General features: G+C 36.7%; 113 protein-coding genes, 11 tRNA genes and 1 other annotated feature (2 of these 125 only partly in view). Of the genes, 22 read left to right on the forward strand and 102 right to left on the reverse strand.

All coding sequences use genetic code 11. The features are described from left to right. The 8 genes from NMG63_RS07930 to NMG63_RS07965 form a co-directional block, all read right to left on the reverse strand. Positions 1-240: the start of an ABC transporter permease gene (locus tag NMG63_RS07930; RefSeq protein WP_003774582.1), read on the reverse strand. 729 nt of this gene lie to the left of the window's left edge; the window shows 240 of its 969 coding nt (coding positions 1-240); its start codon is at positions 238-240; the stop codon falls past the left edge of the window. Beyond that, the gene (locus NMG63_RS07935; protein WP_013853362.1) at positions 240-1,337 is read right to left on the reverse strand and encodes an ABC transporter permease; all 1,098 of its coding nucleotides are present in this window, start codon (positions 1,335-1,337) and stop codon (positions 240-242) included. Before NMG63_RS07935 ends, NMG63_RS07930 begins: the two co-directional genes overlap by 1 nt. Continuing rightward, positions 1,324-2,877 carry an ABC transporter ATP-binding protein gene (locus NMG63_RS07940; protein WP_254006914.1) on the reverse strand — a complete coding sequence of 518 codons (1,554 nt, stop codon included), beginning with the start codon at positions 2,875-2,877 and terminating at the stop codon, positions 1,324-1,326. The genes NMG63_RS07935 and NMG63_RS07940 overlap by 14 nt, the downstream gene beginning before the upstream one ends. A 38-nt stretch (positions 2,878-2,915) precedes the next feature. Beyond that, positions 2,916-4,007 carry a BMP family lipoprotein gene (locus NMG63_RS07945; protein ID WP_013853364.1) on the reverse strand — a complete coding sequence of 364 codons (1,092 nt, stop codon included), beginning with the start codon at positions 4,005-4,007 and terminating at the stop codon, positions 2,916-2,918. Continuing rightward, positions 4,004-4,906, reverse strand: coding sequence for a ribokinase (locus NMG63_RS07950; RefSeq protein WP_003774576.1), 903 nt, complete (start codon positions 4,904-4,906; stop codon positions 4,004-4,006). The genes NMG63_RS07945 and NMG63_RS07950 overlap by 4 nt, the downstream gene beginning before the upstream one ends. 167 nt (positions 4,907-5,073) lie before the next feature. Further along, complete coding sequence (locus tag NMG63_RS07955) at positions 5,074-6,126, reverse strand: LacI family DNA-binding transcriptional regulator (RefSeq protein WP_254006915.1); 1,053 nt, start codon at positions 6,124-6,126, stop codon at positions 5,074-5,076. A gap of 854 nt (positions 6,127-6,980) precedes the next feature. Continuing rightward, on the reverse strand, positions 6,981-7,976 hold the full coding sequence (locus tag NMG63_RS07960; protein WP_254006916.1) for a D-2-hydroxyacid dehydrogenase: 996 nt from the start codon (positions 7,974-7,976) through the stop codon (positions 6,981-6,983). A 9-nt stretch (positions 7,977-7,985) separates the two neighbouring features. Then, entirely contained in the window at positions 7,986-9,050 is a 1,065-nt protein-coding gene (locus tag NMG63_RS07965) for a PTS sugar transporter subunit IIC (RefSeq protein WP_254006917.1), read from the reverse strand. Between the two features lie 203 nt (positions 9,051-9,253). On the opposite strand from NMG63_RS07965, the gene NMG63_RS07970 reads away from it, so the two are divergent. Continuing rightward, positions 9,254-10,012: an IclR family transcriptional regulator gene (locus tag NMG63_RS07970; protein ID WP_123171019.1), complete on the forward strand. Its 759-nt coding sequence runs from the start codon at positions 9,254-9,256 to the stop codon at positions 10,010-10,012. 1,174 nt (positions 10,013-11,186) lie between these two features. On the opposite strand, the gene NMG63_RS07975 is transcribed toward NMG63_RS07970, so the two are convergent. From NMG63_RS07975 to NMG63_RS08075, 21 genes are all read right to left on the reverse strand, one after another. Continuing rightward, positions 11,187-12,074 (reverse strand): choline kinase family protein, encoded by an 888-nt coding sequence (locus NMG63_RS07975; RefSeq protein WP_123171018.1) that lies wholly within the window; start codon positions 12,072-12,074, stop codon positions 11,187-11,189. Positions 12,075-12,967: 893 nt separating this feature from the next. Beyond that, positions 12,968-13,246 carry a hypothetical protein gene (locus NMG63_RS07980; protein WP_013853370.1) on the reverse strand — a complete coding sequence of 93 codons (279 nt, stop codon included), beginning with the start codon at positions 13,244-13,246 and terminating at the stop codon, positions 12,968-12,970. Between the two features lie 441 nt (positions 13,247-13,687). Next, the gene (locus tag NMG63_RS07985; RefSeq protein WP_254006918.1) at positions 13,688-14,575 is read right to left on the reverse strand and encodes a hypothetical protein; all 888 of its coding nucleotides are present in this window, start codon (positions 14,573-14,575) and stop codon (positions 13,688-13,690) included. A gap of 571 nt (positions 14,576-15,146) precedes the next feature. Continuing rightward, positions 15,147-17,630, reverse strand: coding sequence for an ABC transporter permease (locus NMG63_RS07990; protein WP_013853372.1), 2,484 nt, complete (start codon positions 17,628-17,630; stop codon positions 15,147-15,149). Then, positions 17,627-18,307, reverse strand: a complete 681-nt coding sequence (locus NMG63_RS07995; protein WP_013853373.1) for an ABC transporter ATP-binding protein — start codon at positions 18,305-18,307, stop codon at positions 17,627-17,629. Before NMG63_RS07995 ends, NMG63_RS07990 begins: the two co-directional genes overlap by 4 nt. A gap of 56 nt (positions 18,308-18,363) precedes the next feature. Then, complete coding sequence (locus NMG63_RS08000; RefSeq protein WP_254006919.1) at positions 18,364-19,323, reverse strand: sensor histidine kinase; 960 nt, start codon at positions 19,321-19,323, stop codon at positions 18,364-18,366. Further along, the gene (locus NMG63_RS08005; RefSeq protein WP_013853375.1) at positions 19,304-19,966 is read right to left on the reverse strand and encodes a response regulator transcription factor; all 663 of its coding nucleotides are present in this window, start codon (positions 19,964-19,966) and stop codon (positions 19,304-19,306) included. Before NMG63_RS08005 ends, NMG63_RS08000 begins: the two co-directional genes overlap by 20 nt. A 215-nt stretch (positions 19,967-20,181) precedes the next feature. Then, a tRNA-Phe gene (locus tag NMG63_RS08010) sits at positions 20,182-20,257 on the reverse strand. Positions 20,258-20,259: 2 nt separating this feature from the next. Continuing rightward, positions 20,260-20,336, reverse strand: a tRNA-Met gene (locus tag NMG63_RS08015). Positions 20,337-20,406: 70 nt separating this feature from the next. Next, positions 20,407-20,495, reverse strand: a tRNA-Ser gene (locus tag NMG63_RS08020). Between the two features lie 55 nt (positions 20,496-20,550). Further along, positions 20,551-20,627 (reverse strand) — tRNA-Ile (locus NMG63_RS08025). Positions 20,628-20,660: 33 nt separating this feature from the next. Next, positions 20,661-20,737: transfer RNA gene (locus NMG63_RS08030), tRNA-Met, on the reverse strand. A gap of 28 nt (positions 20,738-20,765) precedes the next feature. Then, positions 20,766-20,842 (reverse strand) — tRNA-Pro (locus tag NMG63_RS08035). Between the two features lie 5 nt (positions 20,843-20,847). Then, a tRNA-Arg gene (locus NMG63_RS08040) sits at positions 20,848-20,924 on the reverse strand. A gap of 40 nt (positions 20,925-20,964) precedes the next feature. Then, positions 20,965-21,051, reverse strand: a tRNA-Leu gene (locus tag NMG63_RS08045). A gap of 5 nt (positions 21,052-21,056) precedes the next feature. Next, a tRNA-Cys gene (locus tag NMG63_RS08050) sits at positions 21,057-21,130 on the reverse strand. Between the two features lie 201 nt (positions 21,131-21,331). Beyond that, positions 21,332-22,381, reverse strand: coding sequence for an ABC transporter substrate-binding protein (locus tag NMG63_RS08055; RefSeq protein ID WP_013853376.1), 1,050 nt, complete (start codon positions 22,379-22,381; stop codon positions 21,332-21,334). Next, complete coding sequence (locus NMG63_RS08060; RefSeq protein ID WP_254006920.1) at positions 22,378-23,178, reverse strand: ABC transporter permease; 801 nt, start codon at positions 23,176-23,178, stop codon at positions 22,378-22,380. The genes NMG63_RS08055 and NMG63_RS08060 overlap by 4 nt, the downstream gene beginning before the upstream one ends. Further along, entirely contained in the window at positions 23,178-24,023 is an 846-nt protein-coding gene (locus NMG63_RS08065) for an ABC transporter permease (RefSeq protein ID WP_003774539.1), read from the reverse strand. The genes NMG63_RS08060 and NMG63_RS08065 overlap by 1 nt, the downstream gene beginning before the upstream one ends. Continuing rightward, positions 24,023-25,066 (reverse strand): spermidine/putrescine ABC transporter ATP-binding protein, encoded by a 1,044-nt coding sequence (gene potA / locus NMG63_RS08070; protein ID WP_003774537.1) that lies wholly within the window; start codon positions 25,064-25,066, stop codon positions 24,023-24,025. The genes NMG63_RS08065 and potA overlap by 1 nt, the downstream gene beginning before the upstream one ends. 11 nt (positions 25,067-25,077) lie before the next feature. Further along, positions 25,078-25,611 carry a helix-turn-helix domain-containing protein gene (locus NMG63_RS08075; RefSeq protein ID WP_003774534.1) on the reverse strand — a complete coding sequence of 178 codons (534 nt, stop codon included), beginning with the start codon at positions 25,609-25,611 and terminating at the stop codon, positions 25,078-25,080. Between the two features lie 203 nt (positions 25,612-25,814). Between NMG63_RS08075 and NMG63_RS08080 the strand changes: the two genes are divergently transcribed. Together NMG63_RS08080 and NMG63_RS08085 are read left to right on the forward strand one after the other, a co-directional pair. Next, complete coding sequence (locus tag NMG63_RS08080) at positions 25,815-26,519, forward strand: helix-turn-helix domain-containing protein (RefSeq protein WP_254006375.1); 705 nt, start codon at positions 25,815-25,817, stop codon at positions 26,517-26,519. Further along, complete coding sequence (locus NMG63_RS08085) at positions 26,492-27,478, forward strand: IS3 family transposase (RefSeq protein WP_254007443.1); 987 nt, start codon at positions 26,492-26,494, stop codon at positions 27,476-27,478. The genes NMG63_RS08080 and NMG63_RS08085 overlap by 28 nt, the downstream gene beginning before the upstream one ends. Before the next feature lie 114 nt (positions 27,479-27,592). Here NMG63_RS08085 and trxA read toward each other — a convergent pair whose 3' ends face one another. The 4 genes from trxA to NMG63_RS08105 form a co-directional block, all read right to left on the reverse strand. After that, positions 27,593-27,901: a thioredoxin gene (gene trxA / locus NMG63_RS08090; RefSeq protein ID WP_003774532.1), complete on the reverse strand. Its 309-nt coding sequence runs from the start codon at positions 27,899-27,901 to the stop codon at positions 27,593-27,595. A 65-nt stretch (positions 27,902-27,966) separates the two neighbouring features. Then, the gene (locus NMG63_RS08095; RefSeq protein ID WP_003774530.1) at positions 27,967-28,845 is read right to left on the reverse strand and encodes a diacylglycerol/lipid kinase family protein; all 879 of its coding nucleotides are present in this window, start codon (positions 28,843-28,845) and stop codon (positions 27,967-27,969) included. A gap of 145 nt (positions 28,846-28,990) precedes the next feature. Next, positions 28,991-31,105, reverse strand: a complete 2,115-nt coding sequence (locus NMG63_RS08100) for an LCP family protein (protein ID WP_003774528.1) — start codon at positions 31,103-31,105, stop codon at positions 28,991-28,993. Beyond that, the gene (locus NMG63_RS08105) at positions 31,077-31,787 is read right to left on the reverse strand and encodes a hypothetical protein (protein WP_123171004.1); all 711 of its coding nucleotides are present in this window, start codon (positions 31,785-31,787) and stop codon (positions 31,077-31,079) included. Before NMG63_RS08105 ends, NMG63_RS08100 begins: the two co-directional genes overlap by 29 nt. Positions 31,788-31,912: 125 nt before the next feature. Here NMG63_RS08105 and yfcE point away from each other — a divergent pair, with 125 nt between their 5' ends. After that, positions 31,913-32,452, forward strand: coding sequence for a phosphodiesterase (yfcE, locus tag NMG63_RS08110; RefSeq protein WP_254006921.1), 540 nt, complete (start codon positions 31,913-31,915; stop codon positions 32,450-32,452). A 62-nt stretch (positions 32,453-32,514) separates the two neighbouring features. On the opposite strand, the gene NMG63_RS08115 is transcribed toward yfcE, so the two are convergent. From NMG63_RS08115 to NMG63_RS08145, 7 genes are all read right to left on the reverse strand, one after another. Continuing rightward, positions 32,515-34,347 carry an LCP family protein gene (locus tag NMG63_RS08115; RefSeq protein WP_254006922.1) on the reverse strand — a complete coding sequence of 611 codons (1,833 nt, stop codon included), beginning with the start codon at positions 34,345-34,347 and terminating at the stop codon, positions 32,515-32,517. Next, complete coding sequence (locus NMG63_RS08120; RefSeq protein WP_254006923.1) at positions 34,310-34,960, reverse strand: hypothetical protein; 651 nt, start codon at positions 34,958-34,960, stop codon at positions 34,310-34,312. Before NMG63_RS08120 ends, NMG63_RS08115 begins: the two co-directional genes overlap by 38 nt. A 132-nt stretch (positions 34,961-35,092) precedes the next feature. Next, positions 35,093-35,887, reverse strand: coding sequence for a hypothetical protein (locus NMG63_RS08125; protein ID WP_254006924.1), 795 nt, complete (start codon positions 35,885-35,887; stop codon positions 35,093-35,095). Further along, entirely contained in the window at positions 35,881-36,585 is a 705-nt protein-coding gene (locus tag NMG63_RS08130) for an ABC transporter ATP-binding protein (protein ID WP_254006925.1), read from the reverse strand. Before NMG63_RS08130 ends, NMG63_RS08125 begins: the two co-directional genes overlap by 7 nt. Further along, on the reverse strand, positions 36,578-36,949 hold the full coding sequence (locus tag NMG63_RS08135) for a GntR family transcriptional regulator (protein ID WP_013853387.1): 372 nt from the start codon (positions 36,947-36,949) through the stop codon (positions 36,578-36,580). Before NMG63_RS08135 ends, NMG63_RS08130 begins: the two co-directional genes overlap by 8 nt. 56 nt (positions 36,950-37,005) lie before the next feature. Then, positions 37,006-38,646, reverse strand: a complete 1,641-nt coding sequence (argS, locus tag NMG63_RS08140) for an arginine--tRNA ligase (RefSeq protein WP_123170999.1) — start codon at positions 38,644-38,646, stop codon at positions 37,006-37,008. Positions 38,647-38,661: 15 nt separating this feature from the next. Then, entirely contained in the window at positions 38,662-39,513 is an 852-nt protein-coding gene (locus tag NMG63_RS08145; RefSeq protein WP_123170998.1) for a DegV family protein, read from the reverse strand. A gap of 110 nt (positions 39,514-39,623) precedes the next feature. On the opposite strand from NMG63_RS08145, the gene NMG63_RS08150 reads away from it, so the two are divergent. Next, positions 39,624-39,701, forward strand: a tRNA-His gene (locus NMG63_RS08150). 401 nt (positions 39,702-40,102) lie between these two features. Continuing rightward, positions 40,103-40,180, forward strand: a tRNA-His gene (locus NMG63_RS08155). A 35-nt stretch (positions 40,181-40,215) separates the two neighbouring features. Here the strand turns inward: NMG63_RS08155 and NMG63_RS08160 are convergent. Then, a complete protein-coding gene (locus NMG63_RS08160; protein WP_254006926.1) occupies positions 40,216-41,106 on the reverse strand; it encodes a LysR family transcriptional regulator in 891 nt (296 codons plus the stop codon). Positions 41,107-41,219: 113 nt separating this feature from the next. On the opposite strand from NMG63_RS08160, the gene NMG63_RS08165 reads away from it, so the two are divergent. Together NMG63_RS08165 and NMG63_RS08170 are read left to right on the forward strand one after the other, a co-directional pair. Continuing rightward, complete coding sequence (locus NMG63_RS08165; RefSeq protein ID WP_254006927.1) at positions 41,220-42,644, forward strand: pyridoxal phosphate-dependent decarboxylase family protein; 1,425 nt, start codon at positions 41,220-41,222, stop codon at positions 42,642-42,644. An 85-nt stretch (positions 42,645-42,729) separates the two neighbouring features. Further along, positions 42,730-43,659: a hypothetical protein gene (locus tag NMG63_RS08170; protein ID WP_254006928.1), complete on the forward strand. Its 930-nt coding sequence runs from the start codon at positions 42,730-42,732 to the stop codon at positions 43,657-43,659. 23 nt (positions 43,660-43,682) lie between these two features. On the opposite strand, the gene NMG63_RS08175 is transcribed toward NMG63_RS08170, so the two are convergent. Beyond that, entirely contained in the window at positions 43,683-44,375 is a 693-nt protein-coding gene (locus NMG63_RS08175; RefSeq protein WP_013853393.1) for a hypothetical protein, read from the reverse strand. Positions 44,376-44,539: 164 nt separating this feature from the next. Here NMG63_RS08175 and NMG63_RS08180 point away from each other — a divergent pair, with 164 nt between their 5' ends. The 6 genes from NMG63_RS08180 to NMG63_RS08205 all read left to right on the forward strand — a co-directional run bounded on the left by NMG63_RS08180 (position 44,540) and on the right by NMG63_RS08205 (position 49,478). Beyond that, positions 44,540-45,121 carry an NADPH-dependent FMN reductase gene (locus NMG63_RS08180; RefSeq protein WP_013853394.1) on the forward strand — a complete coding sequence of 194 codons (582 nt, stop codon included), beginning with the start codon at positions 44,540-44,542 and terminating at the stop codon, positions 45,119-45,121. Between the two features lie 38 nt (positions 45,122-45,159). After that, positions 45,160-45,370: a binding site (T-box leader), on the forward strand. 139 nt (positions 45,371-45,509) lie between these two features. Beyond that, a complete protein-coding gene (locus NMG63_RS08185) occupies positions 45,510-46,331 on the forward strand; it encodes a transporter substrate-binding domain-containing protein (RefSeq protein ID WP_254006929.1) in 822 nt (273 codons plus the stop codon). 1 nt (position 46,332) lies between these two features. Next, positions 46,333-46,995, forward strand: coding sequence for an amino acid ABC transporter permease (locus NMG63_RS08190; RefSeq protein WP_013853395.1), 663 nt, complete (start codon positions 46,333-46,335; stop codon positions 46,993-46,995). Continuing rightward, positions 46,988-47,722 carry an amino acid ABC transporter ATP-binding protein gene (locus NMG63_RS08195; protein WP_003774493.1) on the forward strand — a complete coding sequence of 245 codons (735 nt, stop codon included), beginning with the start codon at positions 46,988-46,990 and terminating at the stop codon, positions 47,720-47,722. Before NMG63_RS08190 ends, NMG63_RS08195 begins: the two co-directional genes overlap by 8 nt. A 92-nt stretch (positions 47,723-47,814) precedes the next feature. Beyond that, a complete protein-coding gene (locus tag NMG63_RS08200; RefSeq protein ID WP_254006375.1) occupies positions 47,815-48,519 on the forward strand; it encodes a helix-turn-helix domain-containing protein in 705 nt (234 codons plus the stop codon). Further along, positions 48,492-49,478 carry an IS3 family transposase gene (locus NMG63_RS08205; protein ID WP_254007443.1) on the forward strand — a complete coding sequence of 329 codons (987 nt, stop codon included), beginning with the start codon at positions 48,492-48,494 and terminating at the stop codon, positions 49,476-49,478. The genes NMG63_RS08200 and NMG63_RS08205 overlap by 28 nt, the downstream gene beginning before the upstream one ends. Positions 49,479-49,556: 78 nt before the next feature. Here the strand turns inward: NMG63_RS08205 and NMG63_RS08210 are convergent, their stop codons facing one another. The 29 genes from NMG63_RS08210 to NMG63_RS08350 all read right to left on the reverse strand — a co-directional run bounded on the left by NMG63_RS08210 (position 49,557) and on the right by NMG63_RS08350 (position 79,062). Continuing rightward, positions 49,557-50,780 carry a bifunctional folylpolyglutamate synthase/dihydrofolate synthase gene (locus NMG63_RS08210; RefSeq protein WP_013853396.1) on the reverse strand — a complete coding sequence of 408 codons (1,224 nt, stop codon included), beginning with the start codon at positions 50,778-50,780 and terminating at the stop codon, positions 49,557-49,559. Next, on the reverse strand, positions 50,765-51,424 hold the full coding sequence (locus NMG63_RS08215; protein ID WP_003774489.1) for a uracil-DNA glycosylase: 660 nt from the start codon (positions 51,422-51,424) through the stop codon (positions 50,765-50,767). Before NMG63_RS08215 ends, NMG63_RS08210 begins: the two co-directional genes overlap by 16 nt. Before the next feature lie 48 nt (positions 51,425-51,472). Next, on the reverse strand, positions 51,473-52,933 hold the full coding sequence (locus NMG63_RS08220) for an LCP family protein (protein ID WP_013853397.1): 1,461 nt from the start codon (positions 52,931-52,933) through the stop codon (positions 51,473-51,475). Positions 52,934-52,965: 32 nt separating this feature from the next. Further along, positions 52,966-54,519 carry an ABC transporter substrate-binding protein gene (locus tag NMG63_RS08225; protein WP_003774485.1) on the reverse strand — a complete coding sequence of 518 codons (1,554 nt, stop codon included), beginning with the start codon at positions 54,517-54,519 and terminating at the stop codon, positions 52,966-52,968. A gap of 2 nt (positions 54,520-54,521) precedes the next feature. After that, positions 54,522-55,517, reverse strand: a complete 996-nt coding sequence (gene fni / locus NMG63_RS08230; protein WP_238000166.1) for a type 2 isopentenyl-diphosphate Delta-isomerase — start codon at positions 55,515-55,517, stop codon at positions 54,522-54,524. Then, the gene (locus NMG63_RS08235; RefSeq protein WP_238047843.1) at positions 55,518-56,552 is read right to left on the reverse strand and encodes a phosphomevalonate kinase; all 1,035 of its coding nucleotides are present in this window, start codon (positions 56,550-56,552) and stop codon (positions 55,518-55,520) included. Next, positions 56,539-57,489 (reverse strand): diphosphomevalonate decarboxylase, encoded by a 951-nt coding sequence (gene mvaD / locus NMG63_RS08240; protein WP_013853401.1) that lies wholly within the window; start codon positions 57,487-57,489, stop codon positions 56,539-56,541. Before mvaD ends, NMG63_RS08235 begins: the two co-directional genes overlap by 14 nt. Continuing rightward, positions 57,482-58,429, reverse strand: a complete 948-nt coding sequence (mvk, locus tag NMG63_RS08245) for a mevalonate kinase (protein WP_115355094.1) — start codon at positions 58,427-58,429, stop codon at positions 57,482-57,484. The genes mvaD and mvk overlap by 8 nt, the downstream gene beginning before the upstream one ends. 123 nt (positions 58,430-58,552) lie before the next feature. After that, positions 58,553-59,089, reverse strand: coding sequence for a transcription termination/antitermination protein NusG (nusG, locus tag NMG63_RS08250; protein WP_013853402.1), 537 nt, complete (start codon positions 59,087-59,089; stop codon positions 58,553-58,555). A 1-nt stretch (position 59,090) separates the two neighbouring features. After that, positions 59,091-59,273, reverse strand: coding sequence for a preprotein translocase subunit SecE (gene secE, locus NMG63_RS08255; RefSeq protein ID WP_003774473.1), 183 nt, complete (start codon positions 59,271-59,273; stop codon positions 59,091-59,093). Positions 59,274-59,285: 12 nt separating this feature from the next. After that, the gene (rpmG, locus tag NMG63_RS08260) at positions 59,286-59,444 is read right to left on the reverse strand and encodes a 50S ribosomal protein L33 (protein WP_016357467.1); all 159 of its coding nucleotides are present in this window, start codon (positions 59,442-59,444) and stop codon (positions 59,286-59,288) included. 61 nt (positions 59,445-59,505) lie between these two features. Further along, positions 59,506-60,033, reverse strand: a complete 528-nt coding sequence (locus NMG63_RS08265; RefSeq protein WP_254006930.1) for a sigma-70 family RNA polymerase sigma factor — start codon at positions 60,031-60,033, stop codon at positions 59,506-59,508. A 104-nt stretch (positions 60,034-60,137) separates the two neighbouring features. Beyond that, positions 60,138-60,848 (reverse strand): 23S rRNA (guanosine(2251)-2'-O)-methyltransferase RlmB, encoded by a 711-nt coding sequence (gene rlmB / locus NMG63_RS08270; protein ID WP_254006931.1) that lies wholly within the window; start codon positions 60,846-60,848, stop codon positions 60,138-60,140. Then, positions 60,848-61,222 (reverse strand): Mini-ribonuclease 3, encoded by a 375-nt coding sequence (locus NMG63_RS08275; protein WP_254006932.1) that lies wholly within the window; start codon positions 61,220-61,222, stop codon positions 60,848-60,850. Before NMG63_RS08275 ends, rlmB begins: the two co-directional genes overlap by 1 nt. A gap of 1 nt (position 61,223) precedes the next feature. Then, entirely contained in the window at positions 61,224-62,561 is a 1,338-nt protein-coding gene (gene cysS, locus NMG63_RS08280) for a cysteine--tRNA ligase (RefSeq protein WP_254006933.1), read from the reverse strand. 114 nt (positions 62,562-62,675) lie between these two features. After that, on the reverse strand, positions 62,676-63,680 hold the full coding sequence (gene gap / locus NMG63_RS08285) for a type I glyceraldehyde-3-phosphate dehydrogenase (RefSeq protein WP_013853403.1): 1,005 nt from the start codon (positions 63,678-63,680) through the stop codon (positions 62,676-62,678). 80 nt (positions 63,681-63,760) lie between these two features. After that, entirely contained in the window at positions 63,761-64,672 is a 912-nt protein-coding gene (locus tag NMG63_RS08290; protein ID WP_254006934.1) for a GNAT family N-acetyltransferase, read from the reverse strand. Positions 64,673-64,694: 22 nt separating this feature from the next. Continuing rightward, a complete protein-coding gene (locus NMG63_RS08295) occupies positions 64,695-64,967 on the reverse strand; it encodes a hypothetical protein (protein ID WP_254006935.1) in 273 nt (90 codons plus the stop codon). A gap of 74 nt (positions 64,968-65,041) precedes the next feature. Further along, positions 65,042-65,542 carry a GNAT family N-acetyltransferase gene (locus tag NMG63_RS08300; protein WP_254006936.1) on the reverse strand — a complete coding sequence of 167 codons (501 nt, stop codon included), beginning with the start codon at positions 65,540-65,542 and terminating at the stop codon, positions 65,042-65,044. A gap of 26 nt (positions 65,543-65,568) precedes the next feature. Next, positions 65,569-66,516: a DNA-binding protein WhiA gene (gene whiA, locus NMG63_RS08305; protein WP_254006937.1), complete on the reverse strand. Its 948-nt coding sequence runs from the start codon at positions 66,514-66,516 to the stop codon at positions 65,569-65,571. Next, positions 66,495-67,454: a gluconeogenesis factor YvcK family protein gene (locus NMG63_RS08310; protein WP_254006938.1), complete on the reverse strand. Its 960-nt coding sequence runs from the start codon at positions 67,452-67,454 to the stop codon at positions 66,495-66,497. Before NMG63_RS08310 ends, whiA begins: the two co-directional genes overlap by 22 nt. Continuing rightward, positions 67,454-68,314, reverse strand: coding sequence for an RNase adapter RapZ (gene rapZ, locus NMG63_RS08315; protein ID WP_123170976.1), 861 nt, complete (start codon positions 68,312-68,314; stop codon positions 67,454-67,456). Before rapZ ends, NMG63_RS08310 begins: the two co-directional genes overlap by 1 nt. 38 nt (positions 68,315-68,352) lie before the next feature. Continuing rightward, positions 68,353-69,288 (reverse strand): NAD(P)/FAD-dependent oxidoreductase, encoded by a 936-nt coding sequence (locus tag NMG63_RS08320; RefSeq protein ID WP_254006939.1) that lies wholly within the window; start codon positions 69,286-69,288, stop codon positions 68,353-68,355. Next, on the reverse strand, positions 69,267-70,727 hold the full coding sequence (lgt, locus tag NMG63_RS08325) for a prolipoprotein diacylglyceryl transferase (RefSeq protein ID WP_254006940.1): 1,461 nt from the start codon (positions 70,725-70,727) through the stop codon (positions 69,267-69,269). The genes NMG63_RS08320 and lgt overlap by 22 nt, the downstream gene beginning before the upstream one ends. After that, positions 70,720-71,673 (reverse strand): HPr(Ser) kinase/phosphatase, encoded by a 954-nt coding sequence (gene hprK, locus NMG63_RS08330; RefSeq protein WP_254006941.1) that lies wholly within the window; start codon positions 71,671-71,673, stop codon positions 70,720-70,722. The genes lgt and hprK overlap by 8 nt, the downstream gene beginning before the upstream one ends. Positions 71,674-71,676: 3 nt before the next feature. Next, positions 71,677-74,502, reverse strand: coding sequence for an excinuclease ABC subunit UvrA (uvrA, locus tag NMG63_RS08335; RefSeq protein WP_254006942.1), 2,826 nt, complete (start codon positions 74,500-74,502; stop codon positions 71,677-71,679). Between the two features lie 54 nt (positions 74,503-74,556). Continuing rightward, a complete protein-coding gene (locus NMG63_RS08340) occupies positions 74,557-75,405 on the reverse strand; it encodes an aminoglycoside 6-adenylyltransferase (protein WP_254006943.1) in 849 nt (282 codons plus the stop codon). A 170-nt stretch (positions 75,406-75,575) separates the two neighbouring features. Further along, a complete protein-coding gene (gene uvrB, locus NMG63_RS08345) occupies positions 75,576-77,567 on the reverse strand; it encodes an excinuclease ABC subunit UvrB (protein WP_254006944.1) in 1,992 nt (663 codons plus the stop codon). Beyond that, complete coding sequence (locus NMG63_RS08350; RefSeq protein ID WP_254007442.1) at positions 77,557-79,062, reverse strand: S41 family peptidase; 1,506 nt, start codon at positions 79,060-79,062, stop codon at positions 77,557-77,559. Before NMG63_RS08350 ends, uvrB begins: the two co-directional genes overlap by 11 nt. Before the next feature lie 147 nt (positions 79,063-79,209). Between NMG63_RS08350 and NMG63_RS08355 the strand changes: the two genes are divergently transcribed. After that, positions 79,210-79,761 carry an LOG family protein gene (locus NMG63_RS08355; RefSeq protein ID WP_254006945.1) on the forward strand — a complete coding sequence of 184 codons (552 nt, stop codon included), beginning with the start codon at positions 79,210-79,212 and terminating at the stop codon, positions 79,759-79,761. A 54-nt stretch (positions 79,762-79,815) separates the two neighbouring features. On the opposite strand, the gene NMG63_RS08360 is transcribed toward NMG63_RS08355, so the two are convergent. From NMG63_RS08360 to NMG63_RS08450, 19 genes are all read right to left on the reverse strand, one after another. Beyond that, a complete protein-coding gene (locus NMG63_RS08360) occupies positions 79,816-81,291 on the reverse strand; it encodes a murein hydrolase activator EnvC family protein (protein WP_254006946.1) in 1,476 nt (491 codons plus the stop codon). A gap of 105 nt (positions 81,292-81,396) precedes the next feature. Beyond that, the gene (locus tag NMG63_RS08365; protein ID WP_254006947.1) at positions 81,397-82,701 is read right to left on the reverse strand and encodes a murein hydrolase activator EnvC family protein; all 1,305 of its coding nucleotides are present in this window, start codon (positions 82,699-82,701) and stop codon (positions 81,397-81,399) included. Next, positions 82,698-83,603, reverse strand: coding sequence for a permease-like cell division protein FtsX (gene ftsX, locus NMG63_RS08370; protein ID WP_115355107.1), 906 nt, complete (start codon positions 83,601-83,603; stop codon positions 82,698-82,700). The genes NMG63_RS08365 and ftsX overlap by 4 nt, the downstream gene beginning before the upstream one ends. After that, complete coding sequence (gene ftsE, locus NMG63_RS08375; RefSeq protein WP_003774426.1) at positions 83,596-84,285, reverse strand: cell division ATP-binding protein FtsE; 690 nt, start codon at positions 84,283-84,285, stop codon at positions 83,596-83,598. The genes ftsX and ftsE overlap by 8 nt, the downstream gene beginning before the upstream one ends. A gap of 75 nt (positions 84,286-84,360) precedes the next feature. Beyond that, complete coding sequence (locus NMG63_RS08380; RefSeq protein WP_003774425.1) at positions 84,361-85,215, reverse strand: YitT family protein; 855 nt, start codon at positions 85,213-85,215, stop codon at positions 84,361-84,363. A 1-nt stretch (position 85,216) separates the two neighbouring features. Beyond that, positions 85,217-86,321 (reverse strand): peptide chain release factor 2 gene (prfB, locus tag NMG63_RS08385; protein ID WP_110899907.1). Its coding sequence is split into 2 segments (ribosomal slippage): positions 85,217-86,248 and positions 86,250-86,321, totalling 1,104 coding nucleotides; the frame shifts between segments, so codons are not numbered across the junction. A gap of 13 nt (positions 86,322-86,334) precedes the next feature. Beyond that, entirely contained in the window at positions 86,335-88,677 is a 2,343-nt protein-coding gene (gene secA / locus NMG63_RS08390) for a preprotein translocase subunit SecA (RefSeq protein WP_254006948.1), read from the reverse strand. 87 nt (positions 88,678-88,764) lie between these two features. After that, the gene (locus tag NMG63_RS08395) at positions 88,765-88,962 is read right to left on the reverse strand and encodes a cold-shock protein (protein ID WP_003774419.1); all 198 of its coding nucleotides are present in this window, start codon (positions 88,960-88,962) and stop codon (positions 88,765-88,767) included. 87 nt (positions 88,963-89,049) lie between these two features. Continuing rightward, entirely contained in the window at positions 89,050-89,430 is a 381-nt protein-coding gene (locus tag NMG63_RS08400) for a phosphoribosyltransferase family protein (RefSeq protein WP_254006949.1), read from the reverse strand. A 173-nt stretch (positions 89,431-89,603) separates the two neighbouring features. Further along, entirely contained in the window at positions 89,604-90,731 is a 1,128-nt protein-coding gene (locus NMG63_RS08405) for a DEAD/DEAH box helicase (RefSeq protein WP_254006950.1), read from the reverse strand. A gap of 77 nt (positions 90,732-90,808) precedes the next feature. Next, positions 90,809-91,696: an SPFH domain-containing protein gene (locus NMG63_RS08410; protein WP_254006951.1), complete on the reverse strand. Its 888-nt coding sequence runs from the start codon at positions 91,694-91,696 to the stop codon at positions 90,809-90,811. A gap of 1 nt (position 91,697) precedes the next feature. Then, complete coding sequence (locus NMG63_RS08415; protein WP_003774412.1) at positions 91,698-92,141, reverse strand: NfeD family protein; 444 nt, start codon at positions 92,139-92,141, stop codon at positions 91,698-91,700. Beyond that, positions 92,138-92,518, reverse strand: coding sequence for a hypothetical protein (locus tag NMG63_RS08420; protein ID WP_013853417.1), 381 nt, complete (start codon positions 92,516-92,518; stop codon positions 92,138-92,140). Before NMG63_RS08420 ends, NMG63_RS08415 begins: the two co-directional genes overlap by 4 nt. Positions 92,519-92,637: 119 nt before the next feature. Then, positions 92,638-93,189 carry a haloacid dehalogenase-like hydrolase gene (locus NMG63_RS08425; protein ID WP_254006952.1) on the reverse strand — a complete coding sequence of 184 codons (552 nt, stop codon included), beginning with the start codon at positions 93,187-93,189 and terminating at the stop codon, positions 92,638-92,640. Further along, complete coding sequence (locus NMG63_RS08430) at positions 93,190-93,792, reverse strand: 3'-5' exonuclease (protein ID WP_254006953.1); 603 nt, start codon at positions 93,790-93,792, stop codon at positions 93,190-93,192. A gap of 117 nt (positions 93,793-93,909) precedes the next feature. Next, on the reverse strand, positions 93,910-95,766 hold the full coding sequence (gene htpG / locus NMG63_RS08435) for a molecular chaperone HtpG (RefSeq protein ID WP_254006954.1): 1,857 nt from the start codon (positions 95,764-95,766) through the stop codon (positions 93,910-93,912). 131 nt (positions 95,767-95,897) lie between these two features. Beyond that, a complete protein-coding gene (locus NMG63_RS08440; protein ID WP_254006955.1) occupies positions 95,898-97,454 on the reverse strand; it encodes a ClC family H(+)/Cl(-) exchange transporter in 1,557 nt (518 codons plus the stop codon). A 95-nt stretch (positions 97,455-97,549) separates the two neighbouring features. Next, the gene (locus NMG63_RS08445) at positions 97,550-98,131 is read right to left on the reverse strand and encodes a hypothetical protein (RefSeq protein ID WP_254006956.1); all 582 of its coding nucleotides are present in this window, start codon (positions 98,129-98,131) and stop codon (positions 97,550-97,552) included. A 55-nt stretch (positions 98,132-98,186) separates the two neighbouring features. Next, positions 98,187-99,191, reverse strand: coding sequence for an LTA glycolipid anchor biosynthesis glycosyltransferase, IagA/BgsA family (locus NMG63_RS08450; RefSeq protein ID WP_254006957.1), 1,005 nt, complete (start codon positions 99,189-99,191; stop codon positions 98,187-98,189). A 134-nt stretch (positions 99,192-99,325) separates the two neighbouring features. Here NMG63_RS08450 and NMG63_RS08455 point away from each other — a divergent pair, with 134 nt between their 5' ends. The 7 genes from NMG63_RS08455 to NMG63_RS08485 all read left to right on the forward strand — a co-directional run bounded on the left by NMG63_RS08455 (position 99,326) and on the right by NMG63_RS08485 (position 104,337). Beyond that, positions 99,326-99,829 carry a transcription repressor NadR gene (locus NMG63_RS08455; protein WP_254006958.1) on the forward strand — a complete coding sequence of 168 codons (504 nt, stop codon included), beginning with the start codon at positions 99,326-99,328 and terminating at the stop codon, positions 99,827-99,829. A 68-nt stretch (positions 99,830-99,897) separates the two neighbouring features. Further along, positions 99,898-100,407, forward strand: coding sequence for a hypothetical protein (locus NMG63_RS08460; protein ID WP_254006959.1), 510 nt, complete (start codon positions 99,898-99,900; stop codon positions 100,405-100,407). 37 nt (positions 100,408-100,444) lie between these two features. Continuing rightward, positions 100,445-100,798, forward strand: coding sequence for an arsenate reductase family protein (locus tag NMG63_RS08465; protein ID WP_003774392.1), 354 nt, complete (start codon positions 100,445-100,447; stop codon positions 100,796-100,798). Continuing rightward, positions 100,798-101,517 carry a YaaA family protein gene (locus tag NMG63_RS08470; RefSeq protein WP_254006960.1) on the forward strand — a complete coding sequence of 240 codons (720 nt, stop codon included), beginning with the start codon at positions 100,798-100,800 and terminating at the stop codon, positions 101,515-101,517. Before NMG63_RS08465 ends, NMG63_RS08470 begins: the two co-directional genes overlap by 1 nt. Before the next feature lie 91 nt (positions 101,518-101,608). After that, positions 101,609-102,574, forward strand: coding sequence for an NAD-dependent epimerase/dehydratase family protein (locus NMG63_RS08475; protein WP_254006961.1), 966 nt, complete (start codon positions 101,609-101,611; stop codon positions 102,572-102,574). Positions 102,575-102,673: 99 nt separating this feature from the next. After that, a complete protein-coding gene (locus NMG63_RS08480) occupies positions 102,674-103,378 on the forward strand; it encodes a helix-turn-helix domain-containing protein (RefSeq protein WP_254006375.1) in 705 nt (234 codons plus the stop codon). Then, the gene (locus tag NMG63_RS08485; protein WP_254007443.1) at positions 103,351-104,337 is read left to right on the forward strand and encodes an IS3 family transposase; all 987 of its coding nucleotides are present in this window, start codon (positions 103,351-103,353) and stop codon (positions 104,335-104,337) included. Before NMG63_RS08480 ends, NMG63_RS08485 begins: the two co-directional genes overlap by 28 nt. Before the next feature lie 95 nt (positions 104,338-104,432). On the opposite strand, the gene NMG63_RS08490 is transcribed toward NMG63_RS08485, so the two are convergent. The 12 genes from NMG63_RS08490 to NMG63_RS08545 form a co-directional block, all read right to left on the reverse strand. Then, positions 104,433-105,218: an NUDIX domain-containing protein gene (locus tag NMG63_RS08490; protein WP_254006962.1), complete on the reverse strand. Its 786-nt coding sequence runs from the start codon at positions 105,216-105,218 to the stop codon at positions 104,433-104,435. A 61-nt stretch (positions 105,219-105,279) separates the two neighbouring features. Beyond that, positions 105,280-105,963 (reverse strand): 50S ribosomal protein L1, encoded by a 684-nt coding sequence (gene rplA / locus NMG63_RS08495; protein ID WP_003774385.1) that lies wholly within the window; start codon positions 105,961-105,963, stop codon positions 105,280-105,282. A 6-nt stretch (positions 105,964-105,969) separates the two neighbouring features. Continuing rightward, a complete protein-coding gene (gene rplK, locus NMG63_RS08500) occupies positions 105,970-106,392 on the reverse strand; it encodes a 50S ribosomal protein L11 (RefSeq protein WP_013853423.1) in 423 nt (140 codons plus the stop codon). Positions 106,393-106,536: 144 nt separating this feature from the next. Next, positions 106,537-106,959, reverse strand: coding sequence for a GNAT family N-acetyltransferase (locus NMG63_RS08505; RefSeq protein ID WP_254006963.1), 423 nt, complete (start codon positions 106,957-106,959; stop codon positions 106,537-106,539). A 103-nt stretch (positions 106,960-107,062) separates the two neighbouring features. After that, complete coding sequence (gene tkt, locus NMG63_RS08510; protein WP_254006964.1) at positions 107,063-109,042, reverse strand: transketolase; 1,980 nt, start codon at positions 109,040-109,042, stop codon at positions 107,063-107,065. A gap of 101 nt (positions 109,043-109,143) precedes the next feature. Then, the gene (locus NMG63_RS08515; protein ID WP_254006965.1) at positions 109,144-110,811 is read right to left on the reverse strand and encodes a phospho-sugar mutase; all 1,668 of its coding nucleotides are present in this window, start codon (positions 110,809-110,811) and stop codon (positions 109,144-109,146) included. A gap of 62 nt (positions 110,812-110,873) precedes the next feature. Further along, positions 110,874-111,140 carry a phosphocarrier protein HPr gene (locus NMG63_RS08520; protein WP_003774368.1) on the reverse strand — a complete coding sequence of 89 codons (267 nt, stop codon included), beginning with the start codon at positions 111,138-111,140 and terminating at the stop codon, positions 110,874-110,876. Between the two features lie 70 nt (positions 111,141-111,210). Next, on the reverse strand, positions 111,211-111,666 hold the full coding sequence (locus tag NMG63_RS08525; protein ID WP_254006966.1) for a 23S rRNA (pseudouridine(1915)-N(3))-methyltransferase RlmH: 456 nt from the start codon (positions 111,664-111,666) through the stop codon (positions 111,211-111,213). Continuing rightward, entirely contained in the window at positions 111,663-112,766 is a 1,104-nt protein-coding gene (locus NMG63_RS08530) for a S1C family serine protease (RefSeq protein WP_254006967.1), read from the reverse strand. The genes NMG63_RS08525 and NMG63_RS08530 overlap by 4 nt, the downstream gene beginning before the upstream one ends. Then, a complete protein-coding gene (locus NMG63_RS08535) occupies positions 112,763-113,491 on the reverse strand; it encodes an MBL fold metallo-hydrolase (RefSeq protein ID WP_254006968.1) in 729 nt (242 codons plus the stop codon). The genes NMG63_RS08530 and NMG63_RS08535 overlap by 4 nt, the downstream gene beginning before the upstream one ends. 16 nt (positions 113,492-113,507) lie before the next feature. Next, positions 113,508-115,043 carry a M23 family metallopeptidase gene (locus NMG63_RS08540; RefSeq protein WP_254006969.1) on the reverse strand — a complete coding sequence of 512 codons (1,536 nt, stop codon included), beginning with the start codon at positions 115,041-115,043 and terminating at the stop codon, positions 113,508-113,510. A 67-nt stretch (positions 115,044-115,110) separates the two neighbouring features. After that, positions 115,111-115,343, reverse strand: the final stretch of a protein-coding gene (locus NMG63_RS08545) for a peptidoglycan DD-metalloendopeptidase family protein (RefSeq protein ID WP_254006970.1). It continues 1,276 nt past the right edge of the window; the window shows 233 of its 1,509 coding nt (coding positions 1,277-1,509); its start codon lies off the right edge, out of view — the gene reads right to left on this strand; it ends in the stop codon at positions 115,111-115,113.

The following is a 115,343-nucleotide window of genomic DNA, read 5'->3' on the forward strand; positions in this document are numbered from 1 at the left end:
TAGTGATGCTAAGATTCCCGTAATGACAGCAATCAGGAGACCAAACCAAGGTCCAAACCCAAATGCACTGGATAATACAGCGACAAGTGCAGATGTAAGCATTACTCCTTCAAGTCCAATATTTGTAATTCCAGCATTTGAAGTGATAACCGCTCCCATAGTCGCAAGCAATAACGGAGTCGCAACACGAATAATGGTATCGTAAAATGAAGTGGTAAAGATCATTTGAATGTATTCCATTATGCAACCTCCTTATTTAATTCGCGTGTAGAAATATCAACGGTCATCTTATGACGCCATTTAGCAAGGAATGCGTTTGCGGCAATAAGGATGATTAAAATTCCTTCAATAATTGCGACAATTTCAGGTGCTACACCGGATTGACGATACATATAGTCAGCACCAATACGGATGTAGGAAACAAAGATTGCTGCTAGTGGAATGAATTTCGGATTGCCTTTAGCAATAATATTTAAAACAACACCATCGAAACCAAATCCAGGCAACGCCATCCATTGAAAACGCGTATACAAACCAAGCATTTCAACGCCACCACCAATACCTGCAACAAATCCTCCAACAAGTTGAGCTAACATGATAATTCGTGGTGTATTCATTCCTACACTTTTCGCAAATTCTTCATTATTACCAGTAACTGTAATTTTATAGCCCCATTTTGTTTTATTAATAAAGAAGTTAACCGCAATCACGAAGATTGCGACAATCACGATTCCTAGATGAAGGCGTGTGTTTTTTAAGAGTACGGGCAAACCGACGCCGTCACGGAATGGATAGGATGCTGCATAGGCAGAATTAATATCTCGAATATAATGGTTGAAGAGATACGTTCCAAAATATAAAATAATCGTATTTAACATGATGGATACCACCAATTCACTGACATTCCACTTAACTTTTAGATATCCTGGAATTGCGGTTATAATACTGCCGACCACCCCAGCACTTAATATTGCTACGATCGTTACAAAGATAGGATGACCACCCATAAATATTGCAATCGTTGCTGCAACCAAAGAACCAAAATAAAGTGCGCCTTCAGCTGCCAAGTTAAACTGATTTGCTCTAAACATAACACTCACTGCTAATCCTGCAAATGTAAGCGGAATTGCTTTTTCAATAACCGTACTAAAGCGACGTACAGATGTTAGTGGACCAATAATTAAATCAACAATTGCTTGCACCGGATGGGGTGTAAACATTGCTAGAATTCCAAACGAGACACCAAATGCAATAACAACAGCAATCAAAAGTCTTACAATTTCAAACTTATACAGAAATTTATCCATTTTTGTTCTTTTCATTTTAACTTTCTGCATAGTTTTTCCCTCCATGGTTTTGTTGTGTTTTTACCCCTAACATATAATAACCGAGTTCTTCTTCAGTTAGTGTTTTTGTATCCTCAAAATATGCATTGAGTTTTCCCGAATACATAACTGCGACACTATCACTCAGCTCTAATATTTCATTTAAATCCGCAGAGATAAGAATAATCGCTTTTCCTTGATCCCTTAATTCAATAATCTTACGACGTAAAAGTTCAGAGGCTCCCGCGTCAATTCCACGCGTTGGCTGGTTAGCAATAATAACCTTGGATTCATTTAACAATTCACGTGCTGCTACAACTTTTTGCATATTTCCACCCGATAACATTAAAATTGAACGATTGATTGAGTCAGTGACAATTTCAAACTCTTTAACCAATTTTTGAGCGTGATGGTTCATTTTATGACGATCAAGAATAATATTCCCTTTTTTGGTAAACGACTCAATTCGATTGGTAAACATATTATCTACAATCGACATGTGGGGTGCGGTTCCTGTCTTGAGACGGTCTTCTGAGATAATACTTAATCCACAATCGCGAATTGCTTTGGGTGTATAGTTTTCAGGTTCTTTACCATTAACTGTAAAGGAACCCTCTTGCATCGTTGTCATTCCACTCAAGATATCCGACAATTCAGATTGACCATTGCCTTCAACACCAGCAACTCCCAGAATTTGTCCGGCGTAAACATCCAGTGAGACATGATCCACAACGCGTTTCCCGATATCATTGATTGCAACTAAATTTCGTGCAGATAAACAGACATCACCACGTTCCATTGGTTTTTTTTCAATTTTCAATACAACATCACGTCCAACCATATTTCTCGAAATATCTTCAACACTCGTATCACAGATATTTTTTGATACAACTGTACGTCCGTGACGCATAATAGTTACACGATCACATAATTCTATAATTTCATTCAATTTATGCGAGATAAATACTATGGTGTGTCCTTGTTTTTTTAACATCTTTAATTGTTGGAATAACTCCGTTGTTTCCTGTGGGGTTAACACTGCAGTTGGTTCATCAAGAATTAAAATCTTGGCACCACGAACCAACGCTTTTAGGATTTCTGTTTTTTGTTTAACACCCACGGATACATCCTGGACTTTTTTTGTAATATCGATATTAAACTGATATTTTTCGTTATATTCACGTGCAAGGCTAAGCATTTCTTTTTCATCGAGAAATAATTTTCCACGTGTTGGCTCATCGCCAAGGACAATATTTTCAGCAATCGTGAGTGATTCAACCAACATAAAATGTTGGTGAACCATCCCGATCCCTAAATCGATTGCTTTCTTAGAGTTTTCAATCGTAACTGCTTCTCCATTAAGTGTTATCGTACCACTATCTGGACGTTCCATCCCAAACAGAATCTTCATCAACGTTGATTTACCCGCGCCATTTTCTCCAATTAAGGCATGAATTTCGTTGGTCATCAATTTCAAATTTACATCTTTATTTGCGACAACACCATTGGGGTAAACTTTCAATACATTCTCTACATTTAGTAATTCTTGCATAATAACCTCCATACCTAAGAATTGAGTTGCATCAATTCTTAAGGTGCAACACTTGTTTTAATGCTATTTAAAATTTCTGTAGACATACCGATTGCAGTACTTACTTCGATTTCACCTGCAACAATTTTTTGTTCAATTTCTTCAAGGGCAGCAATCGTTTCCGGCTTCATGCTTGATGTGAAGACATCATTTTTAGCCAATCCCACAGCTCCCTCTTTAACACCTAATTGTTCAGCTGTTCCTAGTGGTAGTTTATCTTCTTGATGAAGTTTCACTGAGTTAAATAGAACATCTCCGACACGTTTAACCATCGAGGAAATAATGATATCCGCAATATCTTGTTTATTGTTATTGCTATACATTGCAGATTGGTCACTATCCACACCAATGATATATTTGTTTGTTTCACGAGCAGCTTCAATGGTACCCAATCCTGTAGGACCTGCTGCTGGGAATATAACATCAACACCTTTATTAGCTAATGCAATTCCTAACTCTTTTCCTTTAGCAGGGTCGTAGTAGTCACCCGCATATGTTGCGACAACTTTAATGTCTTCATTTACATATTTAGCACCTTCAATGTAACCAACTAAGAAGTCGTTAATTGGAGGAATATCCATTCCACCCAGGAAACCAATCATGGAATTTTCATCAGCATTTGGTAGTTCAGTAGTCATATAAGCACCTAAAGCACCTGCTAAGAACGAACCTTCATTTTGTTTAAAGGTTGCAGAATATACATTGTCTAAGTTTCCTTTACTGTAATCGACCGCATTATCAATTAAGATAAATGTTTTGTCTGGATATTGTGGTGCAATTTGTTGAATTGGATCAACCATTGAAGGTGATACCGCAATAATAATTTTTGCTTTTTCTTCAGCTGCATCCGCTAGAGCGGGTTCCCATTTTGATTCGTCAGAACCAGTTTCAATAACTTGAATTGGTAATCCCAAATCTTTTTCAACACGTTTCATTCCTTCATTAGCGGAGTCAAAGAAACCAAGGTCACCCAAGTTTCCATTAACAATCAAGATCACGCCATCTTCTGAAGCGGAATCCGTTGTGGAACTACATCCCACAGTCACAAGTAATAACACAGCTGCAAACAAAATTAATTTAAACTTTTTCATCGTTTTTCTCCTTTGAATGATGTTAACTGAGCTAAATCTTTATAATAGGGTATTGATGGTGCCGCTCCATAACGACTAACACACAATGCTGCGGCCTTTGATGCATCGTTTAATACCTCTTGGATTGGTTTGTTGCGACTCATACCCGCTACAAAATATCCTGCAAACGTATCCCCAGCTCCGGTTGTATCGACAGCCTTGGTTTGAAAAGCAACCTGCTCGATGATGCTTCCTTCATAGAGACACACGCTTCCTTTGCTCCCAAGCGTTAGTACACAATTTAAATCTGGGTACTTCACTTTAAATGTATCCAGAATGGCCTCCGTTTCCGTGCAACCACTCATCATTTCTGCCTCAACTTGGTTCATAATCAACCAACTGATCTTATTTAAATCTATTTGCTTTAGACTTTCAGTAAGGGGGGACGGATTAAGAACAATGGTCATTCCACGTTTGTGTGCTTCATTGACCACGTACTCCAACTCACTGATTTCATTTTGTAAAACAAGCATGGTTTCGTGATCAAACTGAGTTAAGACATTATCAATATACTCACGATCCACGCTTCCGTTTGAACCGCTGTAAACGATAATGCAGTTTTCACCAATTTCATCAACCTGTATGATTGCATGCCCTTGCAAGATATCATCCATCTTGACCAAATGTACATCAACTTCGTTCTCATCTAAATATTCTTTAAGTACATTCCCTCCCTTTCCTAAAATTCCAGCATGGCAGACATCAATGCCCGCACGCCTCATTGCAATAGACTGATTTAACCCTTTTCCACCAGGATTTACTTCCAATTTTCTGACATCCTTGGTTTCTCCAGGTTGTACAAACCGGTCAAGATAGTAAACATTGTCAATATTCATTGAACCAAAATTAAGGACTTTCATTGTAATCTCCTATTCAATCAAATCGAACGTCTTCGATATTAAGTTAAACGTTTAACTTAATTTAAAACTAGTATAGTTAATAATGTAAGCGTTGTCAACGCTATTTGAGTTTTTTCTAGAAATCGCTTACATTATTTGTACCATCGACATGCATAAAAAAAATGATGCTAAGCATCATTTTTCATTTCTTGATTAAAATCAATTACACTATCTCGTTCATATAACTTCGGTTTCAATACTAAGCGCTCAACGAAGTCCTTCTCTTCAATCATCCGAATCATAATCTCAATCGTACTTTTTGCCATAGCATCAACATTCAAATCAATTGATGTTATACCTTCTGAAATGTAATCATTCATTTCAAGATTATCAAACCCCACAATTGAGATATCATGAGGGATACGGTATCCTAAAGCTTCCGCACGTTTTTTGAACCCATAAGCATTCAAATCATTCGAAGCAACTACGGCGGTAACATTCTGTTTAATCAATACATCGGCTGCATCATATCCTGTTTTAAAATCAAACCCCCCAAAAAACACTTTTGACTCATCATACTCTAACTGGTTTTCAAGCATAGCCTCACGATACCCTTCATGTCTAAAATATCCATTGAGTGACGTTTCTCGAGTTGATATAAAACCAATATTACGATGACCTTTTTCAATACAATGTTCTGTTGCTATGTATGTTCCCAATTTATTATCGAATACAACTTGACTGCCTTTATAATCTTTCAATGATCGATCAATCGTGATTGTGGGAATATTCGCCAAATCAATCATACGATTAATTTGACCCTCGTGTCCGTATGAATTTGCGGATGCTGCAAGAATGATTCCATCCATATTTCTACGAAAGAGCGAATCAAACAATTTTATGTCGTTTTCATAATGTTCATCCGAGTTAACCATGAGGACTGTATAATTATAGGCCCTCGCTAATGTCTCGATTTTTTTTGCCAAATTTGCAAAAAAAGGATTTGAAAGATCCGGTATAATTAAACCTAGAGCAAATGTTTTATGCTGGACAAGACTTCTTGCTGCCATATTTGGTGTATAATTCAGCGATTTAGCCAAATCAATGATTTGGCGTTTTGTTTCGGTTGAAAATCGTTTAGTATTTGGATCTTTTAAAATTATTGACACTGTTGCCACCGAAACCTCTGCGATTTCTGCAATGTCCTTTAAACGAGTTCTCTTATAATTATCTTTTGTCATAGCGCCCCATCCCTTAACTATCATCTATCCATATTATACCTTATTAAAATGAAATAAAAATCATCACTTTATCCATCTGAATAAATGATGAAGAAATTTTTTGCTATTAAAACTAAATTTTATTATTTCATGGCGATTACGATTCTTACTCACTGAAATATATTAATTTGAAATAAAGTAGATTTGTTTCTTTTGTACTCTGTTTTCTTGGAGAATGTTCATTATTTGAAGTACTTCGAAAGATCAAAATAGTAATAAAGTAAACATACAATTAAGTTAGTAGGATAACGTGTCGAATCAATTATCTTTACAAACTATTAATCGCTTACATCTGACTAATCATATTTCATAGAATGTCCTTTGAGTAAACGACATCTCGACACAATATCTAACTCTAACTCACCAGATACATACGACTATAAATAGAGATAAACTTGCTAACGGTTACATCTCCAAATTAGATTTCAAAACAAGTAGTATGAAAATATATAAACTTTTTTCTTTCTTACATGTCTTTAATAACAAGATTGAAAAATACTCTTATTTCCTTTGTCTTAGTTTCCAGATAAATTTACTTTATTGAACAAAATTCACATTCATAATGCTTCCAATTTAGTAACAAACATATCTTCTCTCAAGTGGTATCATTACAAAACACTTCCTTTATACTTTAATTTAATTTGTTTGATTTTATGTATAATTTAAGATTGTTACGAAGTAAAAATCTACACAGAATGATTAAATTTATTGTCATGTTTTTTTGAATTTACCAGATTTTCTTTCTATTCATAGATTAATGAAAATTGATTTCCCGGTACAAAAAAAGTATAGATCAAATGGTCTATACTTTGCTACTAATTTACACGATATGAAGAGTCTCCTGTTGTAATAATTTCTAAAGTCGCATCAAGAGCAAATTGAGTCATATTACGAATGGACGTTTCAGTATAGTACGCGCAATGATGATAGAAAATAACATCTTCATGGTTTAAAAGGCGTAAAAACACTTTATCTTTGATGGTATCATCGGTGAACTTACCAGGAATATAAGGTGCTTCGTACTCGTATACATCTAATGCCGCACCAGCAATTATGTTTTGATCAACTGCATCAAGCAAAGCTTCAGTATCCACAAGTGTTCCTCGACCACAATTAATAAGATAGGCGTCTTCATTCATGCATTCAAACATCTTTGCATCGAAAAGGTGGTAGTTATTTGCAAATGCAGGCATATGCAACGAAACAATATCTGCTTGCGCCACTGCTTCTTCAATACTTTCAACAAAAGTAATGAGATCCTCAATTCCTTGTTTTGGGTACGGGTCATATCCAATAACACGAGCACCAAAACCTTTAAAGAGCTTTGCGACTTCGTATCCTATTTTTCCAACACCTATAATCGCTACCGTTGACTCGCCCATGAGCTTTGCACGAATTTCTGGCATCCAACGGAAATCACGGGCTTCAACCTTACGATCCAGTTTATGAGACTTGCGCATCAGTTGAAGAGCGAGCATCAATGTATATTCCGCAATTGATTCAGGTGAATAGTTACCAACATTGGTCACAATTATATTAGCTTCTTGAGCTGCTTCAAGATCGAAAATTTCGTAACCTGCAGTACGTTGGGCAATTTGTTTAATCCCTCTTGATTCCAAAGCTTTAAAGATTTTCGAGTCAAACGCCCCCACTTGAGCAACCGTAATACCATCATAACCATTAACAAAATCAACATTTTCCATTGTTAATGACTCTGTACAAAAGTCGACAACAACATCATGTTCTTTTGCCCAGGCAGCTGCGAAAGGGATGCGTTCATCATTCATATTAAAACATAGTATTTTTATCATAATTCTCTCCTATATTGTTGAGATGAAATCTTCATCTTTGATAATTTTAAAGACATCACGTGAAAGTTTATAGGTACCCCAGCAAATAACGAATGGTACCACAAAATATACGCTTACAATAATAACGAAATTAATAAGAGCACTGTTTTGTAGATATCCATAAGCAACGATTGGTCCAACAAGTCCTGCAAAACCAAATCCTGCGGATGCTGGTGTACCTTGAATGTTTAAAATTGGTGCAAACATACCAAGTAACCCTGATACAATCGCTACTGGAATAGCAATTTTAATATTTTTGAAGAAGTTTGGCATCATGGTTTTCACTCCCCCTAAGACAATAGAAACCGTAATACCCTTTTCGTTTTTAGCATAGTGGGAACCCATCGCCATAAATACAACAACAGCAACAAGACCTAAATTAGCTGCACCCGATCCAATGCCGTCTAAAGAAATTGCAAATGCAATTGCTACTACACTAATAGGTGTAAGAATTAGAAGTGCGAAAATAACCGCGATGATAATACTCATCAAGATTGGTTGTAATGTTGTTGCTTCCGCTACAATACTTCCGATTAAGCGTGTAATGGAGGAAACATATGGCAATGTTAGAAGCCCAATTGCTCCTGCTCCAAATCCTACAATACTTGGATAGGCAATTGTGACAAAAGCTTTAACCTTGTCCTTAATTAAGAATACAAATGCCACCGCAATTCCTGATACAAGCATGGCATTAACCGTGTCACCAATACCAGCAACAATCCAAGCACCATTTACCATGGATACACTACCACTTCCGATATAAGCAGCCGCTCCGACCGACATGGATGGAATTAAATCGAGTTCAAATTGTCGTGCTACTCCAATACCTATAAGAACTGGCATTAACAATTGAATAATTTGAACACATTGTTGTAAAACTGCAAATCCTTCCCAAACTGGAATCAAATTTAAAAATAATTGACCAAAGATTGCGTTTGGGATTACTGCAACAATAATTCCACTTGCAGCTCCTCCAATAACCTTCATGACAAACTGAAGAATCGAGTTCGATTCTTTATTACATTTTTGACTCATGTGTCTCCTCCTAAATTTCGGAACGCGTTCCGATATTTGTATGCTAACACTCTCACGTTTGATTTGCAATATATTGCTATACAATTAACAAACTTATTTTCTTTTGGCATTATAGACTTTGTTTAATATAGGAATGAAACAACAATTTTGATATACTATGTGTTAGATAGATGTATAAATTCACAAAGAAAGGAATTTTTACTATGACTGAAAAAAACGAGAAAAGCCCAATCATTGGTAATATTGTGGATGCATTTGATATCCTGGATTTACTCTCTCAACAGGAAACCTTAGGTATCTCAAGCATCGCTACAGAATTAAACCTCCCAAAAACTAGAGTCTTTCGTATTGTTAAATCATTAGAACATGTTCATGCCATCAAACAAGCAGATGACACACGGTATTCATTAGATATGCACATGTTGAAATATGCCCGTGGTGCGCATAACAGTGGCAATATCATCGATGTTGCAGAACCATTTATCAAAGAGGCTGTGGAAAAAACCGGAGAATCTATTAACTTGGGAATGGCTCATAACGATGATCTTGTTATTATTCGACGTGTTCATGGTGAGTACTATCAATTACAAACGCAACTTCGTCCAATTGGTGAACTTTATTGCTCAGGAATGGGAAAAATATTTCTTGCCTATCGTGACGAAATATCGCTCCGCAGTTACTATGAAAATCTTCCTTCACGCACGGTTCATACCATTAATACCTATGATAAGTTTTTAAAAGAGCAACAATCCATCTTGGAAAATAATATTTCTGTAGACCATGAAGAATTTGAATACGGTTTAAGTTGTTACGCTGTTCCTATCTTTAATAAAGAAGGCATTCCTGAGTATGCACTTAGTATCTCTGGACCCTCAACACGACTTGAATATAAGAATGTTAATCATTTACTTAAAATTTTAAAAAAATGTGCCGAGAAAATACAGAGTGCATATTATATCTAAAACTGTAATCAACGATAAACATAATCCAACTTATTATTTTGTGATGTATGTGATGTACTTTTAATTCTTTTATTATATTGAAAAATAAGACTATTATTGAACTGATTCCGGTTAATTAAACATCATAAAAATAAGCACCTTGCATTTGTACAATTGTTGAAAAACAAAATAATGTACTAATGAAGGTGCTTTATTGTGTCGAAAAAAAGTGTCTATCCACTCGAGGAAAAATTATAGTAATGGTCTAGTCACTAAAAAAACTTTGATGATACATAATGAAATTTTAGAGCATCAAATAATGATACTAAAAAAATACAAGGAGGTGCAAAGGAATTGGTATGAAAATTATTCCAAGAACTTGTAGATGCATTTAGAATCATTATTCCAGTTAAATTAATACTAGAGCTCTTTAATATTTCAAAATAAACTTACTCTCTTTGTAAACAAATATTAATAGCAACATGTTTTACCGAGAATGAAGAGAAGGTCATTAAATTCTATAATGACACAACCTTCAAGTATGGCTACAGGCATATTGAAACAAGATGGTTATCCTTTTAGAGAGAACACTATTCAAAGAATTATGCACCGCATGAATTTGCAGTGTCGAATTAATATAATCGACAAGATTTCTACAGAGGAAAAGAAACTCTTGTCACGAATAATGTACTGGATTGAAATTTCAAGGTAACGCGACCATTATAAACGCTATTCACAAATAGTACATATCTTCCTTGGTTGGGAGACTAATTATCACTTATATAATTGGAACCCTTCAAGATATTGAATTTGTATCAAATACCTTCAATCAACTTCCTAAGAATATGAGTGAGAGCATAATTCAAATGAATCAAGGTTCAGTCTATAAATCACAAGCATAGCAATCATAATATATATAAATCTTTACAACAGCACACGAATTCAAGTAATAATGGTATTCTTTCCTCCTATATGATGGCGAGAGTTACAAATCCTAGCTTGTTTTTTTTATTTGAATCTTGCTATGCTGGCTTGCTCCCCATAGTTTTTTTTACTTCCCTTGCTTAATCATATCATCCTTTGCATATACCAACATTACTTAATATATAAAATAAGAAACCCCAACCATACTTACAAATTAATTATAATCTCGGTAAAATATCCATTTAATCATTATCGTTTTTGATGATAATGATTAGAAATTATAAAATTTCTCTGCTTGTTCTACGAACAACCGGGTATACATTGCATAGTTTTCAAAAAAATCCCCGACATCAGTACCATTATGTTCTTGGAATATTGCCCAATTCATCCAATAGAATCCTGTAACCGCAAAAGTTCCAATAAAATGATGCTTGTCAGCTTCGCTCATGGTCCCCCCTGCATATTGATCAAGAACCTTCAGAATGGTTGAGTAATCGTAAGGCGAACATACGATAAAGGTCGCAAGGTCTACAGCTGGATCGGCAACCATCGCGAATTCCCAATCAATTAAATAAAAATTATCATCTTGGAAGAGAATATTAGTCGTGTAGATATCATTATGACAAAGAGTCTTCGCATAACCTTCACGTGAAACACACTCATAAATGCGCTCTACGCGTTCACTTAAATCATCATAATCTGAGAAATGGGAACGACCAACATCACCAATTTCTTGCTTAAAGTCTTGAATTTTTTGGAATAAGTCAAACTCCCATTCGCCTTGTATGTTTGCATCATGAAGGTAACGTACTTTCTCGATTACAACTTTAACATCTTCTTCGTTCATATAATCAAAATAGCGTGCATTTTCAATATAATTCGATATCTTCCAGCCCTCAGTCTGATCCATAAATACAAGACTGTTATCTAAGCCAAGTTCTTTCGCTTTCAATTGAGCATAGAACTCACTTTTCCGATTAATATAAGCATCCGTTTCAACGCCTGGTTCACGATAAACATACTTTTTTCCATCAACCTCGAATGTGTAAGAATGATTGGTAAGTCCGCCAAATAGTGGGGTAAAGTTCAAAATGGAATCAATCTCACATTCCAATGTTTTCGCAATGTTTTGTGTGTAATTATTTATGGTATTTGTCATTTATAACGCTCCTTTTACTAAGTCCCTTTATTATATAATAAACTTTACATAAAAGAACGCTTTTAGGCATGAATTAAGCAATATATGTATTGATTCGATACAAATCCTTTTACTCAATAGATTCGATGCTACTAGTTCGATACAACGCTCTCACATTAGGAGATTCAATCGTTTCAATCAGTCCATCGTTATTCAAATCATAAAATACTGTTTGTCGTTTAAATATAACTATTGTTTACAAATATTCTTACTTAAAAACATCACATCCAAATGCGAAACGAAACTATAATAAACTTAGAATTTTAATAATATTAATCGGTAGTATTATGAAAAACACGCTCCATATAATTTGGAGAAAGAAGGATATCCATATATATGTCATAACACAAAAATCCCTACCAAGATTATTAAAGGACTTTACAAGAATATTAGCCCTTGACTCTATATAGATAAGGTTGAAAACAGATAAAATACTTAGGGCCATATACAAAGAAATAAATGGCGTAGCTTGTACGATCTCCACCTTATTTGATATCAGGATTATTCCAATTAAAATCCACCTTGCTATTTTTATGTGTGGCATCATGACAAAAATGGTACTCGTTATTTTAGTGTGTGAATCAACTGCATGTGAAATTTCATGTACTCCCTTAATGTACTTAGAACCCGCGAGTTTTCGGTCCTCAATATAAATCTTATTCTGGAGATATGAGTATGAAAAAGTCTTACTATCTGTTTCTATCATAAAGCTTGGAATCTGATATTTATCAATAAAACCACTCAAAATTTCATAAATATCATATTTTTCCACATACTTAAAGTTTATGTTCTTTTCAAGAATTATTGAAATGATTTCTAGTCCTATAATCATTGAGAAAAGAACAACTATTACGCTATACATGATTATCTTTTTCACACTCTGTAATAAAGCATGAAAAATAGAAAAAAATAATTAACGAAGGTAACGTAATTATAGAGTCTACCTTCATGAGAATACCAACGTTGATGTAATAGTATCCAATAAAAATGATGCATGCAAACAGTTCAAGTAAATTTTGGAATGAATACTTCATTTCAAATATCTTCAAATATTTTAATGGCACAAACTTAAATCCATTCAGCCCTTTAGTAACAACAATTATTGATATTCCTAGAAAAATATAGTACTTCATATCAACCCCACTAAATTGATACAAGAATAAATATAAACATGTATAAAAGATGGTTATCATTTTATATCAACTTAACCGTAAAAATACTATAGATGATTGCGATAGTGAGAATAAACAAGATTTTTTTTTTCATTTTAAACTTCTTTCTATTCTGAGTCTAATGTAACGACAATGCTGTCTAACAATTTTTATTATTACTTTTTATTAAACTTTACGAATTGATCTTTACAATATTTTGAATATAAAAAAAGCATAAAATCGATAATACTAATTTTATGCTTCTCCTCCCCCAAAAAATCATTGGAACAGTGTATACATCATTCACTGAATAACTAATTATTTCTTATAGGATAAAAATATCACATTCAATAGATTTGTTCAATTCCTTTTACTAAGTAAATTCAATAGATTATAAATACTCACGATGGTTGATTTGATTTCCTAGTTGCTACTCGATCGATACAACGCGCTCACATCAGGACATTCAATCGTTTCAATCAGTCCACCACTTTTCAAATCATAAACATACTGTGTGTAGTTTGGCTTGGATTCAAAGTTACCAAATAGAATAAGATTTTCTTTACTTGAATCATACCAATACTGAGACCAATAATGATACTGTGCGGTATCACTTATTGGCTCAAGTTTAAGATCCCGACTCTCCAGAGTATTTAAATCAATCATTCGAAGTTCGTGACGTTCACTTTTAATATAGAACTTGTTATTGATGATAGAATTCTGTACATCACTCGTAAAGGATGGTCCAAATCGCTTAAAATCTGAGATTGACTCAACATTCAAATCCTTGTCAATTACAAGAAGACGGTCTTCTATTGAGCCAATACTATCTGGAATTGGTACATTATCCGCTATATACAAATAAAGATATAGTTTTTTTGAATCAGTAATGAGTTGTGATGTATAATGGCTTGATTCAAATGTTTCAGACATCTTCTCAATCATTTTATTTTCAATATTATATCTGTAGAACTTTCGTATAATTCCACGTTCAGTATCTTTATGATTATGGTTATTTTCCGTAAGTACATAAACATTGGAACCAATAACTGCAAGAGAAGTTGCTTGATCATCTTCAATATCGAAAAGTTTCTCGTTGTTTTTATATATTGAGGTCAAATAATTTGTAGGTTCAGATCTAAAGCCTTGGTTATCAATGAAATATAAATCCTCTTCATAAAGATATACCTGTGAATCAATCGCATTCAGAGATGGTTCGAAGTTGTATACTTTTTCGTCTTGATCCGATAATTCTCCCTTTATAAATTTATCGGATGATATCAGGTAGTAAAAATTATTATCAATTTTCAATTTATAATAATTTCCGCGATATTTTTTTCGAGCCTAGAACGTGCCCTCTCGTATCGAGAAACTTAAACTCCGTGTGATTCAATAATTTTAGAATTTCTGATGATTTGGCGCTATGGAAAGTATCGTTCCCTAATACTATTGTTTTAGTATCTTTAAGTGCATTTGTGGAAGGTCTTGAAGAACAGCCTGCAATGAGTAATATCATTAGAATACAGTCAAATATTTTTTTCATGATATCTAGTACCGTGTTCTTTTAAAAAAACTTCTTTCCAGAATATCCTTTGGCGAAACAAACTTTCCACACTGCATAGATCTTATAGCTATCATTTCTTGGTTAAATACCACCATTATAATAATCCCCCCTTTAATAAAAAAATGATACCAAATTCATTATTGATGCGCAAAAAAATCGTTGGCCACCTGAACATCGTTGGCCACCTGAACATCGTTTATCTACGATTCATATCAACGAGTTTAAAAGAATCGATGCGCCTACCGATTCATCAAATACGAGTTAGATTACTTCTCAAAAAATCACTTTAGGAACTAAGCCACAATATTAGGACTATTCTCAATATTTTTGACACTTTAAACGTTCAATAACCGATTCTCGATTGAACATACTTGTTGATATTAGAGTTTGAGTGATCAGTATTAGCGTAGAACCCATAATTGCGTAGAAGAGATAGTCCATTCTAAAGTTAAATTCAGGCATCCAAATTATTTTTCTTACAATTGCATATAGTCCATAGGATAATCCAAAGCTTAATACAATTGAGTAAACAATCACTTTCCCCATTGTAAATACAGATTCAAAAAATAACATCTTACATATTTCCTTGCGCGTCATTCCCACTGACTCTAAGATTGCATACTCACCCTTGCGTCTATCCTGTTCAGATATCGTTGTATTAAGAATACTTGTAACTGTCATCAATAGAATCATACCCATCACCGAAAATAATATTTTTACAATAACACCATAAACATTCTTATCTTGTGCATAGTCTGAGGCTAAGTTTCTAACATGAAATAACGGGAACGTTTTATTGAGGCTTATTTCAACTGATTCAGCTTGTACCGTATCAATCAATAAGATCCTATTAAGTATAAATTGATAGGGACTCTGACTTTTAATTCTATTAAACAAAGTTTGCGATACAATATAATTCACGGATACCTCACTACGAATGATCGACTCATTATAGAAAAATTTAAGTACTGAGGATTCACCATCAAATGTGTCGACCTTCAAACCGATGGGATACTCAGATAATTTTGCCATACTTTTTCCATCTGTTCCATCATATGTATAAAAAGGTACAAAATCACCAACTTGCAAGTCAGTTAAATGACGAGATATCTGAATTTTTCTATTATCATCTGAAATGACGCCTTCAAAATAATCGTTTACTACAATTTCATGAAGATTGACTGATGGGTATAATGTGTTGAAATCCTTGTCATCTAAGACGATTATTTTATGTCTCAGTAAATATTTTAATTCTTCATCAAATACATCATTATATCGCCAAATTCCAAGCCGTCCTGATTCTGTTGTGACCTTAAACGTTGATCTTACGTCTTCATTCTCTTCGATTTGTTTTCTTATATCTTCAAAAGTATTCGAATCGATATTTTGTTTTTCGATTTGAATAGCATAATTACTATAATCCAATTTGGCAGAAGCTAAATCTAGGGAAGAAGCTAAGAAAGAAGCAACTAATACCATGGATACGGTACCTATAACTAAAGAACGTTTAAGACCTAAGTATTTTTTTCGATCTCTAACCGTATTTTTATATGCCAAAACACCCGCTTGTCCAAAAAACATCTTGATGAATCTTGTTTTTTCTTTTTTCTTATTGATTGATATCCGCTTGTTTTCACGTATCAGTTCAATAGAACTATCTTTAAATATATTTCTTATAGAATGTAATAACGGGATATAAACAACTATAAATGAGACTATAAATATTCCTAAAATTAACTTCATTGTTAATGTTGGCTTCGCAAATTCCATAATATTGTATCCAAACAGAGACGTGTTAGATAATATGGGATAACTCATATTAAAGATTCCTTGAGAGACAAGAGACCCACCCATTAAACCTATAACCACACAAGGAATTGTAGTCAGAAACATCTCAAAAAACAGTGACCTTCGTATCTGCTTTTTAGTTGCTCCAATTGTCGATAAGAGACTTAAAGATTTTGTTTTACTTTCAAGGCTAATGTTAAGCGTGTTATAAAGTGTGAAAATTGATGTTAGCGTAAATAATCCCAATAGAACACTTGCCATTACCACTACAACTTTCCACATAATATTTTTATTGTCGCTTAGTCCTAGTAGTTCATTACGAAAATCGTTGAATACTACATCTTCATCAATGAGATTGTTAGACTCCATCATTGAAATAACCGATTTCTCAAAACCCTTTGTGTCATTTTCGAATTGAACATAAACTGTATTCTCATTTGACATCATAGCACTCTTAGTTTGATTATCGTATGTATATTGTCTATCCACAACACCAACAATTGTAACGACCGATTTTGAGCCGTCTATCCATGTTACATCGAGTTTGTGACCTATAGGATCATCTAAATTCAATGCCTCAAGCATCATTTCAGAAACGTGCATTTCCTCATTGTTTTCTGCCAATCTTCCACTAAGAAGCGTTTGCTGAGAACCTTGTTTGATGAAAGAAAAATCTTCGTTATATAGAGTATAAAGTAAAAACGTTTGAGGACTATGTTGTTCAGCATTAAAATCAACCCTCGTTATATCTCCAACTTTTGATGCATACTCATACCTAACAATATCTTCTCCACTTTCAATCAATGCATCCACATCTTTTACATTTCGAAAATAGACATTATATTGTTCACCGTATTTAAGCGACGATAACTTGTAACTATTATAAAATCCTGAAAATGTTGCGATTACGGCCGTCATAAGACACACTACAATAATAATGGACAACCATGACATTAGTGTTTGCTTCCAATATTTTTTTAGGTGTCTATATTGAACTTTTAGAAGTGATTTCATCGTATTCTCTCATCTCTAATAATGCGTCCATCTTCTATTTCAATAATTCTTTTGGCTTGTGATGCAATAGTTTCATCATGAGTAACCATTATGATTGTTTGTTCGCTCATCTCATTGGTTTCTCTAAGAATTTTAATGATTTCCTTAGATGTTTTTTTGTCTAAGTTACCCGTTGGCTCATCCGCAAGAATTAGAGTTGGTCGATTCATGAGCGCTCTAGCTATAGAAACACGCTGTTGTTGCCCTCCGGATAATTGACTTGGTAAGTGGTTTACACGATTCACAAGTTCTAAAGACTTTAGAAGTTCTTCCAGATAGATTTCATCAACGTTTTGATTGTCGAGCTCTAAAGGAAGGATAATGTTTTCCTTAACATCTAATAATGGAATCAGATTGTAAAACTGATAGATTAAACCTATATGACGTCTTCGAAAAATCGTGAGTGCTTCTTCACTTAATGCTCCGAGATTGGTGTTATCCAATCGAATAACACCAGTGGATACAGTATCAACACCTCCAATAACATGAAGAAGTGTCGACTTTCCACTTCCACTTGCACCCATAATTGCGATAAACTCTCCTCTATCCACAGAAACAGAGACGTTATCAAGAGCCTTAATTTCTGCATCGCCTTGCTTATACGTTTTTGAAACACTTTCCAGCACTAATAATGACATAGTATCACCTCACTTTTATTATATATTTCATGAGAGTGTTATAAGTGATTTATTCGTCACTTAGTAGGCATCCTAATTTCAAACGTATTTTTCTCAACAATTCGAACCGAACCGCCTTGTTTTTCGATTATTTCCTTAGATATTGCAAGTCCAACTCCAACACTCTTGGAATTAACACTATTTGTTTTAAAAAACCTCTCAAAAACTTTATCTCTTAGTTCCTTCGCGATTGCTTCACCATCATCAGAGATCATTATCTGTGTTTCAAATACATTTTCTTCAATAGTCATGAACATTGAATTTTGGGCGTATCGTGTTTTATTATCAAGTATATTAATGATTGCTTCTAAAAACCACTTTTCATCTACATATATTGTGTTTGCATCTACTCTAGTCTCAATGTCGAGCTTATTACTTTTCGATGATATATTTAGTTTCAAACTCCTCACAAAATTATCGGTATTAACGCGTTTCTTATCCATTTCAATCGTATTTGATTCCAAGCGAACTAGAAGTAAAAGTGAGGTTATCAATGATTCAAGTCGCTCCAATTGTTCTTGATTTTGAAGTAAGAAATCATTGTCTGGTGATTCATCTCGTAAAATGTCATTGGTAAGAAGTAAGGCGGTAATTGGTGTCTTAAGCTGATGAGAGATATCAGTTAAGGACTTCTTTAAAAAGCTATTGTTGGCATTTAAGTTTCGATTCATTGTCTTGAGAAGAACGGTTATTTTATTGAGTTCTGAATGCAGAATTGATAGTTCTCCTTCTTCATATGTGTTGAGTTCATATTCGTGGCTGTTATCATTGAGACGTTTTAAATACTCAGTTAGTTCTTCTATCTCTCTACTTCGATGTAAGAGATAGCGATACACCAAAATCAAGCTACATAGGATCCCGGCTAAGATACCAAAATATGAATCCATGAAATATGCACATAAAAAACCAACAGATACCCCTAAGATGATACTTTGTGCAAAAAGATGAGCAATTTTCTTATCTCTGAGTATTTTCATGCTTGTATCGGTATCCTTGTCCACGAACAGTAACAATATCTAATTCTCCATTAAACTTCTCCCTTAAGCGTTTAATGGACGCTGAGAGCGCATTATCATTCACATATTCCATAGAGTCCCAAATCAATTCATAGAGATCTTCTCGTTTAACGATTTCATTTATATGGCTTATAAAGAATAAGAGTAATCTATATTCTATAGTTGAAAGATTAACCATCTCATGACCAAACTTTACGATTCCTGACTGCATATCGATACTCATGTCACCGTCTATGAATACATGCTTTTCATGTTTCTTTAAAAGTTTTTGTAGTCGAACTATAAGCTCCTTTGATTTAAATGGTTTAATAATATAATCATCACCACCACGAGTCAGACCTTCAACTATACTATCTTCTTCATTTTCAACACTTAAAAATAGAATTGGGGCTTCACTCTGTTGCCGAATAAACGTACAAATATCAAATCCGGTGCCATCTGGTAGTCGGACGTCAAGAATATGAATGTTGTAGTGATTCAATCCAAGAAAGCGTTCAGCTTCTTGCACAGAAAATACAGCATCAACAAGATACCCTTCTTTTTCTAAGATATATTTTAGACTTCGAGATATTGCTCGATCATCTTCTACAAGTAATAGTTTCATATAGTTATTATACTATTATTTCTAATATAAACCATCGCATTTCTTAATTTGAAATTTAAAAAAATATTACCTCTAAAAAAAAGTTTGTTATGTTCATACAAATCGTTGCTTTATTAAGAATCCTATCTTAAATACTTATTCAGAAATTAAAAAAATGATCTCTTTTTAGGAACAAAAAAAACCACTCATTGAGTGGTTTGTCTTATCGGTTTAAATGGTGGCCCCAGTCAGAATCGAACTGACGACACACGGAGCTTCAATCCGTTGCTCTACCGACTGAGCTACAGGGCCATTGGTTGCGGGGGCCGGATTTGAACCGACGACCTCCGGGTTATGAGCCCGACGAGCTACCAGTCTGCTCTACCCCGCGATATGTTTAATGCTATGTCATTATAGCATAACTGGTATATAATGCAACCTTATTTCGTAAAGAAATAATATGGCGGAGGAGGGGAGATTCGAACTCCCGCACGCTCTCACGTCTGCTGGTTTTCAAGACCAGTCCCTTCAGCCACTTGGGTACTCCTCCATAGAGTTTTTTGCATTTTAATGTAATTAAATTCCGATAATCCTAAGTGTCAAATTGGTGGACCCTGTAGGACTCGAACCTACGACCAACCGGTTATGAGCCGGTAGCTCTAACCAACTGAGCTAAGGGTCCGCTACATCGGTATTACGCTTTTCAAAATAGAAATGGTAGCGGGTGTGAGATTCGAACTCGCGACCTTCCGGGTATGAACCGGACGCTCTAGCCAACTGAGCTAACCCGCCATAGGAATATTTAATTTTAATAATAAATTGGTCGGGATGACAGGATTCGAACCTGCGACCCCCTGGTCCCAAACCAGGTGCACTACCAAGCTGTGCTACATCCCGAAAATTGGCGCGCCCGACAGAAGTCGAATCCATAACCTCTTGAGCCGTAATCAAGTGCTCTATCCAGTTGAGCTACGGGCGCATATACATCGATTTAAATTAGAACTCCATCAATAAAGTAATGGTGGGGATGAAGGGACTTGAACCCATACGAAGTTACCTTCAACGGATTTTAAGTCCGTTGCGTCTACCAATTCCGCCACATCCCCATTACTGGAGGTTCCTATCGGATTTGAACCGATGATCACAGAGTTGCAGTCTATTGCCTTACCACTTGGCTAAGGAACCATTAACTGTGTCGCGACACATTAACTCGACGATTGTCTTTGTTGTTGTTGTCGTTTCTCACTGTGCTTTTACATTATACATCATCAGTATAGAAATGCAACACTTAAAATACAAAATAATACATTTTTTTAAAAAAAGATTTAATTGTTCCTTTAATTCACCAAAAAGGGCCTTTTTAGCCCTTTTTGATGCGTTTTTTCGTTATTTTGTTGCTTTAATTCTTTGCCAATAATCAGAAAGAATTACTTTCATCTCTTTGTCGTAGAAAAATTCTTCGTCCTTATCATAACCTGTGCGTGTGACATAGGAATCGATTCCGTTGAATGCACCATCAGGTCCAGTCACATCATCAATCACAGATTGAATCGGACTTGTATATCCAATTTCTTCAGTGATGCGTTTTGAGACATCTTCTGAAATCATAAAATCAATCCATTTGTGGGCAAGATCTGGATTGGGTGCGTCAACAGGAATGACCATTGCATCCACCCATGTGTTTGTGCCCTCAGCCGGGGAATAAAAGTCCATATCAGGGTTTTCAAGTAAAATAGCATTCGCATCCCCCGAATACATAACCGCAATGTCCTTAGCACCACCAATCATTTGATCAATGATTTCATCGGTACCGTAAACAGGATCCATCGTTTGTTTCATTTCAATTAACCAATCATTAGCTTTTTTGAGTTCATCTTCTTGCGTAGTATTCATTGAAAAGCCTTGTGCTTTTAAAGCAATCATAAAAGCATCACGTTCTGAATCATAAAAGAATAGTTTTCCCTTATACTTTTCATTCATTAAGATATTCCAACCTTGAGTTTCAAGATCTTTACGGTCTACTGTGTTCTTATTATATAGAATCCCTACATTTCCCCAGAAATAAGGAACCGAGTATTCGTTATCAGGATCCATATGACGCCCTTTAAGGCTTGGAATGATATTTTCATAGTTTGTAATCTTTGAGTAATCTATTTTTTGAAGCATGTCTTCCTCACGCATACGTTGTGCTGTGTAGTCAGAAGGAACAATCACATCAAATTTTGAACCGTCTTGGAGTTTGTTGTACATTTGTTCATTTGAAAGAAATTTTTCATAAATAACGCGAACGTTATATTTGTTTTCAAATTCAGGAATCAATGATTCATCAATATACTCTCCCCAGTTATAAACGCGGAGTTCTTCTTTGGGTTCTTTTGCGCCACATCCCGTTAATACAAGAAGTGATGCAAGTAATGCTACTAAGATTTTTTTCATGAAACAGCCACCTTTCTTTTACTACGTTTCAGAATTGGTAATACATTTATAATGATTAAAACAACGGTAATAATCACAACAATAATTGTTGAGAGGGCATTGACTGTTGGATTAATGCGTTTCGACATTTGATAAACAAGTATTGAGATGTTACTTACACCATTTCCGGTCGCAAAGTAAGAAATTACAAAGTCATCAAAGGACATTGTAAAAGCGATAAGGGCTCCCGAAATAATTGCAGGTGTTAGTTGCGGTAAGATGACCTTACGAAGCGCTACCGTGGGCGTAGCCCCTAAATCCATGGCAGCATCTGCCAAACTTGGATCCAAAGACTTAAGCTTCGGTAAGACTGTAAGAATGACATATGGAGTACAAAAGGTAATATGGGCAACAAGCATCGTGCCAAAACCCTTTTGGAGTCCATTTACTGACGCAAACAATAACATGAAGCTAATTGCAGTTACAATCTCTGGATTAAGAACAGGAAAGTTATTAATGGTCAAAATTGATTTCTTAAAAATTTTCTTATGTTTACTCAAGCCAATAGCAGTCATCGTTCCGACTACGGTTGCGATAACTGTAGTAATCAAAGCAATGAAAAGTGAAGTTCGAACAGCAGCAGTAATGTCATTACTCTGCGAGAGTTTTCCATACCATTTGGTTGAAAATCCCGACCATGATGTCAATGAGCGTGAATCATTGAAGGAAAATACCATCATGACAAGAATTGGTCCATAGATGAAGATGAGCATCAGGATAATACCTAATGGCCCGATCCAACGATTTTTTTCTTTCATTAGAGTTTTCCTCCTTTTGGTTTTGATTCATCGTATTCACGATCGAATTTATTCGCAAAATGCATTGAGAGCATAATAAGGACAGCCATGATTAATGAGATGGCACTACCGAAATTATAGTCACCAATATTGATAAACTGATTTTCAATTAAGTTACCAATTAAGACATAGCTTCCGCCCCCTAAGAATTGCGGAATAACAAAGGTCGAAAGTGATGGTAAGAAGACCAGCGTAATTCCGGAGATTACCCCTGATAATGATAAAGGGAAGACAATCTTACGGAATGTTTCAAATCGATTTGCCCCGAGGTCATAACTCGCCTCAATCAGTGACTCATCCATTTTCGCTAACACATTATAGATTTGCATAATCATAAAAGGAAGGAAATTATAAACCATCCCTAAGATCACCGCAAAATCTGTATTCATCATTTTAAGTGGTGCAATACCAAACAAGGCAAGGAAACTATTAATCAGTCCTTTGTCTGAGAGAATACTAATCCAAGCATAGGTACGAACGAGCATGTTAATCCACATTGGAATGGTGACCAATAGAATGAGTAGTGTTTGCATACGTTCGGAACGTCGCGAAATAAAATAAGCTAGAGGATATCCTACTAAAAGACAGATTGCTGTTGTTATCGCGGCAATGCGAAATGAATCAAGGAGTACTTTTAGGAATACAGGATCAAAGAATTTTTTAAAGTTAATCAGACTAAACTGGAATGGAATCATTTGGTTCCCTACGGTCGTAAATGCGTAAAATACTATTAAGAGCATTGGTACGACAATAAATACGGACATCCAAACTACATAGGGAATAACCAGTGGTCTATATTTCTTCATTAATACGACTCCATTGTGTACATAACATGGATGTCTTCAGGGAAGAAATGGATGCCGACTTCTTTTCCTTCTTCTGAATTATCCGTTGTATGAATGATAAAGTCACGATGTTCCGTTTTAACGACAATCTCGTAATGAACACCCTTAAATAGAATTGACTCTACAACACCGGTTAGTTTACCAAGTTCCACATCAACAATATCAATGTCTTCAGGTCGGATTACAATATCTACAACTTCATTATTTGAGAACCCTGCATCAACGCATTCAAATTGAACGCCATCAAATTCCACAAGGCGATCTTCAATCATCGTTCCTTCAATAATATTAGAATCCCCGATGAAGGTCGCAACAAAACGATTTTCAGGTTCATTATAGATATCCATTGGTTTTCCGATTTGTTGGATTTCCCCTTCATTCATCACGACAATTTTATCTGACATGGTTAACGCTTCTTCTTGATCATGGGTAACATAGACAAAGGTAATCCCCACATTTTCTTGGATTTCCTTAAGTTCACGTTGCATTTCTTTACGCATTTTTAAATCCAATGCACCTAAGGGTTCATCAAGCAGAAGGACCATCGGTTCATTTACAAGTGCTCGAGCAATCGCAACACGTTGTTGTTGACCACCAGATAAGAGTGTGACAGGACGGTGTTCAAAACCGTTTAAGCCAACAAGATTCAACATCTTCTCAACTTTTTGTTTGATAATATCTTCATTGGTTTTCTTGATACGAAGACCAAATGCAATGTTGTCATAAACATCCATATGTGGAAAAAGTGCATACCGTTGAAAAACTGTATTAATCTCACGTTTATAAGGGGCTAATTTCGAAATCTCAATACCTTCGAAATATACTTCACCAGAACTCTGCTCTAAAAATCCACCTAAGATTCTTAAAAGTGTTGTTTTTCCACAGCCTGAAGGGCCAAGTAGTGTCACAAACTCATTCTCAAAGATATCCAAGTTGATGCCTTTTAAGACAAGTTGATCTTCAAAGCTCTTCACAATATTTGTAAATTGAATTAATGCTTCCATATTCTTCCTCCTTAAAATACTGGGGGTGTACACACCCAGATAACACGTGCTTTCTGTTGATGCTCGTTTACCAAGGCATGGTTACGATTTCCTTTAATGTAAAAGGTTTGACCTTTTGAAACCGTAATTGTTTCATCACCATACCTTAATGATACCTTACCTTGGAGTACATAGCCAAATTCTTCCCCTTCATGCGGTAAAATTTCATTAGATTCCCCACCGGGTTCAAGTTCTAAAAGAATGGGCTCCATCTCATTCTTTTGCGCATTCGGCACAATCCAATGGATGGTAGAGTCTTCACGTTCATCGATAAAATAATCATCCGCAGTAAAGACAACTTGTTCCGCAGACTCTTCTTTAAAGAATACTGATAGATTTGTCCCCAGCGCTTCCACAATATCATTGAGTGTTGCGATGGACGGTGACGTTAAATCATTTTCAAGTTGCGATAAAAACCCTTTGGTTAATTCACTGCGACTTGCAAGTTCTTCTAAGGTCAGACCATTTTTTGTTCGCAACTGTTTGAGTCGTTTTCCAATTTCCATAGTTCCTCCCTTGTTTAGTGTTGGTAAACTTTTATATTAGTAAGTATAAACACAAACTAATTATACATAATGCTTTCTAAAAAGCAAACGAATTAATTAAAAAAATGTAAAAATAAAAAGACCAACAGAGTGATAAGCTCCCCTTAAAGTAGACACCCGAAATAAATAAAATCGGGCACTACAAAAAAGGAGGAGCTTTTTCTATGGGGAGAAAGAATAAATATCCAGCCGAAATAAAAGAACAAGCAATTAATGAATATTTGAATGGCATAAAAGGTGCACCAGAAATAGCTGAAGAATTATCTATTGATTCTAGTACATTACGTAGTTGGGTGAAAAAGTATCAAACTTATGGTATTGAAGTTTTTTCAGATAAAGATCGAAACAAAAGTTATTCGAAAGAGCTCAAGGAATCCGCAATTAGGGATTATCTTGAAGGCGCAGGTTCTCTTAAAGATATTAGTATTAAATATGGTATAAGTTCCCATGAGGTTTTGCGCGGATGGATAAAAAAGTATAATAGACTTGAAACTATAAAGGATTACGATCCTAAAGGAGAAGTCTATATGACAAAAGGTAGAAAAACAACAATTGAGGAGCGTCAGGAAATTGTCGCATATTGTATTGAACATGACTACGATTATAAGGGGACTGCTGAGCGCTATGAACTTTCTTATGCTCAGGTTTATCAGTGGGTGAAAAAGTATAACGAATTGGGAGATGATGGTCTTCTTGATAAACGTGGCAAGCGAAAACAAGAAGATCAACTTAGTAATGAAGAACGTTTAGAACGTAAAGTAAAACTACTTGAAAGACAACTCGAACTGAAAGAACGCGAGAACATTCTATTAAAAAAAGTGAAGGAAATCGAAAGGGGGCGATATTCTCCAAAGCAAAACAAGAAGTAAAGTATCTCGCAGTGCAGGAACTACATCATAAACATGGCTGGAGTATTCAGTGGATGTGTAAGGTACTTAAAATCGCAAGAAGTAGTTATTATAAATGGACGCATCGTGTTGAAACAAGCAATGAAATTGAAAATCATGAGCTTTGCAATCTCATTCTTGATTATGATGAACTATTTGGACATATCTTAGGCTATCGACGCATGACGGATTGGATCAATGAGTTGAATAGCGTTCAATATAACTCGAAGAGGATTCATAGACTCATGAAGATGCTAGGGGTGAAATCAGTGATTCGTCAAAAGTCTAAAAAATATTCACGAAGCACTCCTGAAATCACAGCTGAAAATATTTTAAATCGAAATTTCTTTGCCGCAAAACCGAATGAAAAATGGCTGACAGACGTCACAGAATTTAAGATTAAAGGTTCAAGTAAGAAACTATATCTCAGTGCGATTATTGATCTTTATGATTTAAGTGTTGTGGCGTATCAAATAAGTGATCGGAACAATAATCAACTTGTGTTTGATACTTATCATAAAGCTATCGCGAGATATCCAGAGGCAAAACCTTTATTTCACAGTGACCGCGGATTCCAATACACAAGTAGGGCATTTAGGAAACAGCTAGAAGATCAAGGAGTGATGCAAAGTATGTCTAGAGTGGGACATTGTATTGATAATGGTCCTATGGAAGGATTTTGGGGAACAATCAAATCAGAAATGTACTACCCTAATGAATTCAGTACAAGAAGCGAATTGAAGAAAGCAATTGAAGTGTATATTGATTTTTATAACAACAAGAGACTTCAGAAACGCTTCAAAAACAAAACACCAATGATGGTTCGAACTGAAGCGCTAGGAACAGAGACACCTGTAGTCTACGCGATTCCAACTAACAAGAAGATTGAAGCTTACTGGTCAAACATTAGAGAAAAACAAATGCAGTCACTTGTAGCATAAAAAAGATGATTCATCATAAAGTGATAAATCATCTTGGATATTTTATTTATTTCACCTGTCTACTTGACAGGGAGCAGTTCAGAGTGTTGGTCTTTTCGAGATTAATCAATTCGATTATTGTGCTGAACGAATAAATTTTTCAAGTTCAGGTTTTGGTAAAAATCCTGTCTTGCGTCCAACGGGTTTTCCATCTTTAAAGAGAATTAAAGTAGGGATTGACATTACGTCGAAACGTTGTGCTAATTCGCCTTCTTCATCTACATTAACTTTTAAGATTGTTGCTTCATCTGCCATTGTTGTTGAAAGTTCTGTCAAGATTGGAGCGATCATCTTACATGGTCCACACCAGTTTGCATAAAAATCAATAAGTACTACGCCATCTTTAACGGCTTCATTAAAATCTGTTTTTGTTATATTTTTCATTTGATAGTGTCCTCCTATTTGCTTAGTTATTATATCACAAGTATTTCATATGTACCTTAATATGCTCACAGAGCATTTGGAACGCGTAGCTTCAGTTTTCCATCGAGTACACGAGCATGAATGGTTGAATATTCAAAGACCTCACCATCACATCCTAAAGCTACAGTTTGATTGCACTGAATTTTAATTTCTTTGGCTTTAAATGTTGTAACGACATCAAGATCTAAATGCTCTCCCTTATAATACATCGGAAGTAATTTAGGTAAACGTTTTGCGGGCACATCTTCCACGATGCACACATCCAAAGCGCCATCATCGATTATTGCATTCGGTGCACTTTGAAATCCATTTCCATACCAACGTCCATTCATAACAGAGATAAGGAGTGCATTATGATTGCTTGTCTTCCCATCTGCCTCAACCGTACATTGGATTGGTTTTTTACGAATGAGTTCGTAAATTGCATAGTAAATATAAATAAGTTTACGAGGAAACCATGTTTTACGGACTGCATTTACATCACGGTTAACTTCCGAATCGACACCCATATTCATACAATTTAAAAAGCGATGACCGTTGGCTTCACCAATGTCAATATGTCGTACAGACCCGTTAATCGTATCTTCGAGTATTTTTTCAAGTGGATGGTTATAGTTAATCATCCGCCAAAAATCATTGCCTGTACCGACAGGAATAATTGCTAATTGAACATCGAGATCTAGACCATTGAGAATTTCATGAGCCGTTCCGTCACCACCTACTGAGTAAATCACAACGTCGTTCCCATGATATTCTTCCGCAATTTTTTGTGCATGATCTGGATATTCTGTATAACGCAATTCATAATTGTCTTCTTTGTCTTTAAAGTTGTTTTCGATCCATGCTTCGACGTCACGATAACGTCCTACGCCTGAAGTTGGATTAATGATAAATACGTGTTTCATGATTTCGACCTCAATTCACATATGTTTATTATGGTACAGATGACCTAATAATACAAGAATGAAAGCCTCTACTTTCATAGAGGCCTCACGATTCGTAAGTATTATATCGATTATTTTTTTATTTTGATACTCATGTGCATGAGCTCTATTCGTTTGGACTTTGATTTTCAGGTTTCTCAGATTCTATTCGTACCGAGACCACAATATTACGATGTTCCCCATTATAAAGTCCAGCACGAATGCTTTGTGACTCAATGATGGCACTGGTGTCCCCCGATGGAATTGCTTCTATCGTAAAACCATTTCCATTTGCCCATGCAATGGCATCAGCAACCGTATCACCTATAAAATCAGGAATTGTAATACCTTTTGGTTCTTCAATTTCTAATTTCACGACAATCGTAAGTTCGATATACGTTTGCTTTTGGTGATAATCACCCGGCTCAACACTTTGATAAATCACTTGACCATCACTATAGTAATCTTGATAAGACTCTGAATTTTGGTCAATCTCATTGAAGACAACATTCACACCATTATTTTGTGCCCAACGTTTAATCTCACTGCGAGACATTGATGTCAAATCAGGTACAACATTAGATGTCTCTGTTTCTTTTTCTTTTTCTGTATCTTCAATACGTTTTGGAACGACATCACCCGGATAGTAAAGTCCATCTACATTTTGGCTTGGATTAAAGAGTGCTGAACGATAAGGTTTGGATTGTTTAAATCCAAATGTCTTAACTTTTAAATGATCAGCATCATGTTTTAAGTTGTCACTAATTACATCACGTGCCACTTGAACATCACGCATATAAGGATGGGACACATATTTGCCGCTGTACCCATCATCAATAATCTCGCCCTCACCTTGAAGCTGTGTTGAAACAATTCTAAAGGTATTATACGGCGATACCGGTGATTTCTCGATATTTTGTAAGGCATAACCCATAAGGGATGTGATGTCATTAATGGATATATTCATTTGAATATTGTCTTTCGCAGCATCTAACACATTCACAAGTGTATTCACATTGCGAGTACTTAATATTTGATTTGCAAGTTCTTTGATGACATATTGTTGGTTCATTTGACGAACATAGTCACCTCCAGTGAAGGCATAACGTTCACGTGCAAAGGTAATTACTTGCTTACCATCCATTTTCTGTTTTCCAGCCGGGATCCAAATTTCATGGAATTCTGTCGGATCTTCTTCTTTCGGTAAAGATCCTCCAAAGGCTATCGGTGACTCAAGTTCAAGTCCGCCTAAGGTATCAACGATTTTAACGAGTGCATAAAAATCAGTTTCAAAGTAGAAATCAATGTTTACCCCCATAAAATCTTGGATTGAATCAATGAGACATTGACGGCTGAATGCACGTGCATGCGTAATTTTATCTGGATAATTATTCTGGCACGCAATTGGTAAATACGAATCACGCGGAATACTTGTCATCGTTATTTTAAGTGTTTCAGGATTAAATGAAGTAAGAATGATGGAATCAGCGAGTTCTTCGTTGACCCCGATCATTAACATCGTAAAGGGTTCCTTTAATACATCTTTATCATTTACGGTTTCTTTACTCTTAATACTGAATGAAAACATGGCTTTTGAAAACTCGATTGGATTTCGTTCTTCCGTTTCAAGTCGTTTTGAAAGTGAACTAAAGTTTTTGGGTACCACTGCGAATTGAATTTTGTCATTCAAACTTGCGATTAGTAAATCATCATACGATTTAAACTTAACATACTCTACTGTTCTTGATTCTTTCGCTACATTTTTCTTAACGGCATCTTCAAATTCTTGTGTCGTTTCAACATAACCCAATGCGCTGTGGTCAAGGTCTTCCTTTTTCGCGTCTTCTTTAAAGCTTATAACAGAAAACTCTTTATTTTCTTGACCGGACTCATTAATCATTTGGTTTGCGATTGCATTCGTTTTAAATGTGTAATATGAACCGACTGATCCAATGATCAACATAAACATTCCAAAGACCGCAACTGCTTTTCGGAAAAAACGAATTCGTTTGGCATATCCCAGTAAGAAAAATAAATTTAGAATTAAGACAAGTAATACGATGATTGTAATTCCGAGCATAAAATATTTACTGTGCAAATTAACGTAGCGGCCAATCACAAATAATAATGCGATATAGATTATGTTGACCACTACTGTAATTAACAGACCAAAAATTGGTCGATGGATGAATGAAGGTCTACGTTGTTTGGTTTTAGTTTGTTGTTTCTTTGACTTGGCCATCGTCTACCTCCATGATTGAATACAATCCATCTTCATCTTTCGTTACATAAATATCTGCTTTCTGTTGAAACTCAGAAACATTTAAAACGTCTGAGTCTTTGTATTTCCATGTAATCGAGACACGATATACTGGAATGATACGTTCCACATCGTTGGTAACCGTATTAACCGTACCATCTTCAAGCGTCACCAACTCATCTTCTTGTTCTATTAAAACTAACTTATCTTTTTTAGCACTTGCTGATGATGAAGTAACTTCAAGTGTTTGGTCTAACTTCCCTTTTTCTTTGTAGTAGCGCATATCATTATAGAAAGTATCCAGCGCTTGTCCATAAACCCAGTCGAGGTCCTTATGAATATACTGCATTCCACCTACATCGTTAAAACGCAACTTATTGGTCCATGTATAAAAATCAGCGACAAAGTTTTGAGCAATCAGCTCTGAGATTACTTTATCATCCCTTGGATCTTCTTTAAGTTTCGAGGTAAGTTCCTTATAGAGTTCTTTTTGATATTCCGTTGCATTTTTGCGAAGTGAATAAAAACTGTTCTCGCTTGTAGTACCACCATCAATACTTGTTTTTGATTGGTATGCACGGTACGCAAAAAAACCACCTACACTCAAAGTTGTAAGTGAAAGAATTAATATAAAAATGGTAAGACCTTTACTGTGTTGCTTCATATTTTCACATCCTCTATTTATTCTATCATAAAATGTTCGCTCATAATTATCAATTAACGATTGGAAAATACCATATTTTAATATGTTTGGTGGTATAATTTCATTACATATGACTGGAGGATACCATGAAAACTTTAATTATTTCTGATATACACGGAAGCATCGACCGTTTAAATGATGTTCTCAATACACCACTTCCCTATGATCGCCTCTTACTTGTTGGTGACCTTATGTATCACGGACCCCGAAATCCAATTTTAGAAGACTATAATCCAAAAGCCGTTTCCGAACGCTTGAACCAAGTTCATTGCCCCATTCTGGCGGTACGTGGAAATTGCGATAGTGAAGTGGATCAGATGTTGTGTGAATTCCCCATCATGCAAGACTACACAATTACTGAGTGGAATGATCTCACGATTATGGTGACACATGGCCACCTCTTTGACAGCGACCTTGAAGGACCCCGTCAAGCAGTGGACCTTTACATTTCTGGACACACACATGTTCCCGTCTTAAAACAAATAGACCAGACAATTATATATAATCCTGGATCCATTGCACTTCCTAAAGAAAATCATCCCAATACTTACGGATATCTCGATGGTCGTACCCTTACGACCTACACACTCGATCATAAAGTATATATGCAATGGGCAATTGACTAGATATAAGATCGAGTCATAAAGTGCTTTAAGAAAAAAACAACCTTAGTTAGGTTGTTTTCTTTTTACTTATTCACAATCTTTATATGAATCGTATTCACACCTTCATTATAAAATCCTGGTTTCACATCTTGATTAAGAACTTGATTGTTTATATAGTCATGCTTAAACTCAGGAGAATCTGGTTTTACTACATCAAAGGTAACGGATACATTATTTTTATCTGCCCATGATTGAATCTCAGATTGAGAAAGACCATTAAAATCTAACACATCAACAGCTTGTGCGCTGCGTTCACTCGGTTTAAGCACCGTTAGCAGAGGTCCTGTATCTTCAGAATTCTCGGATGATATCAAGTCCGTTTGATATGGCTTACCGTAGGTAAACGTAAAGTCGTACTCATTTCGTAAGTCTGCATCCGATTTAAGGTTATCAAGAATGACTTTCTTTGCTTGTAAGTACTGATTTTCAAAAGGCTTGGCATACCAAACACCATTGATAATCGTACCTTCTCCAGCGATTTGCGTTTGCACGACTCTAAATGTAGACATCGGATCTACAGGCGAGCGGTCAATACTTTGAAGGGCATAACCCATAAGTTTGGAAATTGTTTCCAGTGGAAGTGTCATGGTAATATTTTTCTTTGCTGAATCCAAAACATTTAAAATTGTATTTGGATTTCGTGTCGCCAAAATTTTATTGGCCATTTCTTTAATGACATATTGTTGATTCACTTGGCGGTCGAAATCACCATTGGACATGTTTTCAATACGACGTTCACGTGCAAAAGTTACAACCTGCTTTCCATTGAGAAGATTTTTCCCTTTTGGAATTGTAACACCCTCCATAATTGGTTCACCATAATCATCATATTGCTTCTCAAGTGGGAATGAACCCGCAAAGGTCGTAGGACTTTCAATTTCAAGACCACCAATTGCATCGACCATATTCTCAAGGGCATAAAAATCCGTCTCGAAGACAAAATCGACCTTAACACCGAGATAGTTTTCAATCGTATCCACCATACATTGTGAACTGACGCCGTGGGAATGATTTATTTTATCGTAAGACTCGTTTGGATAACATGCAATGGGTACATAAGAATCCCGGGCGATGCTTGTCATCGTAACTTTTAAAGTCTCAGGATTAAACGAAGCAAGAATAATCGAATCCGCAAGATCATCATTTAACCCTAACATCAACATTGTAAAGGGTTCTTTAATAACATCCACATCGGTATTGGATTGTTTCGTTAACGAAGTGGAAAACGTAAATAACTCTTTTGATTGAGCGAAAGGATTTGATCCATCGGGTAATTCTTGAGTTAATGTGTGGTAGTTAAGGGGTAATACCGCAACATCAATTTTCTTTTCACTTACTGCTGACAATAAATCACGATAATTATCATATTTCTCAAACACGACGTTTTCAGCCTTGTCTGCAATTTTTTTCTTAATAGAAGTTTCTACTTCGGGTTCATTCATGGGGGCGTACGCCACGGTTTTACCATCAAGCACGTCATCACCACTAAAACTCACGACACTAAATTCACGTACTTCATTTTTATTAAGAATGGCATTTGTGATGGCATTGGTCTTAATTGCATAAAAAGACCCGACCGTTCCAACCACAAGCCACACCACAGATAAAGTTATAAAGAAATATCGAAAAACTTTCTTTGCTTTTAAATAGCCGAGTATATATAGAATATTAAGGAGCAAAATAAACATCATGACACTGAGAATACCAATTGCGAAATAGCGACCATGAATGGAAGCGAATCTTCCTAAAAAGATAATCAGTCCCAGGGGTAAAATGTTAGAGAGGATCAGAAGTAAAGTCCCCACAACACGGTTACCGCTATGCTGGGTTTGTTTCGGTTGAAGTTTGAGTTCCATTTGTTACCTCCACAATTGAATAGGTGTCGTCTTGTTTAACGACGGTTATCAGTGCTTCATGTTGATAATTGTTAGTATCGAGCACCGTCGAATCTTTATAGGTCCATGTTGCATGAACTTGATATGCTGGCACCTCTTGATCTTTAAGTAAAAACTTCGTCTTCTTTGAAGTAACATCAATACCAGTTACTTCAAGCGTATTTTCAACTTGCTCTTGTTCGATATAAACACGCATATCATTATAGAAACGATCCAAAGCTTGATCGTATACCCAGACTTTAATATCTGGATGAAGAAATTGGATGCCTCCAACATCATTCATTCGATCTTTATTTGTCCACGTATAAAAGTCCGCAATAAAATTCTTTGAAATCAATTCAGAAATCATTGCATCCGAACCTGATTCAACCGAAGCAAGTTCTTCATAAACTTCTTTTTGGTATGCGGTCGCATTGTTACGCAGACTGTATTGACTGTGATTTGATATCGTTGCTTTTGTAAGTGTCGTTTGATAGCTTTGCCATGCTTGAAGCGCAAAAAAACCACCCACACTGAGCGTTCCAATTGATAATACAAAAACAAGAATCAGTAATAATTTATTATTTTTTTCCATAATTACACATTCCTTTACCTTGATTACAATAATGCGAAACCTATACAAAGTCAATTAATCACAAAAGTTCACGCATTATCACATGTTTTACGAAAAAAAAACCTGATTAAATCATCAGGCTTTTAAGATTGATTACATAACTTCTAATTTATGATTCCAGAACCAAAGTGTTCCATACGTTAAGAAACCACAAACAAGAATTTGATAAAGGACAACAAGGGCAAGTTCACCCACTGGTATACTTCCACCTTGCAAGAATGCATAGGAATCATAGCGTAATAATACACTTCCAAATGATGTATCTACATACGCTCCAATTTGACCAAGGATAATTGCGATAAGAACCGCAATCCCCACAGCAACCAAGCCACGATTATTTTGGAAATAACTTGAGTGAGCCACTGCACCTGCAAACAGAATCACAAGAGAACTCAGCGCAAAGTTTAAGAGATTGTCAATAACCGCAAAAAATGCGACGCTTGACTCAAAATATTGAGCAAAGTATTGAGATATTTCCTGAATTGCTTGTCCATAGATTGCGATACTTCCTGTAGTTGTAAAGGTAATGATGAATAGGGATAAAATAAGTAATAACCCCATAATCACTGACCAGAAGAATGCAACCAATAATTTTGAAACAAGGATTTGCCAAGTCTTCACCGGTAAGGTAAAGAGTCTGTATCCGTTTTTATGATAGATACTCGTATAGAGTACGTAAATGTTAGCACGTACCGACATAACTGTCACAATCACAACCAAAGCAAAGAGCGCTAAGGCAAGAAATGTTCCAAAGATTCCAAAACGATCATTAATTGCTAATTGAATCATTAAGATTGTTAGAACACACCCTGCAATCATCATTCCTACAACGGGTGCATATGCTTTATAAGAATCGACTAAATCATTTTTAAACAGTTTACCTACCATTTGAATTCCTCCCTAAAGATTTCATCAATTGTTTGACCACGTGCTTCACGTAAATCATCACAATTTTCGTGCATGAGAATCGCACCATCTTTAATGAAGACAACTTCATCCAAAACACCTTCTATGTCTTGAATTAAGTGCGTTGAAATGATAAGAAGTGCATCTTGCGTATAATTGCTTAAAATCGTTTCAATAATCGAATCACGCGATGCTGGATCAACACCTGCAATCGGTTCATCAAATATATAAATACGAGCTTTACGCGATAAACATAAGGCAAGTTGAAACTTCTCACGCATTCCTTTAGACATTTTTGAAACAGGCATACTTCCATCTAATTTCATCTTTAGAAATAAATCTTCCAAGACGCCCATATCAAAGTCAGCATACATATCACTGTAGAGTCTCGCTGCTTTTAAACCCGTAAGATTGGGTGCTAAGTATTCCACATCAGGAAGATAAGAAACCAATGCCTTTGAATCAGAACCTACCGGATGTCCACATACTTGAATATCACCATGATAGTCACGTAAAAGACCTACAATTGTTTTAATTAACGTAGTTTTACCGGCACCATTAGGTCCGCAAAGACCAATAATCTTACCTGATTCCAAATTTAAGTTAATATTCTTAAGAACTTGATTCTTACCATAATGTTTATTTAAATGTGAAATAACTAAACCATTTTCATTATTCATCTTTCCCAACCTCCCATTCATGTTTAAGAAGGCTTAATGTTTCTTCAAGGTCAAGACCGAGCGTCTTCGTCTTCTCAACAAACACAACACTGTAACGACGTCCCAATTCACTTCTTAACTTCTTAATTATATCTTTTTTATCTGTAACAAATTTACCGTTTGTGCGATCTGTTTCAATTAAACCATCTCGCTCGAGCTCATTAAGCGCTTTTTGAACCGTATTCGGATTTACTTTAAAGAATAAAGCAAGTGCCCGGATGGACTCAATGCGATCCCCTGCATTAAGTCGACCCGAGGCAATTTCCAATTCAAAATACTCTATGATTTGTCGGTAAATGGCTACGGAACTATTTTTTAGTGACATACCATCACCCCCTGTAACACTTCAATAATACAATAGAACAACAAAATGTACAAGAATTACATTTGTTCCGGTGCATTTACACCGATTAAGTTCAATGCATTACTTAGGGTAATTTTTACCGCTACAAGTAGGTTTAAACGTTGTGCTTGAAGTTCTGGATTACTTGGATCCATAACTTTTACTTCACCATAGAAACTGTGGAATGATGATGCAAGATCTTGAACATAATTTGCGATTTTATGAACCTCACGTTTTTTCGCAGCATCTGCAACAACAGAACTAAATTCATTAATTTCTTTTAATAACGCAATTTCTTTAGGATTTGTAAGTTGATCAATTACATCGACATGAGGTACTTCCCCAGCTTGACGTAAAATTGAACAAATACGAGCATGTGCATATTGTACATAGAACACTGGATTATCGTTTGATTTTTTACGAGCTAAACCAAGGTCAAAATCAAGTGGTGTTGCAAGTGCACGACTTACAAAGAAGTAACGTGTTGCATCCACACCAATATCATCAACAAGTTCTACGAGACCCAATGCATTCCCTGTACGTTTTGACATCTTAACTTCAACACCTTCGTCCACAAGACGAACCATTTGAATGATATCAACATCAAGAACATTTGGATGTCCAAGTGCTTCAAGAGCTGCTTGCATACGTACAATATAACCATGGTGATCGCCACCCCATAAGTTAAGTAAATGTGTGTAACCACGTTCAAGTTTATAGATATGGTTAGCAATATCGGGTACAAGGTAAGTATATGATCCATCACTCTTAATAAGAACACGGTCTTTATCATCACCGAAATCTGTTGAACGAAGCCATAGCGCCCCATCTTCTTCAAACGTTACACCTTTCGCTTTAAGTGCTTCTAGAGATTCTTCGACACGTCCGTCATCATAGAGCCATTTTTCACTAACCCATGAATCCATTTCAACACCAAATGTATTTAAATCTTCTTTAATACGTTCTAATTCTAATTTAATTCCAAGTTCTTTAAAATATGGTACCCATTCTTCTTCAGGTGCGCTTAACCATTTATCCCCTTCAGATTCTTTAACATCATTTGCGATTTCAATAATATCCGGTCCATGATATCCATCTTCAGGTAAAGGTGCTTCCATACCAAAGGCTTGTTTATAACGTGCGTAAAGTGAATGACTTAACATTAAAATTTGATTTCCAAGGTCATTAATATAGTACTCACGAAGCACATCATATCCTGCAAAAGACATAATACGTGAAAGGGAATCTCCCCATGCTGCACCACGTGCGTGACCAACATGAAGTTGTCCTGTAGGGTTAGCCGATACATATTCATTCAATAATCGGATTCCTTCTCCAGCATTTGAACGACCATAATCTTTACCTGCTTCAATAACATCATTAACAACGCTACCTAATACAGCAGGTTTCATTACAAAGTTAATAAATCCAGGTCCCGCAACACTAATGGACTCAACCATTTCGTTGTCTTCTAATTTTTCAACAATAACGCCAGCGATTTCGCGTGGGTTTTTCCCAACACGTTTTGTAAGACGCATTGCGATGTTTGTGGAGTAATCTCCCATTTCTGGATTATTAGGGATTTCTAACATTACAAGTCCATCTTCTTTTTCAATGCCAAACGCATCAAGAATAATATCTTCGATGTGTCCAACTAGTTTTGTTTCAATTTTATTCATATTAAAGCTCCTTCTCTATATTTTATCTTTAATTAGTTTTTTTCGCCAAGCAATCGCGATGCTGCCTGGTCCTGTATGAGCAAGTACAATAGGATATAAAGGACGTTTTATGACCTCGACCCCGAAGTGTTTTTCTAAATCTTTAACGACAGCATTGTATATTTTTTCTTCACAACCACCATCTAAAACAATCCATTCATAATCATCTTTGTTTCGATCTACAACACTGTGATCAAAACCCACACGAACTGCTTTTTTGTAGGTCCTTACTTTCTCTGCCAAGTCGATTTCACCATTTGATACTTTTAGTACCGGTACGATTTTAAGTAAATTCGCAATGGCTGCAGCAGCTGGCGTAATACGACCCCCACGCTTAAGGTAGATAATATCCTCAGGGATTAATGATGCATACATATCCGCTTCATTTTCAATGAGCGTCCTTATTGCATCGGGCTCCATACCCCGCCTTATCATTTCCTTAACTTCAAGACTTAATAAAAACAATGGGCAACTGACAAATTTAGAATCAATTACCGTTACGCGTCCATCATAATCTTGAGCAAGTCCGCATGCAGTTTGATACGTTCCACTGAGCTTACTTGAAATTGGTAAAAAGATTATATGGTCATATGTTTTTAAAACGTCATCAAACAATTCAATCAACCTACCTAAAGGTGGTTGCGATGTTGAAACAGATGATCCGTTTTTCATCGCCTGAATTAATTGTTCACGAGAGATACCTTCTTCTTCCATATATGCTTTTCCATCTATTGTTAACGGCATACGTGCTACGATAATCTCATGATCAATTGCTTCCTGCTTTGAAACACCTGCCGATGAGTCTGTGATAACAGCAATTTTCATCATAAATGTCCTCCATTAGTATGATTACTATATCATATTTCTTATATAATTCACTATATTTTGATGTGTGCCTTTACAAACGTTTTTTTAAACGCTATAATGGTCTAGCAATGGCGATCGTGGTGAAGTTGGTTAACACACCGGTTTGTGGTACCGGCATTGCGCGGGTTCGAGTCCCGTCGGTCGCCCCATATTGAAATAACACCCACTTTATGTGGGTTTTTTATTTATTTATAGAGCTAAATCTACCACGTCATCAAGACTTCAAATGAACTATAATCCTTTTGACTCATCGATACGAACGCATTTCTTAGTATCCTTATGCACGTACACATACATTCTATAAGGATAGCTCTTCAAAGTCATTTTCATTTGACGAAAATAGCAAGATAGTTTGCTAAAATGACTAATTTTCATCTAGAATTCTAATGTTTATTTCAAAATACTTATTTTTATGATGATGTTTCCACAAGAAAACACCAGAAATGATGAACCTCAATCACATTCGAGTCAAACATCGTAAATTCTTGATTTTTTTGACATTCAACTCTTTACAAGATTTAATTTTATGGTTATAATTGACGAGGATATGGCGATCGTGGTGAAGTTGGTTAACACACCGGTTTGTGGTACCGGCATTGCGCGGGTTCGAGTCCCGTCGGTCGCCCCATATTGAAATAACACCCACTCTTAGGAGTGGGTTTTTTATTGTATATGTATATAGGTTTGATCAATTTCCTGAATAAAGGCCTTCATATGGGTAGTCAGGAATTTTTTTTCGTGATAGAGAACTTGTGCATACATTGAAACACTGGGAATATCAACACGGACTTCTTTAAGTATTTGCTGTTCCAATTCCTCTTTAACCGAGAATTCTGGTAGAAATGATAAGCCAAGACCCTTTTTTAATACCGCAATGATGATTTCCGTATCACCTACTTCAAGAATCGCATTTAAATCTACGCGTCGTTTCGCAAGACTTCGCTCGAGTTCATACCGATAAGCTTCGCCTTGTTCCGTTAATAAAAAAGGAGCATCCGAAAATTCTTCTAAATTGTAGGTTTTCGTACTACTTACAGAAGCATCTGCACTTACAAAGAGGATGCTTTCTTCTTTCTCAAATACCTTTACCATGTCCGCACCATATATTTGGTAATCAAGCGTAAAGAGAATGTCGATTTCATTACGGCGAACCATCCCAAGAAGTTCTTCGGTCTTCCCTATAATTACTTTAGTTTCCACATTAGGATGTTCAAGGTGAAAATTATAGATAAGTTCTGGAAAGACACTTGATCCAAGTGATCCCACTGTACCCACTCGAATGGTCCCATGTTCTTTCTTAGTGGATTGATTAAATATACGGGCTTCCTCTACCGTCCTTAAAACTTCATTCGCATAGAAAATAAATGCTTCACCTTCTTCGGTCAAATGAATTTTACGATTCATACGATCAAAGAGTTTCGTTTGAAGTTCTTCCTCGAGTTGTTGGATTTGAATGGTTACCGCAGCCTGAGTATACCCTAGTGCGTCCGCTGCTTTACTAAAACTTTCTTTCTCCACAACCTTCACAAATGTCTGAAAATGTCTAAGATTCATATGCCCTCCCATTAATTATATTTATCCGTTTTATAAATTCTATTAAATATTCTTATTATAGAATTTATGGTATATTTTCATTAACACAAAGTCAAGTTAATGGAGGTATATGAATGAAACGATATGAACTCGATGAAGATGCTACGATCGAAGCAATAATGATTGAATTTATTAATACATTTTATGAGGGTGAAGCAAATCCAGGGAAAGGTCCTGTATGTACCATTGCACCCGATGATGTTTTGGAACGTCTGAAAAATCAAGAAATGCCAAAGCAAGGACGTGATGTGGAATCAGTTGTATCCGAACTTATGACCGATATTTATCCTTACAGTTTACGAAGTTCACACCCACGTCATTTTGGATTTATTCCAGGACCTGCAACAAAACTCTCAGTACTGGGTGATTTAATGTCAAGTGCTTACAATGTGCATGCAAGTAATTGGGTAAACAGTTCGGCTGCAAGTACAGTCGAAGAAAATACCATTCAATGGCTTACAAAACAAATTGGATATGATAACCAAGCAGGTGGTTTGTTTGTTTCCGGTGGTTCGATGGCAAACTTAACAGGCCTCATCGCTGCTCGCGATAAAATATTAACTGAAGAGAACCGTCATTTAGGTGTCATTTATCTTTCAGACCAAACGCATCATTCTGTGGAAAAAGGATTAAAAATTATTGGATTTACAAGTCGTCAATTCCGTTTTATTGAGACGGATGACTTATTTCAAATTAAAAGTGATGTTTTGGAAAAGACAATCTTAAATGACTTAGACCAAGGATTGGTACCTTGCTGTGTTGTTGCGACTGCAGGTACTACCAATACAGGAACCGTTGATCCACTGGATGAGATTGGTGATTTGTGTAATAAGTATAATCTTTGGATGCATGTAGATGGCGCTTATGGTGCCTCATTTCTCCTTTCCACAAATCAAGTCCACCGCCTTCACGGAATTCACAAAGCAGACAGTGTCAGTTGGGACGCACATAAATTACTGTTCCAAACTTATAGTTGTGCCATGATTCTTGTAAAGGATAAACAAGATTTACTTAATAGTTTTGATGCAAGTCCTGAGTACTTAAAAGATATCGATGGTGATCGTGTTACTAATTTCGGTTCCTTAGGTATTGAACTCACACGACCAACACGCGCTTTAAAACTATGGTTATCCCTTCAAACAATTGGTATTGAAGAGTATACCCGTCGTATTGATTACGGACAAACGCTTGCAAATTATGTTCAAGAGCGCATTATAAAATCAAATCATTGGGAAATGATTTCACCCGCACAATTTTCAATTATTAACTTCCGTTATGTTCATCCCTCATTAAGTGATCTTGAAACCGATGCACTAAACACCTATCTCGCAAAGCAAATCGTTGCAGATGAATTTGCGGGCATCTTCACAACAGAACTCAAAGGACATACAGTATTAAGAATGTGTACGATAAATCCCATTACGACGATTGAAGATTTAGAAGGAACCATCAATCACCTGGAGACGCTCGCTACACACTACTTAAACACAAATCATTAAGATTTGTGTTTTTTTGCTCTTTTACGACACTCACACACATTCATGAAACATTCCAACTATAATAAGAGTGTAAGGGGGAACACATATGAATTTCTTTTTTAACTACACATTACCACTCTTTATACTCCTAACAATATTGGGATTTCCAGTTTATTTCTTATCAAAGCGAATTCACTTTAAAAAACGTTCGCGTCCAAATCGGTTCAACCAACCAAGTTATGCAGCACGTCCTCACCGTTTAAACCTAACGATAATGGGAGCTTATATTTTTATATCCTGTATTTTCATTATCTTTACTTTCTACTTAGAAAATTGGCCTCGATCAATCGAACCGAAAACACGTTGCCAAGAACCCGCTCTAACATTCACTGATCCAAGTGGTTATCTTGATGCGAAACCAGAATATGCACTGTGCTTCGATGAACATTCTCAGTTGATCTTCGAAGATCCAAACACTGCATTCGATTCGTTTATCGAAGATCACCGTTTTGATCTCTACAAGGTTCATTTAAAGTTTAAACGATTTACGCCGATCAATCGAAAAACATATCGAAATTACGCAAACTTAGATATAAATAATGAACTTGAAGCACCACATGCTCAATTCTTTAAAATTTTCAATCAAAGTGTCTATCCAAATACACAAGCACAAACGCTTCGGTTTATTCCACTCAACGTTGATGCGATTGAATTTAGTGAAACGTATAAGAAACCCGATGGTGACATTGAACGAACCGAACAACATCAAGAATTTGCCATTATATCGGTATCGCTTGATTTACAAAGTGATGACCCAATTATTGATTTTAGAAATGCGTTTACGCTCGTTTCAGATGACACAACCACCTACTTATCGCCACGACTTATTTTAAATAAGAATAACGAACGTATGGACCTCAAGTCACGAAATAATCAAGCAACGTTAATTTTCAATGTTGATCAAGATACGCCCTACAATCTCATCTTCGCAACGGAACATACAATTCCGCAAAAAGAAGTCATTCGAAAACCATAATAAAAGTCCACAATTGTGGACTTTTATTTGAAATCACCGAAGTGATAGGCCATTTCATAAGTAAACGTTGCTTCTTGGTCTCTTGAACCAAACCATGTATGAATACCGAACTGACCGCTTTCTTCATTTTCTTTACCTGGCTCAAAAATAAACAGCGTCTTATCTTTAAGTACTACCAGGTTTAAGGATTCTTTAAACGTTTCTGCTTCTTTAAGATGGAAACGAACTGTAATCACGCCGGGAATATCATTTTGTTGATATCGCGCTGCGAACATTTCTAAATCTTTACGTGTAATTCTTCGCTCTCGCACATCCGTATCCGGACCAATATTCATTTCTTTAATAACGCCAACTTTTAAACTACCATTTTCTCGATAACTTGCAATCACATCCGCTTGGATTGAGTCATTACTGTTTGTATCCATTCGTGGTAGAATCATTTCTTCAAAACGCATATTTGTATATGATTCATTAATGTTTAAATCAAACCCTGCTTGTTTAATGCGGATTTGTTCTTTAAGAATTCGCGTAAAATCACCTTTACTAATATAAAACGAATAGAGGTGTTTCTCACCTACGTAAATATCTTTATCACGCCCAAGTGTCGGTACCATAACGGGTTTAAGGAATCGATTACGCGTTGTAGGTTCATTTATATATTTATACAGACCATAGCCTGCCGCAGCAATTAAAGCTGGAACGATTAGTTTTTTCATATGCTACCTCCTTATCACTAAAATTTTAACACATTCTCCATACAATGAAATTGAATTGTTATCGAAACTTATGTAATTGTCATAAAGTCATGCGAATTCCTTTCTTTTTACGGTCTGTAACTCTATAATGAAAGCGATACAATTTTTAGAAACGGAGTGTCATCATGAAAATAATCGCAATCACAGGTTCCGTAGCAGGACGTAAGACACGCGTCGCTTTGGACTATGTTATCCAAGAAATAGCCAAACACAATCACACCATTGACACGGAAATTATTAATATCGGAGATTATGATCTTCAGTTTAGCGATGGACGTTCTGTTGACCAATATAATTCGGATACTCAGTATGTTATTAATTCAATTATGGAAGCAGATGCACTCATCGTTGGAACACCAACCTATCAGACTTCTATACCTGGCGCACTAAAAAATATTTTCGACTTATTACCCATGCATGCCTTGGTTGATAAGAGTGCCGGCATTGTGGTTACTGCAGGATCACCAAAGTATTTTTTAATGGCAGAACAACAACTTAAACCCATTCTATCTTACATGGGAGCACGCATTGTTCAGAAATATGTTTTTATCGAAGATTGTGATTTTGATGGCCTTGAAATAAAGAATGATAATATTTTAGACCGCTTGCGAAACTTAGGTGATGACGTCATTTGTTCAGTAGAACATAGGACTTGGGTACAAAATCATCCGATGAAGAAAGATCAATTCCCTTATAACGATAAATAAAAGTATTGACAAAGATTTGATAGTACGATATTATTTCACTTAAATCGCAGAACAAGAGAGTAAACATTTGGATATCGATAGCGAATTAGGGATGGTGGAAGCCTAATGGATGAAATATGTTGAACCGCACTTGGGAGATGTTTATCTGAACAAAGAGTAGGATAAACCGCAAACCTAGCGTTACAGGAGAGAGGTCATATGAATAACATATGGCAATTAGAGTGGTACCGCGTTTAACACGTCTCTAGATATACACTATCTAGGGACGTTTTTTTGTTCCTAGATTCAAATAAAAGCGAGGAGAATTTTTATGGGAATCAAACGACGACGTGACTTCGCAAAGAGCACAAACCAAACATAGAGCGAACATCACAAGGAGAGAAACAAAATGAAAAAAACATTTATAGTAGCTTGCGTAACATTATTATTTTTAAGCGGTTGTGGAAAGAAGGATACAACCGTAACGAAACTTGAAGCAATCAAATCAAAAGGTGAAATTGTTTTAGTAACATCACCTGACTATGCACCCTATGAATTCATCGATGCAACAAAAACAGGTCAAGATCAATATGTAGGTGCGGACATCGAACTCGCAAAATTTATTGCGAATGAAATTGGTGTAGATCTCGTTATTAAAGCGATGAGCTTTGGTGATATTGCCTCCGCAGTATCACTTGGAAAATTTGATATGGGTATTGCGGGATTTACCTTTAATGAAGAACGTGCAGAACAAGTTGATTTCAGTAATACTTATGATACGACGGAGTCCACATGCCAAGGTTTTCTTGTAACGAAAGAAAAAGAAGCAACACTTAATACAATTGATGATTTAAAAACTGCGAAGGTTGCCGTTCAAAATGGTTCACTCCCTCAAACTTACGTGGAGACAGAACTTCCAGAAGCAACAATGCAACTCGTTAATACATTGGATGATGCTGTCCTTCAGTTGAATGTTGGAAAAGTGGATGCGATTGCTGCATCCTGTGCATCAGGTGAAGGATTTACCTTAAATAATAAAAATCTTGTTGTAAGTAAAGTTAAATTCGCAACAATCGATGATAACGGTACAAAAGTCATCTTAGAAAAAGGTCAAGAAGATCTTATGGATGAAGTAAATAAAGCAATTGCGAAAGCTGTAGAACTTGATTTGTATAAACAATGGCTTGCTGATGCTACAAGTATTGCAAAACAATTAGGAGCGATTGACTAAGATGTTTCAAGATATATTAAAGCTCATTAATCGCTATGGACATGTGTATCTTAAGGGAGCTTGGGGTACACTGACCATTTCTGTTGTTGTTGTATTAATTAGTACCCTACTTGGTGCCTTTCTCGCAATGGGGAAGATGTCGAAATTTAAGCCTTTAAAAACAATTATTAATGTCTATATCGAAGTAATTCGTGGAACACCACTACTACTTCAACTAAGTTTATTTTATTTTTTAGGCTCTGAGTACATCTCCACATCCGTTCCGGATGTAGGATGGATCATGGTTGCTTTGATTATTAATTCGAGTGCCTATGTAGCGGAAATCTTCCGTGCTGGTATTCAAGCTGTTGATAAAGGTCAATTTGAAGCCGCAAAAAGTCTTGGTATTTCAAATGCTAATATGATGAAGAAGATTATCTTCCCACAAGCGATTAAGAATATCTTACCTGCTTTAGGGAATGAATTTATTACAATGATAAAAGAAACATCTTTAGCATCGGTATTCTTTGTAAACAACTTGATGACTTCGGAATCAATTGTCTCAAGTGCAACCCACTTAAAACTACCGTCTTTGATGATTGTAGGGGTTATTTACTTTATAATGACTTTCTCAACATCGAAATTAATCTCCGCATTTGAACGAAAGGTGGCCCTCAATGACTAAACCGCTACTTGAAATCAAAAACATACATAAAGCATATGGAGACTTATCCGTGCTTCAAGGAATTAATGAAACAATTACCCAGGGTGAAGTTGTTTCGATTATTGGTCCTTCGGGTTCAGGAAAGTCAACGTTGCTACGGTGCTTAAATTTACTTGAAACACCATGTTCAGGTAGCATTATCTTTGATGGTGTAGCATTAGAGCCAGATCATAAAAACTTAGATAAGCTACGTCAAGAAATTGGGATGGTTTTCCAACATTTTAATGTTTTCCCCAATTTAACGGTTTTGGAAAACATTACCCTCGCACCAACTCTAGAAAAAGGGATGTCTAAAGATGAAGCAAATACTTTAGGTTTATCGTTACTTGATAAGGTAGGGCTTAAGGATAAGGCACATGAATTTCCACGTAAGTTATCTGGAGGACAAAAGCAACGTCTTGCGATTGTCCGTGCGCTTGCAATGCAACCTCAAGTTATGCTCTTTGATGAACCAACATCTGCATTAGATCCAGAAATGGTTAAAGATGTACTTGAAGTTATTAAAGATCTTGCGGTAAGTGGGATGACAATTGTAATTGTGACTCACGAGATGAATTTCGCAAAAGAAATCAGTGATCGTGTGTTATTTATGGATGGTGGTGTTATCTGCGAACAGGGAACACCTGAAGCAATCTTTGATAACCCGACACATCCTCGTACTATTGAGTTTCTAAGTAAAGTTTTATAAAAAAAAGCAAGTCTTAAATTGATAAGCTCCCCTTAAAGTAGACACCCGAAATAAATAAAATCGGGCACTACAAAAAAGGAGGAGCTTTTTCTATGGGGAGAAAGAATAAATATCCAGCCGAAATAAAAGAACAAGCAATTAATGAATATTTGAATGGCATAAAAGGTGCACCAGAAATAGCTGAAGAATTATCTATTGATTCTAGTACATTACGTAGTTGGGTGAAAAAGTATCAAACTTATGGTATTGAAGTTTTTTCAGATAAAGATCGAAACAAAAGTTATTCGAAAGAGCTCAAGGAATCCGCAATTAGGGATTATCTTGAAGGCGCAGGTTCTCTTAAAGATATTAGTATTAAATATGGTATAAGTTCCCATGAGGTTTTGCGCGGATGGATAAAAAAGTATAATAGACTTGAAACTATAAAGGATTACGATCCTAAAGGAGAAGTCTATATGACAAAAGGTAGAAAAACAACAATTGAGGAGCGTCAGGAAATTGTCGCATATTGTATTGAACATGACTACGATTATAAGGGGACTGCTGAGCGCTATGAACTTTCTTATGCTCAGGTTTATCAGTGGGTGAAAAAGTATAACGAATTGGGAGATGATGGTCTTCTTGATAAACGTGGCAAGCGAAAACAAGAAGATCAACTTAGTAATGAAGAACGTTTAGAACGTAAAGTAAAACTACTTGAAAGACAACTCGAACTGAAAGAACGCGAGAACATTCTATTAAAAAAAGTGAAGGAAATCGAAAGGGGGCGATATTCTCCAAAGCAAAACAAGAAGTAAAGTATCTCGCAGTGCAGGAACTACATCATAAACATGGCTGGAGTATTCAGTGGATGTGTAAGGTACTTAAAATCGCAAGAAGTAGTTATTATAAATGGACGCATCGTGTTGAAACAAGCAATGAAATTGAAAATCATGAGCTTTGCAATCTCATTCTTGATTATGATGAACTATTTGGACATATCTTAGGCTATCGACGCATGACGGATTGGATCAATGAGTTGAATAGCGTTCAATATAACTCGAAGAGGATTCATAGACTCATGAAGATGCTAGGGGTGAAATCAGTGATTCGTCAAAAGTCTAAAAAATATTCACGAAGCACTCCTGAAATCACAGCTGAAAATATTTTAAATCGAAATTTCTTTGCCGCAAAACCGAATGAAAAATGGCTGACAGACGTCACAGAATTTAAGATTAAAGGTTCAAGTAAGAAACTATATCTCAGTGCGATTATTGATCTTTATGATTTAAGTGTTGTGGCGTATCAAATAAGTGATCGGAACAATAATCAACTTGTGTTTGATACTTATCATAAAGCTATCGCGAGATATCCAGAGGCAAAACCTTTATTTCACAGTGACCGCGGATTCCAATACACAAGTAGGGCATTTAGGAAACAGCTAGAAGATCAAGGAGTGATGCAAAGTATGTCTAGAGTGGGACATTGTATTGATAATGGTCCTATGGAAGGATTTTGGGGAACAATCAAATCAGAAATGTACTACCCTAATGAATTCAGTACAAGAAGCGAATTGAAGAAAGCAATTGAAGTGTATATTGATTTTTATAACAACAAGAGACTTCAGAAACGCTTCAAAAACAAAACACCAATGATGGTTCGAACTGAAGCGCTAGGAACAGAGACACCTGTAGTCTACGCGATTCCAACTAACAAGAAGATTGAAGCTTACTGGTCAAACATTAGAGAAAAACAAATGCAGTCACTTGTAGCATAAAAAAGATGATTCATCATAAAGTGATAAATCATCTTGGATATTTTATTTATTTCACCTGTCTACTTGACAGGGAGCAGTTCAAATTGACTTGCTTTTTTTTATGAGATAATCCCGTGCTTCTGAAATAAAGTATAAGGATCCGGTAATGACACAAGTACCGTTATTTCGATGCTTCATTCCTGTATCAATCGCTTTATATTGATCTTCGATAATGGTGACATTATGTCCGAATGCTAATTTTTCAGCACGCTCCGATCGATAAAAATCGAATTGAGTAATAATCACTTCGTCGAATACGGATTCGAGTTTATTAATCATAAGCGTATAGTCTTTATCTTTAAGTGCGGTAAAGACCGCAACCCATGGTCTAGGAAGCATTTCCATACTTCTCACGAGCATTTCAATGCCCATCTCATTGTGAGCACCATCCACATAAACACCATCCAAGACGGGCTCAAAACGTCCCGCCCATGACGCACTTGCAATTGCATTTTGAATCGTTTTTGTATCGACGGTAATATGTGGTAATGCTTTTACAAGATGAATAGCCAGACTTGCATTGCCAACTTGGTAAAGACCTTGATTTTGGATGACATAAGGTTCTTCTAATACATCAAAGTAATACGCCAACCCCTCCCGTTTAGGTTCAGCTATCACCACTTGGTGCATATTTGTTTGTTTTAAATTGGTAAAGTAGCTAAACACCTCCAAACATGAATCTTTACGTTCTGTTGTGAAAAACGGAACATTCATTTTAATGATACCTGCTTTTTCTGCAGCAATCTTCTCAATGGTATCACCCAAAATATTCATGTGGTCAAGACCAATATTCGTAATTCCAGTAATAACAGGTTGGATTACATTGGTAGCGTCAAGACGACCCCCAAGTCCAACTTCATAAATCGCATAATCTATGTCATTATCAATAAAATATAAAATGGAAATAAGAACATCGATTTCAAACATACTTAATTGGTACTGATCCCAAAATGGCTCCGTAACATTAATATACATTAATAAATCAGAATCACTAATATTTTCATTGTTGATGCGAATACGATCATTATGTACCGTAAGATGCGGTGACGTGAAGGTCCCTACAGAATACCCAGCTTCTTGTAGGATAGCACGTGTATAGTTTGTTGTTGAACCTTTTCCATTGGTTCCCCCAATATGGATACAAGTAAGTGAATCTTGAGGATTCCCCATATCTGCTAAGCATTGACGAAATAAGTCAATGCCATACGTTTGATTTTTACGTTTCATAAGCGCATCAAGCGCTGGTTCTATTTGTCTAAACATGTAACACTCCAATTAATTTCTTTTTGATTTCGTTCGTAAAGTAAGGCATTAATTTTCGAAAATGGGCGTGACCCAATAAATCCACGATAAGCTCCAAGTGGTGATGGGTGACTTGATTCAATAAATTGATGATGATCTTTAACGAGTGATTTTTTGGCTTGTGCCTTTTTTCCCCACAAGACAAAAATTATCGGTTCTTTACGGCACCCGAGTTCCGAAATAACACGATCTGTGAATTGCTCCCATCCAAGCTGCCCATGGGACATGGGTTCACCTTCTCTGACTGTTAGTAATGTATTAAGAAGTAAAACGCCCTGTTTTGCCCAAGCGGATAAATCACCATGTTCATTTTTTATACCAAGATCGGATTCCAATTCTTTGTAGATGTTTACCAAACTCTTTGGTAATTTTTGATCTTTGAAGACTGAAAAACTCATCCCCATTGCTTGACCGGGTTGGTGGTATGGATCTTGTCCTAAAATCACAACCCTCACGTCTTCAAACTTTGTGTAATCAAAGGCGGTATAAACCAGATCTTTGGGTGGATATATTGTGAATGCTTTTCGTTCGTCTTCGATTTTACGTTCAAGCATTTTAAAATACTCTTTTTTCATTTCTTCATTAAATAATTGTTCCCAGTTCATAACGTCCTCCTGTACATTTCTAAAAAATAAAAGCCAGATATCTGGCTTTTATTCACTTACTGAAATTACTTCATGACGTTCCATTGCCTCAATATAGTCGTGAGCTTGACGGACTGTATCATAATTTGGTTCCATTACATAAAGTGCTGGACCCGGCATTGAATACGTCGTTGTACTTGAACTTCCAGTTCCTGTTACTGCATAAGATTGAATATCCCAATCTGACATATCATTAATTTGTTGTTTTATTAATTTCTTAAAGTCACTCTCTTCCATACTCATTTGGAATGAGTCGGAAACTGAATTTAGAATAGAAGTATAGTTCGTAATAATTGCAGGTGACATTGCTTTCTTAAGAATACCTGTAATAAGTGCTTGTTGGTTTTTTACACGGTCATTATCTCCGTTTGGAAGATTGTAACGTTCACGTGCAAAGATGAGACCATTACGACCATCAACATGGTTAATGCCTTCATCAAAATAGACACCCGCAAACGATTGGAATGCGTATCGTGAATAGACATCAACGCCACCCAATGCATCGATAATTGTTTCTACTGAACTAAAGTTAACCTTAACAAAATAGTCAATATCGATATCAAAGAGATTTTCAAGTGTTGCCATTGATTCCCCAACACCATAAATTCCAGCATGGGTTAATTTGTCATAAGCTCCAAATGATGCCAGTTCAACGTGATAATCACGAGGAATACTTGTCAGTAAAATTTGTTTGTTTTTTGGATCGACCGTCATAATCATATTTACATCGGATCGTGATACTGATGATACTGGTCCATAGGTATCAATTCCTGTCACAAACATACTGAAGGTATCCTTCATAACATCAGCATTTTTGTTTTTGAAATCAACTTCTTCTTCATAAGCCACCGTACCAATAATGCGTGTCTTCTCATCAAAATCTTTGACCTCATCTTGAATAAAGCCACGATGCGCTTCACTCAACAAGATTACTTCTTGAGTGCCATCATATAAATCATTTGCGAGTTCTGTATAATCTTCGTAATCTACGATGTTAATATCTGATTTATACTTTTCATCAATTAACTTTTTCCCTTTAGTAATGTTTTTAGAATCAAGACGTGTGTTGGCACCAATTGGTAATTCCTTCACGTCTTCAATACTTTTATATTTTGAATCTTTCATGACCACTACAGAAATAACGTGTGTATCTTTATTTGCACCGGTTAATTTCCCTAAGAAACTGTTTCCGGTAACTAAATAACGTGTTCCAAGTAATAAGAGTAAACTTAAAATTAAGCTATACACCTTACCGAAATTTTTTAACTTACCGGGTTTGGTGAGCATGGTTATGAGCGCTCCAATAAGGAATAGAAGTAGGATAACCCCCACTATAATCATTAGATACTTTGTAGGAATTGCATTAAACTTGTAGATTGCATACAAAGTAACGAGTGAACAAAGTAAAAAGATTAAAATGATTACTTTGTCTCTGAATAATATAAATTCTTTTCGATTGTTTTTAGCCATGCTAACCTCCATCACAAATTTGTGATTATCAATTAATTGTCTTTCTTTTCTTCGTTTTCGGAAGAAGCATCATTCTTTGATTCTTCTTTTTTTGCTTCAAGTGCCTTTTTCTCATCTTCAGCTTTTTTGGCTTCTAATGCTTTTTTCTCATCTTCAGTTAAATCATTCTCCTCAATCCATTTGTTTGCAAGTGAAACAATTTCGGACTGAGCTTCATCAACCGTTAGTTTATGATCATAAAGATCTCTTAATATCGGCATGAAATCAACTTCTTTATAAAGACTACGTGCTAATTTGGTTGGATTATTATCCAATGCCATCACTGGTGGCGTATCATGGAAATTATACGCTCTCATTTTTTCAATGAGTTTCTTATCGGTAATTGTAAGCTCATCAAGGTGAATACGATGATAAATCGGCGTTTTACCCACAGAACTCTTGTAAGTTGATACCCCTTCTCCGCTACGCAAGATTCGAATTACTTCTGCGGCAGCAGATGGGTATTTAGTTTCTTTACGTGCGATATAACCATCAACCTCACCCATCGGAGACATCCGGTGCTTCATATACTCTGGATAAGGTGCATACACATATTCGTCCTTAGTACTCATCTCGTATTTATCGGCCATTTCAAAATCAGTAATAAGGCTAAAGGCTGAGCGTCGTTCGTAAAACGCTGCATCCAATTGCCATGGAAGGTCTTCTGCCTTCACATCTTTTGGTAATGTTTTATCCATTTTGTGGGTACTCATCGCTTCAATAAAGACGAGCCCATCTCTAAATTCTTGGGTTTCAAAGCCTGGGTCCGATCCTTTTTTCGTGAAATTCAACGTCCATCGACCACTGGTTAAGAAAGGATAAAAGGATTCTTGGTCTTTAAAGGATAATGGAAATACCATATCGGTCTTTTTAAGAATTTTATCGGAAGCTTTATAAATTTGATCCCATGTTTCAAAAACATCTGGTAATCCAGAATCATCTGAATCTTTTAAATCAAATCCTGCTTCTTCTAAAAGTGTTTTATTATAAACAAAGAGGCCCCCCTCGATACTATTTTGAACAAAATAGTATCCTTTGAGATTTATTGAATCTTGAAGTTGGACTGGAATTCTACTTCCAACGACCGTATCAAGGCCATTGCCTAGATTAACCAATTGATCTAAAAAGTAAACAGCATTTTTCTGCGAGGTTACCATTACATCGTAAGGGAGTCCTTTAGCCATTTGATCAATACTTAATGGTTCTTGGACAACATAACTAATCGCATCTTTATGTTGCGGATGCGTTTCATCCCATGTGGAAACTAAGTATTCCCCAAGCTCTTTATTTTCAACTTGTACGGTGAGTGATGCATTTTCTTCAATACTGAAATACTCGTTATCTTTATCGTAACACACCGTTTTCCCATCAACAGTACAACGGCTGTTTAAGAAAAAGAATGAGGTTGAAAAAACTGCAAGTAACAAGACTGCGACAACGCCAATAATAACACTCTTATTCTCTTTAGGATTTTTAACCAATCGTTGTTTTTCTTTCTTGTCGTTTGCATTTTCCTCAACGTGCACTTCTTGATGTTCTTGACTCATCCTTACTGCACCTCCTTCCCATGAATTGTATATTCAACATTTGGTAATTCTTTTATCGTTTTGGCACCTACTAAAACCATCAACTTTTTGAAGTCTTCCAGAAACATGGAGACTTCTTCAAGCATTGCATCTGATTCTAAATGAGCTGCCTTCAGGAAATATCCTGAAATTCCTACGGCTTGTGCGCCTAGAATTAAACACTTCATGGCATCAAGTGGGTTTTGAATACCACCGGATGCGAAAATATTACACTTTTCTTGGTACGACTTCGTCATTATAAGCGACTCTACGGTTGTAATACCCCAATCTGATAAATAATTATAGCGTTTACCTTGTGATCGTTCATTTTCAATCCAAACAAAATTGGTACCACCTCGACCACTTACATCAACATGTCGTACACCACAGGCATAAAGCTGCGCAACAGTCTTATCACTCATACCAAATCCTACTTCTTTAACAATAACAGGAACATCAACCGATGCCACGATTTGAGTAATGTTCTCAATCCAATGTGAAAAATCGCGATCCCCTTCATCCATAGCTATCTCTTGTGCAACATTAATGTGAATCCCTAATGCATTCGCATCAATCATTTTGATTGCGCGTTTTGCATCCTCAACCGTAGCATTCGCACCCACATTACCAATAATAAAACCCGAAGGGTTTTCATCGCGGACAACTCGGTATGACGACGCCAAGCTTGGATCATCAAGTGCTGCATGCTGCGATCCAACTGCCATCGGCAATCCAAAAATACGAGCAATTCTCGCTAGTTTTCGATTTAAAATTTCAGTTTTTTCACTGCCACCTGTCATTGCATTAATATAGATTGGATACTTCATCGTTTGACCTAAAAACTGAATGGACGCATCCACGTCACTCAAATTTATATTTGGTAAACTTTGGTGAATAATCCGTATGGTATCAAAATCAGATTGATACACATTTTGCCTTAGAGCAAGTGTTACATGTTCGTCTTTTCTTTTTGATCTCATTTACGTTTCATACACTCCTACATCTAGATATAGAATACCATGTTTTTCCCATTCGTGTACCAAAGTGTTCGCTTTTTCATTAAAGTTTTCAGATATCAATGCGAATCCACAATCACCACCACCAGAACCGGATATCTTCGCAGGAAAGTCGAGATTTTGTGCTGATTCGATAAGTGCTGTTAATTCATTTGTTTCGATATTAATATCAGCACGATTCCCTAATTCAAGCATCAACAATCTATAGTTATTAATCGCTTGGGAAAGCATCCCAAAATTATCTTGATTCCAAGCAATTATAAATGAATCGACAAAGCGATTGGCATCATTTAGAAACGATTCATAGTACTTTGGATTTATACTGTTTAATTCACGTGCTGAATCAACAAACGGAGCTGTTTGATTTACCGTACCAGTCCATCCTACACAAAGTTTGACTGAATTTGATATGAGCGGTTCAATCACCAATCCTGGCCACGATGTATGTACAAGATTCATATTACACATATCCTCAACGATCAACCAAGATTCATCATAGCGTTCATAAGCAACCAGACCTCCAAAACAAGTAGAGGCTAAATCACCACCAGAACTCATTTCACCCACAATAACTTGAGCCATCACCGAGAGTTTAAAAAGTTCTAATGAATCTAAGTTAACATCGTGAAGTTTTAAGATTGCATCAATTACTGCCACAATCACGACACCACTGGAACCAAATCCATACTTTCGTTGATTATCCGAATCCAGTTCACTTTCAATATGCATTTTGAAAGAAATCATCGGCTTTTTCTTAAATTTTAAATAACGTCTCGACATTTCAATTGCAGCTTTCACATGAACTAAATTATCATTCTGCATAAAAATTTCAGTGCCTTGAAGATCACCATAGCGACTGTTCACCTCAAACTGCTCTGAAGGTTCGATATATACATTTAGAAACCGGTCAATAGCCGCAATAACTGCTTTTTGTCCAGGTTCCATAATTGCATACTCACCCATAAGAAACAGTTTCCCAGGAAATTTAGAGTGAATCATGAACTGAAACCCCCACTCCCGGTGCACATACCACTGTGTTTATACCTTCTAACTCATTAAGAATTGCATCAACATGGTCTGAGGTCGTCATTATCTTTACATTCGGACCCGCATCCATTGTGAAGAAAGCAGGTATTGATTTTTGTAAGGTACGAACTTTATTCATAATTTCGACTGTTTGAGGTTCAAAATACCACATATTTACAGCCATCAAAGATGCATGCATCCGTAGCGCATTCCCTTGAGCAATTGCTCCCACAGTCCAAATATCATGGTCTTTTAGAGCCTGTTCAAGTAAAACAATATCTTTTTCTGTCTGTTCAACCCAAGCTGGGTAATAGACTGATGACTCAACCGTTGTGTTCATCGCTTGACTGCTTAAAAATGGTTTCTCCTGATCATTAAGGATACAGACAATCATTCGAAACTCAGGCCAAGGATTCATCGCTATGGGTTGAGCAAAACTATCAAGATCCCCAGTCCCTCGATTCCACCTAACAAAACCACCATAAATTGAACGGGAGGCACTGCCAGAACCCAATCTTGCACAACGCGAAACTTCTTCATCCGATAAATTAAGATGCAAAGTCGCCGCTTTCGCAAGCGCAGCAAATGCGGACGCAGAAGAAGCAAGACCAGCAGCCTTCGGAACAGCATTCGTCGAATGAATTCGCGCAAAAGAAGGTATATCATAACGCTCACGTAAAGCGTTCATATACCAAACAACACGATCTTTTTCCTTACCTTCTACTAAAACGCCATCCAGGATAAATACATCCTCAGTAAGCGCTGAATCATAATCTACACTTGTTTCTGTATAAAATTGATCTAAAGTCAACGAAAGACTTGAATTGTGCGGTATTTTTAATTCATTATCTTTCTTGCCCCAATATTTAATTAAAGCGATATTAGTATGAGCACGAACTGTTTTATTCATGAATCTGTTTTCCATTTAGATTATAAGACCAAGTATCTACCGCACCCGCTTCTTTTAATTTTTGAGATACATGAATTGAATCCGATTCATTTGCGCACAAAGCAATAATACAACCACCTTTTCCAGAACCCGTTAATTTAGCGCCTAATGCACCTTCTTGTAAGGCAACGGCTGTCAAGTGGTCTAATTTTTCATTACTTACGCGGATTGTTCTTAAAACTTCATGAGCAAGGTTCATACAATTTCCAACCTCACCAACATTTCTTGTTTGAAGATGAACACGTGTTTCATTCGTTAAATCAGCCAATTTATTCATAAGCGATTCAACATAATCAGGATTATCCTTTAGCATTGCATTCACTTCCGATACCGCAAGACGTGTTTGTCCGGAATCACCGGTATCAGCAACCACAAGAATTGCATCCATATCAACTTCGATAACCTCACCCCGTTTACCGCGTTCAAAAAACACAGGTTTTCCCATCGCAATGGTATTCGCATCCAAACCGCTCGGATTGCTGTGATGGATGCGTTCGGCAACAGATACCAAATAATTTAAGTTTTCGTCGGATAAGTGAATTTTAAATGCATCAAAAAGACCACGAACAACAGATACAGAGACAGCGGCACTCGAGCCCAATCCTCTTTGTGGTGGTAATGTTGATGTAATTGAAATATGAAGACCATAGTTTTCTTTATTCATAAATTTTAAAGTTATTGTAATCAATTCCTTGATGCCCGCAATCACAGAAGGTGAACTTGATAAAGCACCTTGGTAATAGAGACAGTCAATCGTGGTTTCCTTTTGATGGAAATCCACTCTAGTCTCAATGCGTGCGGAAGCAAAAGGTAATGCAATCGCTGGCTTACCATAAACCACTGAATGTTCACCCATTAAAATAATCTTTCCGGTCGCAGACCCAATTCCGTATAGACTCATATAAACACCTTCCAAACATAAATAGCATCTATATTATACATCATAATTCTTAAGATTTTCCAATTCACATTAATTCATATAATTGTGGACAAAAAAAAGCGAGCTAAGCCCGCTTTAGAATTATTATAATGCTTCAATATCTGTATATGAAATCTCAGTCGGAGTCTCACGACCAAATAAAATCGTAAGAATCATTGCTGTTTGAGAATCATTATTCATACTATCAACAGTTCCTTCAATACCAGCGAATGGACCTGAAAGAATGCGTACTGTATCGCCTTCTTTGAAATTAACGATAAGTTTTTGATCACTCATACCCATGCGTCTTAGGATTGATTCAATCTCTTCATCTGAAACTGGGAATGGTTTTGCACCACCACCTGATGAACCGATAAATCCTGTAACCCCTGGCGTATTACGAACAATATACCACGCTTCATCCGTCATAATCATTTCTACGAATAAATATCCTGGGAATAAGTTACGAAGTTTTTCAACTTTTTTACCATTCTTATATTCAATTTCTTTTTCTTCAGCTACAAGAATTCTAAATAAAGCATCTTCGATACCCATTGATTCTACGCGTCGTTCTAAGTTTTCTTTAACACGGTTTTCATGTCCTGAATAGGTGTTAACAACATACCATTTTTTTTCTTCCATTTTATCCACCAATTCCAATCAATTTCAATGCTGCTACTAACACAACTTCTGTTAGTAAAAAGTAAGCTACAAAAAACAGAACAAAACATAAAACAATTGTTGTGTTTCGTGTCATTTCCTTACGAGTAGGCCATTTGATTTTATGGATTTCTTCTTTAATTCCAGCAAAACTAAACCAAGCCATAGCATTTACCTCCTATTTTGTCTCTCTATGTAATGTGTGTCTTCCACATCGTTTACAAAATTTTTTTATCTCAAGTCGTTCCGTAACACTTGAATGATTTCGAAAAGTAGAGTAGTTACGTGAAAGGCAGTCAGTACATACCAAGATTACTTTTTCTCTTTTATTTGTCATTAAAAAACCCCACTTTCGTGCTCCCTAACTTTATCACAATCACAGTGGGGTGTCAATGAACTCACATGTGGGAAACATCCCGCATTGCAACGAGACGACGCCTCACTTTTTGAATGATATTATCCACATTTTTCGGTGAAATATTAAATCGATCTGCGATCTCACGATATCCAAAACCTTCTTCACGCATAGTATAAATCATTCGTTCTTTTTCTGAAATCGTTTCAAGTACTTTCCGTTCTATTTTTCGCGCATCATGATAATGAGCAACCACAACCGGATCACTTGTGATATCTTGTGACTCAATCATATCGGCAAGATATACCGATTTATCTTCTGTAACAAACAAATCTAAAGACCACTTACTGTCTAAAAGTTTGTATGATTGTGATCGACATTTTCGTAATGCTGTACGCATCGTCGAAATTACACAGAGGTTTACATAATATGCAAATCCTACATCTTTTATTTCTTTAAAGGTATATATTGCATCATAAAACCCTAGAAATCCTTCTTGAAATAAATCTTCGATACTAATTCCGATAGGCTTTTGTTGAGTATAAAGTTCATATGCTCTTTTCCAAAGCAAGCGCTTGAACTTCCCATAACTATATCCAATGCATCTTCACTATTCTGGTGAATCATATAAAGATACTCAAAATCGCTTATCATGCAAATCCCCCCATCACTGCATTATTTTCGGCGACGTACAATATCAAAGAGCAATACACCCGTTGCGACGGATACGTTTAATGAATTAACGCTTCCTTGCATTGGGATTGTGGTTAATATATCACACTCTTTTTTTACCAATCGTGAAATTCCTTTACCCTCGGAACCCACAACTAATACAAGTGGCATATCAACATTAAATTCAGTATAATCAACTGCTTCAACTGCGTTCTCTGCAGCCACTACCCAATAACCGGCTTCTTTAAGTTCAGTAATTGCTTTAACCATATTCGTAGCTTCAGCTACTTTTACAGTATTAATCGCACCTGTAGAAACTTTCGCAACCGTTGATGTTAGTCCAACACTTCGATGTTTTCCAACTACAACTCCATCGACTCCACATGCATCACACGTTCTTAAAATCGCACCTAAATTGTGAGGATCTTCAAGTTGGTCACACAAGACAATAAGATTGTTCTTTGCGCCTTGAATAATTTCTTGAAGTGAGTGATATTTGTAGTCTTGAATTTCAATTACGACACCTTGGTGCACACCATCAGCCATTTTATCCAATCGAAATTTATCCACAAACTGCGCACGAATTCCTTGTTCTTTAGCGAGCGCAACAATTTCTTGGTAATTTCCTTTATTGAACAAATATAAATTCTTTGGTTTCTGCCCACTTTTTAAATATGCAGTGACCGTATTTTTCCCAAAAATGTAATTCGACATTATATTTCCACCGTTTCTATATATTCTTTCCAAAGTTCATCCAAACGCTCTTGATGGCCTTCCATATGGAGATAACCCCATAATGCTTCAAATCCTGTTGCAATCCGATATGACATAACATCCGCATTTTTAGCCATCGATGCACTCTTCGCATTTCTACCGCGTTTATAAATTCCCATTTCTTCTTCAGTCAGCGCATTACGGTCTAATAATGTTTTCATATAATTTGCTTGCGCGATCGCGCTCACGAATTTAACCGAAGTTTCTTGTAATTGTTTTGTTTTTGTAATTCCCTGTTCAACTAAATATTGTCTTACTTGAAGGGACAAAACAGCATCTCCAACAAAAGCCAAGACATTTCCTGAATGCATCATATTATAATAATCCTCGTTCTATGAGTTCCCCGCGATAGCGATCTGCATCATCAAAATCCTTACGAGCTTTTGCTTCATTCCATTGTGTAAAGAGGCTTCGTGCTTCTTCATCAAGGACGATTCTCGTATAAGAAATACCCAACACTTCCAACATCTTCTCAACCGAAACAATAAACTTCGAGACATCACTCGCATCGATTTCTCTTTGACGAACCGCTGCATTTAATTGTTTAACCGTATCAAAGAGTACGACATTCGCATTGGCTACATTTAAGTCATCAGACATTGCATCCATAAATTGATTAAATCTTAGTTCGTCATGATTCGTACCAATTTGATATTCTAACTTTTCAAGCTCAATATAGGCTTTATTTAAGCCTTGGAAGATGCGATCAAGTTCTTTGCGCGTTTGTTCGACAAGTTCTTCCGTAATATTTAAAGTGAGACGATAATGTGTCGATAAGAGTAACCATCGTGTAGCATTTTCACCCAGTTTATCAATAAACTCTTGTGCCCACATAACATTACCAATGGACTTACTCATTTTCTCCCCATCAATATTAAGCATAGCATTATGAACCCAATAATTTGCGAGATCATGGTTGTGAAGCGCTCTACACTGCGCTGACTCATTTTCGTGATGTGGGAACTTTAAATCTTGTCCACCACCATGAATATCGATTATCTCTTGTTTAAACTCATTGTTAATCATGACCACACATTCTGTATGCCACCCGGGTCTTCCTTTTCCCCAAGGTGCATCCCATTTAATCCCATCATCATTTGTATCTTTCCACAATACAAAATCCAATGGATTTTCTTTATTACTATTCTCTTCGATGCGTGCACCAACCATCAATTCATCAATATTTTGTGAAGAAATAGCTCCATATTCTTTTGCCTTAGACACACGAAAATAAACGTCTCCATTGGACGCATAAGCATAATCATGGTCAATTAAGTCTTGGATAAATGCGATAATCTCTGGCATTGTATTGGTTACTTTTGGAGTCGCTTGTACATGATCAGCATGAAGTCCTTTTCGAACTTTTTCGTACGCTTCGATGTATCGATTTGAAATAACAGATTCATCAACACCTTCTTCCGATGCTTTTTTAATGATTTTGTCATCAACATCAGTATAGTTTGATACAAGTTTTACATCGTACCCTAACGTCTCTAAAACACGTCTTAATAAGTCAAACACGACAATGGGACGTGCATTTCCAATATGTGCGTAGTTATAAACGGTTGGACCACATACATACATGGATACCTTACCTTCCTCGATGGGTTTAAACTCTTCAAGGGAATTTGATTTTGAATTATATAACTTCATAATAGCCTCCAAACCTTTGCAATAAGTATATCATAAATAACCTTTATTTATGCACACTTCAAACATAAAAAAAGCTATCCAAATGGATAGCTTTCTTGATCATAATTGAATCAATTAGAATTTTGAAGCAACGTAATGTGCTGTACGTACTAATTGGTTTGTGTATGATGCTTCGTTGTCATACCATGAAGCAACTTTAACTAAGTTAACACCACCGATTGATGAAACTTTTGTTTGTGTTGCGTCAAATAATGAACCGTAGCTCATACCAATGATGTCTGTTGAAACAAGTTGTTCTTCAGTATAACCGAATGATTCGTTAGCTGCTGCTTTCATAGCTGCGTTTACTTCTTCAACTGATGTTGCTTTTTCAACTACTGCTACTAATTCAGTGATTGAACCAGTGATTACAGGAACACGGTGTGCTCCACCATCTAATTTACCTTGTAACTCAGGGATTACTAAACCGATTGCTTTAGCTGCTCCTGTTGAGTTAGGGATAATGCTTTGTGCAGCTGCACGTCCACGACGTAAGTCACCTTTAGCATGAGGACCATCTAATGTATTTTGGTCATTTGTATAAGCATGGATTGTTGTCATTGTTCCTGAAATAATACCATACTTGTCATTTAATACTGCAGCCATTGGAGCTAAGCAGTTTGTTGTACATGAAGCACCTGAGATAACTGTTTCGCTACCGTCAAGAATTTCATGGTTTGTGTTATAAACAACTGTTTTGATGTCGCCTGTTGCTGGAGCTGAGATAATAACTTTACGAGCTCCTGCTTCTAAGTGCATGCCAGCTTTTTCTTCAGTTGTGAAGAAACCTGTACATTCGATAACTACGTCAACACCTAATTCTTTCCAAGGTAAGTTTTTAGGATCGCGTTCGCTTAAAACTTTGATTTCGTGTCCGTCGATTACGAAAGCTCCGTCTTTAACTTCGATATCATGTTCGAAACGTCCTTGTGCTGAATCATATTTTAATAAATGAGCTAATGTTGCTGCATCTGTTAAGTCGTTGATTGCCACGATTTCCATGTCTTTTGAACCTGTTAATAAACGTGTTGCTAAACGACCAATACGGCCGAAACCGTTAATTGCTACTTTAACTGTCATAGTGTCTATATCCTCCTTATAATTGACATTCTTATTATATACCATCTCAACCAATTGTCAATTGTGAGCCAACTAACAATCTATAAAAAATCCCTATTAAACAGTGGCTTCCCAAAGGCATGGAACGCCGAATACGCACTGATAATTTTTATATGATACAATCGTTCAAATAATTCCTTATCGTTTACGCGTGCTATTAGAAATGGTGCCTTCACGCGTTGTGCTTCTGTAAATATTTTGTCCAAGCGTTCCGACACTGTAGCGTGTAGGCGTACATCTTGCACAGAGCGCGAAACAAAGGCAAGAAGCCTTACCAATGAACCACTCTTATCATAACAGCATTCCAATACTTCGACTGAATGTGGGCCATTCGTAACGATTGCATAAGCAATCAACACACCGTTTTCTTGAAGACCAATAATTTGACCATTCTGTTCTCTCATTGTTTTCTTGAGTTTTCCAAAATAATTTTCATCACGAACACAATTCCCTGTGAAATGACTTGTGAAACGACGGTACACTTCTAACAGACTTTCTGGACTGGGATCACGTACAATCCCATCCATTCCTAAAGAAGGCAACGAAACAGCTGGAATGGTATAAATATAGTTTTCCACAACCGTTTCAAATCCAAATGGTTCAAACCATTCTGGATGATCCGTATGACATAAAGTAATAATGTCTGTTTTCGAGACTTCTTCCAATATTGTTTCAATAAGTGATGTCATGGTTTCAAGCAAAACATTTGGCCTCATAAAACTCCCTATCAAATAGGATACTTTAATGTTTTTATCATGTAACGATAAAACCTTATCATGAACTTGGATCGAAGCTAAGATTTCATTATGATTATTTTTAGATAAGTAACACTGATCCTCATGATAAAAATTATTAAAATATGCATCGACAGAACCACGATTTAAGTTTGGAAACGCATCTTTCCACAACATTTGTAATTCTTTTTTATCTGTGCTGACTGCTTTTGAAATCATGAAGCATCCCCTCCCTTAATTATTACTTGTTTTCTTTATCTGTTACATCACGCGTTGTATACTCAACATCAATGACATCACCATTGTGGTTATCAGAATATGACGCATCTGAATGTGTGCTTTGGTTTTCGTAGAAATCTCGAGTACTTCCTCGAGGACGACGCACTTCTTGGATAACACGTACAATCGTACTAATTACCCAAATAATTACAACAAGACCCACCAGTTGAGGTAGAATCCTGATAATAATCATTGTTATAAAGAATAAAATTAAAAATGAAATAATTGAACCCATAATAAATACCGCCTTTTAATAATTATAACACGAAAAAAAATGTCTAATACATTTTTAGCGTGCTTCACCAATCATCACATAATGTCTGTTTGGAGGAGAGAATAGATGCAAATATCGATGTACTGTCCCGCTTCATACTCCGCTTGGCGCAGAGTTCCTTCGTATTTAAAACCGGTCTTCTCTAAAAGACGAATACAGCCTTTATTCTCCGGACAAACTTTAACTTGGAGACGATTATAGTATTTGAAATTGAATGCATAATCGATAGCGTATTGTAATGCTTCGGACAGAATCCCTTGATTCCAATATTCGTATTTTAATTTAAAACTCACTTCGATGCAGTTAAAATCAAGATCATAATTATAACACCCTACATCACCAATATAATGATCCATTTCATCGGAAATAACCCAACGAAAGCCATCTAAACTTGTCTCTGATTCTTTAAATCGATGGATTTCATTGAGCGCCTCGTCAATGCTTTCAAAACGACCCATGCCATAATATTTTGTAACACGATCGTCACACATTATATTATAGAGTTCACCGGCATCCGAATCTCTAGCGTCTCTCAAGTTAAATTTTACACCTTGGTAATGCATTATGATGCTTCCTCTTGATCCAATTTATCAGCTAATTCGATTAACTTTTTAAAACGGTGTTGCAGCCCCGATTTACTAATCGTTGCGCTATGCTCCGCTTCATAATGTTCAATAAGTTCGTTTAAACTTGCTTCAGGATGATTCATTCGTAGGTCACCCACCTGAATTAACCGATCTTCGAGTTGATTATAACGATTGTGTTCGATAAGTTTATAGATTGCATCTAATTGTTGACTGCCCGCTTTAATGGTTTTAACTTCATTCGCAACCTCGCAATTATCAAGTCGGGTTAATGAATTCTTAAAATCGCGTTGAATTCTTATATCTTCAAATTCAAGTGTATTCACATGAGCTCCGGTAATTTTTAAGAAATCCGCAATTTGGTCTGCAGCTTTCACATAAACAACTTGCCGATTGCGTCTTGAGGTAATTTTAGCGGAGATATCAAAACGATTTAAGAGTTTTTGTAAATAGAGAGCGAGTTCCTCTCCTTCACAGGTAATTTCCATATGATAATTCGCTGTTGTGGGCGCATTAATGCTTCCACTCGCAAGAAACGCACCTGCAAGATAAGCTCGTGCACAACATTCTTTAAGTGTAATTACGCTGTACGGGGTGTTCCGCATTCCTTTTGATGAATAAATTCCTAGGTCTTCTAAGATTTCCATACCCCGATCCATTACGCGTAAGATATATACGTTATTCTTTTTTAATTTTTGCTTTTTCACAACAGTTAAATCAATTTCAACCTGGTAACGTTCTTTCAAAAGTGAAAACAATCGTTTCGCGATCGCCGCATTTTCAATCTCTATTTGAATTTGCATCCGTTTGTTAGCGATTATAAGATTTGAGTTAATTTGTAAGAAGGCAGATAAAAAAGCACGTTCACAGCACTCGTGATAGATGTTTGTAGATATTTCATGTTTTACTTCACTGCTAAAGGACATCCAATCACCTCCAATATTTCATAAAAACCTTCACGCACACGATCATGATCATGACGGATTTTCCCATTTTCAAAACTTAATAAGTTTTGATCGACAACGGTATAGGTATGAACCATACTTCTAAAGTATATTGGATGGGAATCTTCGTTCTCATAATTTTGAATCACATCCGTAGGAATTTCGTCAATACATCGAACAACAAGATCAATCGGTTTTTCGATATGCTTCACAATCGCATTAACGTGATCTTCACCACTATAACCATCTGTTTCACCCGGTTGACTCATCGCGTTACAGTAATACACTATTTTCCCTGTACTTTCTTGTAGTGCCTCTTTGATCTCGGGAATAATGATATTAGGTAGTATTGATGTATACAAAGACCCTACACCGAGCAAAATTACATCTGCTTCCAAAATCGCTTTAATGGCTTTATCCGTTGCATGAACCGGCTCGTCATAGTAAACGCAATCGATTGAGTTTGCATATTTAGGGATGTTAGATTCTCCTCGGACAATCGTTCCGTCCTCCATACGTGCGCATAACGTGATCGTTTCTTCGGATGAAGGAATGATATCTCCCATTACATTTAAGACTTTAGATACGGATGCGACTGCATCCATGAAATCTCCGGTTGTGTCCGTGAGTGCTGTTAGGATTAAGTTTCCCAGATTGTGACCTGCAAGTGTAGACCGCGAATCTTTACTGAAACGGTAGTTCATGATTTGAGATAGTAAGTTCTCGGACTCAGCCAATGCGAGCATCACATTTCGTATATCACCCATTGCCGGAACATTAAAATCTTCTCGTAAACGACCCGTACTCCCACCATCATCTGCCACCGTAACAATAGCACTGAGTTCGATTGAATCAATATGTTTTAACCCTCTTAAAAGCGCTGACTGTCCTTTACCGCCACCAACAACTGCGACCTTCATTACTCTTTGTCCTCAGGCATGTCACGGTGGTCTTTAAGTGTGTTATATTGCTTATCATAATTTTCATAAAGCCAATTAACGATGGAAACAGATCGATGTTGCCCACCGGTACATCCAATCGCAACTGTTAATAAGTGTTTTGATTCTTCAATATAACGTTCAAACGCATAATCTAAAAATTGGGTTAGGTATTTTAAGAACTCTTGGGTTTTTTCATCGTTAATAACGTAATCAAATACAGGTTTATCATTCCCTGTCATCGATCGCAAAGACTCTTCCCAATATGGATTGTTTAAGAATCGCACATCAAAAACAAGGTCTGCATCCATCGGCAAGCCTTTACGATACCCAAAGGATATGAAACTCAGCGACAATGATTGGTTTCCTTCAATTTTGAAGAATCGTTTAATTCTTGATGTTAGGTTTTGTTGTGTTAAAAATGTTGTGTCGATGATAATTGATGCACGTGATTTAATGTTTGAAAATTGTTCAATTTCCGCATCGATTGCTTCTTCAAGTCCATTTGCTAAATTCGCAACGATTAATGGATGGTTGCGACGATTATATTTGTAGCGTAATAGAAGCTGCTCTTTGCTCGCATCTAAAAACAACACAATTAATTCGCATTCTGAGTTTTTAAATGTACGGTAGAAAATATCAAAATCCGCTGCATTAACACTTAACGCTAAATTACTGTATGTTCCATCCTTCATTGCTTCGATATCTTTGACAAGATCTTCGATCATAAATACAGGAAAACGATCAATACAATGATACCCCATGTCTTCTAAAACGGCCATGGCACTTGTTTTCCCTGCACCCGATAGACCTGTTACTAAAACTACTTTTTGTTTTTCCATGTTCCACCTCTTACCCCAATTATAACAAAAATCTAAGGCTATGCCTTAGATTTAAGATCTTGTATATAGTGAAATGCATTTTGCGCCGCAATTGCTCCATCACTTGTTGCTGTAACAATTTGACGTAAATGTTTTTGAATAACATCCCCTGCTCCAAAAATACCTGGAATTGCAGTTTCAAGTTGGTTATTAACGATCAAATAACCTTCGTTATCGAGAACATTTAAATCTTTTAAGAACCCTGTTGCTGGAATCGCTCCAATATAAGGGAAGACGCCATCTGTATCAATTACAAGTGGCTCTCCAGTTTCAACATGTTCAAACTTCATACCTGTTAACTTCCCATCGTTATCGATGTAGTCCACTGGAATATGTTTTTTAATGATATTAATTTTTTCGTTATTAAATACTTGGCGTTGCGCTGAATCATCACCACGGAACACATCTCTTCGAATCACAAGATTAACTTCATTGGCAAACTGTGTTAAATAGACAGCCTCTTCAAGTGCGGAGTTTCCTCCACCAATAACAACTACTTTTTTATCTCTAAAGAATGCTCCATCACACACAGCACAATAAGATAGACCATGACCCAAGAGTGCATCATCTTTTTCAAATCCTAATGTACGTTCGTTTGTCCCTGTTGCCACAATCACAACATGGGCACGGTATTCTGAACCATCTTCAGTTTTGATTACTTTAAATTCCCCTTCATCAACAATGCCATTCACATTCCCATAAAGGTATTCTGTACCATAAGCGGTTGAGTGTTCAAACATCTTCATTGATAAATCAACACCCGCAATATTATCCACACCTGGATAATTTTGGACCAAGTCCGTTTTAATCATTTTTCCACCGGGAGCTTCCGATTCCAACATTGCTGTTTTCAAGCCTGCACGTCCTGCATAAACGGCTGCTGTTAAACCTGCTGGACCCGCTCCAATAATGATTACATCATAGTTATTGTCCATTCGTGATCCTCCTTCAATATTTCTTTGATTTCCATTAAATCCGAAATCATACGATTCGGTTTACTTTCTTCTAAATCCTTCTCACGTATTTTATCAAATACATATCCGATAGTAAACGAACCTGCCCGCTGTCCAGCGAGAATATCTGAAGCAGTATCTCCAACATATATTAATTGTCCACGATCTGCATTCATCAATTCAAGTGCCTTATCGATGCCTGCTGGATCGGGTTTAACCGGTTCAAATAAATCACAGCCTAATACGACTTCAAAAAGTTCGGGTTTAATTCCTGTAACTTTCATTCCGAGTTCAAGGGTTGATGTGATTTTGTTTGAAACAATACCCATTCGATATCCTTCATTTTTTAAATCTTCTAATAGCTCTATGGCGTGTTCCATAGGAACAACATAGGTTTCATGTAATTCATGATTAATTCGTCGGTACTCTTGAATAATGGCGTCGATTTCTTCTTCTTCAAAGTATTTACTAAACGTATCGTGAAGTGTCGGTCCGAGGAATGTTTTCATTTCTTGTTCTTCCAGTTGGTATTCGGGTTTGTATATTTCGAACACGCGACGGAACGTTTCTAGAATACATGATTGGGTATTGGCGATGGTTCCATCAAAATCGAATAAGATAATCGGTTTTCGACGTTCCAAGTATTTCTTAAAGCAGCCCATATATCCCGCAACACCAACAATTACAAATATAATTGAAATAAATTGCGCAACGCGAATCGGTCCAAACATCAGACTGTCTGATCTAAACCCTTCAATAATGAAACGTGTTGCACCATACCACATCATATATGCGAAGGTTAAATCACCACGTTTAATTTTACTTAATCGTTTAAGTACAAAAACAATAAGAATCCACCCTATAATGTTTGCGACACTTTCATAGAAAAATGTAGGTTGACGGAAAGCACCATCAATAAACATCATGTCTTTAAACCACATAGGGAAATGATTATAGAAGCTTTCTTGGACGACACGTCCATAGGCTTCTTTATTCATAAAATTACCCCAGCGCCCAATTGCTTGAGCGAGTAATATATTTGGAATAATTAAATCAGCCCACTGTATAAAATTAAGACGACGGCGTTTGGTAAACCAGTAACCGAAAGCGACCCCCGCAATCAAGCCTCCTTGAATTGCAAGACCACCTTCATGAATCGCGAAGATACGTAACGGTTGAGCAAGGTATGTTTTAAATTCAAAAAATAAAACATACCAAATACGCGCGCCTAGAAAACCGGCGATGAGCGAACCCATAAATAAATCTTCAATATCGTCTTTCTTATAACCCACCTTTAGTAAGTTACGTTGACTTATATAATATGCAAGAAATGCACCCGTCATAATCAAAATTGCATACCACGCAATGCTTACAGGGCCAATCTGCACGAATGTTTGAGTATTTGGAAAAAACTTAATCATCAACATGCTCCTTTGCTTGACGTTTAATAAAATCCATTACGCGCTCGTCAAAAATCTCTGCGCTATTAATTCCTCGTTGCTTAAGCATATGATCACGCACTGCTGATTCAACGAGCACAGCCATATTACGACCCTCTTTAACAGGGAACACCAAATGCGGAATTTGTAATCCTAATGCTTCATAGGGTAACTGTTCTTCGATTCCCGCTCTTAAATATTGCTGATTATCATCCCATTTTGTAAACTCAATTACAAAATTTATTTCTTCTTGTTCAAGATAGGATCGTACACCAAACATCTGACTTACATCAATGATTCCAATTCCACGAATTTCAAGCATGCTCCGTAGTAACTCGGGTGCAGTCCCAATTATTTTATCTTTAACACGGGTAATATCAACACGATCATCGGCGATCAATGCATGACCACGCAATACCAGTTCAAGTGCTACCTCACTTTTACCCATGCCACTTTCACCAATAATAAGTACGCCTTTACCAAAAACGTTCATTAATACACCGTGAACATTCCCTGTAGGGGCCAATACTTCATCCAAGAACGTAACGATTTCCACCATGATATCGGAACTTGGTCGTTCTGTAACAAACACTGGAAAGTTCTTTTGATTCGCTACTTTACAAAGTGTTGGTGGACATGGGTTTCCACCTGTAATCAAAGCAAATGGTGTTTCTTCGTTAAGTATTGTACCAAAGCGTTCTTCTTGCTCTGATTCATCAAGTGTTTTGATAAATGATGATTCTTTATTACCGATAATAACAACACGCTTCGGTTCTGCATGGGCATAGAACCCTGTTAATTCAAGACCTGGTCTATTTGTATTTGGGAGCGTAATTCGTCTTCTTAATGATTCACGATCACCTGCTACTTGTTCGAACCCGAAATGGTCAACAAGGGTCTTAACACTACACGATACTCTTTCTTCCATAAACTACCCCTTTTCTAATACCCCTTTGAGATAATGTCCTGTATAACTATTTTCAACTTGAGCGATGTCTTCAGGTGTACCACAGGCAACAAGCGTACCGCCGCCTTCGCCACCTTCTGGACCTAAATCAATCACATAGTCTGCATTTTTAATAACATCTAGGTTATGTTCAATAACAACAACGGTATCACCATTTTCCACAATACGTTGTAATACACCAGTTAGTTTTTCCACATCGTAGCTGTGTAAACCTGTTGTAGGTTCATCTAAAACAAACATAGTCTTACCCGTTGATGGTCTTTGGAGTTCACTTGCAAGTTTAACACGTTGTGCTTCTCCACCTGATAATGTGGTTGCTGATTGACCCAATTTGATGTATCCAAGCCCAACATCTTGTAACGTTTCAAGACCCTTACGAATTTTTGAAATTGGCGCAAAGAACTCAGTTGCTTGATCAATACTCATATCAAGAATATCAAAAATTGTTTTTTCTTTATAATGTACTTGAAGTGTTTCATCGTTATATCGTTTACCGTCGCATTCACTACATTTCACAAATACATCTGGTAAAAAGTGCATTGATATCCGCTTCACACCATCACCCTTACACATTTCACAGCGGCCTCCCGCCACATTAAACGAAAATCGACCTTTATCGTATCCACGCATTTTCGCTTCAGGCGTTTTCGCAAACAAATCACGAATATCATCAAATACTCCCGTATATGTTGCGGGGTTTGAACGTGGTGTCCGTCCGATTGGATTTTGATCAATCGTAATTAATTTATCGATATTTTCAAGACCTTTAATTTTCTTATGCTTACCTGGTTTCACACGCTGTTTTCCAAGTGCATGATATACTGTCTTACTTAAAACTTCATTTACAAGCGATGACTTACCACTGCCACTTACACCCGTAACTGCAATGAATGTACCAAGTGGAAACTTAACATTGATTCCTTTGAGGTTATTTTCTTCTGCACCCATAATTTCAATTTTCTTTTTATTACCTTTACGGCGTTTTTTAGGTGTAGGTATTCTTCGTTTTCCACTGAGATACTGACCCGTAATGGAATCTTCGTTTTCTAAAATAGACGCAAGGGGTCCGTTTGCAATAACTTCTCCACCTAAAGCACCCGCACCCGGACCAATATCCACAATCCAGTCTGCTGCTTCCATTGTTTCCTCATCGTGTTCAACAACGATAAGTGTATTTCCAAGATCACGCATGTTTTTTAAAGTTTCGATAAGCCGTGCATTATCACGCTGATGCAGTCCGATGGATGGTTCATCTAAAACATAGAGAACCCCGGTCAGACGCGAACCAATTTGCGTAGCAAGTCGAATTCTTTGCGACTCGCCTCCGGAAAGACTTCCAGCGATACGGTCCAAAGTTAAATATTCAAGCCCAACATCTTTTAGGAATGTAAGACGAGAGACAATTTCTTTAATCACCAGTTCCGCGATATTCGCCTTCATTTCGTCGAGTTCTAGACGATCCATGAAGTGAAGTGCATCTCCAATGGATTGTTCCGTAAATTGACTGATGTTTAATTCACCGACACGCACACTTAAAGCTTCTTGATTGAGACGGGCACCATGACACTCAGAACACACTGCTTCACCCATAAATGATCCATACCATTCACGTGATGATGAAGATGTTGTATCACGATGACGACGTTCAATAAGACTTACAACCCCTTCAATGGGTTCATTACGATGAAAACTATTACCAGAACGAGACTCGATAACATATTTAACCGGAACAATACTTCCATAAAGTAAAATATCCATTTGCTTTTTCGTAAGTTTACTAATTGGTTTATCCACATCTACTTTTGCGAATTGTATAAGATGTTCAAAAGTCTGCCATTCAATGTTTTGAGAATTAACGATGTTTTTATAGTAGCGAATTCCGCCCTCTGCAATTGATAAACTTGGGTCTGGTATTAAAAATTCAAGGTCCACTGATTGGGTCATTCCTAAACCATTACAGTTATGGCATGCTCCCATGGGTGAATTAAAGGAAAAAAGACGAGGTTCAATGGATGCGATACTAAATCCACATTCAGGACAGGCAAAATTACTTGAAAACACCATGTTTTCTTCACCATTCTTCACAAGAACAACGCCATCACTCAGTTTCAGCGCTGTCTCTAACGAATCACTGAGTCGGTAACGACTGTCTTCTTTTTTCACAATACGGTCAATCACAACTTCGATATCATGGCGATTATTTTTCTCAAGTGTCACTTCTTCATCAAGCATCACTAAAGCACCATCGATATACGTACGTACATAACCTTCTTTTCGAAGACTATCCAATAACTCTCGGTGCTCTCCCTTTTGTGCCTTCACAACAGGTGCCAAGATTTCTAAACGCGTTTTATCTTCAAGCAACATAATACGATCAACCATTTGTTTGATCGTTTGTGATGTGATTTCAACATTATGGATTGGGCAATAAGGAATACCCACCCGAGCATACAAAAGACGCAAGTAATCATAAATCTCTGTTACAGTTCCTACTGTAGAACGGGGATTATTACTTGTCGTTTTTTGATCAATTGCGATGGATGGAGAAAGCCCCTCAATTAATTCAACATCGGGCTTTTCCATATTACCTAAGAACTGGCGTGCGTATGAACTAAGCGATTCAACATAACGGCGTTGACCTTCAGCATAAATCGTATCGAACGCTAAACTCGTTTTACCAGAACCGGACAAACCAGTCATAATTACAAGTTTATCTCTAGGAATTTCAAGGCTTATATTTTTTAGATTATTTTCTTTTGCACCTTTAATGATAATTTTATTGTTTTCCATATCTCTCACCTACTGAACAAATTATAACATGTTTCTTGTTTCCGCAATACCGCTTTACTCATCGTTAATCTGTTTTAAGACATAAGTTGAAACATCATGATATTCATGACGATCATATACAAACGTTCCATAATCTCCCACCCGATCAGCCACAACTGAAAAGATAGTCAACATCGATTCCAAAACTACAATACACTGCTCTTTTGAACTTAAATTATACGTCGCAAGCACCTTATCCCACATACTTGAGCTGATATATCGATCAAGATATTTGAAATTTTTCCCAACACTAATCGAAAAGTCAGTTTCAAAACCAACTTGCCAAGTAATCATTTGAAGAAGCATTTGACGCATCGATGCGAGATGGTCCATCGCATAAATCGGCTCATGACGTTTGATACCTTTCACGACATAAAATGATAACCATAACATCTCATTAATACAATCACGATATTTCTGTTCATTTGGTTTTTCAATCCAATAGTCACGATCTGTTGCCGGTATAACTCCCGATATAATGGAATCCTTATCCAGAATTATTTCTACGAGGTGGTCTTCCTGAAGGTAGGCTTCTAAATTTTCAATAGCGATAAAGGTAAAGTCGATACGAACTCCATCTTCAAATTGAACCAAATAATGATAGTCGCGTGATTTTAACTGTCCAAACAGCGTGAAATCATCCGGTCTTTGCATCATAAGGACTTTCCCAAAAGGTTCTAACCAAGACTGATGATTGATATAATATTCTAAATTATCCACAATGAATGCAATATCATAATCTTGCATCAAATCTTTCTCAATTTTTTTATTCACTCTTGAACCATTCATTGCGACAATTCGAATATGTTGACTCAATTTTGCTTGATCCAAAATCAGTGTCATTATTTCAGTTTCTGTTCGCATAGTCCGCCTCCTTGTGATAATAAGTAATTATCAATTTAAAGAAATCCTAAAAAGCAATTTCATTCATCTCTGCACATATACACGATTTCGATTAAAACGCTGTAACACTTTATATCATCTATTATCTCACGAGTACGCACAAACTACAAAAAAGACCAAGTTACCTTGGTCTATAAGCTTGCTTTCATCTCCATAACAATATCGCGGAGTTGAGCTGCTCTTTCAAAATCAAGAAGCGCTGCTGCTTCTCGCATTTCTTTTTCGAGGCGTTGGATAAGCTCATCCACAGCTTTTTTATCCTTACGTTTGCCTTTATTGTTACGAATACGATGTGTTAACGCTGCGGTTTCTTTACCTGCTATGACATCGCGTATTTCTTTTTTAATCGTTTGTGGTGTAATACCATGTTTCTCATTATACGCAATCTGAATATCACGTCTTCGTTTTGTTTCTTCAATCGTCTTTTTCATCGAATCCGTAATGCGATCTGCATACATGATTACATGACCATTTGAATTTCGAGCTGCACGACCTACAATTTGAACCAATGAACGGTATGAGCGGAGGAATCCCTCTTTATCGGCGTCAAGAATTGCAATTAAACTGACTTCAGGAAGATCTAGTCCTTCTCTTAAAAGGTTAATTCCAACCACCACATCATATTTCCCTAAACGCAAATCTCTAAGAATTTCAATGCGCTCAAGTGTCTTCGTTTCATGATGAAGATAGGCTACTTTAATACCCGTTTCTAAAAGGTAATTGGTTAAATCTTGAGCCATTTTAACGGTGAGAGTTGTAATTAAAACACGTTCATCACGTTCGCGACGTTCTAAAATTTGATCAATTAAGTCATCAACCTGACCCTGACTTTTTTTAATTTCGATTGTGGGATCTAAAAGACCCGTAGGGCGAATAATCTGCTCGACAACCTGATGATTTACCTTTTCAAGTTCATAATCACCGGGAGTCGCGGAAACATATATTGTTTGTTTTTGAACACTCGTAAATTCTTCGAAAGTCATTGGACGGTTATTCATTGCACTTGGCAATCGGAACCCATACTCTACAAGTGTGCGCTTACGAGACTGATCCCCATTATACATTCCTCTAACTTGAGGTAGTGAAACGTGAGACTCATCCACAACAAAGAGATAATCATCTGGGAAATAATCAAAGAGTGTGTAGGGTCTTTGATTAGGATCACGACCGTCAATATGCATTGAGTAGTTTTCCACACCCGAACACATCCCAAATTCTCGTAAAGCCTCAAGATCGTACTCTGTACGTTGTTTAAGTCGTTGGTATTCCACAAGTTTATTCTCAGATTCAAAATAAGCCAAACGCTCATGCAACTCAGCTTCGATTCGATCTGCTGCAGGACGAATTTGATCCATATCCCGAGCATACTGATTCGCAGGGAAAATGTCGTACACTAAATATCCTTCGCGGACATTCCCTGTTATGCGATCCACTTCAACAATACGATCAATTTCATCACCGAAGAACTCAACACGTACTACAATATCATCACGATCACCGCGAACCACTTCAATTACATCACCACGAACTCTAAATGTTCCTACACTTTGTTCCATATCATTACGGATGTATTGACGCTTTACAAGATCTCTCATCAAATCTTCTCGCGTTATTTCTTGACCAACACGCATAACATACAACATTTCTTTATAATAACTTGGATCTGCAGTTGCATAGATACTCGCCACCGATGCAACAATAATGGTATCACGACGTTGTAATACAGAGTTTTGGGCCGCATGGCGAAGCATATCCAACTCTTGATTAATCATCGAACTTTTTTCGATATAAGTATCTGAGCCTGGTAGATAAGCTTCAGGTTGATAATAATCAAAGTTTGAGACAAAGTATTCTACACGATTGTTTGGAAAAAATTCCTTAAACTCCGAATAGAGTTGACCTGCAAGGGTTTTATTATGTACAAAAACAAGCGTAGGTCTGTTTAACTTCGCAATCACTTGACTAACCGTGAAGGTTTTACCCGTTCCCGTAGCCCCTAAAAGAACTTGTTCTTTTTTTCCACTGAGAATCCCTTGAGTAAGTTCTGCGATTGCCTTAACCTGATCACCTTTAGGATCAAATTTAGATACAAGTTCAAATTTATGTTCTTCTTTATTTGCCATTCTTCACAACCTCAATTGCTTTTTGTAACTGAACATCTCGAGCATTGCGATTACTAGACCATTCTGAAACTACAGAACTGTATAACTGTTCTTGGATACTATGATCAATTGTATCATTCGTTTCCAAATTAAGATCTGCTTTATATTTCATCAATGCTTCTGATGTTTTGGTATCATAATATCCGTCTGTTCGACCATTATGATATCCTAAAAATTTTAATGCATTTTGAGTGTAGACAACCGCTTCATGGACTGTATCTACGTGAATTTCTTTGGAATCATCTAACACTACAAAGTTTGTATAGAAAATTGCAGGCAGCTTCACTTCTACATCCGGCTTAATGCCTGTACCGTGAATATTATTTCCCTTTGGTGAATTCCACTTCGCAATTGTAACCTTGAGCGCGCTTTTGTCATTGTATTCGTGCTGTGTTTGAACTGTGCCTTTTCCATAAGAATTAACCCCGACAACCTGAACGCCACGATTTTCTTGAAGCGCGAGCGTTAACACTTCTGAAGCACTCGCTGATTTCTCATTAATAAGCACCGCGATATCTTTGAATGGATATTGATCTTTCTCACTATCTGATACTTTATAAACTTTTTCAGAATTGTTCATAAAATCTTCTTTATAGACAACTTCATCGTTATCGAAGAAAATACGCGCAATATCTTCAATGGCTTGTAGATACCCGCCACCGTTATCACGTAAATCAATCACTAACTTATCCACACCTTGTTCTAAAAATTCATCAAGATAGAGTTTGGTTGCATCCGCAAGATTTTTCCCAAATGAAGATATTTCGATATAGCCGACGCCATCACGAATTTCTCCCCATACAAGCGCATTAATTTTTCCACGCTTAATATCAAATTCTATCGGTTTTTGATCACGCAAGACTTCTACTTTAACCGGTGTTCCTTCTTTTCCCATGATTAATTCTTGAATCTTTTCACGATCAACGGTTTTTATTTCCACACCATCAACTTTAGAGAGAACATCTCCAGCTAAAAGTCCAGCCCCCTCTGCAGGTGACCCTTTAAATACACGTGTGATAATGTTGGCACCATTACCTGCGTAGTATTGAACACCGATACCATCAAAATTCATATTTATAGATTCATTTAAATTATTCATTTCTTCTTGAGTCATGTAAGAGGTATGTTGATCCCCATTCTTCTCAAGCATTCCTTTTATCGCATTATCAATCATTTCAGATTCTGGTTGTTCCATATCTGTTTTAAAGTACCAACTTGCGAGTAAATCACGATAGACACGTTCAAAACGCTCCACGCCGACATGTGCGTCCGTTGGGCCTGCAGCTAAGTTTGAAATTTTATTAAATTGAGTACCAAGTAAAAATGCAACAATAATTACAATTACTATTTTAAAAGCCTTACGTCGTTTTTGTTGGTCTTTTGCTATTTCATCAGGCCATCGATGACGTTCGAGTTTTATACTTACTTTTTTATTTTTATCTTTCAATGAAATCACCTCAATATGGTTATAGTTTACCATAGTCTAAGCATCAAGCGTTAACATAGACTTTGGTAAAAGTAATCTAATATAATCCTAGCATAAGGGAATTAGAATTCAATGTTATAATATTAATAATCACAAATAAATCACGGAGGACAGATTATGAAACGAATTGCAGTTTTTTGCGGATCAAAAATGCCAGAATTACCCATTTATCGCGAGGAAGCTGTTAGACTCGCTAAATATTTTTCAAGTAACGATATTCAGCTTATTTATGGCGGTGCAAAGGTCGGAATTATGGGGCTTATTGCAGATACAATGCTCGATAACGGAGGCTATGTTATCGGTGTGATGCCAAGAGTTCTTGCGGATAAAGAAATTCTCCATGAAGGAATCTCAGAAGCAATACTTGTAAAGTATATGCATGAGCGTAAAGCGACTATGATGGAGATGGCAGATGGATTTATCGCTTTTCCTGGCGGATGTGGCACGATGGAAGAAATCTTTGAAGTAATAACATGGAATCAGATTGGGATTCATCATAAACCCTATGGATTCTTAAATGTGGACCATTACTATGATGGTATTAAAATGTATCTAGATAATGCCGAACGTGTTGGTTTTTCTACTAAAGAACAGATTGACCACATTATTTTCGAATCGCGTTTTGATGATTTTATCCATAAAATGGAATCTCACTTTCCGAAGAAGTAATCGATATTTATCCCAAAATAAAACTGAGCTTAAGAGGCTCAGTTTTATTTTGTTTTAGTAAAGTCCTAGTGTTGATTGCGGATGTAAGCGACATGGTACACCATATCCTTGATCACATCTTCGACCACCACTGCTTGCGGAACCCGTTCCAAAGTTCATAGTACTGTTCTCAGCCCATAGACTCCAGGCATCATAAATGGATCCACCACCCATATTAATTGTTTCCACATGTAAGTGAGGTCCTGTTGACGCTCCCGTATTCCCTGTTAATCCAAGGACTGAACCTGGATGAACAATCTGTCCTTCCGAAACGTATACAGCACTCAAGTGGGCAAATAGAATTCCGTAATTTTGACCGTTAACATGAACCAGGTAAGAGATATAGTTTCCATACCCTCCACCACAGTTCCAATTACCTTCAGAACACCCTGAATTTGTAGCAACAACCATTCCGGTTCCTACAGATCGAGCATTGTTACCGTAATAGACCTCTAAGTCTACACCCATATGAGGTGAACCCCATTCATAAGCCCAAACACTATTTCCAACACGATAAACTCCGGGGTCTAAAGGAAGTGAAAAACCACTGGTTGAACCACCACCTGTAGATCCACCACCTGTAGAACCACCGCCTGTAGAACCTCCTCCACTCGATTCACCACCCGTAGAACCGTTTCCTGAAGATTCTCCCGATGACTCGCCACCATTTGAACCCTCTGAACCTGAATTATTATTGTTTTGTTCTTGCGCAAGTTCATTTGCGAGCTGTTCAGCTAATGCTTTAATTTGACTTTCATGACCCGCATTAACATATTTTATTTCATCAAGTTCATCTTGTAACTCTGCTTCTTGTTTTTGAAGTTCTTTTACAATTTCCTCAACATGTTTCTCATATATTTTTGCAGTTTCTTTTTGAAGTTCAATATCTTCTTTGTGGAGTTTAATTTCTTCGCGTTCAACTTCTTGAAGTTTTTTATCAGCCTCAAGTTCAAGTTTAATCTTGTAAATTGATCGTACTAGTTCTTCATTATAACGTTTGATTGAACTTAACACTTCAAATCGTCGAACGATTTGCGAAAAATCTTCGCCAGTCATCATAAATTCGAAGTAACCATTAACACGCGTTGCGGATTGCGCATTAAGCATATAGGACTTAACCTTAACGTCAGTCTCCTCAATTTTTGCTTGGCGATCATCAATAGATTTTTGCAGTTGCACGATTTGTGCCTCTGAAACACGGATTTCTCCTTCAATTTCTTTGATTTTCGCATCGAGACTAGAAATTTGTTCTTTATATCCACTAAGATTTTTCATTTCCTCAGTTAAGTTTGCCTTAATATCCTTTTGAGATCCTTCAAGCGCACTTAATTTTTTCTTGTTTTCTTCAATTTGTGCGCGTCGTTCTTCTTGTTCTTTTGTCGTCTCTGATGACACAGCAAACACCGTTGTACTAAGAGCAGGTGTTAGCGTTCCACCAAGTACAAACAAGGCAAGAAATATACACAGTCCATTTTTGATTATTTTTTTCATACAATCACTCCTATTTCGTAATAGTGCAGAACTATGAACAAATCATAGACGAGTAGGATCCTAGGCAAAGAAAGTACAAACGGATATTTGTACTTTTTTCTATAATTAAATTCCTAATGTTTGACGTGGATAAAGTCGGCATGGTACACCATAGCCTTGATCACAACGTCGACCACCATAAGAGGCCGGTCCTGTTCCAAATTGAGGGTCACCATTCCAGCGATTCCAAGCATCTAGAACTGTTCCAGGTCCCATGTCAATGGTCTCAACATGAAGATGTGGTCCAGTTGAAGCACCTGTGTTTCCAGAATATCCAATTAGACTTCCAGCGGAAACAACTTGATTTCGTGATACAGATACGCTCGATAGATGGGCCACAAGAATACCGTAGTTATGTCCCCCTACATTTACAATATAAGAAATGTAGTTTCCATATCCACCACCACAACTCCAGTTACCTTGATAACATCCGGAATTGGTTGAAACAATAAGTCCATTACCAACCGCAAATACCGATGTCCCCTGATTAACACCTAAGTCAACACCAGCATGAGCACTGCCACCATATTCAGCAGGATAATGCCAAACATCAGCCGTTACGTCAAATGAACCTGAAGGAAGCGGAAGTGTAAACCCATTACCGCCTGTTCCAGGCGTAGATGGAATTTGCATTTGTTTAATCTTTTCTTCATCTTCTTTATTCTTATCATTGATGCTTGCGATTTGTTCCTGAGCTTCTTTTTCTTTTTGGTGAAGTTCAGAAATAACAGCACGAACACGTTCTTCAAGAAGTTTCGCTTCTTCCTTTTGTAGTTCCGAAGCTTCCTTGCGAAGTACAATTGCTTGTTTTTCTTCTTCTTGTTTTGCTTTATCCGCTTCTAACTCAGCTTTTATTTCATTCATTTCACGAATTAAATCTTCATTATAACGTTTGATGGCTCCCATACCTTCGAGACGACGAACCATCTCAGCAAAGTCTTCAGCACCCATTACAAATTCAAAGTATCCATTTACACGGGTAGAAGATTGGGCATTGACCATATAGCCCTTAACCTTTTCTTCCGTTTCTTTAATCTTTTTTGCTCTTTCTTCAATACTTGCTTGAAGGCGTTTAATTTCTTCTTCAGAAGTTGCGATTGCTGTCTTCATAGACTCAATTTCAGCTTCTAGATTTTTGATTTGTTGGCGATAATCGTCCAACTTAGCGACTTCTTCAGAAAGTTGTTCTTTAATATTAGCCTGTTTCGACTTTTGCGCCTCGAGCTCTTTTTCACGTTCGGCAATTGAATTTTCAAGCGATTCAATATCTTCAGCGTAAATTGGGACCGTTACAAAAACAGGTGCCAACACCCCAGCAAGCATTAATACAACTACTAATATGATTATAACATTTCTGAAAATTTTTTTCATCGTGACCACCTTAAGAATTTACCTACTGAGAAGAGACTTCCCAATGCTCCTACAACGATTCCAATTAAAGCGAGAATCCCTGAGATTTGTAGTGATAATGGATAGACCGCAACCAATTTAAACATTTGCGAAATTAGAATACCGCCTGTTGCTTGATATAAGTATTGATATCCAAATATCGATATAACAATTGGAATTATTGCTCCCAATAATCCAATTACCATCCCCTCGATGATAAACGGCCAACGGATGTACCAATTGGTTGCTCCGACCGTTCTCATAATACTAATTTCACGACGACGTGAATGAATTGATACACGAATCGTATTTGAAATTAAAAATACTGCAATCACAGCAAGTGTGACTACGATAATAAATCCAACATTTCGAACTTGTTCAAGCATACCAAGGAAATCAGTCGTTCCACTTCCACCGTAACTTGTTTTGTATACACCTTCGATTTTCGCAATTTTATTTGATAAATCTTTAATTTCATCACCTGATTTTGCATTGATCAAAAAGGCATTTAACATCGGATTGTTTTCACCACGATACCCACCATAAAGGCTTTCTGCATCTTCTGAATCATTGGCTCTAATAAATGCATCCAGTTCATTTTCTTTTGAAGAGAACTTAACATCTAAAACTTCGGGTAATTGTTCAATCTGTTTTTGAATCTCATTAATCTGTGACTTTTCTTCAAAATCATTTGAAATCTGAGCATGAATTTGAACACTTTGCTCCATTGATCTTGTGATTGTACTAATATTTACACTTAAAAATAGAAATATAGACATTAATAACAGTGTCACAGTAACTGATGAAATACTTGATAGTGATAATGCAAAGTGTCGTGTAACACCTGTAATACCATCTTTGATATGACGCCAGACTCTACCCATGGTTGATATATCCTCCCGCAGTCAAATCAGCCACTAAGTGACCTTCATCTAAAGCAATTGTACGTTTTTTATTTTTATTAACAATTTCAACATCGTGTGTGACCATTACGACTGTTGTTGCTTCTTCTTGATTAATACGTTCTAATAAATGAATAATTTCCGTGGATTTATCTGGATCAAGATTTCCTGTAGGCTCATCACAAATTAAAACCTTAGGTCTATTTGCAATAGCTCGGCCAATGGCAACACGTTGTTGTTGACCTCCTGATAATTCATTTGGATACGCATTTGCTTTTTCAGTTAAATCAACAAGTCTTAAAACTTCTCGTACGCGCTTACGCAATTCAACGCGTGGCGTGTTTACAACTTCAAGTGCAAAAGCAATATTTTCAAATACTGTTTTACGTTCTAATAATTTAAAGTCCTGAAATACTACTCCGATATGTCGTCGATACAACGGCACTTTCGAGTGTTTTAATTTACCTACATTAAATTTCCCAACTTTTACGGTCCCTTTCGTAGGTATTTCTTCACCATTTAAAAGACGAATCATCGTTGATTTCCCTGAACCTGTTGGTCCAATAATATAAACAAATTCGCCTTGTTCAATTCCAAGATTAATATTATAGAGCGCGTTAACACCGTTTTTATACTGTTTTGATACATTTTCGAAATATAACATCGATCAACTCACTCCTTTTATCATGTGTTATTATACCACACCGTTTATGACCATAATGTGAAAAAGTATGGTAGGCTATGTGATTGAAGCCTTCATAAAACCTTTTCCATGAACTTCTGTTGCATCTGACACAATCAAAAATGCATTTGGGTCAACCTCTTTAACTAGACGTTCGAGTTCAACATATTGGTCTTTCATTAATACTGTTAAAATAATTTCTCGAGATTCATTTGTATAACCACCTGTTGCAGGAATACGTGTTGATCCCCGATCAATCATAGTATGAATTCGATTTAAAACTTCATTAACCTCATTTGTTATGATAAACACTTGTTTAGCTTGTTCACCAGAAATCATCTGAATCTTATCAATCGCTATTGCTGAGGTAAATATTGATAAAAATCCAATTAAAACATTATTTAAGCCATAACTTTTAAGTCCCAAAAGAACTGTAATGGTATCAATGAGTGCAATCCATACAGAAACCTTGATTCCTGTATATTTCGATAGAATTAATGGTGGAATATCCATACCACCAGTACTTGCGCCCGTTCTAAATGTTAATCCTAATCCAACTCCCATGAGTGCTCCTCCAAAAATAGAGGCAAGAATTGGGTCTACTTCTGGTGCATAACCAACAGATGATAGAATATTAATTAACAGCGGGGATAATATTGTGCTCGCTAGCGTTTTAATCGCAAATCGCTTACCTAAGAAAACCAACCCTAATAAAAACGACGATGCATATATAATATTAATCATCAATTCTTTTTCAATCCCTAAAAATGGGTAAAGCGCAACGGATACTCCCGATACGCCCCCAGAAAGAATATTATTGGGTAGTATAAAAAACGTTACTGCTACCGCGAGTACAAAGTTTCCTAGAAGTAAAAATAGCAAGTCGCTTAAATGTTCTTTTATACGATCCATTCTATACTCCTACATTCATTTTCAAAAATGCTTCAATAAAATCATCAATGTCACCATCTAATACGTCACCATATTGGCTTGTTTCAAATTTAGTGCGATGATCTTTAACCATTGTATAAGGGTGAGCTACATAAGAACGAATTTGAGAACCCCATTCGATTAACTTATGTTCACCTTTTATTGCTGCAAGCTGTGCTTGCTTTTCTTCGATTTCTCGTTGGTACAACTTACTTTTCAGCATCATTAATGCTTCTTCTCTATTTTGAAGTTGACTTCTTCCTGCTTGACAAGTTACTACGATACCTGTTTTTTTGTGTGTTATCCGTACTGCAGAGTCTGTCTTATTAACATGTTGACCCCCAGCACCGGTAGCACGCATCGTATCGACATCGATGTCTTCCGGTAAAATTGTAATTTCAATACTGTTGTCAAATTCAGGTGCTACATCTACAGATGCAAAGGAAGTGTGACGTCGTCCTGATGAATCGAAAGGACTGATTCTAACAAGACGATGAACACCTTTCTCTGCTTTTAAATAACCGTAGGCAAACATACCCGATACTGAAAAGGAAACAGATTTTAATCCGGCCTCGTCACCATCAAGATAGTTAAGAACACTGATTTTAAAACCATGATCTTGCGCCCATCGTGTGTACATACGATAAAGCATTTCTGCGAAATCTTGGCTCTCTGTTCCTCCGGCACCCGGATGAATTTCAACAATTGCATTTTTTTGATCATAATCATGACTTAGAAGTACAAGTACTGAGAAAGATTCCATTTCTTTTTGGATTTCTTTAACTTCTACTTCTAGTGAGTTCTGAAACTCCTCATCCGCTTCTTCTTTTAATAAAAGAATACTGTCAGAGCATGACATCAATCGTTCGAGTAAATCGTGATGTGTTTCAACGACTTTTTTTAATTGATTCAGCTTTTGAATGTGTTGTGAACTGTGTCTATGGTCATCCCAAAAACCGTCTTCAACCATTTCTGATTCGAGTTCTTTGATTTTAGCTTCTTTTTGAGCTAAGTCAAAGTGAATCACCAAGTGCTTTCAAATCAGATGTTGTTGAGTCAACAATCTGTGCTATTTCAAATAATTCCATCGTATCACCCTATCTATTGTCTGTATTCAATCTTTACATTTACACAGAACATAACAATGTCTTGTGCAATTTGTCCTAACATTTCTTCGAACATTTCAAATCCTTCAGTCACATACGCTTGAAGTGGCTTATCTTGAGCATATGAGCGCAAATGAATTCCTTCTCGTAATTTACTCATAGCATCAATATGATCAACCCATGAGCGATCAATCATGTTGAGCACAACTTCTTTTTCAACACGTGTAAACTGATCTTGTACATCTGTAATTTTAATTTCATATTTTTCCCAAGCTGCATCTGTAATAATTGTTTGAATTTCTTCTTGAGATGCATTATCTAGAGACGCTTGGTCAAATGAGTCATCGATTAAGCCCAGCTTATCCAACGCTTCTACAAGTCCTTCTTTATCAATTGAGAAATCTCTTGATTCTAGATTTGTATATGATGCGATTGTATCTGAAACAACTCGCTTATACATCTCTTTAATGATTCCATGAACATCTTCGTTTTCTAATACATAATCACGTTGTTCATAAATGATTTCACGTTGTTGACGTAACACATCATCGTAATCAAGAAGTGTTTTACGGATATCAAAGTTCACTCCTTCAACGCGGCGTTGAGCAGCACTAATTTGTTTTGTTATTACTTTATTTTCAATTGCCACATCCCCAAGTTGGCTATAAACATTTTCAAAACGTTCACTACCATGACGTAACATTAAATCATCTTCAAACGAAACGAAGAAACGTGACATCCCTGGGTCTCCTTGACGACCTGAACGTCCACGGAGCTGGTTATCAATACGACGTGACTCATGGCGTTCACTACCTAAAACCGCAAGTCCTCCAAGAGCTCTTGATTCTTCATCAAGTTTAATATCAGTACCACGCCCAGCCATGTTGGTCGCGATTGTTACAGAACCTTTACGTCCTGCCTTCTCAATAATTTGAGCTTCACGAGCATGGTTTTTCGCATTTAATACTTCATGTTTAATCTTGCGTTGCTTCATCATCATACTTAAGTATTCTGATGTTTCAACCGCAACAGTACCTACAAGAACTGGTTGGCCTTTTTCGTTGAGTTCACGAACAGTTTCAATAAGTGCTTCAAATTTTGCCTTACGTGTACCATAAACGAGGTCTGGTAAATCTTCACGTGCGATTGGACGGTTTGTTGGAACTTCCAGAACGCGCATGTTATAGATTTCTAAGAATTCTTCTTCCTCAGTTTTCGCAGTACCGGTCATCCCGGATAGTTTATTATATAGTCTAAAGAAATTTTGGTAAGTAACTGTTGCCAGTGTAACCGTTTCTTGTTTAATTGTTACGCCTTCTTTAGCACATAAAGCTTGGTGTAGTCCGTCAGAATACTCACGACCTTCCATCAATCGTCCTGTGAATTGGTCAACAATAACAACTTCGTTATTTTGTACAACATACTCGATATCATTGAGCATAATGTAGTTAGCTTTTAATGCATTATTAATGTGATGCACCAAAGAGGTATTATCAAGATCATATAGATTATCTACTTTGAAAGTGCGCTCAGCTTTTTCAACACCTGCTTCTGTGAGTTGAACAGTTTTTGACTTCACATCAATAACATAGTCTGAACCTTCGCTTAATTTTTTTGCGAATTTATCCGATGATTCATACAATTTAGCACCATCACGCGCTCCACCCGAAATAATTAATGGTGTACGTGACTCATCAATCAGAATCGAGTCAACCTCATCAACAAGTGCATAGTTTAAAGGACGCAATACACGTTGTTCAACCTTAGTAACCATGTTGTCTCGAAGATAGTCAAAACCAACTTCTGAGTTTGTTGTATATGTAATATCACATTCATATACTTCGCGTTTACCTGAAGGTGATAAAGCACGTACGTTTATACCGACTGTAAGTCCTAAGAAACGATGGATTTCTCCCATCCATTCCGCATCACGTTGAGCAAGATACTCATTAACTGTAATAACATGAACTCCCTTACCCTCTAATGCATTAAGGTAAGTAGGCATGATTGCTGTTAATGTTTTACCTTCTCCAGTCTTCATTTCCGCGATATCACCGCGGTGAAGAATTATAGCCCCCATAAGCTGAACAACATATGGGAATTCACCAATAACTCGGTAAGCTGCCTCACGTGAAACAGCATAAGCCTCCACAAGAAGATCATCTAAAGTTTCCCCTTGAGCAATACGGTTTTTAAATTCATTAGTTTTTTCTTTTAACGCTTCATCAGATAGAGCACGCGTCTCTTCTGCCAACGCATCAATTTCATGTGCAATTTTTTCAATTTCATTTAAAATCTTACGATCGCCACTAAAAAGATTACTTAAAAATCCAGCCATAATTCAAGCCTCCATTCCTTGATATTGTAACACATAACGAATTCAGAATACATAACTAAAAAAGTTGGCATAACCAACTTTTCTACTCTAGATTCTCACAATATTATGTGCTTGCAAACCGCGCTCAGATTCCACAAGTTCAAATTCAACTTCAGTACCCTCTTCAATGGTTTTAAATCCTTCCATAATCAGATGAGTATAATGAAAAAATATGTCTTGTCCATCCTCTGCTGTGATGAAACCAAATCCTTTGTTTTTGTTAAATGTTTTAACTTTCCCCTTCATTGTATAGACCCTTTCTAAGCATATTTATATACTTTTAATTTCAATAAAATTATACGATAGAGGTACTTAAAAGGCAAGTGAAATCGCTTACTTATGGTTTGTAAGGGTACCCGCTAAGCACAGTGCTTCGATATGATCCACAAAAGGTTTGATTTGATCGGCTATAGCTTCTAAAGTATTTCCAGTTGTCACAATATCATCAATAATTAAAATCTTCGTTGTTCTTTTTTGAGGTAATTTCTCGAGTGCAATATGATCGCGTATTTTACGACGGTCTTTTGAGTTACAGAGAGCCTGTTTAATCGGAGCATTGCTCACAAGATTGATACCGCTGTGTTTAAGCCCTAGTTTATCTACTAAAAGATCTAAATGATTGGGCTTACTACTATTAGTTGTATTAGATGGGGCGATAACATATTCGTAACGGGAATAATGGAATTGAATCCAAAAACGATGATACTCAAACAAATATTTTTTGAGATGGTAATCATGATGAACTTTATATCTGAGAATGAGGTTTCGAATAAAACCCCGATACTCATATAGGACACAGGTTTTGAAAGATAGGTCTCCACGATAAAACTTTTTACACCTTAGGCGCTCATAACACAGGTTACAGAGCGCTTCATTTTTCGAACCGATTAATGAGTCGAGAAGTGGCTTAACTTCAATTTTTTCAAAACAGATGTCGCATGATTGTTCGCATTCACAAGAGCACGTTTTGACTTTATCAATGATGGTGTCAATTCGAGAAAAAAACACATACACACTCCTTTCACAGGATTAATACCCCGTTCGACACGACCTGCAATTTGAATTAAAGATGCTGTATCAAAAATTGGGTGATCAGCATAAAGTACAAACACATTACATTTTTTGAACGTAACACCCCGTTCCAAAACCGTAGTACAAACCAACACTCCCCCAAACTCTCTAAAGTGGTTAAGATATACCTCACGGTTTTCGGTCTGCGAGGTGATTGAAGGCACACCTAAAAGAAGCGAAAGGACTCTCGCGATTCTACGAGTCGGTACAAAAATAAGAAGATGATCTTTTTTTATTCTTCGATATTCAATCATCATTCGTAGAAACGGAAAACATGTTTGAATATAGATTGGTATTGGTAACAGTCTTCCACTTGGTCGAAGGGATGCATAGAGATGCTTGACGTCCTTAGAATGACACAGTTCTTCTAAAAATTGATTACAGGTTGCACTGAGATAAACAATACGTCCCTTACATGCATAAATCACAAACCTAAGTAGCAAATCATTATTCGCAAATGGGAACGCGTCCGGTTCATCTAAAATCAACAGATCAAACTGCTTCGAATATCGATAGAGCTGATGTGTTGTGCAAATCACGAAAGGAGCTACAACATCATTCGTTCTTCCACCACATACGCAAGCTATTTTAAGTGTTTTGAAATAAGACTTAAATCGTTCAAAAAGTTCCAGAACAATCTCCCTTCTTGGAACGGCCCAGCATACACATTTTCTATCCTTAAGCGTCTTCTCAATTAACGGCAGACAAATCTCTGTCTTTCCAGCTCCACACACCGCTTCAAGAAAAACATCATTATGTTCAACGAGCGAACATAATCGTTTTGCGATGCCCTTCTGATAAACAGTCAACTCAAAAGGTATTGTACATATACTCTCCTGGACATAATCATCACATACGTCGAGATCAACGAGATACTGACTGTAATAAAGGCACCGCCTACATGCTCCATTTTGGATTTTCAAGCCGCATCGATCACATTCCATATTAATCACCCACTAATAATTATGTGTTATCCCAAAATAAGCCTATAAAAAAACCACTCTGAGAGTGGCTTTCTTTATTATTTAATAATTTCTTTTCCAGACGCTAATACAGAAGCTAAGTTTTGAAGATCAGATGGAACAATAATTTTTGTTGCCTGACCATTTGCTGCTTTTTCAAATGCTTCAAAACTCTTAAGTTTTAGATATGCACTGTTTGGATCAATTGTTGATAACAGTAGCGCACCTTTTGATTGAGCATCAAAGACGCGTTCCATCGCTTGAGCCTCACCCTCAGCTTCAGTAATCATCGCTTCTTTATGGGCTTGAGCTCGGAGGACTGTAGATTCCTTTTCACCTTCAGCAATAAGAATTGCAGAGCGTTTTTCACCCTCGGCGCGTAAGATTGACTCACGACGCTCACGTTCAGCACGCATTTGTTTCTCCATTGCTTCTTGAATATCACGTGGTGGAATAATATTTTTAACTTCAACACGTTGAACTCGAATCCCCCATGGATCCGTTGCCTCATCTAAGATAGCTCGCATCTTGGAGTTGATAATGTCACGTGACGTTAAAGTTTGGTCTAACTCTAAATCCCCGATAATATTACGTAGCGTTGTTGCTGTAAGATTTTCGATTGCATTGATCGGGTTATGAATTCCATATGTATACAATACTGGATCTGTAATTTGGAAATATACAACCGTATCAATTTGCATTGTAACGTTATCTTTAGTGATAACCGGTTGTGGTGCAAAATCTTGAACACGTTCCTTAAGTGAAACCTTATTCGCAACACGGTCAACAAACGGAAGAATTAAATGCATTCCCTTATCAAGTGTATGACTGTAGGCACCTAATCGTTCTACAACATATGCATTTGATTGTGGAATTACACGAATGCAATATCCTATAATTATTAATACTAATGCTAAAATTACTAAAAATAAAATTATTCCTGGCATGTTAAGCCTCCTCTACACTTTTCACAATTAATTTTACACCCTCAATAGCAATAACTTCAACCCGTGTATGTGCTGAAATTGTAGATTGATCTGCAGTTGTGGCAGACCACTCTTCACCATGAACCTTGATTTTTCCCCATGAATCTTGGTTGATTTCTTCATTTAGTATAAATTGACGACCAATTAAACGATCTGCATTCGTCGAAACGACATTTCCTCGTAAGAGATTTTTTGTCATTGGACGAATCATAATTAGTGCCGCAACACTTACAATAGCGAAAACCGCTAACTGTACCGCTACATTATCTGTTAAAAATGTTGTACCTAGTGCTGCAAGCGCACCAAATGAAAACCAAAGTGAAACTAAATTTCCTACCGTGATTACTTCAAGCACCAACATCCCTAAACAAACAATTAGCCATACCCAATCCATCGTTAATGTCATAGTATCACTCCCTCTTCATTTAGTGATGACAAATCAAATGTTAAAACACGTTCCTTTTTGTCATAATTCGCAATTACCTTTTGACCGTCAAGATTTTTCCCTACCTTAGCGGAGATTAAATCACACAACGCCTTATTATTAACTTTCGCATATCCTTTACCAATTGAAATTTTATGCAAATTCTCAACTGGATATACATTCAGTTCAAGATCGCGTTTTGTAACTGGCTTGATGCCTACCTGCCCATCTTTCGAAAATCCTACCAAAACATATTGGCTGTCTTTAAAGTGAGATGAAGCATTTTGATTTAATGTTAAACTTTTTTCAGTCAAAGTCACAACTTGAAGTTGTGCATTTCCTGTTACCCATTCAAACATAGCGACCTCCTTTACTTTTCAAATTATACCGCTTATTTCACTAATTTCAATATTTTCACCGATAATAATTGAAATAAAAAAAACTGACTCTCTTTTTAGAAAGAAAATCAGTTTTCTGTTTACCAAGGTTTAATTGTATCTCCATCAACAAGATAAGCATGCTCTGCATATTGTGCTAAAGGATCATCGGAGTATGAATCCGAATAAAACGCCTCCATCAGACCCAAATCATAGTGTGCTTCCATCCGAGCAACTTTTTCAGCGCCCCAACAATTATGCTTCAGATTTTTTCCCGTACTTGGATCGACCACTGAAGCGATCAACGCAATCCCTAATTCATCACAAATAGGTTCAAGCATAAATTCTGGTGAAGCTGAAATTATTAAATCATCATCACGTTTTTGCTCTAGATACCATGGCTTAATTTTTTCACGGTGTTCATCCCAAAACTCTAAAACGCGTTTTTTTATATCTGGGATTGCTGTAAAGTACTCATAAAATACCGTTTTCATGTCGGTCTTATCAATCTTTCCACGTTTGTAGTCAACAGCAGCTTTTATCTGACGTGGCCAAAATTTGATGATGGATTTATCACGCTTAAGATTGTATTTATAGAAATCCATGGAACTGTCACCATCATAGATGGTTTTGTCGAAATCATAAACATTCATTCACTCTACCCCCTTCTCTACTGGATAAACTTGCGGTGCTTTTTCTTTTTGAATTTGTCGCAATCGTTTGTATTTATCTTTCATTTTTATATAGACTTCTGCCGTTTGAAGACAGTCTTCTGAACCACGATGACCTACTAATCGCTCAACATCAAAATAAGTACATAAAGTTTCCAATTTATGGTTCTTAGAATCTTTATTTAGAAGTCTTGAAACGCGGAGTGTGTCAACGTAATCATTATGCATACGAAGTCCAACGGTTTCGAGATAAGCATTATAGACAAGACCATAATCAAACATGACATTATGACCCAAAATAACATCCGACCCAATAAAATCAACGAATTGTTTAATCACCTCATTAATTTTGGGTGCGCTTGAAACCATCTCCTCCGTAATTCCCGTGAGTTCTACCACGAAAGGAAGAATCGAATTATCTGGTTTCACCAATGTGGAAAATGCATCGACCTGTTTATAGTTTCGATACTTTATAGCACTTAATTCCGTTATGTCTTCAAACTTATTACTACGTCCTGTTGTTTCTAAATCAATTACCGTGAAATTAGGAACAAATTTCAGTAGATTTTCTCCTACACTTCGCATTACAAATCCTCTTTTTCTAAATCTATTGTAGCACAATCATTCTGAAACCACAGAATTTTATTATTCTCATTATAAGAGAAACCCCTTCATTAAACACAAAGGGGTTTTGTAGAACATTTATTTTGTGGATGCAACCATTAAGTCCGCAACACGTTTTGAGAATGTTACAGGGTCTTTGATTGGTAGTCCTTCAATAAGACATGCTTGATCGTATAGAATTGTTGCGAAATCACCGAGTTCATCCGGTTTCTCTTGATGCACACGCTCCAGAGCTTCCAATAATGGGTGTTCAGGGTTAATTTCTAAAATGCGTTTTGCTTTCACACGTTCGCCTTGATCTGGAATTGCATTCAATACTTTCTCCATCTCAAAGGATACACCCTCTTCACTTACAAGACACACTGGATGGTTTACAAGTCGTGTAGACAAGGTTACATCATCAACTTCATCTTTCAATGTTTCTTTTAGTGCTGTAATTAAATCTTTGTGACTTTCTTTTTTCGCTTCAATTGATTTTTTAGTTTCTTCATCAACTAAATCTAAGTCTCCTTGATTAATAGATTTAAAGGCTTTTCCCTCGTACTCTCTTAACATTTGAATTGCAAATTCATCAATTTCATCAGTGAAGTAGAGTACTTCATATCCTTTAGAAACAACAAATTCCGTTTGCGGTAAATGAGCACATTTCGTTACATTTTCGCCTGAGACATAGTAAATTTCTTCTTGATCCTCTTTCATACGTTCCTTATACTCTTTGAATGATACAAGATCTTCACTATGAGAACTCTTATAGAGAACAAGATCTTTTAGTGCATCACTCTTCGATCCATATGAAGTATAGATTCCGTATTTAATGGATAGTCCGAAATTAGTCCAAAATGATTCATATGCCTCACGATCATTTTTCATCATCAATTCTAATTCGCTTTTAATCTTCCGTTCGATACGTTTTGAAATCGCAGCAAGTTGACGGTCATGTTGTAAAATTTCACGAGATATATTGAGATTTAAATCCGGTGAGTCCACAAGACCACGTACAAATCTAAATTCTTCTGGAATTAAGGACTTATTATGATCCATGATAAATACGCCACGACTGTAGAGTTGGAGTCCCGGTTCAAATGATTGAGAGTAGAAATCCATTGGTACATGTTTAGGGATAAATAATAACGCATCAAAGGAAGGATTACCTTCGACTTTCATTTGAATCGTTTTAAATGGATCATCATAATCATGGAATTTATCTCTGTAGAATTGATTCAATGCTTCTTCAGTCACATCATTTTTAGAGCGTTTCCAAATTGGTATCATTGAGTTTAAGACTTCAGTCTCGCCTTCAACTTTCATTTCAATTGGATAACGGATGTAATCAGAATACGTTTTTACTAAGTTCTTAATCGTGTATTCATCAATAAAACGTTCATAAAATTCATCATCCGTATTGTCTTTAATCTTACAAATAATTGTAGAACCATGTTTTTCACGTTCTGCTTCTTCAATTTTAAATCCGTCTAAACCATCAGAACTAAATTTATATGCTTTTTCTTCGCCATAGGCTTTTGAGATTACATCCACATGATCACTGACCATGAATGCAGAATAAAATCCGACACCAAATTGACCAATCACATCGACCGCATCATCACCTTCTTCAAGTGCCTTCTTAAAGGCGTGAGAGTCACTTTTCGCAATTGTACCAAGGTATGTTTCCAATTCTTTCTCGGTCATACCAATACCGTAATCATGAATTGTTAGGGTACGGTTTTCCTCATCCAATTCTATTTCAATCTTCAAATCTTCTTTATTAATTTCAATTGAAGTATCTTGTAAAGATTTATAGTAAAGTTTATCTTCCGCATCACTCGCATTTGAAATTAATTCTCTTAAGAAAATTTCCTTATTCGTATAGATAGAATTAATCATTAAGTCTAGTAGCCTTTTTGATTCAGCTTTAAATTGTTTTGTTCGAGCCATTCTATTCCTCCTTAGCACTCTTATACCTTAAGTGCTAATATCATATCGCATTCTCGTATTTTGTCAACGGGTTTGAGAATATTTTTAGTTCTTAATTCGTATTACTAAATATGTATACAAAAAAACCAGTCCTAAGCTGGTTTTTTTGTTGAAACTTGCTCTAAAAGTTTCTTCCGTACTTCTGCACTAGAACTCAAATCCGTTAAAATTTTCAACGTATCTCCCGCAAGAATAACCGTATCTCCGTGTGGAATCAATTCATGTTCTCCACGCCCAAGCCCGGCTAACAAACATGACTTTGGCCAAAAGACGTCACGTACCATACACCCATCCAGTGCACTTTCCACATGAACACATACCTCGATAATCTCTTTTTCACCGGTAATGTTGGGTGCACGTTCCCCCGCAAGTCGTTCTAACATTGCTTCATATACAGGTTCACCGCCACATAAATCAGAAACAACATAGGCAACCAAAGATACCACCGCAATCGGCATTAGTTGGTCAAAATTACCAACCATTTCTGTAATCAACACAATTGCAGTAAGTGGTGCTTTTCCGATTGCTGTAAAGTAACCTGCCATGGCAATCACGATAAATGACTTCAGAAATGTGGGATCTAAGCCAAACTTTGAAATCAAAAAAGAACCGTAAATGGCACCTAACAGTGCCCCAAGTGAAAGAATTGGTAAAAATATTCCTCCAGGAAGACCAGAACCATATGAGACCATTGAGAAAATAAATCTTAGAACAAAAATTGAAACTAGCACAGAAAGTCCGAATGGATTTTCCACAAGTATATGAATAATATCACTACCACCACCAATTAAGTGTGGATAAAAGAACCCAATTGGAATAACAAGAACAAAAGGGATGACGCCATAGAAATGTGCTGGTACTTTTTTTATTTTATTGTAAACAGTAGGAATCCAAAGCACTATTTTTTGGTAAATAAATCCCGCAACACCTAAAATCAAACCTAATACAATTATAAATCCATAATGCTTTAACTCAAACGTCTGCAAATAACCAAAAGATAATATTGGACTCAGCCCAAAGAAATAAAGCGAAATAAAATTTGCAGTTGTTGTTGCAGCAAGGGTTGTTAAAAGCACTAATGGTGAAAAATTATGATGAACCTCTTCCAAAACAAAGAGAAGTCCCGCGACAGGAGCATTGAACGCAGCCGCAAGACCCGCTCCCGCACCACTTGAAACTAGAACCTTTTCAGACATCGTGTTTCCCTTGAAGCCCTGATTAACGCCTTGTCCTACTGCAGCTCCTAATTGAATCGAAGGTCCTTCTCGTCCTAAAAAAAGCCCTGAACCAATTGACAAGACCCCGGCGATACCTTTTCTTAAAATAATAGAGAGCCAATTCATATGCATGACCCCTAACATCTGACCTTCAATTTGCGGAATACCGCTCCCTTTAATCATTGGGTCTTTTTTAATAATAAAACCAATTCCAATCGCAAGCACAATTGATGCGAACACCCAAACAAATATCCACTGTGGATGAATGCGTAACAGCGCATAGGCCAGTTTCACATAACCTAATAATTCCTCTATCAAATACCGAAACAAACTTACGATAAGTCCAGAAAATACACCGACCACAATTCCTTTTCCAATAAATTCCAGACGTGTTTTATCAAAATAATTTAAAATATCTTTTTTTCTTTCCAAATCAACAACTCCCAACTTTTCATAATTATCATACGCTTATGAAGTTTTCCTGACAAGAATAAAACAAAAAAAATAGATACGAAATTGTATCTATTTTACTGAATCGGTTTTCGATAATTAGTGATCTCAATATATTCCATGCGTCCTGAATCGACATCGAATTTGAAAGTGCTTTTTGCTTTTTTATTATGTTCGAAGGTGATGTTTTTAAATCGGGCATTCTCATCTTCCTTAAATTCACCTAATTGTTCAATAATTTGTTCTTTAGGTGTTTCAAATGTAATACCTTCATGTACAACAATATCAACCGGATCATCGTAGTAGGACTCTCGATTTTCTGCACTGATAGATGCAACCAGAGTTTCTTCTAAAAGTTTTTCCTCTTCTGCCGCATTAAAAAATGCAATCCAAATAATATTACGGTCTTTACGTAAAGCATAACCATCTGTATAACTATTGGAAGCGAGCGTTATCGTATCAATATCTGTAGTTGGTTCCCATCCATCTTCAAATAAGGTTTGATAAGATACAGGAAGTTGATAATCTTTGCCTCCTAATTTAAATGCAATGGTTTCATAGGTATTCACCGGTGGTTTAATGACTTCAGGTTCTTCTGGAGTCTTTGTACACCCTGTTAAAATAAGCAATAAAACTAAAACAGAACTTAGACGTTTCATAGGTTCACCTCATTATTGTCATCATATCATAAGTTTGATTTTACGAAAAGATTTCCTACTTCTTCTCCAGAACATTTGAATAGATACGTTTTAATTGTTCTCCAATAGCACCGATACTACGTGCTTTCGCGACATGGTATCCTTCCGCTGTTGTGGCAGGTAACTGTTGATCGAGACAACCTCTAATAATTCGGATAAAATCATCATTCGTCTCGCCCTTATAACAGTTCTCCCCATCCACAAGCCATGGATCGTATACACCAATATTTCGAACCAGCGTTTGACAACGTGCAGCAAGAGCCTCTAATACCACAATGCCCTCAGTCTCTTCATATGATGGGAAAAAGAACATATTTGCGCACATGTATGCCCCTTCGATAATATCTCCTGAAATATAACCTGGAAGCATTACATTATCCGGCTTATTTTTAATCGCATCACGAATTTTTTGCGTAACACTTGCAAGAGGAGTATGGCCAAACCATATAAACGTAACCTCTGGCATATTTCGAGCAACTTCCATAAAATCAGGCAGTCCTTTTCGCTCAAAATAGAGTCCTACAGAAACGACTACTTGTTTTCCTTCTTCAATCTTAAAATAATCTCTAAATGCTTGAACTTTATCATCTGAATATTCAAAGCGACTCAAGTCAATTCCATTTGAAATATCTTCAATTGGAATTGTAATGCCATACCCCTTAAGAATGCGTTTAGAATAAGGAGTTGGAGTGAGAATATAATCCCCTAACTTATAACTTGAAACGATATGCTTTTTAAAAAGCGGAGCGAGCTGATTTGAAAACATAAATGAATTACGGAAGTCTTCTTCAGTAGAATGCGCGTGATAAACAACTTTTTTTCCCATTCTACGTGCCTTACGTGCAAACTTACGCGCTCCAAAATCCACAGTATTAATATGAACCAAATCATAGTTGTCTTGGATATTTGTTGTAAAGTCAACATGAGCTTCCGACAAAGCACGTACTTGATGCTTCATTGCACGTCCAATTCCCGATTTACTAAATGCCTTTTCGCCCTTTTGATAGAGTAATATTTTCATGATAAACCGCCTTTGTCTTTTGTACTCTAAGCCTATCATTGTGATCATAACCTGTCAATAAAGCTTCGTATGCAAGCTTGCTCTTTCAATTTAGAGTTTCATTCGTTACAATAAGTAAAAAGAGGTGATTTTATATGCATGGTGATGTACGACGCACACAGATTATTACAAAATTGTTCGATTCGGAACATGCAATTAGCGCAAATCAATTCGCAAAGACATTTAATGTATCACGACAAATAATTGTCGGGGATATTGCACTTTTAAGGGCACAAGGACACGACATTATTGCGACAGGTAAAGGATATCTTATAAATCGCATTGATGAGAACATGAAAATCTATACACTTGCGATGCAACACAGTCATTACGATACACAAAAAGAATTAGAAATTTTCATTAAACACCACGCACATGTTTTGGATGTCACCGTTGAACATCCCGTCTATGGTTCCCTTACCGGTCAATTGGATATTCGAACTTATGAAGATATTACACTTTTTATGAACCAAAAACCTGAACTTCTCGCTTCACTTACAAATGGTATCCACCTTCATCGCATTGCAATTTCTAAAGAGCACTACCCCGAACTCATGATTGATTTAAAACAACATGAATTTCTCTATGAAAGTAACTAAGGTGTCTTGACACCTTTTTCTTTTACCACTACAATACCTCTAGGTGTCAAGACACTTTGGAGGATCTCATGAAATCTGTTCGTAATCTTAGTATCACTGCTCTACTCATCGCACTCGGAATTACTATACCTATGTTTATGCCTAAAATCATCATACCGCCGGCATCCTATACACTCGCAAGTCATGTTCCATTATTCGTTTCAATGTTTATATCACCTGCTGTTGCACTTGCTGTAGCTTTGGGGACAGGAGTAGGTTTTTTAATCTCTACGCCATTTATCGTTGCGGTCCGTGCTTTCTCACACTGTGTGTTTGCATTACTAGGATCACTTTATATACAAAAAAATCCAGACCTTATCAAGCATCGAAGAAAATGCATCAGTTTTAATATTATTATTGGTTTCATTCATGCAACCGTTGAATGTCTCGCCGTTACCCCATTCTTTTTTACTCAAACCCCAACTTCTGGTTCTTACTTTACAATTGTCTTTTTGGCGGTTGGTGTCGGTGGTTTTATCCACAGTCTTATCGACTTTTCAATTGCATCCACAATTTTAAAACGTATTCCTTTAAAATAATATGTTATCATTAACATATATTTAAAGGGAGGTTCTTATGAAACCATTATTTATCTACTATCCTAAATGTTCTACATGTAAACGTGCCGTAAAATATTTAGAAGAAAACAACATCGATGTTGTTTATCGCGACATGATGCTTGAGAATCCAACGAAAGCAGAATTAAAAGAATGGCTCCAAATTAGTGGCTTACCCATCAAACGATTCTTTAATACATCCGGTATCGTTTATCGCGAAATGAAGTTGAAGGATAAACTTCCGGAAATGAGTGATGACGAAGCACTTGAATTACTCTCAACAACAGGTCGTTTAGTCCGAAGACCTATGTTAATTGGCGATCACGGTGTATTTGTTGGCTTTCATGAAGAGATGTATGAGACATTAAAATAATGATTATTCTCGTATCACCAACTAAAACACAAAAAGAGAATTCTCAAGATAACCTTGAGAATTCTCTTTTTCCAGAAATAAAGTCAGAGCTTCTTGCTTCACTTCAAGCATTTACGCGTGATGAGATTAAAAAATCAATGCGTGTTTCCGATAAAATTGCGGATACCGTTTACCACAACTATCAAAACTTTTCAGAAACGACACCTGCGATTTTATCCTATCAAGGTTCTTCTTTCAAAAACATGAATCGAGAACTTTGGTCACACGATGATTATCTAGAGGCTCAAAAACGTCTCTACATTTTCTCCGCACTCTACGGACTCTCTAAGTGTTCTTCTGCGGTTGGACGCTATCGCCTCGATTTCCTGATGAAACTTAACATAGATCTGTATCAAATATGGAAACAGCCGATCACGGATTACCTTAATGAGTTAAATCAGCCCATTGTGAACCTAGCCTCAAGCGAGTATAGTTCAATGATCGATGTGAACACTTTAAGTGTGCCGATGATTACCTTAGATTTTAAAGAACAAAGTGGCGATTCCTATAAAACCAAATCGACCTATGTTAAGATTGCTCGTGGAAAAATGGTCTCATACCTCATTCAAAATCGTATTCAAACATTCAATGACATTAAAAACATTTCGTTTGATGGTTACACATTCAATAGAACCTTATCCACAGACAAATCCTATATATTTACTCGAAAAGAAAGTTAAGACTTTCTTTTTTTATACTACATTTCATCATACTTTTTCAAACATATCCAAACGAAATGCTACACTGTATTTGAAAGCGAGGGTTATGTTTATGAAAAAAGTATTTGTTCTCGGTGGCACTGGATTTCTTGGTTATCATACAGTTTGCGAACTTCTAAAAAGGGGTTACCAAGTCAAGACAATGTCTCTACCTCCAATGCCTTCTGAAAATCTATTTCCAGAACATGTGGAGAATCAATTGGGAGATATCAATCAAATGAGCGACTCCGAAATTGTAGATATGCTTTATGATATTGATGGATTTATTTATGCAATAGGTGCTGATGAACGATGGTTACCGGATGCACCGTCTTATCGTGCATTCTATCAAGCAAATGTTCTTCCCACACAACGAATTGCACGACTTGCAGTTGAAGCGGGTGTGGAACGATTTGTGTTATTTGGATCTTACTTTTCTGAATTCGCAGAACGCCTTCCGCAATATAATTTAAAAAACCAGAGCTATCCTGGTACACGTTTACTTCAAGAGCAAATTGCCTTTGCGGAAGGTGAAGGTGCCATGCGTGTCACAAGTCTTAGACTCCCCTATATTTTCGGAACTATGCCTGGGCGAACACCTCTTTGGAAGATGTTTGTAGACATGGTGCGCGATCAACCAGTATACCCTATACACAAAGGCGGAACTGCGGTAATTACCGCTACACAGGTCGCAGAAGCCGCAATAGGGGCTCTTGAAAACGGAATCCATCGTTCAACATACGCAATCTGCGATTCGAACCTTAAATACGAAGAATTTTTCCAAATGATCGTTGAGACATTAAACCAAGATACAAAAATACAGGTTGTAGATTACGAGTCCATGCGCGATCGATATGTCGCGGCAGACCAACATGCTGCATCTGAAGGAAAAGAACATGGAATCCATGTTGAGATATCACAAAAAATGCAAGAAGAAGATCTCTATCTCGACCCAAATGAAACCATGTCCACGCTTAAATTTAAACCTGAACAGGATATAAAAGCGGTTATACGCGAAACACTGCGTCATTGCTTATAAACAAAAAAAAGACAGCTTATAAATACTGATAAGCTCCCCTTAAAGTAGACACCCGAAATAAATAAAATCGGGCACTACAAAAAAGGAGGAGCTTTTTCTATGGGGAGAAAGAATAAATATCCAGCCGAAATAAAAGAACAAGCAATTAATGAATATTTGAATGGCATAAAAGGTGCACCAGAAATAGCTGAAGAATTATCTATTGATTCTAGTACATTACGTAGTTGGGTGAAAAAGTATCAAACTTATGGTATTGAAGTTTTTTCAGATAAAGATCGAAACAAAAGTTATTCGAAAGAGCTCAAGGAATCCGCAATTAGGGATTATCTTGAAGGCGCAGGTTCTCTTAAAGATATTAGTATTAAATATGGTATAAGTTCCCATGAGGTTTTGCGCGGATGGATAAAAAAGTATAATAGACTTGAAACTATAAAGGATTACGATCCTAAAGGAGAAGTCTATATGACAAAAGGTAGAAAAACAACAATTGAGGAGCGTCAGGAAATTGTCGCATATTGTATTGAACATGACTACGATTATAAGGGGACTGCTGAGCGCTATGAACTTTCTTATGCTCAGGTTTATCAGTGGGTGAAAAAGTATAACGAATTGGGAGATGATGGTCTTCTTGATAAACGTGGCAAGCGAAAACAAGAAGATCAACTTAGTAATGAAGAACGTTTAGAACGTAAAGTAAAACTACTTGAAAGACAACTCGAACTGAAAGAACGCGAGAACATTCTATTAAAAAAAGTGAAGGAAATCGAAAGGGGGCGATATTCTCCAAAGCAAAACAAGAAGTAAAGTATCTCGCAGTGCAGGAACTACATCATAAACATGGCTGGAGTATTCAGTGGATGTGTAAGGTACTTAAAATCGCAAGAAGTAGTTATTATAAATGGACGCATCGTGTTGAAACAAGCAATGAAATTGAAAATCATGAGCTTTGCAATCTCATTCTTGATTATGATGAACTATTTGGACATATCTTAGGCTATCGACGCATGACGGATTGGATCAATGAGTTGAATAGCGTTCAATATAACTCGAAGAGGATTCATAGACTCATGAAGATGCTAGGGGTGAAATCAGTGATTCGTCAAAAGTCTAAAAAATATTCACGAAGCACTCCTGAAATCACAGCTGAAAATATTTTAAATCGAAATTTCTTTGCCGCAAAACCGAATGAAAAATGGCTGACAGACGTCACAGAATTTAAGATTAAAGGTTCAAGTAAGAAACTATATCTCAGTGCGATTATTGATCTTTATGATTTAAGTGTTGTGGCGTATCAAATAAGTGATCGGAACAATAATCAACTTGTGTTTGATACTTATCATAAAGCTATCGCGAGATATCCAGAGGCAAAACCTTTATTTCACAGTGACCGCGGATTCCAATACACAAGTAGGGCATTTAGGAAACAGCTAGAAGATCAAGGAGTGATGCAAAGTATGTCTAGAGTGGGACATTGTATTGATAATGGTCCTATGGAAGGATTTTGGGGAACAATCAAATCAGAAATGTACTACCCTAATGAATTCAGTACAAGAAGCGAATTGAAGAAAGCAATTGAAGTGTATATTGATTTTTATAACAACAAGAGACTTCAGAAACGCTTCAAAAACAAAACACCAATGATGGTTCGAACTGAAGCGCTAGGAACAGAGACACCTGTAGTCTACGCGATTCCAACTAACAAGAAGATTGAAGCTTACTGGTCAAACATTAGAGAAAAACAAATGCAGTCACTTGTAGCATAAAAAAGATGATTCATCATAAAGTGATAAATCATCTTGGATATTTTATTTATTTCACCTGTCTACTTGACAGGGAGCAGTTCATACCAGCTGTCTTTTTACATGCTCTGGATGATTTGTTTAACTTCAACCATCCCCATATTAATGTCTTCAATTTCATCTTCCGTAATCCATAAGACCGAGGACGCAGCAGGTTCTGAAAAGTCACCTGACACTTCAAAAACCAGATTCACATAATGGACTGTTTTATGAAACTCTGGAAGTTCTACAATATCTTCCGCAATCCCAATAAAATAAGAATCATCGATATCATAACCAGTCTCTTCTTTAACTTCGCGTTCCAAGGCTTGGTAAATTGTTTCGTTCAACATTTGACGTCCGCCCACTAGGTTATGTGCATCATCGAAAAGAATACCTTTATCAGAACGTATTAAAGCACTAACTCTAAACGTCAATTCATGCCCCTCCATAATCGTATAACTCATATCCTTGGAAGTTAATGAATTTGGCTCTACATTACGATACTCATAAAAATCAAAATCCTCTGCTTTAATAAAAGGGAGCCACTCATCTGGGTAATTGCCTTCTTCAACAAGCGTATAGGATGTTTCATCACTGAGATCATCTACTTCAGCGATTAATACAAAGTTATGTGCATGATCATAATCTCGTCCAAATGATTCACCAATGCCCATAAACTCAAGATTCGAAATGTCTTGATTATATGATTCCTTAACCAATCGTTGTGCACAATCTTCAATTCGCTCTTTATACTGTAACACACCTTGAATTGGCTGAAGGTTTCGATCAAACAAGTACTTTTCTTTATATTTAATAAGCACTGTAACGACTACACAGTATTCTTTCTTAAATTTTAAGTCCATAATTACTCCTTATTGATATAGAAAAACCGGTCAGAGACCGGTTTGTTTAATTTAACATAAATTAGTCGATTGAAACTTTGATTCCAGGACCCATTGATGTTGAGATTGTAAGGTTTTTAATAAAAGCACCCTTAACAGCAGCTGGACGTGATTTAAGAATTACGTCATGTAATGCGTTAAAGTTTTCTTCTAATGCTTCATCTGTAAATGATGATTTACCGATAATTGTGTTAACGTTTGATTCTTTATCAACACGGTATTCGATTTTACCTTTTTTGATTTCTTCAACAGCTTTAGTGATGTCCATAGTTACTGTTCCAGTTTTAGGGTTTGGCATTAAACCTTTAGGTCCTAATACACGACCAAGTTTACCAAGCTCACCCATCATATCTGGTGTAGCAACGATAATGTCAAACTCGAACCATCCTTTTTGGATTTCTTCAAGAATTTCTTTACCACCAACAAAATCTGCTCCTGCATCTTTTGCTTCTTGTTCCTTAGCGCCTTGAGTTACAACCAATACCTTTTGTGAACGTCCTGTTCCATTAGGTAATACCATTGCACCACGGATTTGTTGATCAGCATGACGAGGATCAACATTTAAACGGTATGAAACTTCGAATGTTTCATCGAATTTTGCGAAACTTGCTTCTTTTGCTAATTTGATTGCTTCAGAAATTGAGTAAACTTTTGAGCGATCCACTAATTCATTAGCTTTAACGACGTTTTTTGATTTTTTAGCCATTATACTCTAGTCCTCCATTCCTTCAATAGCAATACCCATATTACGTGCTGTACCAGCAACGATGTTCATAGCACCTTCGATGCTATTTGCATTTAAATCGGGCATTTTATATTCAGCAATTTCACGTAATTGATCTGCTGAGATCGTAGCAACAATGTTTGAATTTGGTGTTGCTGATCCACTCTTAACTCCAGCAGCTCTCTTTAATAAGATAGCAGCAGGTGTTGTTTTTAAGACAAAATCGAATGATTTGTCATCGAATACTGTAATTTCTACAGGTACGACGTCTCCTGCACGATCTCTACTTTGATCATTGAACGCAGTACAGAATTGAGGCATGTTAATACCAACACCAGCTAATGCAGGTCCTGGTTTAGCGCCACCGGCAGGGAATTGTAGTTTAACTACTCTTGCAACTTTTTTACTCACGAGACATTCCTCCTTATGTGTGTTTGTCTGTGCTGTGGTTAAATGAATGGTTGCATCACTCTCCCACATTACAAAAGCCTTTTTACAGGCTTATATATTTTACATCTTACACTGGTCTAAGTCAAGCGTCATTTTTGAGGAAGATTATAGGACTTCCGGCCAAACCATCGTATGTTCTGTTGGGCCATCATTATGCGTCTCCACAACAACAAATCCCTCACGTTTATAAAAACTTTGTGCTCTTGTATTTTGATCATAAACATTAAGTGTGAGTTCATCATAACGTGTTTTTATATAATCAAGAAGTTCTTTACCAATGCCCTTATTTCGCGAATCGTTAGAAACAAAAATTCCCGCAAGATAATATCCTTCCATCACTCCCGCAAATCCCTCAATGACACCGTCTTCTACAGAGACATAGATATTCGCATGCTCCATCATCTCTTTCACACTATCATAATTATCGTTCCAAAACGCAGCATCCACAAATGAATGAACCTCTAAATTACATTTTAACCAAATCTCCATAACTTGATCTATTTCAGGAATTTCCATATAACGTATCATCTACGTACACCTCTTCTCTTTATATCTATTATACCTATTTTTTTATACGTCGCACGCCTCTTTAAGAAAAAAAAGATGTGAGCGCTGCCCACATCTTATAAATTTATTTAAGTATTGATTTTACCGTTTCAGATACATTATCCACTGTAAATCCGAATGCTTCAAAGAGTTTCGGTGCTGGTGCAGAACCACCAAAGTGATCCAAGGTTACATAAGCGCCATCAAGACCGATAAGTTTACCCCAACTGAGAGATGAACCTGCTTCTACGGCAACACGCGCGCGCACTGCTGATGGAAGCACAGATTCTTGATATTCTTTGCTTTGTTCTTCAAAAAGTTCAATACATGGCATCGAAACAACACGAACACCTATGTTTTCTTTCTCCAAAGACTCAGCAGCTTCAATTGCTAATGAAACTTCAGATCCTGATGCCATGATAATCGCATCGATCTTTTCAGCGTCCTTCACAACGTAACCACCTTTAAGTGCATCCGCACCTGTCATTTCAAGTTGTGGTAAGTTTTGACGTGAAAGAATCAGCCCAACAGGTGTTGTTTTAGATGTAAGAGCTAAAACCCACCCATATGCAGTTTCGATAGCATCCGCTGGTCGGAATGTATAGAAGTTCGGTAATGAACGTAACATAGTAAGTTGTTCAACCGGTTCATGTGTAGGTCCATCTTCCCCAACACCAATACTATCGTGAGTTAAAACGTAAGTTAGTGGTAAGTTCATCAGTGAACTTAAACGAGCCATTGGTTTTAAGAAATCAGAGAACACAAAGAATGTTGCGACATATGCTTTAAGTCCACCGTAAAGTACAATACCATTACCCATCGCAGCCATTGCATGTTCACGAATTCCAAAATGAATATTACGGCCTGCAAAATTTTGTGATGAGAATGAATCTTCCTCATTCATATGGGTCATATTAGAAGGGGCTAAATCCGCTGATCCTCCAAAAATATTTGAATATTGATCTTTAAGACGATTTATCATCATACCGGAAACATTACGTGTTGCCATTGGTTTGTCTTCAAATTCAAATAATGATTTATTCTTTGTTAGTTCTTCTACAGTAATGTCTGTGAAGTCTTGTTCTAACTGTTGTGCTAATTCTGGATAAGCATTTTTATATGAATCCATCATTGCATTCCATGCATCTTGTGCTTTCGCACCTTCAGCTGCAATAGCACCAAAGTGTTCGTACACTTCTTTGGGAACATAGAATGGTTCCAGGCTTGGGTAATTTACAAGTTCTTTAAATGTTTTGATTCCTTCCTCACCGATTGGAGCACCATGTGATGAGGCAGAACCTTCTTTAGGTGTTCCGAAACCAATCTTAGTTCGGATTTCAATAAATGAAGGTTTATCAAGATTTAATTTAGCTTCAGTAATTGCAGCGTTGATTGCTTCGATATCATTACCGTCTTCAACCACAAATGTATCGAAACCATAAGCTTCATAACGTGCACATACATCTTCATGGAATGAAAGATCTGTACTTCCTTCGATTGTGATGTTATTTGAATCATAAAGGACAATCAAGCGACCTAAGTTCATTGCGCCCGCAAAAGAAGATGCTTCACTTGTAATTCCTTCCATCATACAACCATCACCTGAAATAACGTATGTGAAGTTGTTGAATACGTCGAATCCGTCTTTGTTATATTTCGCTGCGAGGTGTTCTTGAGCCATTGCCATACCAACTGCAGTTGATAAACCGGCACCCAAAGGACCTGTTGTTGCTTCAACGCCATCCGTATGACCATATTCTGGATGACCGGGTGTTAACGAATTGAATTGACGGAAATTTTGTAAGTCTTCTTTCGAAACTTTATATCCAAACACGTGCAAGAGTGAGTAGAGAAGTGCCGATCCATGTCCTGCTGACAGAACAAAACGATCTCTGTTGATCCATTTAGGATCAGCCGGATTAAAGTTCATATGATTTGCCCACACAGTATATGCCATGGGTGCAGCGCCTAAAGGCATTCCAGGATGACCTGAATTTGCTTTTTGAACTGCATCTACAGATAACACACGAAGTGCATTAACTGCTAAGTTTTCAATATTATTCATAATTTATATGTGCTCCTTCTTTTTCATATATAAGATACATGATTTCAGCGAATATATCAATGTACCGCTTACGCCTTAAAAAGACATAGCACAACATATTTTTAGTCGAGTTGCGCTATTTCATTAATATCTTCTTTTAGTGCTTCAAATTTCAAGAGTGATTCTTCAATTGTTTTCCCCACAACGCAATAGTAAAATTTACATTTTGGTTCCGTCCCAGATGGTCGGATTGCAATCCAAGAGCCATCTTCAAGACTATATTTAATAACATTTGATTTTGGTAATGTTAAGATCTCACCGTTTGAACGTGAAGATGTTAAATAGTCATCACGGTAAAGAACCTTAATTCCCGCAAATGCTTCGATTGTTGATTCTCTAAATGTTGAAAGAATTTCCTGAATACGATTCAAGCCTTCTTGTCCTGATAACGTAATTGCTACTTGTGTTTCATGATATGCACCATGTCTGTCATAAAGCCCGTTCAGAACATCAACAAGCGTTAAGCCATGATTTTTGTAATAGTTAGCCGCTTCCGCAACCATCATACATGCTTGCAAGGCATCTTTATCACGTACAAAATCTGCGAGAAGATAACCGTAACTTTCTTCATAACCAAAGACAAAATTAAAGTCACCCACTTTATTGTGATTTTCGATGCTATCACCAATGTATTTAAAACCCGTTAATGTTTTCTCTACATTCACCCCGTAAGATTGCGCAATTTTTTCTCCTAAATCGGAAGTTACGACAGTATTAAACATAATTGGATTTTCTGGCATCGTTTCTTTTTCGATTCGCGTTGCATAGATATATTCTTGAAGTATTGATCCACCTTGGTTTCCTGTAAGATAAACATACTCACCGTGGTGCTTAACCACAATACCCATACGGTCCGCATCCGGATCACAACTGAGTACAAGATCTGCATCCTGTTTTACCGCATATTCAACGGCTAAATCATAGGATGCCTTTTCCTCAGGATTCGGAGTTTTTGTATTACTAAAATCAGGATCATAATTACTTTGTTCCATTACAGGAATAACATTGTATCCTGCATCCGTTAAGATATCCGGTACAAGTGGATAGGATGTTCCATGTTGCGATGTAAACACAACCGATAGGGTTTTTTCTTCCTCTGGACGTAATTGAATTGAATGAATTGCATCTTTATAGGTTTCATCAAAATCAGCTTCCATATAAGAAATCATTGAACGATTCCCCTGATTGATATCCACTTTAGTTTCATCGGGTTCTTCATTGATGAGGGAAATCACTCGAGCAATCTTGTGATCTACCAATTGACATCCATTTTCATCATATACTTTATAACCATTGTATTCTTTAGGGTTATGACTTGCTGTAATAACAATTCCACCAACACAGTTTAACGTTCTTACCGCAAATGATAACTCAGGTGTTGGACGTGGTTGTGAAAAGATGTAACTTTTAATCCCGTAAGTTGATAACACCATCGCACTCACATCCGCAAATTCTTTAGACATATGACGGTTGTCATACGCAATCGCTATTTTTAATTCTTGATCTTTAAATGTCTCAACTAAGTATTTCGCAAATCCCACACTTGCTTTCGCTACCGTATAAACATTCATGCGGTTAGGTCCGATTCCTAATAATCCGCGCATACCTGCAGTACCAAATTCTAATGACTTATAAAAAGCGTCATGTTTTGTGCTTTCATCCATAGTTTGCATTGCTTCCTCAATCCATGAATAATCGCGAGCCAACTCATTCCATCTATCTAATGACATAATTCCCTCCTGCATAAAAAAAATAGAAGATTCTCATCTTCTATTTTATTCTAATTATAAAATTAAGCAATTACTTTTTGTGCTTTTAGTACTTCTTCAATTGTAGCGATTGCATCATCTTGATCTTCGCCTTCAGCAGAAATAACGATTTCTGACTGAGTTGGAATTCCTAATGACATAACGCCCATGATTGACTTCATGTTTACAGCTTTACCTTTGTAGCTGATTTTGATTTCGCTCTTGAATTTGCTTGCTGCATTAACTGCTACGGTTGCAGGACGTGCGTGCAATCCAACAGGATCAATAACTGTTACTGTAATCTCTTTCATAAGTATAACCTCCTACTTTTCATTTCAATTTTATACTATTTTAAAGATTAATACAATGATTAGTCTTTTTTTACTTGTGATATGGATGATTTTTTGAAATCATAAAAAACCGATACACTTGTTCGTACAACATAAGGCGGACGAGTTGGTGTGGAAAAGTAAGGTTTGAAATCTTCCAACGATAGTTAGAACGCTCTCTAATTGCTTGGTTTACACCGTGAGAACCTCCAATAATAAATGTGATTGGTTTTCCCATATCGATGAGATCCATAATCTTTGCACTCATCGAAACGGAATCTAAATCTTTTCCACTTAAGTCCATTAATACGACATAGTCACGATCATCGATTTTCTCAAGTATTCGTTGACATTCATCTTCAATGATACTTGTAACATCAGTTTTATTAGAATTTACGAGTTCGATCATCTCGACAGAATGTATGGGCTTAAGACGTTTCTCATATTCTTGAATCAGTGCTTGCATTGGTTTTTCTTTAATTTTTCCAATTGCGATAATTTTTATCACTGCAATGTTACCTCTACCTCGTGAATTTCTCCATTACGATTTATCGTAAGTTTAACAGTATCGCCTACTTTATGTGCATAAAGTTCACGTCTAAACTCACGGTAACTTGAAATGGCTTTACCATTAATATGGGTTAAAATGTCTCCCTCTTTAATGTCTGCTTTACGTGCTGGGCCATTTTGTGTTAACTCAGCAATAAAGACTCCCGCATTCACGTCTGAGGGAACTTTATAGTAATTCTTTAAGAAAGGGTTCATTTCAGAAACGGAAACACCCGAAATTCCAATAACAGGATACGAAACTTTTCCAGTTTCTTCGATTTGTTTAATAATTGGTACAACTTCATTGACAGGAATTGAGAATCCCATCCCTTCAACTTGAGCCGAAGAGAGTTTCATGGAGTTAATTCCAATCAATTCCCCATTCATATTTACTAGTGCTCCACCACTATTTCCCGGGTTAATTGCAGCATCTGTTTGCATTACAACCATATCCCAATCTGGATTGCGGTCTCCATTTAAGTCAACTGGGACTTTACGATCTTTTCCAGAAATAACTCCAAATGTTACGGAGTTTGCGAATTCTAAATCTACTGGACTTCCGATAGCGAGAACAAATTCCCCCACCTTAACAACAGAAGAATCCCCAAGTTTCATTGGTTTCACATCAGAATCAGTTTCTACTTGAAGAAGGGCTAAATCGGTAAATGGATCTGCACCCAATAGTTTCGCTTCGACTTTTTCACCATTTGAGAATTGAACATAAAATTGTTCACCTTTTTCAGTTACGTGATTATTGGTGATAATGTGAATCTTACCACCTTCATTTTTGTACACAACTCCTGATCCGCTTCCAGCCAATTGTCCACCTTGTACATTTAATACACTGACAACTTGATCCCTAACGTTTTCAACAACTTTCGTTGGATCTGACTCAAACTCGGTTACGACTTTTTCAACAGTCTTTCCATCTTCGGTCTTTTCTGTGACTGTAGGACGATTGTTTAGCTCGTAGACTTGATAGGTAAGAAATCCGTTCCACGCAAGTAAAATAACTAAAATTCCAATAAATGTGTTTTTAAAACCTTGATCTTTTTTCATATTTGATATCCTCCAATTACAATTTCAAATTGTTTAGCGACATTGAATTCAATCCCCTCATTATCAACCAATTCACGTACGGTTGATAGGGCTAAATATTCATCATTAGCTTCCGAACTAAGATGGGCTAGTAAAATTTCCTTTGTTTTTTCCGAAACAACTTTTGATAACAGAACACCTGCTTCTTCATTAGACAAGTGACCTGTATCCGATAATATCCGACGCTTAATGGCGTAGGGACGATTGGTTTGCATTAATAATTCAGGATCATGATTACTTTCCAGGATGTAATAATCGGCATCTCTGATCAATTCAAAATCCTGTTCACGAATGTAACCCGTATCGGTAATATATACAAGTTTACGACTTCCGTCATCTACAATATATCCTACTGAATCATCCGCGTCGTGAGATGTTTTCACTGCCGTGATTATAAACGGTCCAACGTGAAAGGGTATATACGGTTCAACCTTTGTATGGTTAAACATAACCTCTGAAGGACAGTAGATTTGATGGTGAGAAAAATGTTTCAATTGACTGGTATGATCACTATGATCATGTGTAATCAAAACACAATCCACATCATCAAATGTTAGTTCTAGTGATTCAAAACTCTGTTTGAGATAACGCTTTGTGGTTCCACAATCAATCATAATTCGAACCCCATGCGATTCCACAAGACAACAGTTCCCTTTAGAACCGCTTGCAAGCATTGAATATTTCATAAACATCTTCCTTTACCTAACATCCCATTACGGTGCATGGGTCTACCCGCACGCCGTGATAACGGAACTCTAAATGAACATGAGGCCCATAAGTAGTACCGGTCATACCCATATATCCAATATTATCACCACGTTTTACAAGATCACCAACATTGAAGTAAGGACCTGTAGCCATATGTGCATAAAGTGTTGTGTAGCCATTACCGTGATCAATCACAATATGATTTCCCCAACCACTTTCACATCCATAATTCCCTTCAAAACAACCACTTACAGTTTCCGAAACAACACCTCGGTCAACTGCATAAATTGGGCCGAATCCTCCACCATTGAGGACAAAATCGGTTCCATTATGGTTGTAGTAACACGAATTTCCATATACACATGAAATATTTGCGTTATCTAACGGCCAACGATAGTTCCCCGATCCAATCCGTGGTTCAACCTTCGTACCATAGCGAACTTTACCACGTATAGGCTCTTTCGTTACTTGAGTCCGGATTTCTTCCGAAGACTTCGGAGCACCGTTCACAATAACATCTTCATAAACCACATCTCGCTTACCATTTTGTTCCACAACATCCACAACTTCTTTCCCTTCAGATAATTCCGGGTCTGATTCGTAGATTGTTGACTCGGGATAAACAACCTCAGAGGTCATTCGTTCACGAGTGATTTTAACGGTAAAAGGAGAATTAAACTTACTTACTCGAAGTTTCGATCCAACCTCAAGCACTTGGTTTACATCTTTAATTATATCACTATTTATATATTTTATTTGATTTGCATCCATTCCTTTATGCCAAGCAATCCCTGCGATTGTGTCATAAGGTTGAACTTCATAAATTTCAACTTTTGGATTATATCCATAACTTAGAAACGTTAAAACATCACTTTCATTCATAAGAATATTCTCTTTGGATGTTAATCCTTTACTTATTTGAACTGTTTCTTCCACTTCAACATTAACATCATGCGTTCCATAATCCTTAATACTTTCAATTTTGCGATTATTTTTCATCGCATCAAATGTTTTGTCATCTGTAAAGTTTCGAATAAAGGTATCACGGGCTTTGTTGAAATCATCGATGTTTTTAACATAAATAATCGCTCCATTGGAGAATGTGACTTGATTAACTTCAATCGCAAAGAGTTTTTCATCATAGAGATATTGGAATATTTCATCATCACGATCTTCATAGTGGTTAAAGCTTAATTCTTTAACAAGAATTAAGTCATCGATAAAGCCTAATTTTGAATCTGGAAATTCTGTTTTATATTCTTCTTCGTAGACCTTATCAAACATCTTATTTAATTTTGAACCGTCGCTTATAATCCCCACTAATTTTTCGTCACGATAAAGTTTTGTAACTTCAATGGGTTTATCCGACTTCCCTTCAGACTCTTGTGGGAAGATAGACGTAGATGTATCGGTTAATTTGTATAAATCCACAACACTCGTATTCGCACTCACTGTTTCAATTGCGTACGCAATAAGTACTGAGACTATAAAAGTTATCAGGATTAATTTCAGTTCTTTATGTTGTTTCATTAAACCAACTCCTTTTGGAAAGCACAAACGAGACCGAAATCTCGTTTATACTTCGATTTGATAAAAACTAACAGCCTATAACACCACATGCATCAACACGTGTTCCACCACCAACAATAATTTCAAGATGGACGTGTGGATAACTTGTTCGTCCCGTCATACCAACATAACCAATATTCTCACCTTTAGCGACAGTTTGTCCTGCTTGGAAATAACCTGGACTTGCCATGTGTGCATAGAGGGATCTGTATCCATTACCATGGTCGATAACTATATAGTTACCCCATCCTCCTGGATCAT

This window comes from Erysipelothrix amsterdamensis (assembly GCF_940143175.1).
GTDB classification, from domain to species: Bacteria; Bacillota_I; Bacilli_A; order Erysipelotrichales; family Erysipelotrichaceae; genus Erysipelothrix; species Erysipelothrix amsterdamensis.

Bases quoted from the DNA above. Each gene is read 5' to 3' on its own strand.
- NMG63_RS08145 (WP_123170998.1), bottom strand. From the start codon at position 39,513: ATGATGAAAATTGCTGTTATCACAGACTCATCGGCAGGTGTTTCAAAG.
- NMG63_RS08520 (WP_003774368.1), bottom strand. From the start codon at position 111,140: ATGAAAGAGATTACAGTAACAGTTATTGATCCTGTTGGATTGCACGCA.
- htpG (WP_254006954.1), bottom strand. From the start codon at position 95,766: ATGGCTCGAACAAAACAATTTAAAGCTGAATCAAAAAGGCTACTAGAC.
- NMG63_RS08310 (WP_254006938.1), bottom strand. From the start codon at position 67,454: ATGAAGGTCGCAGTTGTTGGTGGCGGTAAAGGACAGTCAGCGCTTTTA.
- tkt (WP_254006964.1), bottom strand. From the start codon at position 109,042: ATGAATAATATTGAAAACTTAGCAGTTAATGCACTTCGTGTGTTATCT.
- NMG63_RS08220 (WP_013853397.1), bottom strand. From the start codon at position 52,933: ATGGCTAAAAACAATCGAAAAGAATTTATATTATTCAGAGACAAAGTA.
- NMG63_RS08295 (WP_254006935.1), bottom strand. From the start codon at position 64,967: ATGGGTTCAATTATTTCATTTTTAATTTTATTCTTTATAACAATGATT.
- NMG63_RS08075 (WP_003774534.1), bottom strand. From the start codon at position 25,611: ATGGAAATTGGAAAACGACTCAAACAGTTGCGAACAAAAAATGGTCTG.
- NMG63_RS08005 (WP_013853375.1), bottom strand. From the start codon at position 19,966: ATGAAACTATTACTTGTAGAAGATGATCGAGCAATATCTCGAAGTCTA.
- NMG63_RS08505 (WP_254006963.1), bottom strand. From the start codon at position 106,959: ATGATACGTTATATGGAAATTCCTGAAATAGATCAAGTTATGGAGATT.
- NMG63_RS08055 (WP_013853376.1), bottom strand. From the start codon at position 22,381: ATGAAAAAAATCTTAGTAGCATTACTTGCATCACTTCTTGTATTAACG.
- NMG63_RS08065 (WP_003774539.1), bottom strand. From the start codon at position 24,023: ATGAAGAAATATAGACCACTGGTTATTCCCTATGTAGTTTGGATGTCC.
- nusG (WP_013853402.1), bottom strand. From the start codon at position 59,089: ATGGAAGAAAAAAAATGGTATGTTGTTAACACCTATTCAGGACATGAA.
- yfcE (WP_254006921.1), top strand. From the start codon at position 31,913: ATGAAAACTTTAATTATTTCTGATATACACGGAAGCATCGACCGTTTA.
- NMG63_RS08115 (WP_254006922.1), bottom strand. From the start codon at position 34,347: ATGGAACTCAAACTTCAACCGAAACAAACCCAGCATAGCGGTAACCGT.
- NMG63_RS08225 (WP_003774485.1), bottom strand. From the start codon at position 54,519: ATGAGTCAAGAACATCAAGAAGTGCACGTTGAGGAAAATGCAAACGAC.
- NMG63_RS08450 (WP_254006957.1), bottom strand. From the start codon at position 99,191: ATGAAAATATTACTCTATCAAAAGGGCGAAAAGGCATTTAGTAAATCG.
- NMG63_RS07935 (WP_013853362.1), bottom strand. From the start codon at position 1,337: ATGCAGAAAGTTAAAATGAAAAGAACAAAAATGGATAAATTTCTGTAT.
- NMG63_RS08080 (WP_254006375.1), top strand. From the start codon at position 25,815: ATGGGGAGAAAGAATAAATATCCAGCCGAAATAAAAGAACAAGCAATT.
- NMG63_RS07945 (WP_013853364.1), bottom strand. From the start codon at position 4,007: ATGAAAAAGTTTAAATTAATTTTGTTTGCAGCTGTGTTATTACTTGTG.
- NMG63_RS08445 (WP_254006956.1), bottom strand. From the start codon at position 98,131: ATGAAACGTCTAAGTTCTGTTTTAGTTTTATTGCTTATTTTAACAGGG.
- NMG63_RS08235 (WP_238047843.1), bottom strand. From the start codon at position 56,552: ATGATTCACTCTAAATTTCCTGGGAAACTGTTTCTTATGGGTGAGTAT.
- whiA (WP_254006937.1), bottom strand. From the start codon at position 66,516: ATGTCCTTTAGCAGTGAAGTAAAACATGAAATATCTACAAACATCTAT.
- NMG63_RS08515 (WP_254006965.1), bottom strand. From the start codon at position 110,811: ATGTCATTAGATAGATGGAATGAGTTGGCTCGCGATTATTCATGGATT.
- mvaD (WP_013853401.1), bottom strand. From the start codon at position 57,489: ATGAATAAAACAGTTCGTGCTCATACTAATATCGCTTTAATTAAATAT.
- trxA (WP_003774532.1), bottom strand. From the start codon at position 27,901: ATGAAAAATATAACAAAAACAGATTTTAATGAAGCCGTTAAAGATGGC.
- NMG63_RS08320 (WP_254006939.1), bottom strand. From the start codon at position 69,288: ATGGACAATAACTATGATGTAATCATTATTGGAGCGGGTCCAGCAGGT.
- NMG63_RS08470 (WP_254006960.1), top strand. From the start codon at position 100,798: ATGATTATTCTCGTATCACCAACTAAAACACAAAAAGAGAATTCTCAA.
- NMG63_RS07955 (WP_254006915.1), bottom strand. From the start codon at position 6,126: ATGACAAAAGATAATTATAAGAGAACTCGTTTAAAGGACATTGCAGAA.
- NMG63_RS07995 (WP_013853373.1), bottom strand. From the start codon at position 18,307: ATGTCATTATTAGTGCTGGAAAGTGTTTCAAAAACGTATAAGCAAGGC.
- NMG63_RS08100 (WP_003774528.1), bottom strand. From the start codon at position 31,105: ATGGCCAAGTCAAAGAAACAACAAACTAAAACCAAACAACGTAGACCT.
- NMG63_RS08125 (WP_254006924.1), bottom strand. From the start codon at position 35,887: ATGGTAGGTAAACTGTTTAAAAATGATTTAGTCGATTCTTATAAAGCA.
- NMG63_RS08105 (WP_123171004.1), bottom strand. From the start codon at position 31,787: ATGAAGCAACACAGTAAAGGTCTTACCATTTTTATATTAATTCTTTCA.
- NMG63_RS08540 (WP_254006969.1), bottom strand. From the start codon at position 115,043: ATGAAACAACATAAAGAACTGAAATTAATCCTGATAACTTTTATAGTC.
- NMG63_RS08420 (WP_013853417.1), bottom strand. From the start codon at position 92,518: ATGTTTGAATGGGTAACAGGAAATGCACAACTTCAAGTTGTGACTTTG.
- NMG63_RS08000 (WP_254006919.1), bottom strand. From the start codon at position 19,323: ATGAAAATACTCAGAGATAAGAAAATTGCTCATCTTTTTGCACAAAGT.
- NMG63_RS08480 (WP_254006375.1), top strand. From the start codon at position 102,674: ATGGGGAGAAAGAATAAATATCCAGCCGAAATAAAAGAACAAGCAATT.
- NMG63_RS07965 (WP_254006917.1), bottom strand. From the start codon at position 9,050: ATGAGTCAAAAATGTAATAAAGAATCGAACTCGATTCTTCAGTTTGTC.
- mvk (WP_115355094.1), bottom strand. From the start codon at position 58,429: ATGAGTCTATACGGAATTGGGTCTGCGACCGGAAAGATTATTTTAATG.
- NMG63_RS07940 (WP_254006914.1), bottom strand. From the start codon at position 2,877: ATGCAAGAATTACTAAATGTAGAGAATGTATTGAAAGTTTACCCCAAT.
- secA (WP_254006948.1), bottom strand. From the start codon at position 88,677: ATGGCTGGATTTTTAAGTAATCTTTTTAGTGGCGATCGTAAGATTTTA.
- NMG63_RS08210 (WP_013853396.1), bottom strand. From the start codon at position 50,780: ATGTTTAGACAAATAGAACCAGCGCTTGATGCGCTTATGAAACGTAAA.
- NMG63_RS08215 (WP_003774489.1), bottom strand. From the start codon at position 51,424: ATGAACTGGGAACAATTATTTAATGAAGAAATGAAAAAAGAGTATTTT.
- uvrA (WP_254006942.1), bottom strand. From the start codon at position 74,502: ATGGAAAACAATAAAATTATCATTAAAGGTGCAAAAGAAAATAATCTA.
- NMG63_RS07950 (WP_003774576.1), bottom strand. From the start codon at position 4,906: ATGAAAGTCCTTAATTTTGGTTCAATGAATATTGACAATGTTTACTAT.
- NMG63_RS08425 (WP_254006952.1), bottom strand. From the start codon at position 93,189: ATGAATGTTTATGATTTCGACAAAACCATCTATGATGGTGACAGTTCC.
- NMG63_RS08360 (WP_254006946.1), bottom strand. From the start codon at position 81,291: ATGAAAAAAATAATCAAAAATGGACTGTGTATATTTCTTGCCTTGTTT.
- NMG63_RS08200 (WP_254006375.1), top strand. From the start codon at position 47,815: ATGGGGAGAAAGAATAAATATCCAGCCGAAATAAAAGAACAAGCAATT.
- NMG63_RS08410 (WP_254006951.1), bottom strand. From the start codon at position 91,696: ATGCCAGGAATAATTTTATTTTTAGTAATTTTAGCATTAGTATTAATA.
- hprK (WP_254006941.1), bottom strand. From the start codon at position 71,673: ATGGAAGAAAGAGTATCGTGTAGTGTTAAGACCCTTGTTGACCATTTC.
- NMG63_RS08365 (WP_254006947.1), bottom strand. From the start codon at position 82,701: ATGAAAAAAATTTTCAGAAATGTTATAATCATATTAGTAGTTGTATTA.
- NMG63_RS08465 (WP_003774392.1), top strand. From the start codon at position 100,445: ATGAAACCATTATTTATCTACTATCCTAAATGTTCTACATGTAAACGT.
- NMG63_RS08405 (WP_254006950.1), bottom strand. From the start codon at position 90,731: ATGGAATGTGATCGATGCGGCTTGAAAATCCAAAATGGAGCATGTAGG.
- NMG63_RS08475 (WP_254006961.1), top strand. From the start codon at position 101,609: ATGAAAAAAGTATTTGTTCTCGGTGGCACTGGATTTCTTGGTTATCAT.
- NMG63_RS08460 (WP_254006959.1), top strand. From the start codon at position 99,898: ATGAAATCTGTTCGTAATCTTAGTATCACTGCTCTACTCATCGCACTC.
- NMG63_RS08120 (WP_254006923.1), bottom strand. From the start codon at position 34,960: ATGGAAAAAAATAATAAATTATTACTGATTCTTGTTTTTGTATTATCA.
- NMG63_RS07980 (WP_013853370.1), bottom strand. From the start codon at position 13,246: ATGAAGTACTATATTTTTCTAGGAATATCAATAATTGTTGTTACTAAA.
- NMG63_RS08415 (WP_003774412.1), bottom strand. From the start codon at position 92,141: ATGACATTAACGATGGATTGGGTATGGCTAATTGTTTGTTTAGGGATG.
- NMG63_RS08290 (WP_254006934.1), bottom strand. From the start codon at position 64,672: ATGATTTCAAAAGCAGTCAGCACAGATAAAAAAGAATTACAAATGTTG.
- NMG63_RS07960 (WP_254006916.1), bottom strand. From the start codon at position 7,976: ATGATAAAAATACTATGTTTTAATATGAATGATGAACGCATCCCTTTC.
- ftsX (WP_115355107.1), bottom strand. From the start codon at position 83,603: ATGGGTAGAGTCTGGCGTCATATCAAAGATGGTATTACAGGTGTTACA.
- NMG63_RS07990 (WP_013853372.1), bottom strand. From the start codon at position 17,630: ATGAAATCACTTCTAAAAGTTCAATATAGACACCTAAAAAAATATTGG.
- NMG63_RS08190 (WP_013853395.1), top strand. From the start codon at position 46,333: ATGTTTCAAGATATATTAAAGCTCATTAATCGCTATGGACATGTGTAT.
- NMG63_RS08340 (WP_254006943.1), bottom strand. From the start codon at position 75,405: ATGCGAACAGAAACTGAAATAATGACACTGATTTTGGATCAAGCAAAA.
- NMG63_RS08095 (WP_003774530.1), bottom strand. From the start codon at position 28,845: ATGAAACACGTATTTATCATTAATCCAACTTCAGGCGTAGGACGTTAT.
- NMG63_RS08180 (WP_013853394.1), top strand. From the start codon at position 44,540: ATGAAAATAATCGCAATCACAGGTTCCGTAGCAGGACGTAAGACACGC.
- uvrB (WP_254006944.1), bottom strand. From the start codon at position 77,567: ATGGCAAATAAAGAAGAACATAAATTTGAACTTGTATCTAAATTTGAT.
- gap (WP_013853403.1), bottom strand. From the start codon at position 63,680: ATGACAGTTAAAGTAGCAATTAACGGTTTCGGCCGTATTGGTCGTTTA.
- NMG63_RS08135 (WP_013853387.1), bottom strand. From the start codon at position 36,949: ATGTCACTAAAAAATAGTTCCGTAGCCATTTACCGACAAATCATAGAG.
- NMG63_RS08195 (WP_003774493.1), top strand. From the start codon at position 46,988: ATGACTAAACCGCTACTTGAAATCAAAAACATACATAAAGCATATGGA.
- rplA (WP_003774385.1), bottom strand. From the start codon at position 105,963: ATGGCTAAAAAATCAAAAAACGTCGTTAAAGCTAATGAATTAGTGGAT.
- NMG63_RS08060 (WP_254006920.1), bottom strand. From the start codon at position 23,178: ATGAAAGAAAAAAATCGTTGGATCGGGCCATTAGGTATTATCCTGATG.
- NMG63_RS08380 (WP_003774425.1), bottom strand. From the start codon at position 85,215: ATGGATCGTATAAAAGAACATTTAAGCGACTTGCTATTTTTACTTCTA.
- fni (WP_238000166.1), bottom strand. From the start codon at position 55,517: ATGAGATCAAAAAGAAAAGACGAACATGTAACACTTGCTCTAAGGCAA.
- NMG63_RS08530 (WP_254006967.1), bottom strand. From the start codon at position 112,766: ATGAAAAAAGATCAAGGTTTTAAAAACACATTTATTGGAATTTTAGTT.
- NMG63_RS07975 (WP_123171018.1), bottom strand. From the start codon at position 12,074: ATGACAAATACCATAAATAATTACACACAAAACATTGCGAAAACATTG.
- NMG63_RS08185 (WP_254006929.1), top strand. From the start codon at position 45,510: ATGAAAAAAACATTTATAGTAGCTTGCGTAACATTATTATTTTTAAGC.
- NMG63_RS08175 (WP_013853393.1), bottom strand. From the start codon at position 44,375: ATGAAAAAACTAATCGTTCCAGCTTTAATTGCTGCGGCAGGCTATGGT.
- rlmB (WP_254006931.1), bottom strand. From the start codon at position 60,848: ATGTCGAATTACATTTTTGGGAAAAATACGGTCACTGCATATTTAAAA.
- NMG63_RS08535 (WP_254006968.1), bottom strand. From the start codon at position 113,491: ATGAAATATTCAATGCTTGCAAGCGGTTCTAAAGGGAACTGTTGTCTT.
- ftsE (WP_003774426.1), bottom strand. From the start codon at position 84,285: ATGTTATATTTCGAAAATGTATCAAAACAGTATAAAAACGGTGTTAAC.
- rpmG (WP_016357467.1), bottom strand. From the start codon at position 59,444: ATGACAAATAAAAGAGAAAAAGTAATCTTGGTATGTACTGACTGCCTT.
- NMG63_RS07970 (WP_123171019.1), top strand. From the start codon at position 9,254: ATGACTGAAAAAAACGAGAAAAGCCCAATCATTGGTAATATTGTGGAT.
- NMG63_RS08430 (WP_254006953.1), bottom strand. From the start codon at position 93,792: ATGCGAAGTGTAGGAGAAAATCTACTGAAATTTGTTCCTAATTTCACG.
- rapZ (WP_123170976.1), bottom strand. From the start codon at position 68,314: ATGGAAAAACAAAAAGTAGTTTTAGTAACAGGTCTATCGGGTGCAGGG.
- lgt (WP_254006940.1), bottom strand. From the start codon at position 70,727: ATGATTAAGTTTTTTCCAAATACTCAAACATTCGTGCAGATTGGCCCT.
- NMG63_RS08275 (WP_254006932.1), bottom strand. From the start codon at position 61,222: ATGATGCATTCAGGAAATGTCTTGGCTTTTGTTGGAGATGCTGTTTTG.
- NMG63_RS08355 (WP_254006945.1), top strand. From the start codon at position 79,210: ATGAAACGAATTGCAGTTTTTTGCGGATCAAAAATGCCAGAATTACCC.
- NMG63_RS08160 (WP_254006926.1), bottom strand. From the start codon at position 41,106: ATGAATCTTAGACATTTTCAGACATTTGTGAAGGTTGTGGAGAAAGAA.
- NMG63_RS08130 (WP_254006925.1), bottom strand. From the start codon at position 36,585: ATGAATAATGAAAATGGTTTAGTTATTTCACATTTAAATAAACATTAT.
- NMG63_RS08490 (WP_254006962.1), bottom strand. From the start codon at position 105,218: ATGGACTTAAAATTTAAGAAAGAATACTGTGTAGTCGTTACAGTGCTT.
- NMG63_RS08165 (WP_254006927.1), top strand. From the start codon at position 41,220: ATGAAACGATATGAACTCGATGAAGATGCTACGATCGAAGCAATAATG.
- NMG63_RS08395 (WP_003774419.1), bottom strand. From the start codon at position 88,962: ATGAAGGGGAAAGTTAAAACATTTAACAAAAACAAAGGATTTGGTTTC.
- potA (WP_003774537.1), bottom strand. From the start codon at position 25,066: ATGGAAGCATTAATTCAATTTACAAATATTGTGAAGAGCTTTGAAGAT.
- NMG63_RS08455 (WP_254006958.1), top strand. From the start codon at position 99,326: ATGCATGGTGATGTACGACGCACACAGATTATTACAAAATTGTTCGAT.
- secE (WP_003774473.1), bottom strand. From the start codon at position 59,273: ATGGCTTGGTTTAGTTTTGCTGGAATTAAAGAAGAAATCCATAAAATC.
- argS (WP_123170999.1), bottom strand. From the start codon at position 38,646: ATGAATAAAATTGAAACAAAACTAGTTGGACACATCGAAGATATTATT.
- NMG63_RS08170 (WP_254006928.1), top strand. From the start codon at position 42,730: ATGAATTTCTTTTTTAACTACACATTACCACTCTTTATACTCCTAACA.
- cysS (WP_254006933.1), bottom strand. From the start codon at position 62,561: ATGAAGTTATATAATTCAAAATCAAATTCCCTTGAAGAGTTTAAACCC.